The organism is Microbacterium sp. SS28 (genome assembly GCF_022761035.1).
In the GTDB taxonomy this organism is placed as follows: Bacteria; Actinomycetota; Actinomycetes; order Actinomycetales; family Microbacteriaceae; genus Microbacterium.
Window position 1 is genome coordinate 394,679 of record NZ_JAKWJP010000004.1, and the last position, 115,343, is coordinate 510,021.

The 115,343-nt window shown below is 70.8% G+C and carries 77 protein-coding genes and 3 tRNA genes (2 of these 80 running past the window's edge); 38 read left to right on the top strand and 42 right to left on the bottom strand.

Translation table 11 applies throughout. The annotated features are described in order from the left end of the window. Both MJ607_RS13470 and MJ607_RS13475 read right to left on the bottom strand, forming a co-directional pair. Positions 1-719 carry the 5' portion of a DUF998 domain-containing protein gene (locus MJ607_RS13470; protein ID WP_243076108.1) on the bottom strand. Its footprint begins 376 nt before the window's first position, so only the first 719 of its 1,095 coding nucleotides appear in the window; the start codon lies at positions 717-719; the stop codon falls past the left edge of the window. An 88-nt stretch (positions 720-807) separates the two neighbouring features. After that, positions 808-1,728 (bottom strand): aldose 1-epimerase family protein, encoded by a 921-nt coding sequence (locus tag MJ607_RS13475; protein WP_243076109.1) that lies wholly within the window; start codon positions 1,726-1,728, stop codon positions 808-810. A 279-nt stretch (positions 1,729-2,007) separates the two neighbouring features. Here MJ607_RS13475 and MJ607_RS13480 point away from each other — a divergent pair, with 279 nt between their 5' ends. After that, complete coding sequence (locus tag MJ607_RS13480) at positions 2,008-4,218, top strand: DEAD/DEAH box helicase (RefSeq protein WP_243076110.1); 2,211 nt, start codon at positions 2,008-2,010, stop codon at positions 4,216-4,218. Positions 4,219-4,357: 139 nt separating this feature from the next. Here MJ607_RS13480 and MJ607_RS13485 read toward each other — a convergent pair whose 3' ends face one another. Beyond that, entirely contained in the window at positions 4,358-5,629 is a 1,272-nt protein-coding gene (locus tag MJ607_RS13485; protein WP_243076111.1) for a glycosyltransferase, read from the bottom strand. A gap of 102 nt (positions 5,630-5,731) precedes the next feature. Further along, positions 5,732-7,843 carry an intein-containing Rv2578c family radical SAM protein gene (locus MJ607_RS13490; RefSeq protein ID WP_243076112.1) on the bottom strand — a complete coding sequence of 704 codons (2,112 nt, stop codon included), beginning with the start codon at positions 7,841-7,843 and terminating at the stop codon, positions 5,732-5,734. Positions 7,844-7,966: 123 nt separating this feature from the next. On the opposite strand from MJ607_RS13490, the gene MJ607_RS20230 reads away from it, so the two are divergent. The 3 genes from MJ607_RS20230 to MJ607_RS13505 all read left to right on the top strand — a co-directional run bounded on the left by MJ607_RS20230 (position 7,967) and on the right by MJ607_RS13505 (position 12,198). Beyond that, a complete protein-coding gene (locus tag MJ607_RS20230; protein WP_243076113.1) occupies positions 7,967-8,992 on the top strand; it encodes a M15 family metallopeptidase in 1,026 nt (341 codons plus the stop codon). A gap of 230 nt (positions 8,993-9,222) precedes the next feature. Beyond that, complete coding sequence (locus MJ607_RS13500) at positions 9,223-10,386, top strand: acyl-CoA dehydrogenase family protein (RefSeq protein WP_243076114.1); 1,164 nt, start codon at positions 9,223-9,225, stop codon at positions 10,384-10,386. A gap of 234 nt (positions 10,387-10,620) precedes the next feature. Continuing rightward, complete coding sequence (locus MJ607_RS13505; protein ID WP_243076115.1) at positions 10,621-12,198, top strand: M20/M25/M40 family metallo-hydrolase; 1,578 nt, start codon at positions 10,621-10,623, stop codon at positions 12,196-12,198. Between the two features lie 92 nt (positions 12,199-12,290). Here the strand turns inward: MJ607_RS13505 and MJ607_RS13510 are convergent, their stop codons facing one another. The 8 genes from MJ607_RS13510 to MJ607_RS13545 all read right to left on the bottom strand — a co-directional run bounded on the left by MJ607_RS13510 (position 12,291) and on the right by MJ607_RS13545 (position 20,196). Then, on the bottom strand, positions 12,291-13,526 hold the full coding sequence (locus tag MJ607_RS13510; protein WP_243076116.1) for an LCP family protein: 1,236 nt from the start codon (positions 13,524-13,526) through the stop codon (positions 12,291-12,293). Between the two features lie 169 nt (positions 13,527-13,695). Next, entirely contained in the window at positions 13,696-14,289 is a 594-nt protein-coding gene (locus MJ607_RS13515; RefSeq protein WP_243076117.1) for an ECF transporter S component, read from the bottom strand. After that, the gene (locus MJ607_RS13520; RefSeq protein ID WP_243076118.1) at positions 14,286-15,170 is read right to left on the bottom strand and encodes a siderophore-interacting protein; all 885 of its coding nucleotides are present in this window, start codon (positions 15,168-15,170) and stop codon (positions 14,286-14,288) included. Before MJ607_RS13520 ends, MJ607_RS13515 begins: the two co-directional genes overlap by 4 nt. A gap of 118 nt (positions 15,171-15,288) precedes the next feature. Next, on the bottom strand, positions 15,289-16,101 hold the full coding sequence (locus MJ607_RS13525; RefSeq protein ID WP_243076119.1) for an energy-coupling factor transporter transmembrane protein EcfT: 813 nt from the start codon (positions 16,099-16,101) through the stop codon (positions 15,289-15,291). 83 nt (positions 16,102-16,184) lie between these two features. Further along, a complete protein-coding gene (locus MJ607_RS13530) occupies positions 16,185-18,080 on the bottom strand; it encodes an ABC transporter ATP-binding protein (RefSeq protein ID WP_243076120.1) in 1,896 nt (631 codons plus the stop codon). Between the two features lie 73 nt (positions 18,081-18,153). After that, positions 18,154-18,705 carry an ECF transporter S component gene (locus MJ607_RS13535; RefSeq protein ID WP_243076121.1) on the bottom strand — a complete coding sequence of 184 codons (552 nt, stop codon included), beginning with the start codon at positions 18,703-18,705 and terminating at the stop codon, positions 18,154-18,156. Between the two features lie 146 nt (positions 18,706-18,851). Then, complete coding sequence (locus MJ607_RS13540) at positions 18,852-19,868, bottom strand: pirin family protein (protein ID WP_243076122.1); 1,017 nt, start codon at positions 19,866-19,868, stop codon at positions 18,852-18,854. A 10-nt stretch (positions 19,869-19,878) separates the two neighbouring features. Beyond that, positions 19,879-20,196 (bottom strand): GNAT family N-acetyltransferase, encoded by a 318-nt coding sequence (locus tag MJ607_RS13545; protein WP_243076123.1) that lies wholly within the window; start codon positions 20,194-20,196, stop codon positions 19,879-19,881. A gap of 173 nt (positions 20,197-20,369) precedes the next feature. Here MJ607_RS13545 and MJ607_RS13550 point away from each other — a divergent pair, with 173 nt between their 5' ends. The 6 genes from MJ607_RS13550 to MJ607_RS13575 all read left to right on the top strand — a co-directional run bounded on the left by MJ607_RS13550 (position 20,370) and on the right by MJ607_RS13575 (position 30,318). Then, entirely contained in the window at positions 20,370-21,320 is a 951-nt protein-coding gene (locus MJ607_RS13550) for an SGNH/GDSL hydrolase family protein (protein ID WP_243076124.1), read from the top strand. Positions 21,321-21,389: 69 nt separating this feature from the next. Then, positions 21,390-24,023 carry an RNA helicase gene (locus tag MJ607_RS13555; RefSeq protein WP_243076125.1) on the top strand — a complete coding sequence of 878 codons (2,634 nt, stop codon included), beginning with the start codon at positions 21,390-21,392 and terminating at the stop codon, positions 24,021-24,023. A 97-nt stretch (positions 24,024-24,120) separates the two neighbouring features. Further along, positions 24,121-26,088 carry a DNA helicase RecQ gene (recQ, locus tag MJ607_RS13560; protein WP_243076126.1) on the top strand — a complete coding sequence of 656 codons (1,968 nt, stop codon included), beginning with the start codon at positions 24,121-24,123 and terminating at the stop codon, positions 26,086-26,088. Between the two features lie 168 nt (positions 26,089-26,256). Next, positions 26,257-27,960 (top strand): formate--tetrahydrofolate ligase, encoded by a 1,704-nt coding sequence (locus tag MJ607_RS13565; RefSeq protein ID WP_308193838.1) that lies wholly within the window; start codon positions 26,257-26,259, stop codon positions 27,958-27,960. Between the two features lie 35 nt (positions 27,961-27,995). Then, complete coding sequence (locus tag MJ607_RS13570) at positions 27,996-28,478, top strand: glutathione peroxidase (protein ID WP_243076127.1); 483 nt, start codon at positions 27,996-27,998, stop codon at positions 28,476-28,478. A gap of 58 nt (positions 28,479-28,536) precedes the next feature. Next, positions 28,537-30,318, top strand: coding sequence for a glycoside hydrolase family 3 protein (locus tag MJ607_RS13575; protein WP_243076128.1), 1,782 nt, complete (start codon positions 28,537-28,539; stop codon positions 30,316-30,318). An 82-nt stretch (positions 30,319-30,400) separates the two neighbouring features. Here MJ607_RS13575 and MJ607_RS13580 read toward each other — a convergent pair whose 3' ends face one another. Then, positions 30,401-31,678, bottom strand: a complete 1,278-nt coding sequence (locus MJ607_RS13580) for a GNAT family N-acetyltransferase (protein WP_243076129.1) — start codon at positions 31,676-31,678, stop codon at positions 30,401-30,403. Between the two features lies 1 nt (position 31,679). Then, on the bottom strand, positions 31,680-32,174 hold the full coding sequence (locus MJ607_RS13585; RefSeq protein WP_243076130.1) for a GNAT family N-acetyltransferase: 495 nt from the start codon (positions 32,172-32,174) through the stop codon (positions 31,680-31,682). Between the two features lie 234 nt (positions 32,175-32,408). Here MJ607_RS13585 and MJ607_RS13590 point away from each other — a divergent pair, with 234 nt between their 5' ends. Together MJ607_RS13590 and MJ607_RS13595 are read left to right on the top strand one after the other, a co-directional pair. Next, a complete protein-coding gene (locus MJ607_RS13590; protein ID WP_243076131.1) occupies positions 32,409-34,511 on the top strand; it encodes an acyl-CoA dehydrogenase in 2,103 nt (700 codons plus the stop codon). An 86-nt stretch (positions 34,512-34,597) separates the two neighbouring features. Continuing rightward, entirely contained in the window at positions 34,598-35,170 is a 573-nt protein-coding gene (locus tag MJ607_RS13595; RefSeq protein ID WP_243076132.1) for a DNA-3-methyladenine glycosylase I, read from the top strand. A gap of 123 nt (positions 35,171-35,293) precedes the next feature. Here MJ607_RS13595 and MJ607_RS13600 read toward each other — a convergent pair whose 3' ends face one another. After that, the gene (locus tag MJ607_RS13600; protein WP_243076133.1) at positions 35,294-37,798 is read right to left on the bottom strand and encodes a glycoside hydrolase family 3 C-terminal domain-containing protein; all 2,505 of its coding nucleotides are present in this window, start codon (positions 37,796-37,798) and stop codon (positions 35,294-35,296) included. A gap of 33 nt (positions 37,799-37,831) precedes the next feature. After that, entirely contained in the window at positions 37,832-39,880 is a 2,049-nt protein-coding gene (locus MJ607_RS13605) for a beta-galactosidase (RefSeq protein ID WP_243076134.1), read from the bottom strand. Between the two features lie 65 nt (positions 39,881-39,945). Here MJ607_RS13605 and MJ607_RS13610 point away from each other — a divergent pair, with 65 nt between their 5' ends. From MJ607_RS13610 to MJ607_RS13620, 3 genes are read left to right on the top strand one after another with little or no spacing between them, the layout of a single operon-like run. Beyond that, positions 39,946-42,348 carry a glycoside hydrolase N-terminal domain-containing protein gene (locus tag MJ607_RS13610; RefSeq protein ID WP_243076135.1) on the top strand — a complete coding sequence of 801 codons (2,403 nt, stop codon included), beginning with the start codon at positions 39,946-39,948 and terminating at the stop codon, positions 42,346-42,348. Continuing rightward, the gene (locus MJ607_RS13615; protein WP_243076136.1) at positions 42,342-43,334 is read left to right on the top strand and encodes a LacI family DNA-binding transcriptional regulator; all 993 of its coding nucleotides are present in this window, start codon (positions 42,342-42,344) and stop codon (positions 43,332-43,334) included. Before MJ607_RS13610 ends, MJ607_RS13615 begins: the two co-directional genes overlap by 7 nt. 12 nt (positions 43,335-43,346) lie before the next feature. Continuing rightward, positions 43,347-43,955, top strand: a complete 609-nt coding sequence (locus MJ607_RS13620) for a YesL family protein (protein ID WP_243076137.1) — start codon at positions 43,347-43,349, stop codon at positions 43,953-43,955. 555 nt (positions 43,956-44,510) lie between these two features. On the opposite strand, the gene MJ607_RS13625 is transcribed toward MJ607_RS13620, so the two are convergent. Genes MJ607_RS13625 through MJ607_RS13635 form a run of 3 tightly spaced genes read right to left on the bottom strand, consistent with a single transcriptional unit; the run spans position 44,511 to position 48,276 of the window. Further along, positions 44,511-46,262 (bottom strand): ABC transporter substrate-binding protein, encoded by a 1,752-nt coding sequence (locus MJ607_RS13625; protein ID WP_243076138.1) that lies wholly within the window; start codon positions 46,260-46,262, stop codon positions 44,511-44,513. A 30-nt stretch (positions 46,263-46,292) separates the two neighbouring features. Further along, on the bottom strand, positions 46,293-47,261 hold the full coding sequence (locus MJ607_RS13630; RefSeq protein ID WP_243076139.1) for a carbohydrate ABC transporter permease: 969 nt from the start codon (positions 47,259-47,261) through the stop codon (positions 46,293-46,295). Positions 47,262-47,274: 13 nt separating this feature from the next. Continuing rightward, on the bottom strand, positions 47,275-48,276 hold the full coding sequence (locus MJ607_RS13635) for a sugar ABC transporter permease (protein WP_243076140.1): 1,002 nt from the start codon (positions 48,274-48,276) through the stop codon (positions 47,275-47,277). 403 nt (positions 48,277-48,679) lie between these two features. Here MJ607_RS13635 and MJ607_RS13640 point away from each other — a divergent pair, with 403 nt between their 5' ends. From MJ607_RS13640 to MJ607_RS13690, 11 genes are all read left to right on the top strand, one after another. Continuing rightward, entirely contained in the window at positions 48,680-49,408 is a 729-nt protein-coding gene (locus MJ607_RS13640) for a hypothetical protein (RefSeq protein WP_243076141.1), read from the top strand. Beyond that, positions 49,405-50,067 (top strand): class F sortase, encoded by a 663-nt coding sequence (locus MJ607_RS13645; protein ID WP_243076142.1) that lies wholly within the window; start codon positions 49,405-49,407, stop codon positions 50,065-50,067. Before MJ607_RS13640 ends, MJ607_RS13645 begins: the two co-directional genes overlap by 4 nt. Before the next feature lie 62 nt (positions 50,068-50,129). Then, entirely contained in the window at positions 50,130-52,493 is a 2,364-nt protein-coding gene (locus MJ607_RS13650; protein ID WP_243076143.1) for an excinuclease ABC subunit UvrA, read from the top strand. 152 nt (positions 52,494-52,645) lie between these two features. Further along, positions 52,646-58,690 carry an Ig-like domain-containing protein gene (locus MJ607_RS13655; RefSeq protein WP_243076144.1) on the top strand — a complete coding sequence of 2,015 codons (6,045 nt, stop codon included), beginning with the start codon at positions 52,646-52,648 and terminating at the stop codon, positions 58,688-58,690. A 46-nt stretch (positions 58,691-58,736) separates the two neighbouring features. Continuing rightward, entirely contained in the window at positions 58,737-59,708 is a 972-nt protein-coding gene (locus MJ607_RS13660; protein ID WP_243076145.1) for a MoxR family ATPase, read from the top strand. Further along, positions 59,708-60,946 carry a DUF58 domain-containing protein gene (locus MJ607_RS13665; protein ID WP_243076146.1) on the top strand — a complete coding sequence of 413 codons (1,239 nt, stop codon included), beginning with the start codon at positions 59,708-59,710 and terminating at the stop codon, positions 60,944-60,946. The genes MJ607_RS13660 and MJ607_RS13665 overlap by 1 nt, the downstream gene beginning before the upstream one ends. Beyond that, positions 60,943-63,276: a transglutaminase-like domain-containing protein gene (locus MJ607_RS13670; protein ID WP_243076147.1), complete on the top strand. Its 2,334-nt coding sequence runs from the start codon at positions 60,943-60,945 to the stop codon at positions 63,274-63,276. Before MJ607_RS13665 ends, MJ607_RS13670 begins: the two co-directional genes overlap by 4 nt. Beyond that, positions 63,273-64,562 carry an RDD family protein gene (locus MJ607_RS13675; RefSeq protein WP_243076148.1) on the top strand — a complete coding sequence of 430 codons (1,290 nt, stop codon included), beginning with the start codon at positions 63,273-63,275 and terminating at the stop codon, positions 64,560-64,562. Before MJ607_RS13670 ends, MJ607_RS13675 begins: the two co-directional genes overlap by 4 nt. Beyond that, positions 64,559-65,395: a PP2C family serine/threonine-protein phosphatase gene (locus MJ607_RS13680; protein WP_243076149.1), complete on the top strand. Its 837-nt coding sequence runs from the start codon at positions 64,559-64,561 to the stop codon at positions 65,393-65,395. The genes MJ607_RS13675 and MJ607_RS13680 overlap by 4 nt, the downstream gene beginning before the upstream one ends. Next, positions 65,392-66,684, top strand: a complete 1,293-nt coding sequence (locus MJ607_RS13685; protein ID WP_243076150.1) for an FHA domain-containing protein — start codon at positions 65,392-65,394, stop codon at positions 66,682-66,684. Before MJ607_RS13680 ends, MJ607_RS13685 begins: the two co-directional genes overlap by 4 nt. After that, complete coding sequence (locus MJ607_RS13690; protein ID WP_243076151.1) at positions 66,681-68,432, top strand: serine/threonine-protein kinase; 1,752 nt, start codon at positions 66,681-66,683, stop codon at positions 68,430-68,432. The genes MJ607_RS13685 and MJ607_RS13690 overlap by 4 nt, the downstream gene beginning before the upstream one ends. 201 nt (positions 68,433-68,633) lie before the next feature. Here the strand turns inward: MJ607_RS13690 and MJ607_RS13695 are convergent, their stop codons facing one another. The 3 genes from MJ607_RS13695 to MJ607_RS13705 form a co-directional block, all read right to left on the bottom strand. Then, the gene (locus MJ607_RS13695) at positions 68,634-69,098 is read right to left on the bottom strand and encodes a recombinase family protein (RefSeq protein ID WP_243076152.1); all 465 of its coding nucleotides are present in this window, start codon (positions 69,096-69,098) and stop codon (positions 68,634-68,636) included. Positions 69,099-69,403: 305 nt separating this feature from the next. Further along, positions 69,404-71,149, bottom strand: a complete 1,746-nt coding sequence (locus tag MJ607_RS13700; protein ID WP_243076153.1) for a sodium:proton antiporter — start codon at positions 71,147-71,149, stop codon at positions 69,404-69,406. 3 nt (positions 71,150-71,152) lie between these two features. Beyond that, positions 71,153-72,163: a malate dehydrogenase gene (locus MJ607_RS13705; RefSeq protein WP_243076154.1), complete on the bottom strand. Its 1,011-nt coding sequence runs from the start codon at positions 72,161-72,163 to the stop codon at positions 71,153-71,155. 80 nt (positions 72,164-72,243) lie between these two features. Between MJ607_RS13705 and MJ607_RS13710 the strand changes: the two genes are divergently transcribed. After that, the gene (locus MJ607_RS13710) at positions 72,244-73,116 is read left to right on the top strand and encodes a neutral zinc metallopeptidase (RefSeq protein ID WP_243076155.1); all 873 of its coding nucleotides are present in this window, start codon (positions 72,244-72,246) and stop codon (positions 73,114-73,116) included. Beyond that, on the top strand, positions 73,113-74,177 hold the full coding sequence (pip, locus tag MJ607_RS13715; RefSeq protein ID WP_243076156.1) for a prolyl aminopeptidase: 1,065 nt from the start codon (positions 73,113-73,115) through the stop codon (positions 74,175-74,177). The genes MJ607_RS13710 and pip overlap by 4 nt, the downstream gene beginning before the upstream one ends. Before the next feature lie 6 nt (positions 74,178-74,183). On the opposite strand, the gene MJ607_RS13720 is transcribed toward pip, so the two are convergent. The 6 genes from MJ607_RS13720 to MJ607_RS13745 all read right to left on the bottom strand — a co-directional run bounded on the left by MJ607_RS13720 (position 74,184) and on the right by MJ607_RS13745 (position 81,132). Next, positions 74,184-75,959 carry an aldehyde dehydrogenase family protein gene (locus MJ607_RS13720; RefSeq protein WP_243076157.1) on the bottom strand — a complete coding sequence of 592 codons (1,776 nt, stop codon included), beginning with the start codon at positions 75,957-75,959 and terminating at the stop codon, positions 74,184-74,186. An 85-nt stretch (positions 75,960-76,044) separates the two neighbouring features. Beyond that, entirely contained in the window at positions 76,045-77,445 is a 1,401-nt protein-coding gene (locus tag MJ607_RS13725) for an MFS transporter (protein WP_243076158.1), read from the bottom strand. A gap of 65 nt (positions 77,446-77,510) precedes the next feature. Further along, the gene (locus MJ607_RS13730) at positions 77,511-78,752 is read right to left on the bottom strand and encodes a kynureninase (protein WP_243076159.1); all 1,242 of its coding nucleotides are present in this window, start codon (positions 78,750-78,752) and stop codon (positions 77,511-77,513) included. Then, entirely contained in the window at positions 78,742-79,719 is a 978-nt protein-coding gene (locus MJ607_RS13735) for a hypothetical protein (protein WP_243076160.1), read from the bottom strand. The genes MJ607_RS13730 and MJ607_RS13735 overlap by 11 nt, the downstream gene beginning before the upstream one ends. Positions 79,720-79,828: 109 nt before the next feature. After that, a complete protein-coding gene (gene kynA / locus MJ607_RS13740; RefSeq protein WP_243076161.1) occupies positions 79,829-80,686 on the bottom strand; it encodes a tryptophan 2,3-dioxygenase in 858 nt (285 codons plus the stop codon). A gap of 185 nt (positions 80,687-80,871) precedes the next feature. Beyond that, positions 80,872-81,132: a glutaredoxin domain-containing protein gene (locus MJ607_RS13745; RefSeq protein ID WP_243076162.1), complete on the bottom strand. Its 261-nt coding sequence runs from the start codon at positions 81,130-81,132 to the stop codon at positions 80,872-80,874. Positions 81,133-81,284: 152 nt separating this feature from the next. Between MJ607_RS13745 and MJ607_RS13750 the strand changes: the two genes are divergently transcribed. Then, positions 81,285-82,427 (top strand): glycosyltransferase, encoded by a 1,143-nt coding sequence (locus tag MJ607_RS13750; RefSeq protein ID WP_243076163.1) that lies wholly within the window; start codon positions 81,285-81,287, stop codon positions 82,425-82,427. Between the two features lie 14 nt (positions 82,428-82,441). On the opposite strand, the gene MJ607_RS13755 is transcribed toward MJ607_RS13750, so the two are convergent. Beyond that, positions 82,442-82,915: an adenylyltransferase/cytidyltransferase family protein gene (locus MJ607_RS13755; RefSeq protein ID WP_243076164.1), complete on the bottom strand. Its 474-nt coding sequence runs from the start codon at positions 82,913-82,915 to the stop codon at positions 82,442-82,444. A 97-nt stretch (positions 82,916-83,012) separates the two neighbouring features. After that, entirely contained in the window at positions 83,013-86,165 is a 3,153-nt protein-coding gene (locus tag MJ607_RS13760; RefSeq protein ID WP_243076165.1) for a PKD domain-containing protein, read from the bottom strand. Between the two features lie 136 nt (positions 86,166-86,301). On the opposite strand from MJ607_RS13760, the gene MJ607_RS13765 reads away from it, so the two are divergent. The 7 genes from MJ607_RS13765 (at position 86,302) to MJ607_RS13795 (ending at position 99,048) form a co-directional block, all read left to right on the top strand. After that, complete coding sequence (locus tag MJ607_RS13765; protein ID WP_243076166.1) at positions 86,302-87,504, top strand: lipopolysaccharide biosynthesis protein; 1,203 nt, start codon at positions 86,302-86,304, stop codon at positions 87,502-87,504. A 64-nt stretch (positions 87,505-87,568) separates the two neighbouring features. Next, positions 87,569-89,086, top strand: a complete 1,518-nt coding sequence (locus MJ607_RS13770; protein WP_243076167.1) for a YveK family protein — start codon at positions 87,569-87,571, stop codon at positions 89,084-89,086. Further along, positions 89,073-90,347, top strand: coding sequence for an O-antigen ligase (locus tag MJ607_RS13775; protein WP_243076168.1), 1,275 nt, complete (start codon positions 89,073-89,075; stop codon positions 90,345-90,347). Before MJ607_RS13770 ends, MJ607_RS13775 begins: the two co-directional genes overlap by 14 nt. Before the next feature lie 52 nt (positions 90,348-90,399). Continuing rightward, complete coding sequence (locus tag MJ607_RS13780) at positions 90,400-91,050, top strand: hypothetical protein (RefSeq protein ID WP_243076169.1); 651 nt, start codon at positions 90,400-90,402, stop codon at positions 91,048-91,050. Positions 91,051-91,133: 83 nt separating this feature from the next. Next, complete coding sequence (locus MJ607_RS13785; protein ID WP_243076170.1) at positions 91,134-95,585, top strand: PKD domain-containing protein; 4,452 nt, start codon at positions 91,134-91,136, stop codon at positions 95,583-95,585. Positions 95,586-95,674: 89 nt separating this feature from the next. Then, positions 95,675-96,298, top strand: coding sequence for a CDP-alcohol phosphatidyltransferase family protein (locus MJ607_RS13790; RefSeq protein WP_243076171.1), 624 nt, complete (start codon positions 95,675-95,677; stop codon positions 96,296-96,298). A 254-nt stretch (positions 96,299-96,552) separates the two neighbouring features. After that, complete coding sequence (locus tag MJ607_RS13795) at positions 96,553-99,048, top strand: right-handed parallel beta-helix repeat-containing protein (protein WP_243076172.1); 2,496 nt, start codon at positions 96,553-96,555, stop codon at positions 99,046-99,048. Positions 99,049-99,177: 129 nt separating this feature from the next. On the opposite strand, the gene MJ607_RS13800 is transcribed toward MJ607_RS13795, so the two are convergent. From MJ607_RS13800 to MJ607_RS13840, 9 genes are all read right to left on the bottom strand, one after another. Then, a complete protein-coding gene (locus tag MJ607_RS13800; RefSeq protein WP_243076173.1) occupies positions 99,178-103,899 on the bottom strand; it encodes a PKD domain-containing protein in 4,722 nt (1,573 codons plus the stop codon). A gap of 55 nt (positions 103,900-103,954) precedes the next feature. After that, positions 103,955-104,647 carry a hypothetical protein gene (locus MJ607_RS13805; RefSeq protein WP_243076174.1) on the bottom strand — a complete coding sequence of 231 codons (693 nt, stop codon included), beginning with the start codon at positions 104,645-104,647 and terminating at the stop codon, positions 103,955-103,957. Beyond that, on the bottom strand, positions 104,620-105,837 hold the full coding sequence (locus tag MJ607_RS13810) for a glycosyltransferase (protein WP_243076175.1): 1,218 nt from the start codon (positions 105,835-105,837) through the stop codon (positions 104,620-104,622). Before MJ607_RS13810 ends, MJ607_RS13805 begins: the two co-directional genes overlap by 28 nt. 1 nt (position 105,838) lies before the next feature. After that, entirely contained in the window at positions 105,839-106,729 is an 891-nt protein-coding gene (locus MJ607_RS13815; protein WP_243076176.1) for a hypothetical protein, read from the bottom strand. A 2-nt stretch (positions 106,730-106,731) separates the two neighbouring features. Continuing rightward, positions 106,732-107,841 carry a Gfo/Idh/MocA family protein gene (locus MJ607_RS13820; RefSeq protein ID WP_243076177.1) on the bottom strand — a complete coding sequence of 370 codons (1,110 nt, stop codon included), beginning with the start codon at positions 107,839-107,841 and terminating at the stop codon, positions 106,732-106,734. Further along, positions 107,838-108,986, bottom strand: a complete 1,149-nt coding sequence (locus tag MJ607_RS20235; RefSeq protein ID WP_243076178.1) for a DUF1972 domain-containing protein — start codon at positions 108,984-108,986, stop codon at positions 107,838-107,840. The genes MJ607_RS13820 and MJ607_RS20235 overlap by 4 nt, the downstream gene beginning before the upstream one ends. Positions 108,987-109,192: 206 nt before the next feature. Continuing rightward, positions 109,193-110,548, bottom strand: coding sequence for a sugar transferase (locus MJ607_RS13830; protein WP_243076179.1), 1,356 nt, complete (start codon positions 110,546-110,548; stop codon positions 109,193-109,195). 545 nt (positions 110,549-111,093) lie between these two features. Then, positions 111,094-112,251, bottom strand: a complete 1,158-nt coding sequence (locus MJ607_RS13835; protein WP_243076180.1) for a polysaccharide deacetylase family protein — start codon at positions 112,249-112,251, stop codon at positions 111,094-111,096. 58 nt (positions 112,252-112,309) lie between these two features. Further along, positions 112,310-113,260 (bottom strand): SDR family oxidoreductase, encoded by a 951-nt coding sequence (locus MJ607_RS13840; RefSeq protein ID WP_243076181.1) that lies wholly within the window; start codon positions 113,258-113,260, stop codon positions 112,310-112,312. A gap of 115 nt (positions 113,261-113,375) precedes the next feature. On the opposite strand from MJ607_RS13840, the gene MJ607_RS13845 reads away from it, so the two are divergent. Next, the gene (locus MJ607_RS13845; protein ID WP_243076182.1) at positions 113,376-114,629 is read left to right on the top strand and encodes an FAD-dependent oxidoreductase; all 1,254 of its coding nucleotides are present in this window, start codon (positions 113,376-113,378) and stop codon (positions 114,627-114,629) included. Between the two features lie 85 nt (positions 114,630-114,714). Here MJ607_RS13845 and MJ607_RS13850 read toward each other — a convergent pair. From MJ607_RS13850 to MJ607_RS13860, 3 genes are all read right to left on the bottom strand, one after another. Continuing rightward, positions 114,715-114,787, bottom strand: a tRNA-Phe gene (locus tag MJ607_RS13850). A 68-nt stretch (positions 114,788-114,855) separates the two neighbouring features. After that, positions 114,856-114,929 (bottom strand) — tRNA-Asp (locus MJ607_RS13855). Positions 114,930-114,954: 25 nt separating this feature from the next. Further along, positions 114,955-115,030 (bottom strand) — tRNA-Glu (locus tag MJ607_RS13860). Between the two features lie 202 nt (positions 115,031-115,232). Here MJ607_RS13860 and MJ607_RS13865 point away from each other — a divergent pair. Continuing rightward, positions 115,233-115,343 carry the 5' portion of a peptidoglycan DD-metalloendopeptidase family protein gene (locus MJ607_RS13865; protein ID WP_374238056.1) on the top strand. It continues 1,284 nt past the right edge of the window, so the window shows 111 of its 1,395 coding nt (coding positions 1-111); its start codon is at positions 115,233-115,235; the stop codon falls past the right edge of the window.

The following is a 115,343-nucleotide window of genomic DNA, read 5'->3' on the forward strand; positions in this document are numbered from 1 at the left end:
CGGTCGACGAGCGCGTGCATGTCGTGCGCGACGTACACCGCGAACGTCGTCACGAGCAGACCGCCCGCGATGAGCGTGCCGTTGAAGACCCAGCTCGACACGGTGCCCTCGAACGAGCCGAGGTGGCTGAAGTGCAGCTGCCACCATGCCGGGTCGGGGGTCGTGACCATGGCGGTGAGCGCGCCGATGAGGATGAACGCCATGAGCAGCGACGACATGCGCTGCGTCGTCATGCGCGATGCCGAGAGGTAGGTGAAGTGCGCCGCGAGGCCGAGGTTGATCGCCATCAGGACGGCCGACCAGAACGCGTTCATCGTGAGCCCGATGAAGCCCTGCCCGAGGACGAAGTAGCCTGCGATCGTCGCGAGGATCGCGAGGCTCGCGTGCACGATGACGACCGAGATCGCGTTGACCGTGAACTTCCACGAGGCGAGCTCGAGGCGCCATTCCTGACCGGGGGAGTTGCGCGACCGCCAGTACCCGACGCTCGTCGACGCGATCGCCACGGCGCCGGCCGCGAGCGCCGAGATCTCGCCGAACGAGCCGGGGCCCGACAGTGGCAGGTCGGGGCGCACGAACGCGACGATCAGTCCCAGGATGGCGCCGAGGATGCCCGCCGTGCCGCCCGCACTCAGCCCCTCGTTGACGACGCGGAGGCTCGGCGCGCGGGTCGCGGGCGCCGGGTTCGTGACGGAGGCGGGGGCGGATGCATCGGGCATAGCGGAAGTGTAAGTCCGCCGCGGGGAGCCGGGCTCATCCAGGGCGGATGGTTGCCGAAGCGACATCCGCCGGCCGGGCGGGCGCCGTTCAGGCCAGACGGTAGGCGACGCCCCAGTGCAGCTCCCACGTCTCTCCGGGGGCGAGCCAGCGCAGTCCCTGACCCGAGTTGAGGGCATCGGCGGGCGACGTCATCGGCTCGATCGCGACGGCGACGTCCTGACCCGGATAGCGGTCGGTCGTGAAGATCTGCACGTACTCGAACCCCTCGCCCTGCCAGATCTCGAGCGTCCGGCCGTCAGGCGTCGCGAGTGTCGTGCGGATGCGCCCGTCCTCGTCGCGCACGAGCGAGCTGTACCCCGTGTCGAGGTCGACGTCGCCGATCCAGCGCCCTGCGCGGAGGTCGGTCGCGGCATCCACGGGCTCCTCGCCGACCGGGAGCTTGCGGTCGTCGAGGACGAACCGCGAGGCGCCGGAGGAGGTGAGCACGAGGTCTGCGGTCTCGACGTCGCCGATGCAGAAGTAAGGGTGTGCGCCGAGCGCGACGGGCGCCTCTTCCGGGCCGACGTTGGTGAGCGTGTGCGTGACCTCGAGGCCGAGCCCGGCGAGGGCGTAGGTGACGCTCGTCGCGAGATGGAACGGATACCCCGTCTGCGGGACGACGGGAGCCGAGAGCGTCACGGCCGCGGCATCCTGTGCCTGCGCCGTGTAGGAGGCGAACCGCAGCAGGCCGTGCGATGCGTTGCCCGTCGGACGGTCCGTCAGAGCGAGCTCGCGCGTCAGTCCGCGCTGCGTCCACCGTCCGTCGCGCACGCGTCCCGGCCACGGCACGAGGATCGCGCCCGACCCTGCCGGCGCTGCCGACTCGAGCGGATAGCGCGGCACCAGGTCGACTCCGTCCACGGCGAGCGCGCGCAGGGCCGCGCCGACCTGTGCGATCTCGGCCGTCACCCGCCCATCGGCCGAGCGGAGGACGAACTGAGCGCCGGTGGGCGGCTGGATGTCGGTCATCCCGCCATTCTGGCGCGGTCCGGGCTGGACAGGCACCTTCACAGGTGAGTCCGGTAGTGTGGGCCGGTCGGCTCTGAACACCGCGCTGTTTCCATCGCGCGGGTGGGTTTGTGAGTTCTGTGGGGCCGATGGTGGGAGCGAATCCGCTCCGACCACCATCACTGTGAATGGCCCCCGGCCGACAGAGTCCGGGTTACTCCACGCCGCTTGAGGCGGCCGCACTCGCGTGCGCGTCGAGGAGTGCTGTTCTCGTGCGAGAGAACCCAGAAGGACACCACCATGCCCAAGAACAAGAAACCCGCCGGCGGTCGACCCGCCAAGAACTTCGAGCCGCGCTACGGCGAGAAGACGAGCTACCAGGACCGCAAGCGTCGTCCGGATGCCGGTGCTTCCGCCCGCTCCGCCGACTCGCGCCCCGGCAGCAAGAGCCCCAGCCACCGCGGCTACCGCCCCGACGCCGCCGAGGCGCCGGGCAAGCGTCGCTGGACCGCGCAGGAGCGCGCGGGCCGCGACGAGGCACAGGGCATCCGCACTCACAACGGCGCTTCGCCCAAGGGCCACGGCGACCGCCCCCGCTACGGTCGCGACGACCGTCCCGCCCGCTCGTACGACGACCGTCCGGCTCGGTCGTACGACCGTCCGCGCGACGACCGCCAGCGCGGCGGCGACGACCGCCCGCGTCAGTACGACCGTCCCCGCACCGATGGCCGGCCCGCGTACAACGACCGCGTCGACCGCGACAACCGTCGCTCGTTCGGCGACGGTCGCCCGTCGTACCGCCAGGACGACCGTCCGCGCAACGACGACCGCCCGCCGCGTTCGAACGACGACCGTCCGGCTCGCTCGTACGACAGCCGCCCTCCGCGTGATGACCGCGCGCCCCGTTCGTACGGCGACCGCCCGGCCCGCTCGTACGACAATCGCCCGCCGCGCTCGAACGACGACCGTCCGGCTCGCTCGTACGACAGCCGTCCTCCCCGTGACGATCGCGCGCCCCGTTCGTACGACAATCGCCCGCCGCGCTCGAATGACGACCGTCCGGCTCGCTCGTACGACAGCCGTCCCCCGCGCGATGACCGCGCGCCCCGCTCGTACGACAGCCGTCCGCCCCGCGCGAACGACGACCGTCCGCGCCGCTCGTACGACGACCGTCCGGCTCGCTCGTACGACGACCGTCCCCGCCGCAACGACGGCGCCGGTCGCTCCGACTGGAACGCGAAGCCCGTCCGCGACAAGGCGCACGAGCAGCACGTCGACGTCGTCCACGAGCGCCTGCAGGCCGAGGCCATTCAGGCCGAGAACGTCGCCGGCACCGGCTTCGGCGATCTGGGCCTCGGCCAGAACATCGTCGCCGCGCTCGCCGAGCTCGGCGCGGCGAGCCCCTTCGCCATCCAGGCGGCGACGATCCCCTCGATCCTCGAGGGCAAGGACGTGCTCGCCCGTGGTCGCACCGGCTCCGGCAAGACGATCGCCTTCGGCGCACCGCTCGTCGAGAGCGTGCTTCAGTCGCAGGCCGGCAAGCGTCGCGAATTCGGCCGCAAGCCCAAGGCCCTGATCCTCGCCCCGACGCGCGAGCTCGCGCTGCAGATCGACCGGACGATCCAGCCGATCGCCCGCTCGGTGGGCCTGTTCACGACGCAGATCTACGGCGGCGTGCCCCAGGCTCGCCAGGTCGGCGCGCTCAAGAAGGGCGTCGACATCATCATCGGCACCCCGGGGCGCATCGAGGACCTCATCGAGCAGGGCAAGCTCGACCTCTCCGACGTGCGGATCGCCGTGCTCGACGAGGCCGACCACATGTGCGAGCTCGGCTTCTTCGAGCCCGTGCAGCGCATCCTGCGTCACACCGCCGACGGCTCGCAGAAGCTCCTCTTCTCGGCGACCCTCGACCGCGAGGTCGCGGGTCTCGTCGACGAGTTCCTCGTCGATCCCGCCGTCTACGAGGTCGCGGGTGAAGACCAGGACTCGGGCACGATCGACCACCGCGTGCTCGTCATCGACCACCGCGACAAGGCCGAGATCCTCGGTTCGCTCGTCGACCGCGAGGGCAAGACGCTCGTCTTCGCCCGCACCCGCGCCTACGCCGAGATGCTCGCCGAGCAGTTCGACGACGCAGGCATCAACGCGGTCGCGCTGCACGGCGACCTCAACCAGGCCAAGCGCACGCGCAACCTCGAGCGCCTGACGTCGGGTCGGGTCAACGTGCTCGTCGCGACGGATGTCGCGGCTCGCGGCATCCACGTCGACGACATCGATCTCGTGATCCAGGCCGACCCGCCGGACGAGTACAAGACGTACCTGCACCGTTCGGGCCGCACAGGCCGCGCGGGTCGCTCCGGCACCGTCGTGACGCTCATCACGCGCCAGCGCCGTCGCAAACTGACCGAGATGCTCGAGCGTGCCGAGATCGAGGCGCCGTTCGACGACGTCCGCCTCGGCGACGACCTCATCGAGGAGATCGCGGGCCGTCAAGTCGACCCCGTCGCCTGACCCGTCTCTTCCGACTCGGCCTCGAGCTGCCAGATCTTCTGGCGACTCGGGGCCGATTCGCCGTATCGGGGGGCACGTCGGCGGCGGTCGGCTCCTGTGACGGCCGGTTTCCGACGACGGATGCTGCGGGCCCGGGCCGTCAGCCGCGCGCGGCCAGCGCCTCGATGAGGTCGGCCGCGCGCTCGGGACCACCGAGAGAGCGGAGCTCTGCGCCGACGCGCTGCGCGGCATCCCGGAACGATGGATCGTCGCGGACGCGGTCGACCCCGGCCCGCACGTGAGCGGCAGTCGGCGTGCCGGTCTTGAGGTTGACCCCCGCACCGGCCCACGCGACGCGCGCGGCGATCTCGGGCTTGTCGAGGTCGCCGCCCGCGATGACGAGCGGGATGCCGTGGCCCAGCGCCGCGAGCGTCCCGCCCCAGCCGCCGTTCGTCACGACGGCATCGACGCGCGGCAGCAGCTCGGCGTACGGCAGGAAGCCGCCGACCCGCGCATTCGCGGGCACGGGGAACGGCAGGTCGTCGCGTCCGGGAACGCCCGTCGCGACGACGACGAGCACGTCGAGGCCGCCGAGCGCCTCGAGTGCGGGGCGGATGAGGTCGTCGGGGTCGATGTTCTGGGTCCCCTGCGTGACGTGCACGACGGACCGTCCGTCGAGATCGCCCCACCACGGCGGCAGCACGGCGGACGCGGGCGCCGGTGAGCGGAGCTCGCCGACGAACTCGAGCCACGCGGGGCGGTCGGTGCGTCCGTAGTCGAGCAGGGGTGAGCCGCTCGCGACGACGAGGTCGCGTGAGAAGACGAGCTTGTCCATCGTGAGCTTCGACGGCGGCAGCCCCGCGGCCGCGCGCGCCTGAGCGAGCGGCTCGCGCAGCGGCCGCGAGAACAGTGGCACGGCCGCTCGCAGCGCGGCATCCCGCGTCTTCGTGAACGGGTTGCGCCCCGGCGCGAGGCCCATGCCGCTCGGCGGGCCGTGCTTGCCCGGGATGTTGAGCGGCAGCACGGCGAGCGTGACCCACGGGAACGACAGCTTCTCGGCCGCCAGCACCCCGCCGATCGACACTTCGTCAGCCACCATGACGTCCCAGGGCTCGCGGTTCCACTCCGCCTCGAGGTCCGCGACCTGCGCGGGTGCGGTGCCGATGAACAGGTCGGCGACATTGATGAGCAGCTGGCGCAGGCCCTTCTCGCCGACGAGCCTGGGGAACGTCGGCGTGAGGTCGTTCTCGTCGAAGTCCGGTGCGGCCTGCCACGGCACGAAGACCGCCCCCGACGCCTCGACCCGATCGCGGAAGGCGGAGCCCGTGTAGAACCGCACGTCGTGACCGCGGGCGAGGAGCGCCCGCGCCACGGGGAGCGTCGGCGACAGGTGTCCCGTGAAGGGCATCGCCGTGAGGAGGAACCGCGCCATCGTCGCTCCTGTGGCCGGAACAGGTCTCAGGTCGAGGAAGCAGCAGGGCAGTCCGGCGCCGCGCCCATCGTAGCCAGGGGACGCGGGTGCCGACAGGGCAGGTCAGAAGAGCATCGCGGGCGCCGCCTGCCCCGCCGCGGCCCGGCCGCGCGACGTCGTGACGATCTGGCTGCGCGCCGCGAGGCCCGGGACGGCGCCGCGCGGCGGCGAGTCGTCCTCGGCCTGACCGCCGAGGCCGTGCACCCGCAGGAGGGGCCGCACGCGCTTTGCGAGCCACGTGCGGTATCCCTTCGGTGCGTACGACGAGACACCGGGATAGAGGCCCAGATACGACGACACGAGCTCGGGATGCTCCCGCCCGAGCCACTGCATGAACCACGGCTTCACGCCCGGTCTCAAGTGGAGCGCGCCGTAGACGACGCGGGCCGCGCCCGCCTCTCTGATGCGCCGCAGCGCATCATCGAGCGCCGCGATCGAATCGGTCAGGTGGGGGAGGATCGGCATGAGGAAGACCGTCACGCGGAATCCCGCCTCGGTCGCCGCCCGGACCGTCTCGAGCCGCGCGGCCGTCGACGGTGTGCCCGGCTCGACGAGCTTCTGGAGCGTGTCGTCGAAGACGGCGATCGACGTCGCGATCGTGACGGGGACGGATGCCGCTGCCTCCTGCAGCAGCGGAAGATCCCGCCGCAGCAGCGTGCCCTTCGTCAGGATCGAGAACGGCGTGCCCGAATCCGCGAGCGCCGACACGATGCCCGGCATGAGCCGGTAGCGCCCCTCGGCGCGCTGGTACGGGTCGGTGTTGGTGCCGAGCGCGACCGGCTCGCGCGTCCACGACCCGCGCGCGAGCTCTTTGCGGAGCACCTCGGCGACGTTGATCTTCACGACGATCTGCGAGTCGAAGTCATGCCCGGTGTCGAACTCGAGGTACTCGTGGGTGCCGCGGGCGAAGCAATTGTGGCTGATCACGCCGTTGGCGATGAAGTCGCCCGTGCCGGTCGTGATGTCGACCATGTCGCTCTCGACGCCGAGATCCTCGATCGACACGATGCGCAGATCGGCGACGGTCTTCACGGCCATTCCCTCGATTGCGAGCTTGCGAGTGATCGCCGGCTCGGTGATGCGGAAGAAGCGCTGACGCTCGGGGAGGCCGCCGGTCACGCGCACAGCGCGGACGCCGTTCGGGCGGGGAGGTTCGATGACGTACGGAAGGTCGTGGACCGTGAGGGCGTCGGCGATGAGCTGCAGCACCTCCGGATCCTTGTTGCTGATCCGAAGAATCCCGCGCGAGTGCGAGCCCTCCGCGTCGAAGACGCCCGCCAGGAAGCCCGCCTGCCACGTTCGGGTGCGCAGCGAGGGAACGCCGATGAGGCGTTCTATCGTCTCGACGTCTGTGCGGCGCGCCGAGTGGATCGCCGTCATCGCGCGCCGTGTGTCGGTGGCGGTCGTGAACGGGCGCGTGTGGGTGGCAACGCCCTCGTCGAGAAGCATTCGACGAGTGCGGTCGAGCGCTTCGGAGTCAGCCAGCGCGAGCCGGAAGCGGTGGAGCGTCCGGCTGCGAGCTCCGTCGTCGTAGGTACGGTGGAACAGCATCCCGTCGCCGCGGATCATCCCCGAGAGATATCCGCGGCGATACTCGCCGGAACCGCTGACACCGAGGGCTGGGCGTCCGCCGAGGCCGAAGCCCTGCAGTCGATTGCTCGTCGTGAGGAAAGGGCGCCGGCCGTCTCCGCTCATGGCCCCTGTGACGTGCTTCCACCCGCGATCGGTCAGGAAGCGATGGTCGCCGCTCGCCGTCAGCACGGTGCCATCGGCGAGCGTGATGCGGTGGGCTCGTTTGTGCGTGGTCCACTTCGCCAGCACTCGCGTGCGCACGTAGCGCCGATACTCGCCGACTGCTTCGGAGCCGATGATCTCCTGCCCGATAGCCAATCCGTCCATGCGTCGTTGGCGGCCGTCTGCGCAGAGCACGAGTGTCTCAGGAGCCATGCAGTAGACGCAGGCATGCGAACAGCCCCGATAGGGGTTCACCGTCCAGTCGAACGGCATCGCCGACGCACCGGGCACATGGTTGAGGGCGCTCTTCGCCATGACCTCGTGGAAGGTCACTCCCGAGAACTCGGGGGTCGTCACGGAGCGCACGAGGCCGTTCAGGTGCTCGAGACCGGGGAGGGCCGCGGCATCCGGCACACCGAGCTCTTGTCCCTGCCATCGCATAGCGTTCATTCGAACAGAAATACGAGCGTGAGTCAAGGAGTCTAGAACGCATGGACGATGAAATTCGAGTGAGAATCCGCGCCCGTTTCGCGAGAACAGGGCGCGGGGCGAGACAATGGCCGAGTGACGCCCCCCGCGACGCGCCGCGACGCCCGCGCGGACCACCTGCTCACGACGGCCTCCTCGCCCGTGCGCCATGCCCGCGCGCGCCGCGCGGCCCGCATCCGGTTCGCATTCGCGGGGATCGCGGCCGTCGCCCTGGGCGTCGGCGGAGCCGCGGCGATCACGGCGGCCGTCCTGGGTCCCGGGGTGTCCGCCTCGGCGGGGATGATCGCCGATGCGGCCCCGCGCACGACGCCCGTCCCGCTCCCGCAGGCTGTGACGGCGCTGCCCGTGCCGACGCTCGCGGCGGTGGCCGCGATCGTCGACGTCTGCGCGGACGCCGCGTTCGTCGCGGCGCTCGCAGCAGGAGACGATGCGGCCACGATCGCTGCGGCGGGCGGCGCCGAGTCGTTTCGGGCAGCTGTCGCGTCGGGGCAGGCCGCGTGCGTGTCGCTCGGCGACCCCGCGCGTGTGTGGGCGGTCGTCAACAAGACGCGACCCTTCGAGCCCGCGGACTACCGGCCGGCACAGCTCGGCGATCCCTCGGGCATGCGCGACATTTCGGGAGGCGCTCTGCGGACGGATGCCGCCGCCGCACTCGCGGAGATGGCTGAGGCTGCGGCATCCGCGGGTGCCGGCCAGATCGCGCTCGAAAGCGGGTTCCGCTCGTACGGTACGCAGCGCTCGACGTATCAGCGGCAGGTCTCGGCGCGAGGACGCGCCGAGGCGGATCTCGTCAGCGCGCGCCCCGGCTACAGCGAGCACCAGACGGGACTCGCCGCCGACGTGACGGCGTGCTCGCCCGGCTGCATCGACATGGGCGGATTCGGCGGAACGCCTCAGCAGGAGTGGGTCGCGGCGCACTCGTGGGAACACGGGTGGATCGTCCGCTACGTCGAGGGCAGGACCGACGTGACGGGCTACTCGCCCGAGCCGTGGCATCTGCGCTACATCGGCCGAGAGCTCGCCGCCGCATATCACGAGGGCGGGTGGGAGAGTCTCGAGGAGTTCTTCGGCCTGCCCGCCGCGCCCGCCTACGTCGGCTGACGCGCCGGACCGAAGGCCTCCCCGTGTCCGCTCCGGCCTCGGCGAGCGGCGAGTGGAGGCATCCCACAATCGCGGTACTGAGTACCACCCCACCTGACATGCGATGTCACATCGTCGCCCGCGGGCAGTCCGTCGTGTCATAGGATCGGCCTCGGCGATGCGGCCGCGGGAAGGCCCGATGACGGGCCCCGGCCCTCGCCCACGCACTGCGACGAAAGGGGCACGCTCTCATGGAGCGCGACATCTACGACGAGGATCACGAAGCTTTCCGCGACGTCGTCAAGGAGTACATCAAGCGGTACGTCACGAACGAGGCGATCGAGCGGTGGAACGCCGCCGGCGAGATCGACCGCGAGACGATGCTCGCGGCCGGCCAGTCCGGCATCATCGGCCTTTCGGTGCCCGAGGAGTTCGGCGGCGCCGGGATGCTGCAGGACTTCCGGTTCCGCGCGGTCGTCAACGAGGAGATCATCGGCGCGGGCGCAGGCTCGCTCGCCGGGGCGTTCGGCATCCAGGACGACCTCGCCGTCCCCTACCTCGTGCACATGGGCACGCAGGAGCAGAAGGAGAAGTGGCTGCCCGGCATGGCGACCGGCGAGATCATCGGCGCCCTCGCGATGACCGAGCCCGGCGCGGGTTCCGACCTGCGCGGCATCAAGACGACGGCGAAGAAGGTCGACGGCGGCTACCTCGTCAACGGCGCCAAGACGTTCATCTCGAGCGGCAAGACCGCCGACCTCATCGTCACGTTCGTCAAGACCGGCGAGGGCAACCGCCCCGACGCCTTCAGCCTGCTGCTCATCGAGAACGGCATGGAGGGCTTCGACCACGGCAAGAAGCTCCACAAGATGGGCTTCCACGGCCACGACACCGCCGAGCTCTCGTTCAGCGACGTCTTCGTGCCCGAGGAGAACCTCATCAGCGGCAAGGAGGGCATGGGCTTCGTGCAGCTCATGATGAACCTCCCCCTCGAGCGCCTCTCGATCGGCGTCGCGGGCGCCGCCGCCGCGCAGGCGGGCCTGGACTGGACGCTCGCCTACACGAAAGACCGCGAGGCCTTCGGCGAGAGGATCATCGACTTCCAGAACACGCGCTTCAAGCTCGCGGATGTCGCGACGACCGTCGACGCGCTCTGGGCGTACATCGACCGCGCGCTGCTGGCCTACAAGGACGGCAAGCTGTCGGCCGAGGAGGCCGCGAAGGTCAAGTTCTGGGCGACCGAGCGCGAGTGGGATGTGCTCGACGTGTGCGTGCAGCTGCACGGCGGATACGGCTACATCACGGAGTACCCGATCGCGCGCGCCTTCCTCGATGCCCGCGTGCACCGCATCTACGGTGGCACGAACGAGATCATGCGCGAGATCGTGGGGCGCCAGCTCGCCGGCAAGCGCTGACGCGCGCCGGATCAGCGTGGTTCTGGATGCCGCGGTCCTCCCTGGGGGTGAGGATCGCGGCATCCGTCTTTATCTGGGCAGCCCTTCCGCGACAAGGGGTGGCTTCCTTGGCGACGCGCGGATAACGTCGGGGGTGCTGGCCGAACCCCGTCAGCACTCATCGCACGTGTCGACGAAGACACGTGGTAGCGAAGGAGCTCTACGATGCATCTCCCTGCCCGACGTTCCCGAAGAATGATCGCCGTCACAGCGGCGACCGCGACGGCGCTCGCGCTCGTCGCGGTGCCCGCCGGCGCGGCGATGGCCGCCCCCGCGGCCAAGGCGTGCGACACACGCAACAACAACACGATCGCGAAGCTCACGGAATGCGTGACGGCGGCCGGAGTGAACGAGCACCTCGAAGCGCTCCAGGCGATCGCCGATGCCAACGGAGGCACCCGCGTCGCGGGCCTGTCCGGCTATGAGGCGAGCGTCGACTACGTCACGGGCGTCCTCGAGGCGGCCGGCTGGAACGTGACGATCGACGAGTTCCCGTTCACCTACGTCGGTCCCGCCGAGCTCGAGCAGACGGCGCCCGTCACGGCGGACTACGCGACCGGCGCGTTCACGGGCACCGGCTACGGCGAAGTCGTGGGCAACGTCATCCCCGTCGATCTGCAGCTGGCGACCCCCGCCGCGACGACCAGCGGCTGCGAGCCGGGCGACTTCGCGGGGCTGGACTTCTCCGGGGAGAACGACATCGCGCTCATCCAGCGCGGCTTCTGCAACTTCTCCTTCAAGGCACTGAACGCCGAAGCCGCCGGTGCTGAGGCCGTCGTCATTTTCAACCAGGGGACGCCCGATCGTCTCGACCTGATCGTCGGAACCCTGGGCGGGCCGAGTGTCGTCGACATCCCGGTCGTGGGCGGATCCTATGCGAACGGCGTCGCCCTCTCGCAGGCGGGTTCGACCGCACGCGTGTTCGTGCCGGCTCCCGAGCAGCGACCGCAGAAGAACGTGATCGCCGAGCTCCCGGGCCGCAACACCCAGAACGTCGTGATGGCCGGAGCGCACCTCGACTCGGTCGCGGCAGGACCCGGAATCAACGACAACGGCAGCGGCTCGGCCGCTCTGCTGGAGCTCGCGCAGAACCTTTCGAAGCTCAAGCCCGAGAACACCATCCGCCTCGCGTGGTGGGGCGCCGAGGAGGCGGGCCTGCTCGGCTCGGCCGCCTATGTCGACGAGCTGTCGCAGGCGGAGAAGGACCGCATCGCGCTGTACCTCAACTTCGACATGATCGCGTCCCCGAACTACGTCTTCATGATCTACGACAGCGACCAGTCGGGCTTCCCGGCTCCCGTCGCGATCCCGCCGGGATCGGTCGAGATCGAGGACCTGTTCGAGCGCTACTTCACGACGGCGGGGGTGCCCTATGACGACGCGCAGTTCACCGCGCGCAGCGACTACCAGGCCTTCGTCCTGGCGGGGATCGCCTCCGGCGGACTCTTCACCGGCGCGGAAGTGCCCAAGACCGCGGCGGAGGCCGCGATCTGGGGCGGCACGGCCGGCGAATGGCTCGATCACTGCTATCACCAGGCGTGCGACACGATCGACAACATCGACATGCACGCGCTGGATGTCAACTCCGACGCCATCGCCCTCGCCGTCCTCGCGTACTCCTATTCGACGGAGCTCGTGAACGGGGTCGTGGGCAAGTCGATCCCGGGCGGTCTCAACCTCGCCGAGCCCGCAGGCCCGGCGATTCCGGTCGCCGCGGCGGCGGGCGGTGGTGGCCTGAGCCACGACCACGACCACGCTCTGGCTGCGGACTGACGAACGACACAGGAAGGGCCCGTCGCTTCGGCGGCGGGCCCTTCCCCGTGCGGTCGCCGCGGTCGCGACGTCGGCCGCAGCGGCGGCATCCGTCAGCGGACGTTGCCTGCGCTGCAGGTCTCCTGCGCCGCCGTCGACCCCGTGATGCTCGAAGGCAGCTCGACGGCGTCGACGGGAACGTCGGTCGCGCCGGGTGTCGCACCCGGCGTGGGTTCGGTGGGCGGGGCGGTCGGCGTGACCTCGACGACGCCGCCGTTCGCTCCGACCCCGCCCGTCAGGACGAGAGGCCTGTTCGACGCGAGCGCGTCCCACAGCGCGGCGGCGGCGGTGGTGTCCGGGACGACGCGGTTCGGGTCTCCCGGCGCCGGCAGCGTCGGGTACTGGACGAAGACGATCTCATCGAACGGCACGTCCTTGACGGCGAGCGCGATCTGCACGACCGTGAACGGATTCGCGAGCGGCCGGGTCGGCGTCACGTTGTCCAGCGCGACGGAGGCGAGCTTGAAGAGGCGGGCGGGGTCCGAGAGCACCTCTTCGCTCACGAGCTTGCGCGCGAGCCTCGACATGTACTGCTGCTGGTTCGAGACGCGGCCGAGGTCGCTGCCGTCGCCGACGCCGTACCGCGTCCGCAGGAACTGCAGCGCCGTCACGCCCGAGATCGTGTGGGTGCCCGCCGGGAGGTCGAGTCCCGTGTTGCGATCCCGGATGCCGCGGGCGAGGCACACGTCGACGCCGCCGATCGCGTCGGTGATCTTGATGACCCCGCCGAACGTGACGACGGCGCCGAACGGGATGTTCTGGCCGCTGAGCGCCGAGACGGTGTTGACGACGCATCCGAGCCCGCCGTACTGATACGCCGTGTTGATCTGGTCGCTGCCGCCGCCGAAGGTGCTCCCGTCGGCGCGCGTGCAGGGCGGGAGCGTCACGATGAGATCGCGCGGGAACGAGACGACCGTCACGCGCCGCGGGTTCGATGAGATGTGCACGAGGAGGTTGACGTCGTTGAGGCGGCTTGTGCGGTCGGCGCCCGTGCAGCGTGCGCCGAACAGGTAGGCGAACTCCTTCTCGCACTCGTCGATACCCGTCACGAGCACGTTGACGCCGCCCTCGATCGCGCCGATGTCGGGTGGAACGGCGCCCTGCTCGGGGACGTCCACGATGACATCGGTGAAGCTCGACGTGAGGTCGTAGGTCGCGTACGCGGCGATGCTGCCGGCGCTCGCGATGACGACGGCGAGCGCGACGACGAGGATCTTGCCGAACTGCGCGGCAGGATGCGGGGAGCGCAGCCGCGCGTGCCGCGCAACGGTGCGTCGACGTCGTGCCATGCCGCCGTCCTGTTCGTTCAGGTTGCGGCGATTCTAACCATGGCGGACCGCGGGGACGCGGCATCCGTCCCCGAGCATGCACCCCCGACCAGCCGAACCACGGTTCCCGTCCAGCCGAACCGCGGTCCCCGAGCTTGCCGAAGGGTCGTATGCCGCCGCTTCGACGAGCTCAGCGACCGTCCTGCGTGGGCACCGTCCCGGCAGGGGCCGCGACGGCCTTCGGCCGGCGGCGCGCGAGGCGTGCGACTCCTGCGCGCTCGAGGCGATCGGCCACGAGGATGCCGAGAGCCGTTCCTGCGACGGCGCTCACGAGGACGAGCGCGAAGAACCCGATCTGCACCGCGAGCGTCATGGAGCCCAGGTCGAAGGAGGCCCACGCGAGGATCGGGTAGACCGCGCCGACGGCGAGAGCGCCCGCGTAGTGCTGCCACGTCTTCCAGAAGCGGTACGCGACGATGAGGAACGGCAGCTCGGCGAAGAACGCCCACCAGAGGTTGGTCGCGACGCTCGCGAAGCCGTAGCCCGAGAAGGGCACGATCACGAGGCCCGAGATGAGCCCGACGAGCAGGCCCGCGAGAGGGCGCTGCAGCAGGCGCAGCGCGACGACGGCGGGGAGCAGCCAGAGTCCCGCGATCGCGACCGAGAAGAACGGCAGCGCCGCGAACAGCGCCGTCGAGACCCAGTTCGCGGCGACGAGGAGCGCCCCGCCGGCGACGCCGATCGCGGCGCACGTCAGCAGGTACGCGGTCGTGACGCGGCTCATGCGGCGACCTCCGTCGACTGCTGCTGGGCCTTCGGAGTGGGCGACGCGGCGCCGACGCGCCAGTAGCCGCAGAAGCTCACCCGATCCTTGTCGGCGCCGCGGTCGTTCACGAGGTGGCGGCGCGCGCCCGTCGGCAGCGCCTGCTCGCCCACGATGTACGCGTGGAACGGCGCAGCGGGAAGCTCGGCATCCGAAAGAGCGGTCAGCGCCGCGAGCGCCGGTTCGCCGGCCTTCGCGTCGTGGTCGCGGACGATCCACCGCACGTCGATGCCCTCGGGGTGTGCGAAGGGCAGGGCGTCCTCCTCGCTCGGCACCTCGACGATCGCGATGCCGACGGCGTCCGCCGGAAGGCTCGCACAGATGCTCGCGACGGCCGGCAGCCCCGTCTCGTCGGCGACCAGCACGACGCGGTCGGTGCCGCGCTCGGGGTTGAAGGCGAGCCCCTCGTCGATCAGCACGACGCTCTCGCCCGGCGTCGCGGTTTCGGCCCAGCGTGATGCGGGGCCCGCTGTGCCGTCCGCGGCCGAGCCGTGCAGCACGAAGTCGACGTCGATCTCGGCGCCCTGCTCGCCCGTCGCGGGGCGGAACGCGCGTACGGAGTAGTTGCGCATGACGGGCCGCATGCCGTCCGGGATGCGCAGGTAGCGCAGGTAGCCGAAGATCTTGTGGGCCTTCGCGGGCAGGCGCTCCAGGCCTTCGTCGCCGCCGAGCGGCAGGAAGATCCGGAACCACTGGTCGAAGCCCATCGGCCGGAATCGCTCGATCTCGCCGCCGCCGAGCGTGATGCGCATCCAGTGCGCAGAGAGACGCTCGGTGCGCAGCACCTGCAGGTGGACGAGCTCCTGCGTCTGCGGCTTCACCAGTCGGCTGCTGAGAGACATGCGGGATCCTTTCGTACGAGCGCGACGCCGCGAGACTTCGCTCGTGTCCGTTCGCGACGGCGTTTCGATGACAGAGGTGACGTCTCGCGAGTCTGTCGTGCTGTCGCGCGAGAGGGCGTCACGCGAGACCCCACGGGAAGAAGAGCCAGAAGAGCAGAGTGGATGCCGCGAGGAACAGCACCGCGAAGACGGTGTCGCGCACGCGCCACGGCACGAGGTGCCGCTCGGTGCGATCGGGGTAGGCGCCGAAGGCGCGCGCGTCCATCGCGAGCGCGACGCGCTCGGCGTGCCGGATCGCACCCGCCAGGAGCGGCACGATGTACCCGCCCCAGCGCGCGATCGCGGCGAACGGCCCGCGCCCGCCATGGGTGCCGCGCACGCGGTGCGCCTGGCGGATGACCTCGAGCTCGTGCCCGAACCGCGGCACGAAGCGGAACGCCGCGAGCGCCGTGTATCCGATCCGGTACGGCACGCGCAGCTGCTGCACCATCGAGCGCGCAAGGTCGGGGCCCGTCGTGCTGAGACCCGAGATGAGCGACAGTGCCACGATCGCGGCGAGCCGCAGCGCCGTCGAGAACCCGATCTGCAGCATCCCGCCGTAGAGCGTCCACGACCCGATCTGCAGCACGACGACGCTCTGGTCGACGCGCGACGGGTCGGTCCACACCGAGAAGCCGACGCCGATCGCGGCGACCGCGACGGGCAGTGCGACGAAGAGCATGAGGGCGAGCCGCCGCGTGAAGCGCACGCCCACCAGCAGCACGGCGTACGCGAGGGCGACGAACGCGAGCGGGGTCGCGGCATCCCGGACGAAGACCAGCAGCACCATCGCGGGCGCCGGGCCCGCGAGCTTCGTGAGGGGATTGAGCCGGTACAGGAAGCGGACGGCGGACGCCGCCGGACCCTCGGCGTAGGGGTCGAGGGTCCCCACGCCTCCTCCAGGCGCCGCTGGCGCGGCCCCCGGAGCCTCTCGGCGCGTGGGCCCGTCCCCGCGCGACGTGCTCTCGAGCTGGGTCATGCCGCACCTGCCCCGGGAAGGTCCGCGAGCCGTGCGATGCGGGAGAGCTCGGGATGCCGCGTCAGCCCGTGCAGCGCGCGCCGCAGGGGCGGCAGCCGCAGGCCGGCGCGCTCGACGAGGTCGGCGTCGGCGAAGACGTCGGCCGTCGATCCCTGCGCGATGACGCGCCCCTCGGCGAGGACGACGGTGCGGTCGGCGTGCTCGGTCACGAGCTGCATGTCGTGGGTCACGACGAGGATCGTGGTGCCCTCGTCGTTGAGCTCGCGCAGCAGCCGGAGCAGCTCGTCGGCCCGGGCGCGATCCTGGCCGAACGTGGGCTCGTCGAGCGCGAGGACGGGCGCGCCCGCGACGAGGGCCGTGCCCACGGAGAGGCGGCGCTTCTGGCCGCCGGAGAGCAGGAAGGGGTGGGATGCGGCCTTGGACGAGAGGCCGAAGCGCTCGAGCACGTGCTCGGTGCGCTCGCGCACCTCGGCGTCGGGCAGGTGCCGCAGCCGCAGGCCGTGGGCGAGCTCGTCGTACACGGTGTGGGCGATGAACTGGTGCTCGGGGTTCTGGAAGACGAAGCCGATGCGCGACGACAGGGTGCGGGCGTCGGCGCGCCCGACGTCGAGACGGTGTCCTGAGCCCGTCGAAGGGTCGCCGAGGTGCACCGTCCCGCGCGGCGGGGTCACGACGCCTGCGATCGCCTGGATGAGGCTCGTCTTGCCCGCGCCGTTTGCTCCGACGATCGCGACGAACTCTCCTGCGTGGACGTCGAGGTCGATGTCGTGGAGAACGCGCGTGCGGCCGCGGTGGAGGGTGAGTCCGCGGACGGTGATCGCCGGGGTCGAGCCACTCACGGTCGACGAGCCCGCTGCGGTCCTCGAGCCACTCACGGTGCCCGAGCCGGGGGCGGTCGCCGAGCATGCCGAGGGGTTGTGGTGCGACGCTTCGGCAGGCTCCGCGACGGGGTGTGGCCCGGCGGCCGGCGTGGGGCCGGCGGCAGAGGGAGCCTCGACCGCCTCGAGGGCGTCGTGAAGCTCGGCGGGCGTGAGCGGCAGGGGGTCGAGCGCGTAGCCGGCCGCCCGGAGGCGCAGGGCCGCGAGGGTCGAGGTCGGCAGCCACACGCCGAGGTCGTGCAGCTCTTCCGCGCGGCGGCGCAGCACGTCCCCGGCCGGGCCGTCGGCGACGAGACGGCCGTCGTGGTCGAGCACGACGACCCGGTCGACGAACCCGACGGCGGCGTCGAGGTTGTGCTCGACGAGCACGATCGCCCGGTCGCCGGCGGCCACGAGGTCGGCGAGCGCGGCATAGACCTCGTCGATGCCGCGCGGGTCCAGGTTCGCGGTCGGCTCGTCCAGGACCAGCAGCGGCGAGCCCATCGCGAGCGCACAGGCGATCGCCAGGCGCTGGCGGCCGCCGCCGGACAGCCGGTCGGGGTTCTCGCGCCGCCGCTCCCACAGCCCGACGCGGCGCAGCGCCGTCTCGGCGCGCGCGAGCACGTCGTCGACCGGCATCCGGAGGTTCTCGGGACCGAAGGCGACCTCGTCGAGGACCGTGCCGGTGACGAGCTGGGCGTCGGGGTCCTGGAAGACCATCCCGACGCGCGTCGAAAGCGTCGCAACGGTCGCGGTGGACGTGTCGATGCCGTCGACGAGCACCGTGCCCTCGACGGTCGCGGGGACGGCGTGCGGGATGAGCCCGTTCAGCGCGAGCGCGAGCGTCGACTTGCCGGATCCGCTCGGACCGAGGATGAGCACGACCTCGCCCACGCGCACCTGGAAGGTCGCCGCGGCGGGGGTCGCGGCATCCGCGCCCTCATGCGTGATCGCGAGATCCCGCACCGCGAGGAGCGGGGGTGCTTCGGCCTCCGCGGAGAGCGCGGCAGAGGTGTCGCGTCGCGGAGCGGTCACGGTCATCCAAGCGGGGGAGGGCTACTGAGTCTCCCCTAACTTAGCCTGCCCTAACCTCCGGCGCGAAGCGGAATCAGCGCTGGGCGCCCCGCGCGACGCCCGCACGGCGCAGCGCCGCCCCGATGCCGAGGCCCGCCGCCGTCCATGCGACGGGTCCGAGGACCGCGACGGCGAGGTAGACGATCTGCGCCCACGGCGCGAGCGCCGACAGGTGAGCCGCGAAAGCCACGACGACCGCGACGAGCGCGCCGATGATGAGCGCCGAGATGAAGAAGCGCCAGGCCTGCCACACGCGGTAGCGAGTGAGCGCCGCGACGATCTCCTGGATGCCGCCGAAGAGGATGGCCGTGCCGATGAACCGGAACGCCCACTGCGGAGCCATCGCGCTCGCGACGAGAGCCGCCACGACGTGCGAGATGAGGGCGACCCACGGGCGTCGGATGAGCTCCTGCGCGATGATGCCCGGCAGGACGTGCGCGCCCAGGATGAAGCCGTACAGGATGGGCGCCGTCGCGAGGACGACGGGGGTCAGCCAGCCGGCGACGCCTCCCAGGACTCCTGTCGCCACGCCGATCGCGGCGCAGGTGAGCAGGACGCTCGTCGAGAGCCGGGTCGAGGAAGGCACCCGATCAGCGTAACCGCAGGCGTTATGGGTTTCTCATCTGAAGGCATTCCACCGGCCCGCGGACGCGCGCTAGGGTGAACGCGTTGCGCGCCAATGATGCCGCGCAACGTTTTATTTCCGGCGCTTCCCGAGAGCGACCGGATGCCTCAGACCCGGCGTCTGCGCTGCGTGAGCCGCACGGCGGGGAGTGGCGGCGCGGGAATCCGCACGTCGCCGTGCCCTTCCACGCGGCCGAACCGGTCGCTGCGGGCCTCCCACTCCTCGCGCGCTTCGACGATCTCTTCATGCGAGCGGCCGACGAAGTTCCACCACATCACGATGTCGTCCTCGAACGGCTCGCCGCCCAGCACGAAGAGCGTCGCACCGTCCGGCGCCGAGATCTCGATCGCCTCGCGATGGATGCCGAGGTACAGCAGATGGTGGCGGTCGAGGTCGACGGAGGACTCCGCCTCCGACGTCGCGGCATGCACGACGACCGTCCCCTCGACGCCGACGAGCGCATGCTCCCACGCGGGATCGAGCGGGAGCCGCACGCGCGAGCCCGCCGGAATGCGCAGCTCGGCGCCCACGATGGGCGTGTACGCGGTCGCGGGGGAGTCGACGCCCCCGAGGGAGCCGAGCACGACGACCGCCTCGCCGGGCTCGCCCGCCGCTTCGCCGGACCCGCCGGTCACGGCCGGCACGGCGAGCCGGGGCAGCGCCTCGTGCCGCTCGAACGCGGGTGCGCCGTGGCGCCGCGATTCGGGCAGCGCGACCCACAGCTGCAGCGCGTCGAGCGGCACGTCGCCCTCGCCGAGGGAGTACTCCGAGTGCGAGATGCCGGCCCCGCTCGTCATGAGATTGAGCGCCCCGCGCGACACGTCGACGTCGCTGCCGATCGAGTCGCGGTGACGCACATCGCCGACGAGAGGCCACGTGACAGTCTGCAGTCCGATGTGCGGATGCGGCTCGACGCGCATCGTCGTGACCTGCGGCCCGAAGCGGTCCAGGAAGCACCACGCTCCCACCATCGGGAGGTCGCGCTGCGGCAGCGTGCGGTGCACCTCCATCGCGCGGATGCCGCCGAGCGGCACTTCGCGCGACTCGAGCAGGAGCGCGCGAGGCCCGTCGCACGCCGTCGCCGCGGCGGGCTGCTCGGGCGCGTCCACGTCGAGTCGCGTCATCCGTCGATCCTCACTCCGGGTTGGCGTGCTCGGGCCACTCCACCGTGAGTCCGGGCACGTCGTTCCTGCGAAGATACGCCGTCACGACGGGGCAGTGGGGCACGACAGTCTCGCCGCGGGCCGCGACATCCGTCATCGCTTCCGCGACGAGAGTCTGTGCGAGTCCGCGCCCCCGGAACGCGGGGTCGATCTCGGTGTGCGGGAAGTTCAGCCGCCCCTGTTGATCGATGCGGAACATCGTGAAGCCCACGAGGAGCTCGCCGACGCGCAGCTCGTAGCGGTGGGTCGTGTCGTTGCGGGTCACCGTGGTGTGGTCGAGGTCGCTCACAGGGGTCCTTCCGTCCGTCACCTCACCGTAGGTCCGCGGCGGCCTGTCGCGCCACGCGACCCACTGTCGTTCGTGCGCCGACAGGTCTATCCTCGGCGCTATCTCGCGTGCTGGGGAGCCGCGGGGGTGCACTGGGGAGCGGGCCGTCGGCTCGCGCGATTCAAAGGGGAATCATGAAACGACGCATCATCGCCGCGCTCGCGGCACTGGGGCTTACGGCGACGATGGCGGTGGGGCTCGCACCGGCCGCTCAGGCGGCGGATCCCGTCGACTACGTGGCTCTGGGCGACTCGGTGGCCGGCGGAAACGGCCTGCTGCCGTACATCGCCGATGACGGCTGTCTCCAGTCCAAGAAGAAGTCGTACCCGATGCAGCTCGCCAAGAGCCTCGGGCTCTCGGCCGTCACGCGCGCGTGCTCGGGGGCGTCGACCCTCGCGGTCGGCACGGTCCAGCTGCCCGCAGCGGTGGCCTCGGGCGCGCTCGGGCCGGCGACAGAACTCGTGACCCTCACCGTGGGCGTCAACGACGTGCAGTGGGCGGGAGGCAGCTGGGGTTCGGCCGTCATCGCCTGCAGCAACGAGATCAACCCCATCGACTGCAGCACGGCGCTGTATCTCGCGCTGGGATCGCTGACGGCCCTGCCGGGACTGACGCCGCCCGCCGTCCCGCTGAATGACAGGATCACGATGCTGGTCGGCGCGATCCGGGCGGCCGCGCCGAATGCGGAGATCGTGGTGACGGGCTATCCGTTCTTCTTCGGGGACTTCACCGGGACGTGCGGGACGGGTCTGCTCGACCGGCCCGAGGCGGGGATCCGCACGCCGCTCACCTACAGCCCTGACGAGGCGCAGCAGGTCGACCAGGCCACCGGCGTCGCGAACGGCCTCATCGCGCAGGGAGTCCTCGCCTCGGGCGACCCGAAGGCGCTCTACGTCGACGTCAACGGCGCCGTGCCGGGCGTCGCGAGCTTCGACGGTCACGGCTTCTGCGACACGGGAGACGCCTGGATCAGCGGCCTTATGCCGTCCACGGCCAAGCCCGTCGATCGCGGATTCCACCCGAACGCCCCGGGTCAGGCGGCGTACGCGGCGATCATCGCGCAGGCGCTTGCGCTCGCGCCCTAGGCCGCGACCGCGGTTCTCTCGGGTCTGTCAGGGTCGGAGCCCGCACTCCGTCCCTGGCAGACTCGGGTCATGCCGCTCACACTGCTGGATGCCGTGCCCCGCGGTGCGGATGCGGATGCCGCCTATGCGGGCTTCGTCGACTGGGCCCTGGACCGCGGCCTCACGCTCTACCCCGCGCAGGACGAGGCCGTCATCGAGATCGTGTCGGGGGCGAACGTCATCCTCTCGACGCCGACCGGCACGGGCAAGTCGCTCGTCGCGGTCGCGGCACACGCCTTCGCGCTCGCCCACGGCGGACGCAGCTACTACACGGCGCCGATCAAGGCGCTCGTGAGCGAGAAGTTCTTCGCCCTCGTCGACATCTTCGGCGCCGAGAGCGTCGGCATGGTGACGGGCGACTCGTCGGTCAACCCGGACGCGCCGATCGTGTGCTGCACGGCCGAGATCCTCGCGAACCTCGCGCTGCGTCAGGGGCCGGACGCCGCGGTCGACCAGGTCGTGATGGACGAGTTCCACTACTACGGCGACCCCGACCGCGGCGGGGCCTGGCAGATCCCGCTCCTGCTCCTGCCGCGCGCGCAGTTCATCCTCATGTCGGCGACCCTCGGCGACGTCGCGACGATCGCCGAGGACCTCGAGCGACGCACGGGCCGTCCCGTCGCGCGCATCACAGGAGTCGAGCGGCCCGTGCCGCTCAACTTCTCGTACGCGCGGACACCCGTGCACGAGACGGTCGAAGAGCTGCTGCAGACGGGGCAGTCGCCCATCTACATCGTGCACTTCTCGCAGGCGGCCGCGATGGAGCGGGCGCAGGCGCTGTCGTCGATCAGGATCGTGAGCCGCGAGCAGCGCGACGAGATCGCCGAGGCGATCGGCGGCTTCCGGTTCACGACGGCGTTCGGCCGCACCCTCTCGCGGTACGTACGCGCGGGCATCGGCGTGCACCACGCGGGCATGCTGCCCCGCTACCGCCGGCTCGTCGAGACGCTCGCGCAGCGGGGGCTCCTCCGGGTCATCTGCGGCACCGACACGCTCGGAGTCGGCATCAACGTGCCGATCCGGACGGTGCTCGTGACGGCGCTGTCGAAATACGACGGACAGCGGATGCGGCAGCTCAGCGCGCGCGAGTTCCACCAGATCGCGGGGCGTGCGGGTCGGGCGGGGTTCGACACGCACGGGAACGTCGTGGTCATGGCGCCGGAGTGGGAGATCGAGAACTCCGTCGCGCTCGCGAAAGCCGGCGACGACCCCGCCAAGCGCCGCAAGATCGTGCGCAAGAAGGCGCCGACGGGCGTCGTCAACTGGGGCCTCGGCTCGTTCGAGCGTCTCGTGGAGGCCGAGCCCGAGCCGCTCGTGCCGCAGCTGCAGCTCACCGCCGCGATGCTCATCAACGTCATCGCGCGCGGCGGCGACGTGTTCGCGAACGTCCGCGCGCTCGTCCGCGACAACCACGAGCCCGCCGCCCGCCAGTTCGCGCTCGCGCGACGGGCGCTCGCGATCTTCCGCACGCTGCTCGCGGCGGACGTCGTGGAGGTGGATGCCGCGACCGGCGAGATCCGGCTCACGGTGGATCTGCAGCCGAACTTCGCGCTCAACCAGCCGCTGTCTCCGTTCGCGCTCGCCGCGATCGGCCTGCTCGACCCGGACGATTCCGCGGGCGCGGCATCCCGCCCGCCCTCTTCACCCGGACGATTGCACGATATTCGGACCGATGAGGCGGATCCATCCGAATTCGGTGCAATCGTCCGAATGGCGGGGGGTTCGGGGAGCGCAGTGAAAAGCGCCGGCACTGGCCACTACGCGCTCGATGTCGTGAGCGTCATCGAGGCGACGCTCGACGACCCGCGGCCCGTGCTTGCGCAGCAGCAGTTCAAGGCGCGCGGCGAGGCCGTCGCGGCCATGAAGCAGGAGGGCCTCGACTACGACCAGCGGATGGAGGCGCTCGAGGAGGTCACGCACCCCAAGCCTCTCGAAGAGCTGCTCGCGCAGTCGTACGAGGTGTTCGCGTCGAGCCAGCCGTGGATCCGCGACTTCGAGCTGTCGCCCAAGTCGGTCGTGCGCGACATGTTCGAACGCGCGCTGTCGTTCTCCGAGCTCATCTCGCTCTATCAGCTCGCCCGCAGCGAGGGACTCGTGCTGCGCTACCTGAGCGACGCCTACCGTGCGATCCGCCAGACCGTCCCGGTCGAGGCGCAGACCTCCGACCTGCTCGACCTCGTCGAGTGGCTCGGCGAGCTCGTGCGGCAGGTCGACTCGAGCCTCGTGGACGAGTGGGAGGCGCTGATCAATCCGGTCTCGGATCCCGAGGCTCCCGTCGTGCCGCCCGCCCCGCCGTCCGTCCTGACGAACCGGCGCGCGTTCCTCGTGCTCGTGCGCAACGAGCTGTTCCGCCGCGTCCAGTTCGCGGCGCTGCAGAAGGACGACGAGCTCGTCGCGCTGGACCCCGACGTCGACTGGCCCGCCGCGCTCGACGCCTACTTCGAGGACCACGACGTGCTCCTGACGGGAGGCCCGGCGCGGTCCCCGAGACTCGTGACGATCGATGAGACGGATGCCGCGGCATCCGGAATCTGGAAGCTCGAGCAGACGCTCGACGACCCCGCCGGCGACCACGACTGGCGCATCCGCGGCGAAGTCGACCTCGCGGCGTCGGAAGAGGCCGGAACCGCCGTCGTGCGGATCACGGAGGTCGTGCGGCTCTGACCCCGGCTGCTCGCCGGCGGCATGCGGCGGGAGTCGGGATGTCTCATCCGCTCCTCCCCAGGCGGGAGCGTCCGCCGCCGCGGCTACCCTGGGACGAGTGAGCATTCCGCAGGGCGACCCGTACGCCGACCTCGAATGGGCTGCGGACGACTTCGCCCCGCCGCCCGACGAGTTCGAGCCTCCGCCCGACTACGCGTGGGGTGCGCCGGGGCCCGTCGCACCTGCCGCGCTCGCGCCCCGCGCGCGTGACTTCACGGGCGTACCGGCGCGCGAGATCCTGCGCGAGGTGTTCGGCTACGACGACTTCCGCGGCGACCAGGCGGATGTCGTCGACCACGTCATCGGCGGCGGCGACGCCGTCGTGCTCATGCCGACGGGTGGCGGCAAGAGCATCACGTACCAGGTGCCGGCGCTCGCCCGACCGGGCACGGGACTTGTCGTGAGCCCCCTCATCGCGCTCATGCACGACCAGGTCGACGCCCTCGTCGCGAACGGCGTGCGGGCCGCGTACCTCAACTCGACGCAGGGTCCGGCCGAGCGGCAGACCGTCGAGCAGGCCTTCCTCGCGGGCGAGCTCGACCTGCTCTACGTCGCTCCCGAGCGGCTGTCGGCCGCCGCGACGACGTCGCTGCTGCAGCGCGGGCGGCTCAGCGTCATCGCGATCGACGAAGCCCACTGCGTCTCGCAGTGGGGCCACGACTTCCGCCCCGACTACCTCGCGCTCGGCGATCTCGCCGAGCGCTTCCCGGGCGTTCCGCGCATGGCGCTCACGGCGACCGCGACGCGCGAGACCCACCGCGAGCTCACGCAGCGGCTCGACCTGCCGACGGCGCGGCATTTCGTCGCGAGCTTCGACCGGCCCAACATCCAGTACCGCATCGAGGCCAAGAACGAGCCGCGCAAGCAGCTCGTCTCGTTCATCCGGTCGATCGACGCGGGCTCCGGCGCCGGAATCGTCTACGCCCTGAGCCGCAAGTCGGTGGAGCAGACTGCCGAGTACCTGCGCACGCAGGGCATCGACGCGCTGCCGTACCACGCGGGTCTCGATGCCTCCCTCCGCGCCGCGAACCAGTCGCGGTTCCTCCGCGACGACGGCGTCGTCATGGTCGCGACCATCGCGTTCGGCATGGGCATCGACAAGCCCGACGTCCGGTTCGTCGCCCACATCGACCTGCCGAAGTCCGTCGAGGGCTACTACCAGGAGACGGGTCGCGCGGGCCGCGACGGCGACCCCGCTGTCGCATGGATGGCGTATGGTCTCGGCGACGTCGTGCAGCAGCGCCGGCTCATCGATCAGAGTCCCGGCGACCGCGGCTTCAAGACGCGCCTCGGACAGCACCTCGACGCGATGCTCGCCCTGTGCGAGACGGTGGGATGCCGTCGGCAGAACCTGCTCGGATACTTCGGTCAGGACTCCACGCCGTGCGGCAACTGCGACACGTGCCTGCAGCCGCCCGAGACGTTCGACGGCACCGTCGCGGCTCAGAAGCTCATGTCGACGATCGTGCGCCTGCAGCGCGAGCGCAACCAGGCGTTCGGCGCAGGCCAGCTCATCGACATCCTGCGCGGCAACAAGACGGATCGCGTCACGCAGCAGCGCCACGACGAGCTCAAAACCTTCGGGATCGGGGCCGACCTCTCGGAGCAGGACTGGCGCGGCGTCGTGCGGCAGCTGCTCGCCACGAGCCTGCTCGTCGCGCGCGGCGAGTACGGCACGCTCGCGCTCGGCGACTCCGCGAGCGACGTCCTGCGCGGCGAGAGGCAGGTGCTGCTGCGCCGCGACGTGCTCGGACGCCGCGGGCCGACGTCGGTGCGCCGCACCACGGTGTCCGAGGCCGTCGACCCGGGGGATCGCGACCTCTTCGAGGCGCTGCGCACGTGGCGCGCCTCGGCCGCACGCGAGCAGGGTGTTCCCGCCTACGTCGTGTTCAACGATGCGACGCTCCGCGCGCTCGCGGCGTCCCGGCCGTCGTCGTCGGCAGACCTCGACGGCATCTCGGGCATCGGCGCGAAGAAGCGCGAGACCTACGGCGAGGCCGTGCTCGCGGTGATCGCCGCGGCGTAGCCCTCTTCGGGCGCCCCGCCCCGGGTCGCTGGGCCTGCCGAGGCGTCGCCGTCGCTCGGGCTCGACCCCTCGGCAGGCTCGGGGACCGTGGAGCCGGCGCGCGGACGGCGGGGTGGCCCGGGACCACGCTTTAGGCTGGCCCCGTCGACGGTGACGAGCGGAGGACCAGTGGGGCTCAGCAACATCGAGATCGCCCAGGGCGCGCAGATGCGGCCCATCGCGCAGATCGCGGACGGCCTCGGCATCCCCGAGGAGAGCCTCGAGCCGTACGGGCGCCACAAGGCGAAGGTCTCGCTCCGGTTCCTCGACTCGATCGCCGACCGCCCGACGGGCCGGCTCGTGCTCGTGACTGCCGTGTCGCCCACGCCGGCGGGCGAGGGCAAGACGACGACCACGGTGGGGCTCGGCGACGCGCTCACGCGGATCGGCGAGCGCGCCATGATCTGCCTCCGCGAGCCCGCCCTCGGACCGGTCTTCGGCATGAAGGGCGGCGCGGCCGGCGGCGGCTACGCCCAGGTCGTCCCGATGGAGGACATCAACCTGCACTTCACGGGCGACTTCTCGGCGATCGCCGTCGCGACGAACCTCCTCGCCTCGCTCATCGACAACCACATCCACCAGGGCAATGCACTCGGCATCGACCTCCGCCGCATCACGTGGCGCCGCGTGCTCGACGTCAACGACCGCGCGCTGCGCGACGTCGTCGTCGGGCTCGGCGGGCCGGGCAACGGGTATCCGCGCGAGTCGGGCTTCGACATCGTCGTGGCGAGCGAGGTCATGGCGATCTTCTGCCTCGCGACAGGGCTTGCCGACCTCAAGCAGCGCCTCGGCGACATCGTCATCGGGCACACGCGCGACCGGCAGCCCGTCTACGCGCGCGACCTCGAGGCGCACGGGGCGATGGCCGCGATCCTGCGTGATGCGCTCGCCCCGAATCTCGTGCAGACGCTCGAGCACACTCCCGCGTTCGTGCATGGCGGCCCGTTCGCGAACATCGCGCACGGCTGCAACTCGGCGATCGCGACGCAGTCCGCACTGCGCCTCGCCGACATCGTCGTGACCGAGGCCGGCTTCGGGGCCGACCTCGGCGCCGAGAAGTTCGTCGACATCCTGTGCCGCTCGACGGGGCTGCGCCCCTCGGCGGCCGTCATCGTCGCGACCGTCCGGGCCATGAAGTACCACGGCGGCGTCGAGGTCGCCGATCTGCCGACCGAGGACGTCGCGGCGCTCGAGCGCGGAACCGTCAACCTCGTGCGGCACCTCACCACGGTGCGCGACACGTGGGGGATCCCCGCCGTCGTCGCGATCAACCACCGTCAGGAGGACACGGATGCCGAGACGCAGGCCCTCGTCGCCGCCGTCGAGCGGGCCGGCGCGAGGGCCGTCGTCGCCCGCCACTTCGCGCAGGGTGGCGCCGGCGCCGAGGAGCTCGCCCGCGAGGTCGTGCGGCTGTGCGCCGAGCCCTCGGAGCACGCCGAGCCCGCTCAGCCACGGGGCGGACTGCACTTCACGTACCCGGATGACGCGACGCTCTGGGAGAAGATGCGCATGATCGCGACACGCGTATACGGGGCATCCGACATCACCGCGTCGACCGCCGTCCGTGCCCAGATCAGGCGACTCCAGGATGAGGGGTACGGACACTATCCCGTCTGCGTCGCCAAGACGCAGTACTCGTTCTCGACGGATCCGAAGCTGCGCGGGGCGCCGTCGGGGCACGTCGTCGACATCCGCGAGGTCCGGCTCGCAGCGGGTGCGCGCTTCGTCGTCATGGTCTGCGGCGACATCATGACGATGCCCGGTCTGCCCGCCGTCCCGGCCGCCAACACGATCGACGTCGACGACGACGGGCGGATCACCGGCCTGTTCTAGGAACACCGGACACCTATCTCCGGTTGAATCCCGGTATGACCCTCCAAGACATCCCGTTTCAGACGATGGACGGCGAGACGCAGACGCTCGCCGACTACGACGGCAAGCTGCTCATGATCGTCAACGTCGCGTCGCGGTGCGGCCTCGCGCCGCAGTACGAGACGCTCGAGCGTCTGCAGCGTGAGTACGGCGAGCGCGGCTTCCAGGTGCTCGGCTTTCCGAGCAATCAGTTCCTGCAGGAGCTCGGCAGCAACGACGCCATCAAGGAGTACTGCTCGATGACGTACGGCATCTCGTTCCCCGTGCTCGACCGCGTCCGGGTCAACGGCCGCAAGGAGCACCCGCTGTACACCGAGCTGAAGAAGGCTCCGGATGCCGCCGGCAAGGCCGGTCGCGTCACGTGGAACTTCGAGAAGTTCATGGTCACGCCCGACCGCGAAGTCCTGCGATTCCGCCCGCACACCGAGCCGGACGACCCCGCCGTGATCGCCGCCCTGGAGGTCAACCTCCCCGGCTGAGGCCCTCCTCGCACGCTCGCACTAGAAAACCTAGCGCTATTCGGTTTATGCTGACAGCATGAGCAACGACGCCGTGACCACCGCCGACCTCGACACGCGCTACCGCGACTCCTCGCTTCCCATCGACGAGCGCGTCGAGATCCTGCTGGCCCAGATGACCGTCGCCGAGAAGGCCGGGCTGTTCTTCCACACGATGATCGCGATGGGTGAGGGCGGCGAGCTGTCCGAGGGTGACCCCGTCTTCGGCATGGCCTCGAACGCCGAGTACGTCGTCGGGCGCTCGATGACGCACTTCAACCTGCTCGGCATCGCGCCGACGGCAGGCGACATCGCGCGCTGGCAGAACAAGCTCCAGGAGCTCGCGGCATCCACTCGTCTCGGCATCCCCGTGACGATCTCGACCGATCCCCGCCACGCGTTCAACGACAACCCCGGCGCGTCCTTCTTCGCGGGTCCCTTCTCGCAGTGGCCCGAGCCGCTCGGCCTCGCCGCGACGCACGATGCCGCACTCGTCGAGAATTTCGCCGACATCGCGCGCCGCGAGTACACGGCGGTCGGCATCCGCGTCGCACTGCACCCGCAGGTCGACCTCGCGACCGAGCCGCGGTGGGCGCGCCAGCTGCAGACCTTCGGCGAGGACGCCGACCTCGCGGGCGAGCTCGGCGCCGCATACGTGCGGGGGTTCCAGGGCGAGGCGTTCGGCGAGGGCTCGGTCTCGACCATGACGAAGCACTTCCCGGGCGGAGGTCCGCAGAAGGACGGCGAAGACCCGCACTTCGACTACGGCCGCGAGCAGGTCTACCCCGGGGGTCAGTTCGAGCTGCACCTCAAGCCCTTCGAGGCCGTGTTCGCCGCCGGCGGACGCCAGATCATGCCGTACTACGGCATGCCGATGGGCACCGAGTACGAAGAGGTCGGGTTCGGCTTCAACAAGTCGGTGCTCACGGGCCTGCTGCGGGAGCGATTCGGCTTCGACGGGATCGTGTGCACCGACTGGGGCCTCATCACCGACCAGCCGATCATGGGCCACGACTTCTCGGCCCGCGCGTGGGGGGTCGAGCACCTCACGCCCGCTGAGCGCATGATCAAGGTGCTCGACGCGGGCGCCGACCAGTTCGGCGGCGAGCACGACCCGAACCTGCTCATCGCGCTCATCGAGGACGACCAGGTCAGTGAAGAGCGAGTGGATGTCTCGGCACGCCGCCTGCTGCGCGAGAAGTTCCTGCTCGGCCTCTTCGAGAACCCGTACGTCGACGCCGAGGCGGCCGACGACATCGTCGGCTCGGCCGAGTTCCGCGCGGCCGGCGAGGCGGCGCAGCGCGCCTCGATCGCCGTGCTGACCAACCGCGACGCCCTCCTTCCGCTCGCCGGATCGCCGAAGCTCTACGTCGAAGGCATCGACGCCGAGACGGCCGGCCGTTACGGCGTCGTGGTCGAGACGCCGGAAGAGGCGGATGCCGCGATCCTGCGCCTGCACGCGCCGTTCGAGCAGCGCGACACGATGTTCGAGAACTTCTTCCACGCGGGATCGCTCGACTTCGGAGGCGAGACCATCGCGCACGTGCGGGAGGTCGCGTCGGACGTCCCCACGATCGTCGACGTGTTCCTGGACCGCCCCGCGATCCTCGGACCGATCGCCGAGGCCGCGCACGCCGTCGTCGCGAACTGGGGAGTGAACCCCGGTGCGCTCCTGGATGTGCTGACGGGCGCCGCACCGGCGACGGGCCGGCTGCCGTTCGACGTGCCCTCGTCGATGGCCGCGGTCGAGGCATCCCGCCCCGACGTGCCGTTCGACACGGCCGACCCGCTCTTCCGCTTCGGCCACGGCCTGACGCTCTGACTCACAGCGTTTCGTCTCGCTCGACGACCGGGGAGAGCGTGGCTCAGCGACCGGGAGGCGCGGCTCGGCGGCACAGAGCGGCTCAGTAGCCGGCGGCCCCGGCTGCCGGCGGGTAGGAACGCACCCACGCCACCCGGAAGCGGTGCGGCAGGGCCGCGGCATCCCGAGCCCCGTCCTCGGGCGGGAACTCGTACACGTCGAGCATGAGCTGCACGGGGTAGTCGATGCTCTGGGCGACGGTCTTGACCCAGCGCCCGTCGATGAAGAACCGCAGGCGCTCGGCCGTCCACTCGACGGCGTAGTCGTGGAAGGCCGTGAGGTCGCCCTCGACCCGCACCTTCTCGAAGTCCTCCCGTAGGCGGGGGTCGTTCTGCGGCTTGACCCCAACCCCGACCCATCCGCCGTCGTCGTCGAGCTCGGACCCGAAGATCTCGGCGATGCAGATCTCGCCGCAGTCCTCGGGACGCTCCTCGAAGCCGATCGGCCAGAGCGCGACCATGACGGACGGATGCCGCACCGCGGCCAGGCGCGCCTCGATGACCCCGCCGCGCACCAGCCAGCCGCGGAATTCGGGCTGCTCCTCGCGCACGACGAGCCCGGGGCGGAAGCGGTGCTGCCCGACTCCTGAGCCCGCAGGCCCCGAGTACTGGCCCGTCTGGACGTGCGAGACGCGCAGGTCGCCGTCGAGGTCGGGCGCCCACGGCGGCGTGTCGTCGTCGATCCGCAGCGCGAGTCCGTCCGGGTCGAGGTCGTATCGTGCGGCCGTGCGCTCACGGGAGGACCAGTGCGGCGTGTAGTGCCGCGACCAGCGCGAACCCTCGAGCGTCTCGAACCGCTCCTCGACATCGGGCGCGCGGCCCGCGAGGTCGAGGGGCGACATGTCGAGCTCCCAGACGTGGAAGGTCAGCTCGCCGCCGCGCCACGGCATCGTGCGCGTGGCGGTCAGGGCGAAGCCCGCGCGCCGGCACAGGGCGTTCGACCCGGGGTTCTCCACTCCGGGGTACGCCACCAGGAGGTCGCGCTCGCCGTCGGCGCGCACGTCGGTGATGAGCCGGCGCAGCGCCTCGCTCGCGACGCCCCGGCCCTGCCACGGCGGTTCGATCGCCCAGCCCGTCTCGTAGGCGGGTCGGCCGTCGTGCTCGACGCGCCACCACCCGATCGATCCCGCGGGAGCCCCGTCGACGTCGACGCGGAACATGTGCGCCTCGTCCGATTCGCCCAGTCGCAGGTAGCGCGCGTGCCGCTCGACGACCTTCTCGTGCGCCTCGGGGCCTCCGATGTGCCGCGTCATTTCGGCCGTGTTCGCCCGCTCCAGCACGGGAAGGTCATCGGTGCTCCAGCGGTGCAGTGTCACGCTCATGTCAGTCGATCATCCAGATGTCGACCTCGACGTCGCCGTCGTCGGACGGGAACACCCCGGTGCCGCGATGCGCGAACCCGACCCGCAGACAGAGGGCTCGGGATGCCGCGTTGCCGACCTGCCCGTATCCGACGACAGGCCGCGGATCGCTCTCGCGCGCGAGGGCGATGACGCGCCGCACCGCCTCCGTCGCGACGCCGCGCCCCTGCCACCCGGGCTCCACGGCGCAGCCGACCTCCCACACGGGCTCGCCCTCGTGCTGCTCGCTCCACCAGCCGGCGTACCCGGCCGGCTCGCCGTCGACCTCGACGCGGAACATCGCGCCCTCGCCCGTCTCGGCGAAGGCGACGTACTCCGCGTGCCGGGCGACGAGATCGTCGGGCGATTCGACGCCGCCGAGGTACTCGGTCATCGCGACCGAGTTCGCACGCTCGAGCACTGCGAAGTCGACGTCCGACCACGGCACGAGCGTCATCTGCAGGGCGGCACGACTCATCACGCCGCGAGTCTAGGCCGAGCCTCCGACCTCGCGGCGGGTCCCGATCCGGCGGACTCGACGCGACCGACGAAACCGTCGACCGAGGGCCTGGATGTCGGGACCGCACAACCGCGCTCACCCACGGCCGCCGCTCATTTTGTGAACAAGCGCTAACCGTGTTGGAGGGACGTTGTGGAAGTTCTACCGTGAAAAACGACTCCGTTCCCCCCTTCACCCGAGAGGTGATGTGCCATGGCCGACGCCGCCGTCCGTTCCAAGAAGCCCGCCACGAGCAAGCGCACGCCCGCCGGCGGAGCGCCCACCGCACCGCACACCGCGGCCGAGGCATCCGACCCCCGCATCGATCTCGATGCCGTCACGAACCTGCTCCTCGGAACCTGGGCCGACGCGCGCCGCGAAGCGCGCGAGATGCTCAAGGATCCCGCGTTCCACCGCGTCGACGACCTCGGCATGGACGAGCACCGCGAGCGTGTGCTGAGCCAGCTGCACCTGCTCGTCGAGAACGGCACGGTCCACCGGGCCTTCCCGAAGGAGTACGGCGGCGAGGACAACAACGGCGCGAACATCGCGGGCTTCGAGGAGCTCGTGACGGCCGATCCGAGCCTGCAGATCAAGTCGGGCGTGCAGTGGGGCCTGTTCGGGTCGGCCGTGCATCAGCTCGGCACGAAGGAGCACCACGACAAGTGGCTGCCCGGCATCATGAGCCTCGAGATCCCCGGCGCGTTCGCGATGACCGAGACGGGACACGGATCGGATGTCGCCTCCATCGGCACGACCGCGACCTACGACCCCGAGACCGAGGAGTTCGTCATCCACACGCCGTTCCGCGGCGCCTGGAAGGACTACCTCGGCAACGCGGCGCTGCACGGCATCGCGGCGACGGTCTTCGCGCAGCTCATCTCGAACGGCGTGAGCCACGGCGTGCACTGCTTCTACGTGCCGCTGCGTGACGAGGACGGCGCCTTCCTGCCGGGCATCGGCGGTGAGGACGACGGCCTCAAGGGCGGGCTCAACGGCATCGACAACGGCCGCCTGCACTTCGACCACGTCCGCATCCCGCGCACGAACCTGCTCAACAAGTACGGCGACGTCGCCCCCGACGGCACCTACACGAGCCACATCTCGAGCCCCGGCCGCCGCTTCTTCACGATGCTCGGAACCCTCGTCCAGGGGCGCGTCTCGCTCGACGGGGCAGCCGCCTGGGCGTCGGCCCTCGGCCTCTACATCGCGACGACCTACGCGAACCAGCGGCGCCAGTTCTCGTCGGGCACGGGAACCGACGAGGTCGTGCTGCTCGACTACGCCAAGCACCAGCGGCGCCTGCTGACGCGGCTTTCGACGACGTACGCGACGATCTTCGCGCACGACGAGTTCCTGAGGAAGTTCGACGGCGTCTTCAGCGGCAAGGCCGACAGCGACGCCGATCGCGAAGACCTCGAGACGCTGGCGGCGGCCCTCAAGCCGCTGTCGACGTGGCACGCGCTCGACACGCTGCAGGAGGCGCGCGAGGCGTGCGGCGGCTCCGGGTTCCTCGCCGAGAACCGCCTCGTGGGCCTGCGCGCCGACCTCGACGTCTACGTGACGTTCGAGGGTGACAACAACGTCCTGCTGCAGCTCGTCGGCAAGCGCCTCCTGGCCGATTACGCCAAGCAGTTCACGGGGAAGGATGCCGCGTCCCTCGCCCGCATCGCGCTGGGGCACACCGCCGGCAAGGTCTTCCACGGCGCCGGGCTGCGTCAGTTCGGCCAGACCGTGACAGACCGAGGATCGATCGCGCGCTCCGTCGAGCTCGGCCTGCGCGCCGACCAGCAGCACGAGCTGCTGTCGGGCCGCGTGCAGCAGATGGTCTCGGACATCGCGGGACGCCTGCGCCCCGCCGCGAAGCTCTCCAAGGCCGAAGCGGCCGCGCTCTTCAACGCCAACCAGTCCGAGCTCATCGAAGCGGCGCGGGCGCACGGCGAGCTGCTGCAGTGGGAGGCCTTCACGGATGCCGTCAACGCGGTGACGGACGAAGGCAGCCGACAGGTCCTGGGGTGGCTGCGCGACCTGTTCGGGCTGACCCTCATCGAGAAGCACCTCGCGTGGTACCTCATCAACGGCCGGCTCTCGACGCAGCGCGCGGCATCCGTCGCCCGCTACATCGACCGTCTGTGCGCACGCCTGCGTCCGCACGCGCAGGACCTCGTCGACGCGTTCGGCTTCGCGCCCGAGCACGTCCGCGCGCCCATCGCGTCGGGCGCCGAGCTCGCGCGGCAGAACGAGGCGGCTGCGCACTATGCGGCGCTCGCGGCATCCGGAACCGCTCCCGTCTCGGAGAAGAGCCTCAAGAAGTAGGGCGATTCGCACGAACCGGGTCCTCGTCCGCAGCGCCGAGGACCCGGTTCGAAACGCGAGTCGGTGACCCGCCATAGGCTGAGGCGATGAGTGTGCGCATCGGACCGGACGGGGTCGCGCGCTGCGCGTGGGTCGGCGACGACGACGAGTACCGGCGGTACCACGACGAGGAGTGGGGGATGCCGCTCCACGGCGATCGCGCGCTGTTCGAGAAGCTCAGCCTCGAGGGGTTCCAGGCGGGGCTGTCGTGGATCACGATCCTGCGCAAGCGCCCGCGCTTCCGCGAGGTGTTCGCGGGGTTCGAGCCGGAGGCCGTCGCGGCGTTCGAAGCGCCGGACATCGAGCGGCTCATGGGCGACGCCGGCATCATCCGCAACCGCGCCAAGATCGAGGCGACGATCTCGAACGCGCGGCTCGTCATGGGCCTCGACGAGGGCGAGCTCGACGCGCTCCTGTGGTCGTTCGCCCCGACGGAGCCGCGCGAGCGGCCGCAGGGGTTCGGCGACATCCCGGCGACGACTCCCGAGTCGGTCGCGGCGTCGAAGGCGCTCCGCAAGCGCGGCTTCCGCTTCGTCGGACCGACGACGATGTACGCCCTCATGCAGTCGGCGGGCATGGTCGACGACCACGTGGTCGGCTGCCACCGCGCGACGGACTGACCGCCCGACGTCGCCTCACCCCGTTTCGGGGGCGGACTTCGGGGTGGGGTGAGTTGGTGTCGGGTGGGTCGTGGCGATGCGGCGTCGCCTCACCCCGTCCGAGTCGGCCGAACTCCGAAGCCCCTACCCGCCGACCACCTCGAGCTCGGCGGAGACGGGGAGATCCCACGCGGACGGCCCGGCGGCGAGCGTGTACGTCCCGGGCTGCACGCGCAGCGCGCCGGCGTGCAGCCAGTCCTCCGGGGCGCCCGGCAGGCGGAGGGCGTCGTCCCACACCGCGAGGCGCGCGGGGGCGAACTCCAGCTCGACATCCCGCGCCTCGCCCGGAGCGAGCGTCACGCGACGGTAGGCGACGAGCACGCGACGGGGCGTCGCGATCGGCAGGCCGGCGGCGGGCACGGCGTAGAGCTGCACGAGCTCCTCCGCCGTCCGGTCTCCCGCATTGCGCACGCGCACGACGGCCTTCACGACGGACTCACCGGCGCGCGGTTCGAACCCGGGATGCCGGTGCGTCGGCGTACCCGCGGACGCGAGTGAATCGGCCGCGAGCGACTCGTACGCGACGCGCGAGTAGGTGAGCCCGTGGCCGAAGGCGAACGCCGGCGCCTCGGACTGGTGCCGGTAGGTCGCACCCTGACGCGCCGTGTCGTAGTCGAAGAGGTCGCCCGCCTGCTCGGGCGTCGCGGGCCAGCTCTGCGCGAGACGGCCGCGCGGCTCGCGGTCGCCCGACAGCACGTCGGCCAGGCCGTGCCCGAGCTCCTGTCCGCCGTGGCTCGACCACACGACGGTCGCGGCATCCACTCCATCCAGGATGTAGGGGTAGCTCGACACGATCGTGAGCACCGTCGCGGGGTTCGCCTCGTGCGCCGTGCGCCACAACTCTCCGAACGCGGCGGGAAGCCGCAGGTGCGGGCGGTCCTCGGTCTCGCGGCCCGCGAGGTGCGGGTCGTTTCCGACGGCCACGACGACGGCGTCGGCGCGCGCGGCGGCTTCGGCGATCGCGTGCCGGCCCGAGCGGACCGTCCGCACGTCGAACCGCTCCGCCGTCTCGAGGGTCACGGCGTCCGCCGCGAGCAGGCCCGAGTCGCGGAAGGCGTGCAGCCAGCGCCCCGACCCGAGGTGCAGCAGCGACCACGTGCCGTCGGCGTGCACGTGCCGGCGGAAGCTCTCCTGCACGACCCACTCGCCGACGCGCGTCGCGTCGGCGCGCATGGGCCAGTGGGCGCCCGTCAGGAGCAGTCCGCTCGCCTTCGAACGGAGGGTCAGGATGCCGTCGCCCCAGTCCGTGACGTCGAACCACGTGTCCTCGCCCGCGACCGGCGAGGCGGCCGAGACGACGGCGCCGGCCGCGTCGGAGGTGACGTAGCGTCCGTTCGAGCCGGCGCGAAGCGCGATCGTGTCGGCTCCCGTGACGGCCTCGACCGCGGCATCCGGATACCGCTCGGCCAGGCCCTGCGCGATCCCGACGGCGTACGGCGGGGTGCCCGCGTACCAGTCCGTGAGCACGCGATCGGCGAGCGGACCCACGACGGCGATGCGCGCAGGCGAAGCGAGCGGGAGCGCCGCGTCGTCGTTGCGCAGGACGACGACCGACGCCGCGACGCTCTCGCGGGCGAGGGCGCGGGAGGCGGGCGCGTCGATGTCGTCCGCCGTGATGCCGGCGTACGGGTCGGCGTCGCCGTCGAACTCGCCTGTGCGCAGACGCAGCTCGAGCAGCCGCGTCACGGCGCGGTCGATGTCGTCCGCCGTGAGCCGCCCGTCGGCGAGAGCTTCGCGCACGTAGCCGATCGTGGGCTCGGCGTTCGCGTCGTTGTCGGTGAACGAGTCCAGGCCCGAGGTGAGGAGTGCGACAGTCGCGCTCACGTGGTCGGGCTGCGTGCGCTGCGTCGTGACGAGGAAGGTCGGGGCGCCGGCATCCGACACGATCGCGAGCGAGCCGTCGGTCCACGACCGCGCCTCCGCGACGAGCTCGGGCTGCGTGTGCGCGGGAGCGCCGTTGACGCGGTTGTACGAGAGCATCATGCTGCCCGCCACTCCCGCCTCGATCGCACCGCGGAAGGCGGGCAGCTCCTCTTCGTGGAGCGTGCGCAGCGACAGCTCGGAGTCCGTCGTCGAGCGGTCCGTCTCGTTGCTGTAGCCGAGGAAGTGCTTGAGCGAAGGGACAGTCCGCCAGACGCGCTCATCGCGGCCGCGCAGACCCTGCGAGTAGGCCGTGCCGAAGTGCGCCGTGAGGTGCGGGTCTTCGGAGTAGCCCTCCTCGTTGCGGCCCCACGCGGGGTGGCGCAGCGTGTTGACGACGGGCGCCCACACGTTGAGGCTCACGAGCGGGTCGGCGGCGCGCTTGGCGCGCACCTCCGTCGCCGCGACCTCGCCGACCTTCTCGATGAGCTCGGCATCCCACGTCGCCGCGAGGCCCACGGCCTGCGGGAAGACCGTCGCGGTGCCGAGCCACGCGACGCCGTGCAGAGCTTCGCAGCCCGTGCGGAACTCCGCGATGCCGAGGCGCTCGATCGCGGGCGCGGCCTGGTGCAGCATCGCGATGCGCTCGTCGGGAGTCAGCTGGGCGAGCAGGTCGCGGGCGCGGTCGGCGAGCGGCTGATCGACCTGGCGGAACACGGGCGTCGACATCGACGGATCTCCTTCGGTGGGTGGAGCGGGGGATCAGGGGCGGTCCGTCAGGACGACGGCGTCGCCGGGGCCGATGGCAACGGCGTCTTCGAGCGGCGCGTCGGACAGGAGGTCGCGCCACCGTCCGGCTGCGGTGACGATGCGCTCGGTCGAGCCGTGGTTGAGGAGGAAGAGCGCGGCTCCGCGACGCACGGCCTCGACGTCGTCTGGCAGGTCGAGCACGACGCCCCGGACGTCGACGGCCTCGAGCGCGTCGCCCAGGACGGCGCCGAGGACGTCGTCCGAGACGATCGCGCCGAGGTACCACGCCGTGCCTTCCCCGGCGTGATGCCGCGTGACGGCGGGTGCGCCCGCGAGATGGCCTGCCGCGAAGCGCGCGAGCACGTCGGCACCCTCGGCGCGCAGGCGCTCGCCGAGGATCCCGGCGGTGGGGAGGCCTGCGGCCGCGGCCCGGCCGGTCGTCCACTCCGGCGCGATCTCCAGCGCGGTCGGGGCGTCCGGCAGCCCGACCCACTCCTCGCCACTCACTCCGAGCACGTCCCGCAGGAGCGCGGGGGAGCGCCCCGGCAGGATCGCGGCGTTCGCATCCGCGACGCCCGAGAACGGGCCGACGACCAGGCTCGCGCCCGCGCGCACTGCCGCGCTCAGCGAGGCAGCGGCATCCGGCTCCAGCACATAGCTGTGCGGCACGAGCACGACGCGGTAGGCCGACAGGTCGGCGCCCGGTCGCACGAGGTCGACCGCGACGCCGCGACGCCACAGCTCGCGGTGCCAGCGCTGCACCTGCGCGAGGGTCTCGAGGCGCTCTGTCGGGCGAGCAGGCTCTTCGCCGGCCCACCACGACGACCAGTCGAAGAGGACGGCGACGGATGCCTCGACCCGCCCGTCCGCGACATCCCGCAGTCGCCGCAGGTCGGCGCCGAGCGCCGTCACCGAGCGGAAGACGTCCGTGTCGGCGCCCGCGTGCGGGAGCATCGCGGAGTGGAAGCGCTCGGCCCCGCTGCGCGCCTGCCGCCACTGGAAGAAGCAGATCGCATCGGCGCCGCGCGCGACGGCCTGCAGCGAGTCGAGCCGAGTCTGCGCGGGCGACTTGGGCAGATTGTGCGGGCGCCATGACACAGAGCTGACGGCGTGCTCCATGAGCACCCACGGGCGCCCGCCGCCGAGCGAGCGCATGAGGTCGTGCACGAGCGCCGCGTCGGACGCGGCCGTGGGGGAGGAGTGGTCGATGTAGTGGTCGTTCGCGATGACGTCGACCTCGGGTGCCCAGGCCCAGTAGTCGGCGTGCACGAAGAACTCCATGAAGTTCGTCGTGATGGGCTGCGTCGCGCCGACGGCGCGGATCGCGTCGCGCTGCTCGCGATAGACCGCCAGCAGCTGGTCGGAGCTGTACCGCCGGAAGTCGAGCGACTGGGCGGGGTTCACGAGATACGGCATGCGCCGCGGCGGCAGCACCTCGTCGAAGGCGCGGTACCCCTGCGCCCACACGGTCGTGCCCCACGCGGCGTTGAGCGCCTCGATGGTGCCGTACTTGTCACGCAGCCACGAGCGGAACTCGCGCGCCGCCTCGTCGCCGAAGTCGAGCTGCCCGTACTCGTTGCCGACGTGCCACATCCGCACGGCAGGGTGATCGGCGTAGCGACGGGCGAGGTCGGTCGTGATGGCGAGGGCGTGCTCGCGGTAGACCCGCGACGCCGGCGTGAACTGATTGCGCGAGCCCGCGACGAGGCGCACGCCATCGCGGTCGACGGGCAGGGTCTCGGGATGCTGCACCCCGAGCCACGGCGGCGGCGAGGCCGTCGGCGACGCGAGGTCGACGGCGATCCCCCGCGCGTGCAGCAGGTCGAGCACCTCGTCGAGCCACGCGAAGTCGCGCTCGCCCGGAGACGGCTCGAGGCGCGACCAGCTGAACACGCCGATCGTGACGAGGTTGACGCCGGCCTGCACCATGAGGTCGGCATCCTCGAGCCAGACATCGCGCGGCCACTGCTCGGGGTTGTAGTCGCCGCCGAAGCAGATGCCGAGGTCGTCGACGAGCGCGCGGAAGCCCTCGGTGCGGGGGACATGCGGAACGGTTGTCATCGACTCTGTGACCTCTTCGCTACTTCTTCGAAGCGCTTCAACACGGAGACCATATACTACGGGTTGTGTCGAAGTCCACGCACAGTCGCGCGGCGCTCCATGAGCTGCGCTCCAGCCGTCCTGCCGCGCGCTGGTTAGACGCCTATCCCGTCGGCAACGGCCTTCGTGGCGCCATGTGCGCGGGGCTCGCGGGCGGTGACCGACTCTGGCTCAACGACATCACGGCGTGGTCGGGTGTCGCCGATTCCGACCCGTTGCCGGGCGTTGCGTCGCGCGGGCGCGAAGCGCTCGATGGCGTGCGCGCCGCGATCGCCGAGGGCGAGACGGATCCCGCAGAGTCCGCCCTGCAGCGCATGCAGGCCACGTGGGTGCAGGCGTATCTTCCGCTCGGCTGGATCGACCTCGAGGTGCTCACCGCCGACGGCACCGCCGTCGCGGCGGACACCGGCAGGCCGCACCGGCGCGTGCTCGACCTCGCGACGGCGACCGCGATCCACCAGTACGTCGTGTCGGGGGCCGTCGTGCGGCACCGCACGTGGGCCGACCTCGTGACGGGCGCGATCACGCACGAAGTGACCTCGGACGCTCCGCTCCGCCTCCGCGTGCAGGTCGGCGGCCTCCTGCGACCCCGCGGCGTCGCGCGCGCCGAAGCGGGCGCCCTCGTGACCGACTGGTGGCTGCCGATCGACGTCGCACCGGGGCACGAGGACCCGCCCGAACCCGTCCGCTACGACGAGCACGCCGGTCGCCATGGCGCGGTCGCCGTCCGGAGCGCGGCACCGTCGACGATCGAGGACGGCCGCCTCACGACGGCCCCCGCGACGGCGCACCTGCTCACGATCGCGACAGCGACGGCTCCCGCGATCCCCGGGATGCCCGGAGGCGTGGAGGCCGTCGCCGACGCGATCGCGCTGCTCGGCGGCATCCCGTCCACCGACGACTCCGGAGCGCTCGCCGAGCGTCTGCACGAGGCCCACTCGGCGGCGCACGGTGCGCTGTACGAGCGGAGCGCGCTCACGCTGCCCTCGCCCGACGACATCCTCGATCTCGACAGCGATGAGCGCGTGCACCGCGCGCAGGAGCGCGACGATGCAGGTCTCGCGGCCCTCGCGTACCACTACGGGCGCTACCTGCTGATCGCGTCGTCGCAGCCCGGCGGACTGCCCGTGACCCTCCAGGGCCTCTGGAACGCCGAGCTGCCGGGGCCGTGGTCGAGCGCGTACACGATCAACATCAACACGCAGATGGCCTACTGGCCCGCCGAGACGACGAACCTCGCGGAGTGCCACGAGCCGCTGCTCGCGTTCGTGCGGCGGCTCTCCGAGACGACCGGACCGGTCGTCGCGCGCGAGCTCTACGGCGCGGACGGCTGGGTCGCGCACCACAATTCGGATGCCTGGGCCTTTGCGGCGCCCGTCGGCGCCGGCCACGGCGACCCGTCGTGGGCGAACTGGCCGCTCGGCGGCGTCTGGCTCGCAATGCACCTGTGGGAGCACTACGCCTTCGGAGCCGACGAGGCCTACCTGCGCGACGAGGCCTGGCCCGTGCTCGAGTCCGCGGCCCGCTTCGCGCTGTCGTGGATCCAGGTCGACGGCCAGGTGGCGTCGACGTCCCCCGCGACGTCGCCCGAGAACCGCTGGCTCGACGACGAGGGCCGGCCGCACGCCATCGCGCCGACGACGGCGATGGATGTCGCACTCTTCCGCGGACTCGAGGCCGTCTGCCGTGCCGCGGCCGAGGTGCTCGGCATCCGTCCCGCCTGGCTCGCCGACCTCGCCGAAGCGACCGCCGCGCTGCCCGGCCCCGCCGTCGCGACCCGCGGCGACCTCGTCGAGTGGGACCGCGAGCGGCCCGAGGCCGAGCCCCTGCACCGGCACGTGTCACACCTCGTCGGACTGTTCCCGCTCGCGCAGATCACGCCGGAGGCGACCCCCGAGCTGGCCCGCGCGGCCGCTCGCTCGATCGAGCTGCGGGGGCCGGAGTCGTCGGGCTGGTCGCTCGCCTGGCGCGCGGCGCTGTGGGCGCGGCTCGGCGACGGCGAGCGCGTGCACGAGCAGCTCGCGCGCGCCCTGCGGCCCGCGGAGTCGGGGGCGGACGATGCCCACTACCGGGGCGGGCTGTACCCGAACCTCTTCGCTGCGCACCCGCCGTTCCAGATCGACGGCAACCTCGGCGTGAGCGCCGCGATCGCCGAAGCCCTCCTGCAGTCGCACGACGGAGGGCTGCGGCTGCTGCCCGCACTGCCTCCGCAGTGGCCCACCGGCGCGGTGCGAGGCCTTCGGGCACGGGACGGCGTCGTCGTGGACCTCGAGTGGCGCGCGGGACGGCTCGTGCGAGCCAGGCTCCGCGCGGGGACGCGTGCGGTGACAATGGACGTGTCCGACCCGAACGGACCTCTCGGCCGGCACGACCTCGTGCCAGGGGAAGCCGTGGAGATCGATGGAAGAGAGCAGGCAAGCTCATGGTGACGATCGCTGACGTCGCGCAGGCGGCGGGGGTATCGATCTCGACCGTGTCGTACGTCATGAGCGGCAAACGCTCGATCTCGCAGGAGACGCGCGATCGCGTCGAGCTCGCGATCACGAACCTCGGCTTCAGTCCGCACGCCGGCGCGCGGTCGCTCGCATCGCGGTCCACCAACGTGATCGGACTCCAGGCGCCCCTGCGCTCCGGGGTCGACGTGCACGTCATCATGCAGATCGTGACGGGCGTCGTGACGCAGGCGCGCAAGCGCGGCTACGACATCCTGCTCCTGACCGGAGACGACTCGAAGGCGCTCGAGCGGGCGGCGCGCGGGTCGATGGTCGACGCCCTGCTCGTCATGGATGTCGAGTCCGACGACCCGCGCATCGAGACGCTCGCCGAGCTGCGGCATCCGAGTGTCCTGATCGGGCTTCCTGCGGGCCGTCAGACCATCCCGTGCGTCGACTTCGACTTCGAGGCGGCGGGATGGCTCGCCGTCGACCGCCTCGTCGAGCTGGGCCATCGCCGGATCGCGCTCATCGGATCGCCGCGCGAGGTCATGAAGCGGCACACGTCGTACGCCGACCGGCTCGCGCGCGGCTTCCTCGCGGCGTGCGAGGCGAACGGCGTCGGCGGCAGCGTCCACGCGTGCCCGAGCAGCGCCAAGGCCGCAGAGACGGTCGACGGCGTCCTGGCCGACGATCCCACGATCACGGGCTTCCTCGTGCACAACGAAGGCGCCCTGCCGCATGTCGCGGCGCGGCTCATCGAGATCGGCCGCCACGGCGGCGACGAGCCGGCCATCCTGGCGCTGTGCCCCGAAGACGTCGCGCGCTCCGTGCCGGGACTCACCGACAGCATCGCGGTGCCCGCCGAGGCCATCGGCGCCGCCGCGACCGACATGATCTGCGAGCTGCTCGCGTCGGGCACACGCCCCGGCGTTCGGCTGCTTCCCCCCGCACTCGCGGGCGGAGTCCTCGCGACGACCTGAGACGGACCACCCATGCGCATCGATCCCGAGAGCCGCAGCCTCAACGGCCTGAGCACGTTCCTCGCGTTCGTCGCGCTCAACGTCGTCTACCTCGTGACGTGCCTGCCGATCGTGACGGTCGGCGCGGCGACGGCGTCGCTGTACGAGGTCATGATCCGGTTCTCGGACGAGGAGAGTGGCCGGCCGCTGCGCGACTACTTCCCGGCGTTCCGCGCGAACTTCGGCAGGGCGACGCTCGTCGCCCTGTGGCTGCTGCCGCCCATCGTGGTGCTCGCCTTCGCGGGAATCTTCTGGTGGTCGCACCCGAGCCCCGTCGCGGGCGCCGCGTCGATCGTGGCCTTCGCCGGGTCCGTCTATCTGCTCGCGGCGTTCCTGTACGGGATGGCGCAGGTCGCGTACTTCCGCAACACGATCCGACGGACTGTCCGCAACGCGCTGCTGCTGCCTGCGGCGGAGCCCGTGCGCACGATGGGCCTCGTCGCGATCCCCGTCGTGGCGGTGTGCCTTTCGGTCCTCTTCCCGCCGTTCGTCTTCCTGCTGCTCACGATCGGCTTCGCGATCGGCGCGTACGCGAGCGCCCTGCTCTTCCGCAGCGTCTTCGCTCGCCACCAGCCGGAGTGATCCGGGGCCGGGCGTCTCGGGGTCGCTGAGCCTGCCGAGCGTCTAGCCCGTGGCACGGCGCGACCCCTCCTCAAGCTCGGGACCGTGGGCGATCGCAGACGCGTGAGGTGCGGACGGGGTGAGGTGTTGCCGGGTCGTGGCGGGGGATGCGGCATCTGCTCACCCCACGTCGACGTGGCGAGGTGTGGCGGGGTGAGGTGCTGCCGGGTCGTGGCGGGGGATCCGGCATCTGCTCACCCCAGCTGGACGTGGCGAGGTGTGGCGGGGTGAGGTCGTGCCGGGTCGTGGCCCGGGATGCGGCATCCGCTCACCCCACCTCGACGTGGCGAGGTGTGGCGGGGTGAGGTCGTGCCGGGTCGTGGCGGGGGATGCGGCATCGGCTCACCCCAGCTGGACGTGGCGAGGTGTGTCGGGGTGAGGTCGTGCCGGGTCGCGATGGAGGAGGCGGCATCCGCTCACCCCATCGAGTGTCCGCAGATACGGTCGCCGCACGCACGCAGAAGGGGCCCGGGATGCCGCGGCATCCCGAGCCCCTCGTTCAGGCGTGTGCGGGGGTCAGCCTGCGAACGCCTCCGTCACTGCGACGCGGGCGTTGTTCTGCTCCTTCGCGTTGGCCATGTCGACGTCGAGCACCTGCTCGTAGCCGAGGCCGTTCGCCGTCTCGATGAGCTCCGCGAGCAGCGAGTCGAACTTCGCGTCGTTCTCGGCGAAGACGAGCTGCCACGAGTACTGCTTGATGATCTCCTTGACCTGGTTGCGGAGCGCCTCGATGTCGGACGCGTCCGCGGGGGCCGCGTAGCTCGCTCCGGGTGCCACGAGCACCTGGTCGTTGGCCTGCAGGTACTCCATCGTCGAGGTCGCATCGCCCATGTTCGCCGACCAGTCCTGCGTCAGCGGGTTCGAGATCGCGGCCTGGTAGGTCGGCCAGAACGTGTAGCTGTACGGGAATCCGGTCGCCGGGTCGTTGTCGATGGGGAGCACCGACGTCGTGTTGAGCGCCGAGACGCCGTCGGCGTACGAGCCGCCGCCCCACTCCTCGGGAACCGTGCCGCCGCCCTGGAGGAAGACCTCTGCGCCGAAGTCGGTGAGCTCGGGCTCGCCCGCGTCATTGACGTCCCAGGTCAGGCCCTGCGGGCCGGCCGAGCCGCCGGTCTGGGCGCTGTTCGCGTACGCGCCCTCGGGCGAGTAGAGCCAGTCGATGAACGCGGCGATGCGCTCAGGGTCCTCGGCCTTGGAGCCGATCGCGAAGACGGGCTTGCCGCCATACGCTTCGGCGCCGTAGGAGAAGATGTCCTGATCGGCGAGCGGCACCATCTCGAAGCCCTTGCCCGCGGCCATGTTGTCCTCGGTGTTGAAGGCCGACTGCCCGAGCCACGGCCACCAGGAGAAGAGCACCTGGCCGCTCTGGAACTTGGAGTAGAGGGTGTCGTAGTTCTGGGTCGTCGACTCGGGGTCGACCAGGCCGAGCTGGTTCGCCTCGTAGTACAGGCGCAGGTTGCGGACGTACTCGCCATCGGGGTCGAGGATGCTCTGGTAGTCCGAGCCGTCCGCCTTGGCCAGGACGAAGCCGAGCTCGTCGTAGCCGTAGAAGCAGGCGGGCTGCTTGGCCGTGACCATCATGTTGCCGTCCCAGTCCTTGAACAGCGAGAAGCCGTAGGTGGGCTGGCCGTTGTCGGCGGTCGGGTGCGCCGCCTGCATGTCTGCGAGGACGGGGAGCAGGCTCTCGAGCGTGTCGAGCTGCGGGTAGCCCAGCTCCTTGTAGTAGTCCCAGCGCACGAAGGGGCCGAACGTGGGGTTGAGGCCCTCCGACGGGGCGGTCGGCAGGAGCGAGGACACCGAAGTCGGGAACGCGTAGGTGCCGCCGGCATCCGCATTGAGGTTCTCGACAGCCGCGTCGAAGTTCGCGACGTTCTCCATGGCGGGGTAGTAGTTGGCGGCGTCCTGAACGAGGCCGCCCTCGATGAGGTCGTCGAGCTGCTGGCCCTTGTTGATGACGATGAGGTCGCCGAGTTCACCGGCTGCGACGCGGGTGTTGTAGAGGGTGTCGCCGCCGCCTGCGACGTTCGGGGCGATGATGTTCAGCTTCATGTTGAACTTGTCATCGACGAGCTTCGCGAACCACCCCTGCTGCATGCCCATGTAGTTGGCGAGGCTCGCGAACACGTCGACCGTGATCTCCTCGTCCCACGAGGCGGGGAACTCATCGATCGGCCCCGTCTGCTCACCTCCTCCCGCGGAGCAGGAGGTCAGTGTGCCGGCCGCGAGGATGCCGGCGAGCGCGAGGGCTGTCAGAGACTTCAGCTTCATTGCTTTTCCTTTCTTGATGGTGGGGCTGGTTCAGCCCTTGACGGCGCCGAGCATGATGCCCTTGACGAAGAAGCGCTGGAACAGGGGGTAGACGAACATGATGGGCAGCACGACCAGGACCGAAACGGTCATGCGTATGGATGTCGGAGTCTGTTCGGTCGCGAGGCCGGCGATCTGGCCCACATTGCCGCCGACGTTCTGCGCGGCTTGAGCGAGGCTGGATGCCTGGTTGATGAACATGTAGAGCAGGTACTGCAGCGTGTACAGGCTCTGGTCCGTGATGTAGATCAAGGTGTCCTGGAAGCTGTTCCACTGCGTGACGGCGCTGAAGATCGCGATCGTCGCGAGGATCGGCGTCATGTTCGGCAGATAGACGCGGAAGAAGATCTGCAGGATGTTGGCGCCGTCCATCTCGGCGGCTTCGTGCAGCTCCCGCGGCATGGATTCGACGTAGGTCTTCGCGAGGATGACGTTGAACGGCTGCACGACGAACGGGAGCACGTAGACCCAGAAGTTGTTGGTCAGTCCGAGGGTCTTCATGATGATGAAGATCGGGATGAGGCCCGCCGAGAAGTACATCGTGATGATCAGGAACCGGTACCAGAACTTGCGTCCCCACATGCGGGTCTGGGTGAACATGAACCCGAGGAACGCCGAGGCGAGCACGGTCAGGACGGTGCCGATGATCGTGCGGCCGAGGCTCACCGCAGCGGCCATCGGCAGCCCGGGCAGCTGGAAGACCTGCGCGTAGTTCGACAGATGGAACCCGGTGGGGAAGAGGCGCACGTCGCCCAGCGCCGAGACGTCGTTGGCGCTCACGGAGTTGATGATCAGGTAATAGAACGGGTACGCGCAGATCAGGGCGAACAGCAGGAACAGCGCGTAGTTGGCGATTCGGAACAGGATGTCGCCGACGTGCAGCCCGTGCCGAGGCGCTGCGGGCTGCGAGCCCGGTGCGGTCAGCGTGCGGGTCTCGGTGGTGGTCTGGGTCGTGGTCATGGCCGCATCCCCCTCAGACGATCGATTCGCCGCGGACGCGCTTGGAGATCGCGTTGACGGTCAGGAGCAGGGCTACCGAGATGAGGCTCTTGAGCATCCCGATCGCGGTGGCCATCGACAGGCTGTTGCCGGTCATGCCGATGTTGTAGACGTACAGGTCGAGCACCTGGATGTACTGCTTGTTGAACGCGTTCTGGAACACGTAGTACTGCTCCATCCCGTTGTTGAGGATGTTCGCGATCGACAGCAGCAGCAGCACGAGGTAGGTCGGCATCAGCTGAGGCAGGGTGATGTGCCGCATGAGCTGGAAGCGGTTCGCGCCGTCGATGCGCGCCGACTCGTACAGCGACTGGTCGATGCCGGCGATCGCGGCGAGGTAGATGATGGCGCCCCAGCCCAGGCCCTTCCAGACCGACCAGAGCGTCATCGTGAGCCACACGTTCTCGTCGGTGTCGAGGAACTTGAGCGGCGCGGTGATGAGCCCCGCGTCCATGAGCACGTCGTTCACGAGCCCCGACGAGGAGAACAGCGAGAACGCGATCACGTAGACCAGCACCCACGAGATGAAGTTGGGCAGCGCCGTCAGGGTCTGCACCGACGAGCGGAACCACGTCGACCGCACCTCGTTGAGGAAGATCGCGAAGAACAGCGGAAGCACCGAGGTCGCGATCCCGAGGAAGCTGATCGCGAGGGTGTTCACGAGCACCTGCCCGATCTGCGCCATCTGCGTCGGCGAGTTCACGAGCATCTGGAACCACTGGAGCCCGACGAACTCGCTGCCCTCGAGGCCCAGCGCCGGCTTGTAGTCGTACAGCGAGTAGATCCAGCCGTACAGCGGCAGGTACGAGAACAGGAAGCCGAGGATCAGGAAGGGCAGGATGCACAGGAAGAGACGGAACGACGTCCGGCTCCCCGCCGGCTTGAGCCGCGGCCCACGGCGCTTCTTCGAGTTCTGCTCGAGGTTGCGCATCGCCGCCTCTTGGTAGACGACCTGACCCTGAGCCTGCGTGGTCATCGGCTCGCCGTTCGTGCGAACGGGGCCGCTGCGGCTGCTGCCGGAGATGGCTGACGGCGGTCCATGTCACTCCCTCGTGCGTGGCGATTCGAGCGGCCGCAAGCGGGCGTCATCCCGAAGAATCATCGAAGCGCTTCGATTTCGAACCGCTTCGATAGGGATGCTAGGACCGGCTGAGGGGATCCGTCAAACCCCTCGATGTAACGGGGAGGTAACGATTGGGAGCGCTCTCGCGAGATCCGCGGGATCACGGGGCCGCGGAGCATAGAGGACGCGAGGGTTCTTTGGGAAGTCATGCGCCTGTAACAGAGGTGGCGCGTGCGCGATGCTAGTCTCCGGAACAGCGAGCTATACAGCTGACAGGCGGGGTTGCCATTCGGGACCGCCTGTGTCGTCTTCCCGAATGACCCTCGCCGAACATCCATTCTCAGGATTCATCGAGGGGGCACTCGTGAAGAACAACAATGTACGCACTGCGAGTCTGGGGGCGACTGCGGTCGTCGCGGGACTCATCGCCGTCTTCGGAGCTGCTGGGGCAGCCTCCGCAGCAGAGATCAGTGGCGAAGGCCATGTGACACTCGACTTCGCCAGCACGCCGGGCTCGGTCGAAGTGACGGTCTGGACCCACAACCTCTCCACCGTCGAGGCCTACGGCGCGGCCGTGATCCAGGATGTCGACGGGCAGCGTTACGCCCGCGGTCCCGAGCGCTACGCAGCCGGCCAGGAGAAGACGTTCGTCCGCACCCTCGCGGGTCGCACGTGCGCCGACCTCGGTCGGGGGGCCATCGCGTTCGCGTTCGGCTTCGGCGACCTGTCGACGCCGACGCCCGACTGGATCGGCGCGCCGCTGTCGTACCCCGACCCGCGCATCACCGTGATCGGCTGCGACTCGCCGCCCGTGGAGCCGAACCCGACCGGCGGGGAGCCGGTCGTCACGCCGGTCCCCGGCACGACGACGCCGACCGCGACCACTCCGACCGCGACGACCAACAAGCTGCCGGCAGCCAAGACCGACGGCGCCGACCTCGCGGCCGCTTCGCACACGACGCCCATCTTCGGGCTGCTGGTCACGCTGGGCGCTGTGCTCGCGGCATCCGCCGCGGCTGCCGGGGGAGCCCTCCGGCGCCGATGACCCGGTCCACGACGCGCAGCCGCGCGGCCCTCGCCGTCGCGGCCGCCGTCCTGTGCCTCGTCCTGCCGGGGTGTGCGACACCCCGGCAGGACGCAGCATCCGCTCCTTCGCCGACCGTCTCAGCGACGCCGTCCCCGACGGTGACGCCGTTCGAGACGCCGGCGACCGACGTGCCGCAGGACGTCCCGATGGCGGCGCCCACCCGGCTGGTGTTTCCGGCGGCGGGCATCGACGGGGCGGTCGAGGAGTACACCGAAGCGGATGCCGCGGCCGAGGGCGGCGTCAATCCCGCGTCCCTCGACACGATCTCCTGGTACTCGGGCGTGCCGAACCCCATGCCGGGGTCGGACGCGCTCAACACCGTCTACATCTTCGGCCACTCATGGGTCGAGCCCGCCGTCTTCAACGGCCTGAAAGGCGTCCAGCCGGGCGAGCGTGCGACGCTCACGACGGCCGAGGGCGACCTCGTCTATGAAGTGGACGAGGTCATCACGATGGCCAAGCCCGACTTCACGCAGGACCCGCGCGTCGTCGCCGTGGTGCCCGGTCGGCTCGCCCTCGTCACGTGCTTCCGCCCCGCGGGGTGGGACCGAGACGCACACGCGCCCGACAACACCGTCGTCTTCCTCCACCTCGTCGAGGCCCACGCGACCCGTTGAGGACGCCCCGCGTCCGCGGCGTGCGGCAGACTGACGTGCAGACCGTCGAGGAAGGCGCGCAAATGGCAGGGGATCAGGCCCGCGAGGGGCACATCGCGGATTCGCACGAGATGATCCGCGTCGTGGGGGCGCGTGAGAACAACCTCAAGGACGTCAGCCTCGACATCCCGAAGCGGCGGCTGACGGTCTTCACCGGCGTCAGCGGCTCGGGCAAGTCGTCGCTCGTGTTCGCGACGATCGCCAACGAGTCGCAGCGGCTCATCAACGAGACCTACCCGACGTTCGTGCAGCAGTTCATGGGGCAGCTGAACCGTCCCGAGGTCGACGCGCTCGAGAACGTGAGCCCCGCGATCATCGTGGACCAGGAGCGCATGGGCGCGAACGCACGCTCGACCGTCGGCACGGCGACCGACGCGCACGCGATGCTGCGGCTGCTCTTCAGCCGCATCGGCCAGCCGCACGTCGGCTCTCCGCAGGCCTTCTCGTTCAACATCCCCTCGGTCAAGGGCGCGGGCGCCGTGACGTTCGAGAAGGGCGGCAAGCAGGTCAAGGAGCGGCGCTCGTTCGAGATCACGGGCGGCATGTGCCCGCACTGCGAGGGTCTCGGCGAAGTGAGCGACGTCGACCTCGACGAGCTGTTCGACCGCGAGAAGTCGCTCGCGGAGGGCGCGCTCGCGATCCCCGGCTACAACGTCGACGGCTGGATGGTCCGGCAGTTCACCGAGTCGGGCTTCCTCGAGGCCGACAAGCCGATCAAGGACTACTCCGAGCAGGAACTCGCGGACTTCCTCTACAAGGAGCCCACGAAGGTCAAGATCCAGGGGATCAACATGACCTACGAGGGGCTCATCCCGAAGATCACGAAGAGCTTCCTGCAGAAGGACCGCGACTCGCTGCAGCCGCACGTGCGCACCTTCGTCGACCGCGCCGTCAAGTTCATGCCGTGCCCGGAATGCAACGGCACGCGCCTCAATGAGGGCGCGCGGTCGTCGAAGATCCGGGGGACGAGCATCGCGGATGCCGCCGCCATGCAGATCACCGACCTCGCGGCGTGGCTCGACACGGTCGACGACCCCGAAGTCGCCCCGCTCATGGTCGGGCTGCGTCAGACGATCGCGTCGTTCGTCGAGATCGGGCTCGGCTACCTCTCGCTCGACCGCGCCTCGGGGACTCTCTCGGGCGGCGAGGCTCAGCGCACGAAGATGATCCGGCACCTGGGATCCGCGCTCACCGACATCACCTACGTCTTCGACGAGCCGACCGCAGGGCTGCACCCGCACGACATCCAGCGCATGAACCGCCTGCTCGAGCAGCTGCGCGACAAGGGCAACACGGTGCTCGTCGTCGAGCACAAGCCCGAGGTCATCGAGATAGCCGACCACATCGTCGACCTGGGTCCTGGCGCGGGCCGCGCGGGCGGCGAGATCCAGTACGAGGGGGATGTCGCCGGCCTCCGCTCGTCCGCCACCATCACGGGCCGCCACCTCGACGACCGCGCGCGCCTCAAGCCCTCGACGCGCACCGCGAAGGGCGCGCTCGAGATCCGCGGCGCCACGCAGCACAACCTCGACCGCGTCGACGTCGACATCCCGCTCGGCATCCTGACTGTCGTGACGGGTGTCGCGGGCTCGGGCAAGTCGTCGCTCATCCACGGCAACGTGCCCTCGTTCGACGAGGTCGTCGTCGTCGACCAGTCGGCGATCAAGGGCAACCGTCGCAGCAGCCCCGCGACCTACACGGGCATCCTCGACACGATCCGAGCGGCCTTCGCGAAGGCGAACGGCGTCAAGCCCGCGCTGTTCAGCGCCAACTCCGAGGGCGCGTGCCCCGCGTGCCGGGGGCTCGGCGTCATCATCACGAACCTCGGCTTCACGCAGACCGTCGAGACGCTGTGCGAGCTGTGCGAGGGGTCGGGCTTCAGCGACGACGTCCTGGAGTACCTCCTCGACGGCAAGAACATCGCCGAGGTGCTCGCGATGTCGGCGGCCGAGGCATCCGTGTTCTTCACGAAGGGCCCCGCGCACACGACCCTCACCCGCATGATCGACGTCGGCCTCGGGTACATCACGCTCGGCCAGGCGCTCAATACGCTGTCGGGTGGCGAGCGACAGCGACTCAAGCTCGCGATCTCGATGGCCAAGAAGGGCGCGATCTACGTCCTCGACGAGCCGACGACGGGCCTGCACCTCGCCGACGTCGACAACATGCTCGGGATGCTGGACCGACTGGTCGACGCGGGCAACAGCGTCATCGTGATCGAGCACCACCAGGCCGTCATGGCGCACGCCGACTGGATCATCGACCTGGGGCCCGGCGCCGGACACGACGGCGGCAAGGTCGTCTTCGAGGGCACGCCCGCCGACCTCGTCGCGGGCGGCGAGACGCTGACCGCGCGCCACCTGCGCGAATACGTCGGCGCCGCCTGAAAGTGCCGCCCGCGGGCATTCCCCGTGTGGCGAAAAGTCCTGGCGCGGCGGGTTATCTTGGACTGTTCCGTTTCGAGGCGGCGCCCTGATTCGACCCCAGGGACCCGACGCCCCGCTCTCGACCTCACGTTCCGTGGAGAGGCCGTAAGCACATGAAGTCCTTCGCGTGGCTTCGCGCGCGTCCGCGCGCGCTCGCGTCCGGCGGGATCATCACGGCCGCCGCGCTCGCGATCACGACGATGGCGGTGCTCTACGAGGGCTTCCCGACGACCGAGGTCGACCTCAACGACGGCGGCGTCTGGGTCACGAAGCAGTCGAGCATGCTCGTGGGCCACTTCAACCACGAGTCGCGCGTCCTCGACGGGGGCCTCCGCACGACGAGCAACGACTACGACATCCTGCAGGCGGGCGAGACGGTGCTCGTCGCCGACGCCGTGGGCGGCACGCTGACCTCGGTCGACCCCGCGATGGTCGTCCTCACCGACAGCACGGAGATCCCGTCCGGAGCCGACATCGAGCTGGGCGGGCCCACCGTCGCGATCCTCGATCGCAAGGCCGGCGACCTGTGGGTCGTCCCCGCCGCCGCCATCGCATCGTTCCGCGTGCAGGGGACGGATCCCGTCGTGACCCTCGGTGAGGATGCCGACGTGACAGTCGGCCTCGACGGCACCGTCTATGCCGTCTCCGCCGAGAGCGGCGAGATCGTCACGATCCCCCTCGACGAGACGGGCGAGGTCGGCGAGCCGTCGCGGCGCACAGTCGCAGACAAGCTCGAGGCGCCGAGCATCACGGCGGTCGGGACTGTCGCCGTCGTCCTCGACACCGCGACCGAGACGCTCCACACCTCCACCGGCGAGTCGCTCGCCGCCCCGGACGGCGACACCGCCGTGCTGCAGCAGCCCTCCGCAGCCTCCGACGCCGTGACGCTCGCGACCGCCTCGTCGCTCGTGCACGTGCCGTTCGACGGCTCAGACCCGTCGGAGCTGAGCTCGGGCGCGCAGGGCACGCCCGCCGCTCCCGTGCACCTCAAGGGATGCTCGTACGCCGCGTGGTCGGGCTCCACGATGTTCGCGCGCGACTGCCTCGGCGAGGCGGACGACGTCACGGCCGCCGTCGACGGCGCGGATGCGGCATCCGTCCTCCGCTTTCGGGTGAACCGCGACGTCGTCGTGCTCAACGACATCGTCGGCGGCGCCGCGTGGATGGCGAGCGAGAGCATGCAGCGCGTCGACAACTGGAACGACGTGACGCCGCCCGAGGGCGACACGGAGGAGGACGAGCAGACCACGGAGGAGTCGGTCGAGACGACGCTCCCCGAGCGCACCGAGGAGAACACGGCCCCCATCGCGACCGACGACGAGTTCGGCGTGCGACCTGGCCGGACGACGGTCCTGCCCGTGCTCGACAACGACAGCGACGCGGACGGCGACGTCCTGGTCGCGGCGGTCGAGGGCAGCGGACCGGGGATCGGCGCGATCCTGCCCATCAACAACGGCGCGGCCCTGCAGATCGCGGTGCCCGAGGACGCCGACGGCTCCGACGCCTTCAGCTACCGCGTCGACGACGGCCGCGGCGGGACCGACACCGCGAACGTGCGGCTCGCGGTGCGCGGCTGGGACGTCAACGAAGGCCCGCGCCAGAAGCGCATCACGACGGTCACGATCGAGTCCGGGGGCACGGTCTCGTACAACGTGCTGCCCGACTGGGCCGATCCCGACGGCGATGACATCTTCCTGCAGGGCGTCGCCGCGGCGCCCGGCGACGAGGCCGACTTCACGTCGGACGGGCGCATCACGTATCGCGCGATCGCGGGCACGCAGGGCCGCAAGGACGTCGCGATCGTCGTCTCGGACGGCACGAAGATCACCGAGGGCATCGTGCGCTTCGACGTGCGCCCGGTCGGCTCGACCGTGCCCGTCACGAACGCCGACCACGTCGTCGTGCGGGCGGGCCAGACCGTGACGGTCGCACCGCTCTCGAACGACACGAGCTCGGGCCGCGAGCAGCTGCGCCTCACGCGCGTCGACGAGGTCGCGGGAGCCTCGATCGTGCCGGACTTCGCAGGCAAGACCTTCTCGTTCTCGTCGCCCACGCCGGGCGTCTACTACGTGCAGTACCTCGTCTCGGCGGGGGCCAACGCCGTGCCGGGGCTCGTGCGCGTCGACGTCATCGAGGATCCCGAGACGGATCTGCCGCCGATCGCGGTGCGGGATGTCGCGCTGCTGCCGAGCGGCGGCGAAGTGCTCGTCAACGTGCTCGTGAACGACACCGATCCCGCGGGCGGCATCCTCGTCGTGCAGTCCGTCTCGGTCGAGCCGAACTCGGGCATCGCCGTCGCGGTGCTGGGCCACGAGACGCTGCGGATCGCCGACCAGTCGGCGCTCGGCGCGCCCGTGCGGATCGCCTACCGCATCTCGAACGGCACGCAGACGGCCGACGGCGAGGTCGTCGTCATCCCCGTCCCCGCGCCCTCGCAGCTGCGCCCGCCCGTCGCGAACGACGACCAGGTCATCGTGCGCGCCGGCGACGTCGTGACCATCCCCGTGCTCGAGAACGACTACCACCCGACCGGCGACACGCTGCACGTCGCCCCCGACCTCGTTCCACCGCTCGTCGACCCGGCGGACGGTGAGCTCTTCGTCTCGCAGGACACCCTGCGCTTCAAGGCGGGCGACGAGCCGGGCACCGTGTACGCGACGTACGAGGCCGTCGACAGCACGGGCCAGAAGGACGCCGGCTACGTCACGATCCAGGTGCTGCCGGTCAATGCCGAGACCAACACGGCACCGCGCCCGCGCGACCTCACGGCCCGCGTCCTGAGCGGCTCGAAGGTGCGCATCGCCGTGCCGCTGGACGGCATCGACCCGGACGGCGACTCCGTGCAGCTCGTCGGCATCGCCTCGGCGGCGCAGAAGGGCCGCATCGTCGAGACGGGTGCGAACTTCCTCGTCTACGAGGCCTTCGGCGACGCGACGGGCGTCGACTCGTTCACGTACCGCGTGCGCGACCGGCTCGGCAAGGAGGCGACGGCGCCCGTCCGCGTCGGCATCGCGCCCGCCGAGGCCGTCAACCAGGCGCCGTACGCCGTCAAGGACTCCGTCATCATGCGGCCCGGGCGCTCGGTCGCGGTCCCCGTGCTGACGAACGACTCCGACCCCGACGGCGACCGGATCGGCCTCCTGAAGGACGGTCTCGTTCTTCCCGACGTCGAGGGTCTCGAAGCCGAGGTGCAGGGCGATCGCGTCATCGTCACCTCGCCCGACGAGCCCGTCGAGACGTCGCTGCAGTACACGATCCGCGATGCGCGCGGCGCGCAGGCGACGGCCGTCCTGCAGGTGACCGTCGCGAAGGACGTGCCGCTGCAGCGCCCCATCGCGCGCGACGACCGGCTGCGCCCCGAGGACGTCACCGACGACACCGTCGACATCGACGTGCTCGGCAACGACGAGGACCCCGACGGCACGACCGACGACCTCGACGTGACGGTGCGCGAGACGGGTGCACGCGTGCTCGCCGACGGCACGCTGCGCGTGACGCTCGGCGACACCGACCGCCTCCTCACCTACACGATCACCGACGCCGACGGGCTGTCGGCCTCCGCGTTCGTCTTCGTTCCGGCGCTCGGCTCGCTGCCGCCGACCCTCGCGACGAAGGGCATCGAGGTCGCGAGCGGCGAGACGATCGAGATCCCCCTCGCCGACCACGTGAAGACGGCGCCCGGCAAGTCCGTCGTCGTGACCGAGGCCGCCAAGGTCTCGGCGGTGCACTCGGACGGCTCCAGCCTCGTGAAGGACCAGTCGACGCTCGTCTACACGTCGGCGCAGCGCTACTTCGGCCAGGACGCCCTCACCTTCGAGGTCACCGACGGCACGGGCCCCGATGACCCCGAAGGCCACAAGGCGACGCTCACGATCCCCATCACGGTGCTGCCGCCCGAGAACCAGCCGCCGACCTTCGTGGACGGACGGATGGATGTCGCACCCGGCGAGACCGCCGTGACGCTCGACCTGCGCGGCCTGACGTCCGATCCCGATCCCGAGGACCTCGACGACATGCGCTACAGCCTCGTCGGCGGCGCGCCCGGCGGGTTCACGGCATCCGTCGATAGCGGCGTCCTGAGCGTCAGCACGAGCGCCGACACGCGCAAGGGCACGGCGATCAACCTGACGGTCGAGATCACCGACGGCACGACCGAGCCGATCCGCGGCAACGTCACGGTGCAGGTGACCGCCTCGACGCGGCCCTTGCCGACCGCCAACGACGACACCGTCCCCGAGGCGCACCAGGGCAAGACCGCGACGATCCCGGTGCTCGGCAACGACTTCAACCCCTTCCCCGACACTCCGCTCAAGGTCGTCGCGGTCGCCGTCGAGACGGGTGACGGAGCCGCTGAGATCGCGGGCGACCAGATCAAGGTCACGCCGAAGGACACCTTCTTCGGCACGATGGTCGTGCGCTATCGCGTGCAGGATGCCACGGCCGACGCCGACCGCGAGGTCGAGGGCCGCATCCGGCTGACGGTGCAGGGCCGCCCCGACGCGCCGGGCAAGCCCACCGTGTCGAGCGTCCAGGACCGCACCGTCGTGCTGTCGTGGAGCCCGCCGCCCAACAACGGCGCCGAGATCGAGTCGTACACCGTGACGTCCCTCGTGGGCGGCTACACGAAGGAGTGCGTCGCCACGACGTGCACGCTCGACGCGCTCACCAACAACGTCGAGTACAACTTCACCGTGACGGCGACGAACCGCGTCGGCTCCTCCGACGCCTCGGTGCCCTCGGAGCCGGCGCGCCCCGACGCGCGGCCCGACACCCCGAACCCGCCGACCCTGCAGTTCGGCGACCGCAGCCTGCAGGTCGCGTGGGAGACCCCGACGACGCCGGGCTCGCCGGTCGACTCGTTCACGCTCGAGATCTCACCCGCCCCGCCGTCGGGCGTCACGTCGAAGACCGGCGTGAAGGGCAACTCGCTCACGTGGGACGCGCTCGAGAACGGGGTCGCGTACCAGGTGCGCGTCCGCGCCCACAACCGCGCGCCCGACCCGTCGAGCTGGAGCGTCTACTCCGCGACGATGGTGCCCGCGGCGCCGCCCGCCGCGGCGGGCGCCCCGACCACGACGCGCCTGAGCCCCGTCGGCGCGCAGGCGCAGATGCAGGTCGCGTGGAACGCGCCCGCGAACAACGGCGACACGATCGACGGCTATCGACTCAACGTGCTGCAGGGGTCGAGCGTCGTGCGCACGATCCCGGTGCCTGCGGGCCAGACGTCGCAGGCTGTCGCGATCGACGCATCGACGACGGACTACACGTTCAGCGTCGCGGCGCACAACAAGGCAGGGTGGGGCTCCGACAGCGCGCCGTCCGCTCCGCGCCGCGCGTTCGTCGCTCCCGGTGCGCCGACGAACGTCGTCGCGACGACGCCGAAGAACGACAGCGCGATCGTCGTGAGCTACACCGCCGCCGCCGGCAACGGCGCGACGGCGTCTGAGCTGCGGTACGAGTACAACGTGGGCTCGGGCTGGCGCAGCGACTGGGACGGCAGCCGCATCACGGCGGGTATCTCGAACAACAACTCGTACACCGTGACCGTCCGCGCCTACACGTCGCTCGACGGCGTCCGCTACGACGGCGCCGCGTCGGCGGCCTCCGGCTCGGTCGCGCCCTACGGCCCGATCAACCAGCCCGGCGCCACCGCGAGGGCTTCGGGCACGACGATCGACTACACGTGGACCGCCCCGTCGAAGAACGGCCGCGACATCGTCAAGATGGAGGTCCAGTTCGACGGCGGCTCCTGGCAGGGCGTGGCACTGAACGGGTCGACCTCGGGCTCGTACGGCTACAGCCAGTCGCACACCATCACGGTGAGGGCGACGGATGCCGCGGGCCAGACCTCGACGAAGTCGGCGTCGGCGCGCACGGCCGATCCGCCGCCGCAGCTCGCCTGGACGTCGCAGGGGCCGAACTCCTTCAACTGCAGCCCCGACACGTGCTACTACCTGCGCCTCAACGTCTCGAACTTCCCGGCGGGCAACTACACGACGTACTGCCTCGAGAACGGGTCCCGGTTCACGAACGGCAAGACGTACTACATCCCCGCGAACGGCTCGGTCGACATGACCTGCTGGCACGGCGGGGCGAACCTGCAGCTCTCGATCGAGATCGCCGGCTGGGGCACGGCGCAGGCCACGACATGGCCGTAGCGCGGGCCGCGGCATCCCGAACCCATACCAATCAAGAGGAAATCGCATGAGCATGACCCCCGAACAGGCGGCCTGGTTCCAGGGCACCTTCACGCGCCTCGTCGACAACGTCGACCGCACGCTCATGGGCAAGCGGGACGTCGTGGGTCTCGTGCTCTCGGCGATGCTCGCCGAGGGGCACGTCCTCCTCGAGGACGCGCCGGGCACGGGCAAGACGAGCCTCGCGAAGGCGCTCGCGGCAACGGTGCAGGGCACGAGCAGCCGCATCCAGTTCACGCCCGACCTGCTGCCCTCCGACGTGACGGGCGTCACGATCTACGACCAGGCGGCACACCGGTTCGAGTTCCACCGGGGTCCCGTGTTCGCCTCGATCGTCCTGGCCGACGAGATCAACCGCGCGTCGCCCAAGACGCAGTCGGCGCTGCTCGAGGTCATGGAGGAGTCGCGCGTGACGGTCGACGGCGTGACGCACGAGGCGGGCCGCCCCTTCCTCGTCATCGCGACGCAGAACCCCATCGAGCAGGCGGGCACGTACAAGCTGCCCGAGGCGCAGCTGGACCGCTTCCTCGTGCGCACCTCGATCGGCTACCCCGAGCTCGACGTCGAGGAGCGCATCCTTGCGGGCGCCGCCGACCGCAACCCCTCGGCGCACCTGCCCGCGCTCATCACGACGAGCGCCGTCGCCGACATGGCCGACCTGGCAGCGACAGTCCACGTCGAGTCGGCGGTGCTGCGGTACACGGCAGAGCTCGCGAAAGCGACCCGCACGGATGCCGCGACCCGCCTGGGCGTGTCGGTGCGCGGCTCGCTCGCGATGATCCGCATCGCCAAGGTGCGCGCCGCGGGGGCGGGCCGCCACTACGTGACGCCCGACGACATCAAGACGCTCGCGGCCCCCGTATGGACGCACCGTCTCGTGCTCGACCCCGAGGCCGAGTTCGCCGGCACGACCGCGGACAACGTCATCGCGCGCGTCCTCGACGCCGTCGCCGCTCCGCAGGCGAGGTCCGCGGCCTGATGAGCTCCGAGACCCTCCGGCCCGCGATCGCGCAGGACGAGCGCCGTGACGGCGCCGCGTCCCGCGTGCTCGCTCGCGCGCGCGCCGTCGCCGGCGTCGTGCGCCCTGCGGCCTGGGTGGTCATCGGAACCGCTGTCGCGCTGTGGATCCTCGGCGCGCAGCTGGGCTGGTGGGAGCTCACGATCGCCGCCGTCGTCCTGGCGAGCGTCCTCGCGCTGTCGCTCCTGTTCCTCATCGGCCGCACGTCCTACGAGGTGACGCTCGACCTCGGGCGCACGCGCGTAGTCGTCGGCGAGCGCGCCGTCGGCGCCCTGACGCTCGCCAACTCGAGCCGTCGCGCGATCCTGCCGAGCCGTGTCGTCCTGCCGGTCGGTGCGGGCCGCGGCGTCTTCTCGGTGCGGCGGCTCGGCCCCGGCGACGAGGCGGAGGAGCTCTTCGCGATCCCGACGCAGCGCCGCGGGGTGCTCCCCGTCGGGCCCGTGAGCGTCGTCCGCGGTGATCCGCTCGGCCTCTTCGAGCGCGTGCACCGCCGCGACGAGCCCGTCGACCTCTACGTCCACCCCCGCACCATCGCGTTCGCGGGGCAGTCGCTCGGCTTCCTGCGCGACCTCGAGGGGCTTTCGACGACCGACCTCTCACCCGACGACGTCTCGTTCCACGCTCTCCGCGAGTACCAGCCGGGCGACGACCTGCGGCACGTGCACTGGAAGTCGACGGCCCGTACGGGCACCGTCATGGTGCGCCAGTACGAGGAGACGCGCCGTTCGCACTTCGTCATCGGCCTGACCACCGATGCCCGCGAGTATCGCGACCAGGACGAGTTCGAGCTCGCCGTCTCGGTCGCGGGCTCGGTGGGACTGCGCGCGCTGCGCGACTCCCAGCGCGTCGAGGTGCGCGTGCAGCGCGGCGAGCTGCCGGCGCGAACGGGGAAGCAGTTCCTCGACTCGCTCGCGGCGCTCGATCAGTCGGCGCCGAAGCACGGGGGGCTCGCGGGCCTGACGGGCGCCGTCGCGGCGTCGCTCCCGCTCGCGAGCGTCGTCGTACTCGTGTGCGGCAGCCGGCTCGACGCCGTCGGCCTGCGCGAGGCGTGTGCGCGCCTGCCCTTCGGCGCGCGGTCGCTCGTGATCGTGGCGGAATCCGGCGCGACGCCGTCGCTGCGACGCATCGGCGACGCCGACGTCGTGACGCTCGGCACGCTCGACCAGCTCCCGAACGCGCTGCGGAAGGTGCTGGCATGACCCCGACGAGCCTTCCGGCCCGCCGCTGGATCCTCGACCTCGCGGCATCCGCACTCCTGCTCGCCGTCCCGATCGCGGGCTTCTGGACCACCTTCGCGGGGCCCGACCACCTCGTCGCCGCGGGCGGCGCCGCCGTCGTGGGCCTCGGCATCGCGGCGCTCGGCGCCCGGCTGCGCTGGGGCGTCCTGGTCCTCGGGCTCACGACGGTCGCGGCCTACTTCCTGCTCGGGGGAGCCCTCGCCCTCCCGGCGACGACGGCGTTCCGCGTCATCCCGACGATCGAGACCATCGTGCAGCTCGCGGTGGGCTCGATCACATCGTGGAAGCAGCTCCTGACGACGGCCGCGCCGGTCGCGGCATCCGACGGTCATCTCGTCGTGCCGTTCCTGCTGACCCTCGTCGCCGCCGTCGTGACGGGCAGCCTCGCGCTGCGCGCACGGCCCCTGTGGGCACTCGTCGCGGCAGGGGTCTTCCTCGTCCTCGAGATCGCGCTCGGCACGTCGCAGCCGATCGTCCCCGTCGCGCAGGGCATCGTCTTCGCGCTCGTCGCCGTCGTGTGGGTGTCGATCCGCCAGGCCTGGCAGCCGCAGCCGGCCGTCGTGTCGCTCGGCGAGGACGCGGCTCCGACACAGGGCCGCGCCGTGCGGCGCATCGTCGCGGGCGGCGCCGTCGTCGCCGTCGCGGCGAGTGCCGGCATCGCCTTCGGGGTCGTCGCGGCCCCGGCGGGGCCGCGGTACGTCCTGCGCGACGTCGTGATCCCGCCGTTCGACATCCGCGAGTACCCGAGCCCCCTGCAGGGCTTCCGCGCCTACGTGCGCGACGACGCCGACGAGTCGCTGTTCCGCGTCTCAGGCCTGCCCGACGGCGCACGCGTCCGCCTCGCGACGATGGACGCCTACAGCGGCATGGTCTACAACGTCTCGGACGAGGGTCCCGGGTCGTCGAGCGCCTTCACCCCCGTGCGCGGCAACATGTCCGAGGGCGCCGAGGGCACGCCCGTCACGCTGCAAGTCGAGATCGACGCCTTCAGCGGGGTCTGGATGCCGGATGCCGGCGCCGTCGTGAGCGTCGTGTTCGACGGCGACCGCGCCGACGAGCTGCGCCGCTCGGCCCACTACAACGAGGCGACCGACACGGGCGTCGTGACGGCCCGCCTCGCGAAGGGCGACGCGTACACGCTCGAGACCGTCATCCCGTCGGAGCACAGCGACGAGAGCCTCGCCTCGGCCGCGTTCGCGCCCGTGCAGATGCCCGATCAGGACGGCGTTCCTCAGGAGTTCGGCGACATCGCAGCGAAGGCCGTCGCGGATGCGCAGACGCCCATCGACCAGGTGCGCGCGCTGCAGTCGCTGCTCGCCGAGGACGGCTTCTTCAGCCACGGGCTCGAGGGTGAGGTGCTCTCCCGCGCGGGCCACGGCGCCGAGCGCATCTCGACGCTGCTCGGGGCCGACCAGATGGTCGGCGACGACGAGCAGTACGCCACGGCGATGGCGCTGCTCGCGGGCCAGGTCGGCATCCCGGCGCGCGTCGTCATGGGCTTCCACCCCGATGAGGATGCGCCGAGCGAGGGCGTGTTCACGGCGACGGGCGACAACCTGCACGCGTGGGTCGAGGTCGCGTTCGAAGGCGCCGGATGGGTGCCGTTCGACCCCACGCCCCCCGAGGATCAGGTGCCGACCGACCAGGCGCCCAAGCCCCGCGTCGACCCCAAGCCGCAGGTGCTGCAGCCGCCGCCCCCCGAGCAGGAGCCCGTCGACCTGCCCCCGACCGTGCCCGACGACCGCGAGTCCGAGGACGAAGAGGCGGCCGACTCGGGCCTGCTCTGGACGATCCTCGCGCTCAGCGCCGGGGGCCTCGGCCTGCTCGCGCTGCTCGCGGCGCCCTTCATCGTGATCGGCGTGCTCAAGGCCTCGCGCCGTCGCCGTCGGCGCCACGCCGAGCGCGGCGCCGACCGCATCAGCGGCGGCTGGGACGAGCTCGTCGACCGCGCCGTCGACCACGGCGCGCCCGTGCGGCCCGGGGCGACGCGGCTCGAGGACGCCGACGTCGTCGGCACGGCCTTCGCCGAGCCGCGCATCGCGACGCTCGCGCTGCGCGCCGATGCCGAGGTCTTCGGCCCCGCCGAGCCCACGCCCGGCGACATCGAGGAGTTCTGGCGCCAGGTCGACGAGCTCGTCGGCGGCATGGGTGCGAAGCGGTCGCTCTGGCAGCGGCTGCGCGCACGCCTCTCGCTGCGGGCGCTCCTCGCGCCGACGCGCTTCGCACTGCCCCCACGACGGCGGGCCGCCGGCGATGACGCCGCGGCCGACGAGAACCCGGAGAAGACATGACCGCGTCCCCCCTCGCGCCCACGACCCCCGCGGAGATCGGCCGGCGCGTCTTCGCGTATCTCGTCGACGGTGCGATCGCGGGGGTGCTCGTCTCGATCGCGACAGTCATCACAGCGCTCGCGACGGTCCGGTCCGCGACGACCGCCGACACGCTTCTCGCGCAGCTCGCGGTCGTCTACGGCGTGGCCCTCGTCGTGTCGCTCGCGTGGGGCGTCGTCTACACGCTCATGCAGGGCGGTCGCGGCTCGATCGGCCAGCGGATCCTCGGTATCCGCCTCGCCGATGCCGCCTCGGGAGCTTCCATCGGCTTCGGCCGCGCGCTGGTCCGCAACCTCGTGTGGATCGTCTCGCTCTGGATCGTGATCGGCTACTTCACCCCGCTGCTCGACTCGTCGGGGCGCCGGCAGGGCTGGCACGACAAGGCGGCGCGCGCCGTCGTCGTGTCGACGAAGGCGACGGATGCCGCGTCCTTCGCGGAGCCCGCCGCCGCAGCGGGCGTCGCCGCCTCGCCTGCGCCGGTCGCCGCGGCCCCGACGATTCCCGCGCCGCCGAGCGCGCCCGTGCCCGTCATCCCCGCACCGCCGGCATCGTTCATCGCACCGTCCACCTCGTACGCGAGCGCGCCGGCCGCGCGGCCTGTGCTCCCGGCAGGGCCCGTCGGGTCGGGCGATGCGCTCATCTCGGTCGTCCCGGGAGTCACGCCTGTTCTCCCGAGCCCCGTCCCGAGTGCTCCCGCGCCCGTGACGCCGACGGTGTACGCGCCCCCGGTCGAGGTGGCGCCTGTGGTCGCCCCGGTGGTCCCGACCGCCGCCGAGCCTGCCCCGCCGGCACCGGCACCGGCGCCGGCACCGGTGCTCGCGGTCGCCCCGCCGATCGCACCGGCTCCCGCCGGCGCGGCCGCGGCATCCGTCCCTTCGTCGCCCGACGACATCGACGCGACCCGCGCCGCGGCGCCCCGCGCACGCGCCGTCGCGGCGCTCACGTGGGACGACGGCACGCGCACGGCCGTCTACGGCCGCACGCTCTTCGGACGCAACCCCGCCGCCGAATCCGGCGCGACCGTCGTCGCGGTGCGCGACGAGACGCTGTCGCTCTCGAAGACCCACTTCGAGATCGGCGGCGACGCGGAGGGCGCCTGGATCACCGACCGCCACTCGACGAACGGCACAGTCCTCGTGCGCGATGGCCGGCGCGAGGACGTCGAACCCGGCGTGCAGGTGCCTCTGCGCGCGGGCGACCGCCTCGAGTTCGGCGATCGCAGCGTGCGTGTGGGAGACGGCTCGTGACAGCGGCATCCGCTCTCATCTCGGTCGTCTGCGGCGCCGCGACCGACCAGGGACTGCGCCGGCGGATCAACGAGGACGCATACCTCGCGGACTCTCCCGTCTTCCTCGTGGCCGACGGCATGGGCGGGCACCACGCGGGCGAGGTCGCGAGCGCGGCCGTCGTCGAGGAGTTCGCCGCCCTCGCCGGCAGGCCGAGCCTGTCGATCGCGGATGTCGGCGAGACCCTGGACCGCGCCCGTCGGCGCGTCGAAGAACTCCCGCCCGGAGCGGGCGCGGGTGCCGGGACGACGCTCTCGGGCGTCGTCATCGCCGACGTCGACGGGGAGGGGTACTGGCTCGCCGTCAACCTCGGCGACTCGCGCACCTACCTGCTGTCGGACGGCGAGCTCGAGCAGGTGAGCGTCGACCACTCGGTCGTGCAGGAGCTCATCGACAGCGGCGAGCTCGACGAGCAGTCCGCGTCGTCCGATTCGCGCCGCAACATCATCACGCGCGCGATCGGCGGCGGCAGCGACGGCGAGCCCGACTTCTGGCTCATTCCCGCGGGCGCGGGCGACCGCGTGCTCGTGTGCTCCGACGGGCTCTCCGGCGAGCTGACGCGCGAGCGCATCGCCGAAGTGCTGCGCACCGAGCCGCACCCGCAGTCCGCCGCGACGCGACTCGTGCGCGAGGCCGTCGAAGCCGGCGGACGCGACAACGTCACGGCGCTCGTCGTCGACGCGACGGCCGTCGTCACGCGCGGCGGCGACCGCGCGCACGAGACTGTGCCGACGATCGTCTACGACCTCGACGAGGACACCCGGCCGCGTGCCACGGCAGGAGCCGCATCATGAGCATCGTGCAGTACTCGCGCGGCGACCGCGCCGTCGTCGCGACGGACCGCGGGATCGTCGTGCTCGCGAGCGCGGTGCCCGACGACCTTCCGCTGCGCGTCTGGGACGCGCTCTCGGCGGGGCAGGGGCTGCCCGGCATCGTCGGCGCGCTCACGGCGCACGGCGCCTCGCTCGCCGACCTGCCCGCCTTCGCCGCGATCCTGCGCGAGCACGACGCGGTGCGCCTCGCCGTTCGCGGCGACCTCGCCGTCACGATCGAGACCCCGTCAGGCCCCGAGGTCGTCTCGGGAGCGGGTGTCACGACGTGGTCCGAGCGCGTCTTCCGTGAGGCCCGAACGGTCAGCCTCGGCGATGGCCGCGACGCGGCGCGCTTCCCGCTGCAGCACGGTGTCGTGTTCGTGTCGGCGCTGTCGGTCGTGTGGGATCGGGCAGAGGGGACGGATGCCGCTCCCGCGCCCGTCGCGGCGCGCGAGGCGCCGGCATCCGTCGTCGAGGTCTCGCCGGTCGCCGCGCCGATTCCGGCGATCGACGTGCCCGCGTTCGAGCCGGTGGACGTGCCTGCCGACGTTCCCGCATTCACCCCGATCGACGTGCCCGCGTTCGACCCAGTCGACGTCCCTGCCGACGTGCCCGCGTTCGACCCGGTCGACGTGCCTGCGTTCACGCCGGTCGAGGTTCCTGCGCTCTTCGAGCCCTCTCCCGTCTCGCCGCCTCCCGCGGATGCCCCGCTGGTCGGAGACGGCGAGAGCGTCGACGAGCAGCTGTGGGCCCAGACCGTCGTGCGCCCCTTCCAGACGGGCGCGCCGAGCGAGCAGACGCTCGACGACGCCCCCGAGGACGCCCCGGGCGATCATGACGGCGCCACGATCTCGGTCGCTCAGCTCCGCGCCCTGCGCGAAGGGCGTGACGAATCGGCTCCCGCCCCCCTCGCCCCGCCTCGCCCGCGCGCGCCCGGCCGCATCCGCCTCTCGACGGGCCAGGTCGTCGTGCTCGACCGCACCGTCGTCGTGGGCCGCCGCCCCCGGTCGACTCGCGTGACCGGCACCGATCTGCCGCATCTCGTCGCCGTCGACAGCCCCCAGCAGGACATCTCGCGCAGCCACCTCGAGCTGCGCGTCGAGGGCGACAGCATCGTCGCGACCGACCTCGACACGACCAACGGCACGACGCTCGTCCGCATGGGCGCAGACCCCGTGCGCCTGCATCCGGGCGAGTCGACGGTCGTCGTCCCGGGTGACATGCTCGACCTCGGCGACGGCATCACGATCGACATCGAGGGTGCCGGGTGAGCACGAAGCGCGCACCCGCGGCACCTCCCGTCATCCCGGGGTTCACGTACGTCGACATCCTGGGATCGGGCGGCTTCGCCGACGTCTTCCTCTACGAGCAGCAGCTCCCGCTGCGCCGCGTCGCCGTCAAGGTGCTGCTGACCGACCGCATCTCGGCGGGCTCCGTCTCGGAGTTCACAGCCGAGGCCAACGTCATGGCGATGCTCTCGACGCATCCCGCGATCGTCACGATCTACCAGGCGGGCGTCGCAGGCGACGGACGCCCGTACCTCGTGATCGAGTACTGCCCCAAGCCGAACCTTCAGGTGCGGTATCGGCGCGAGCCGTTCTCGGTCGCCGAGGCGCTGCGCGTCGGCGTGCAGGTCGCCTCCGCGGTCGAGACGGCGCACCGCGCGGGGGTTCTCCACCGCGACATCAAGCCTGCGAACATCCTCGTGACGGACTACAACCGTCCCGCCCTGACCGACTTCGGCATCGCCTCGACGACGGCGGCCGCCGAGGAATCGGCAGGGCTGTCGATCCCGTGGTCGCCGCCGGAGTCCTTCGCCGACGTGCCGCAGTCCGACGCGCGCTCCGACGTGTACGCCCTCGCCGCGACCGTCTACACGCTGCTCGCGGGACGCTCGCCGTTCGAGCTGCCGGGCCAGCGCAACTCGGGCGCTGACCTCATCGAGCGGATCGAGCGCTCTCCGCTCCCCGCCCTCGGTCGGCCCGACGTGCCGGCCTCGCTCCAGCGGACGCTCGACCGCGCCATGGCCAAGGCGCCGGCGGACCGCTACGACAGCGCGCTCGCCTTCGCCCGTGCGCTGCAGACGGTGCAGATCGAGCTGTCTCACTCCGTGACGCCGATCGACATCCTCGACGACGCGCTTCCCGACGAGATCGTCGAGGACGACGACGAGGGTCTCACCCGCGTGCGAGGGGTCGTGAGCATCAGCCCCGAGACCTCGCCCGCCGCGGGCCTCACGCGGCCGTTCACGACGACTCCGGCCACGACGGCGCCGTGGGATGCCTCGGCCGCGACGACGGCGCCGGATGCATCGCCGGCCGCGCCTCCGCCGGTATCCCCGGCCGTCGCCGAGACCGTGCAGCGGGACGCGCTCGCCGAGACGCTCATGCGCGCGCCGGCACCCGCCGCGCCGAGGCCGCCCGCCGCGCCGGGGCCGACCGCCGCGGCACCTGCAGCCGCGCCCGTGGCCCCCACCGCGCCGGCAACGCCGGTTGCGCCCGCCATCCCCGCCGCCTCGGCGGTGCCGCCCTCGCCGGACCTGTTCGCGCCTGCATCGCCCGCGTCTGTCGAAGGAGCGCTCGACGAGGCGCCGCCCGCGCGCCGTCCACGGCGTGCGCTGTGGTGGTCGCTCGCGGGCGCGGCCGTGATCATCACAGCGGTCGTCGTCGGCGTCTCGCTTCCGTCGCTCCTCGGAGATGCGCCCGCGCCGTCGCCGACCGTCGAGGAGGAGGCGGAGCCTCAAGATCCGACGGACCTCGTCGTGGCATCCCCCGAAGGAATCGCGGGTGTCCCGGGCGACGGGACTGTCGCGTTCACATGGACGAACCCCAACCCACAGGAGGGTGACGAGTACCTCTGGGCCGTCGTGCAGCGCGCCGACGTCGAGCCCGAGTACGACCGCACCGCCGAGGCGACCGTGACGGTGCCCGCCGATCCGTCCGGTACGACGTGCATCGAGGTGATGGTCGTCCGCATCGACGGCCAGGCCTCCGACCCCTCCCGCGCCTGCGTCCCCTGAGCCCGCTCCTCACCCGGTCGCTTCGCCTGCCTAGCGTCGTGCTCAGGCCTGGCTTCGACTCCTCGGCGAGCTCGGAGACCGCGGTGAATGCCCGGCGGCTCCCACCCGGTCGCTGAGCCTGCCGAAGCGTCGTTCCCGAGCCCCGCCATCGCCGCCTCGGCGGCCTCGAGACGGAGGCGTCGACCCGGCCCCCGGCGCAGGTCAGCCGACGGCGCCGGAGAGGTGCCGGGCGCCGTGGCGCAGCACCTTGACGACGATCCCGCGGCGTCCGAGCTCGGCGAGCGTGCGCGTCTCTTCGTCGGTGTTGCGGCCGAGGGCGTGCACGTTCGTCACGACGAGGACGTCGCCGCGCACGAGATGGCCGAAGAGACGGACGAGCCGGGCCTCCCACGACTCGAGCGTCTCGGGAGCGGGATGCCGGAACCCTTCGATCGGCACGCCGAACCGCGTCAGCTCGTCCCGCTGCTCGACGACCGACGGCATGTCGTCGCGCGAGATCACGAGCCCGACCAGCCGCGCACCCGCAGGCCGGGCGAGCCACCAGTCGCGGTCGCGCTGCAGCTCGGTGAAGCACTTCGGGCACTCCGTCACGGCGTGCTCCGCCGTCAGTGGGGCCGTCTCAGCGCTCGGCTCCGAAGCATCGTGAGCGTGCGTCGTCTCGGACATGTCCCACCTCCGCCTCTATTGTGCACCGCAGGGCGGACACGCTCGTCCGCTCTGTGTACACAACGGCGGGATTCCTGCCGATACGCCCGCACGGCGGCCCTGGATCCGGGGATTCAGACCCCTGACTCCGCGCCCATGTCCCACTTGAGCCGGACTCGGCGCTCGCTCATCCGGCCCAAGTGGGACACGGCAGACAGCGCGACACGGCAGGCGCGCGACACGGGAGGAAGCGCGACACAGGAGGCGCGCGACGCGGCAGGCGCGCGACGATGTCCGCCCGCCCGCCGACGCGTCGAGAACCCGGCTCAGTCCCCGTCGTCGAGGCGCAGCTCGAGGCTCAGCTGGTCGGCGTCGAGCTCGGCGAGCGCGTGCTGCAGGACCGCCGTCGAATACGTGCCTCCCGAGGACAGCTCCGTGAGCCGTCGCCGCATCGCGTCGATGAGTGCGAGCCGCAGCTCGAGCACGCCGTGCATCGCCTGCGTCGCCTCTTCGTCGGGCGGCTCGATGAGGCGCGCGCCGACGATCTGCACGAGCTGCGCAGGGAACGCCGACCCGTCGCGCCGCGCGAGGGAAGGATTGTCGAGAGCGGATGCCGCGGCCGTCCGCAGCTCGTCGTCGAGGCGCAGCTGCTCGGCGCGGCTCACGACGTCGGCCGCGGAGTCGTCGATGCGCAGCATCCGGACGACCCACGGAAGCGTGAGTCCCTGGAACATGAGACTTCCGACGGCGACGAGGAACGCGACGAAGACGAGCAGGGGGCGCTCGGCGGTGTCGTGCGGCAGGGTCTGCGCGGCCGCGAGCGTCACGACGCCGCGCATGCCCGCCCACACGATGATCGTGCCGTGCTTCCAGCCGAGCGGGGACCCCTGGTAGTAGTCGAGGTCCGCGATCATGCGCGCGACCCGCCCGCGCATCACCGCGAGCCGTCGCTCTTGACGCGCGGGATCCGTTTCGGGGCGCCGGCGGCCGCGGCGCGATGCGGTATCCGGATCCGCCTCGATCGCGTCGAGCCGGTCATTGAAGGCTTCGACCTGAGACCTGCGCTGGAGCTTTCGGCGGGCCCGGCGGCTCTGCAGCCAGACGAGCAGCGAGACGTAGGCCGCACGCACGAGCATGATGAGCCCGAACGCGCCGATCGCGAGCCAGGCCGCGTGGCCGAGGCCCTGGTCGTCGGCGAGGTTCTGCTCGAGCAGCTCCTTGAGCTCGAGGCCCATGATGAGGAAGACGCCGCCCTCGAGCACGAGTTCGACGGTGCGCCAGTTGAGCTCGTCCGACATCCGCTGCTCGGGCGTGAACCAGCGCGCCGCGCCCTGTCCCGTGACGATGCCCGCGACGACGGCCGCGACGAGGCCCGACCCGCCGAGCTCTTCCGTCGGCAGGTAGGCCACGAACGGCACGACGAAGCCGATCGCGGTGTTGGCCGCGGAGTTTCGGATGAGCGCGCGCAGCCGCAGGTTGAGCCAGCCGATGATCGCACCGACCACGACGGCGACGAGGACGCCCCAGAGGAACACGCCCACGATGCCGCCTTCGGGCACGCTGCCCGTGACGGCGATCGCGACCGCGACGCGCAGGAGGACGAGAGAGGTCGCATCGTTGAGCAGGCTCTCGCCCTCGAGCAGCGTCACGACGCGACGCGAGATGCCGAGCTTCTTGACGATCGCGGTGGCGACGGCATCCGTCGGGCTCAGAATCGCGCCGAGCGCGAGGGCGAGGTAGATGCCGAGGCCGGGAACGAGCGCGTTGAAGAAGAATCCGAGCACGACAGTGCTGACGATCACGAGCAGCACCGAAAGCCCCGCGATCGGGCCGAAGTCGCGACGGAATTCGATCGCGGGAAGGCGCACTGCGGCGGAGTACAGAAGGGGCGGAAGGATGCCGACGAGGATGATGTCGGGTTCGACCTCGACGGCCGGGACGAAGGGCAGCAGGCTCACGCCGATGCCGATCGCGACGAGCAGCAGCGGCCCGGCGATCCGAACGCGCGGTGCGACCGCGGTCGTCACGGCGATCACGAGGATCCCGACGATCGCGATGACGAGCGCCTCCATGGATTACAGGACGCCCAGGTCGCGCACGGCGGTGCGCTCGGCCTCGAGCTCGGCGACCGAGGCATCGAACCGCGCGCGGGCGCGGTCGTCGAGGCGGAGTCCCTCGACGACCCGGTAGCCCGATCCATCCGACCGCACGGGGAACGAGCAGACGAGCCCCTCGGGGACGCCGTACTCGCCGCGCGAGACGACCGCGGCCGAGGTCCACGCCTCGCCCGTTCCGCCCTGATCGTCGCGGACGTGCTCGATCGCGGCGTTCGCGGCCGACGCGACCGACGACGACCCGCGCACCTCGATGATCTCCGCGCCGCGCTTCGCGACGCGGGGGATGAACTCGTCGTCGAGCCACGTCGTCGCCTGCTCGGGGCCGCCGAGGCGCTCCGCGAGCGCGTCGACGACGGGCACCCCGTGCACCGTCGCGTGCGAGACATCCGGGAACTGCGACGCCGAGTGGTTGCCCCAGATCGCAACGCCCTCGACCTCGTCGGCACGCACTCCGAGCTCCGCGGCGAGCTGGCCGACGGCGCGATTGTGGTCGAGTCGCGTGAGCGCAGTGAAGCGGTCGGACGGGATGTCTGGGGCGGATGCCGCGGCGATGAGCGCGTTCGTATTGGCGGGGTTGCCCACGACGACGATGCGAACGTCGTCGTCCGCGCCGGCGTTGAGCGCGGCCCCCTGCGGCCCGAAGATGCCCGCGTTCGCCGCGAGCAGGTCGGCGCGCTCCATGCCGGGCCCGCGCGGCCGTGCACCCACGAGCAGGGCGATCTGACAGCCGTCGAACGCCGTCGCAGGGCTGTCGGTGACCTCGACGCTCTCGAGCAGTGAGAAGGCGCAGTCCTGCAACTCGAGGGCCGCACCCTCGGCCGCCCGGACGCCCTGCGGGATCTCCAGGAGCTTCAGTCGGATGCGCCGGTCGGGCCCCAGCATGTCACCCGCCGCGATCCGGAACAGCAGGGCATAGCCGATCTGCCCGCCCGCGCCGGTGATCGTGACGGTCGTGGTGGTGGTCGCCATGCCCAGAGCCTATTCCCGCGCGGAAATCAAGGGGGACCAGATATCCGGGCGCAGATGTGCCCTGCAGGGTACCGTGAAGCATGACGTTCAACGAGAACGCCAACGTCGGGGGGAACACGGCGAGGCGTCGTGGCGCAGGCATCGCGGTGGCCGGAGGTGGCATCACGGGTCTCGGAGCCCTCGCCGTCCTGCTGCTCGGACTCTTCACGGGAGGCGACTTCTCCGGCATCCTCGGGCCGCTCGCGGGTGGCGGCGGAGGCGGCGAGGAGTCCGAAGTCGCGAACTGCCAGACGGGGGCCGACGCGAACCGCGACGACGCCTGCCGGCTGGCCGCGGCATCCCTCAATCTCGATCAATACTGGGCACGCACCCTCGAGGGGTACCGGCAGCCGCAGCTCATCATCGTCGACGGGTCCACCGATACGGCGTGCGGGACGGCCTCGAACCAGACGGGCCCCTTCTACTGCCCGCCCGAAGAGACCGTCTACGTCGACCCGACCTTCTTCGCGCTGCTGCGGGAGCAGTTCGACGCGACGGCGGGTCCGCTCGCGCAGCTGTACGTGCTCGCGCACGAGTACGGGCATCACGTGCAGCAGATCAGCGGCATCATGGACGCCTACCCGAACAACGGATCAGGCCCCGACAGCAACGGCGTGCGCACCGAGCTGCAGGCCGACTGCCTCGCCGGCGCGTGGGTCGCCGACGCGGGGGAGCAGACCGACGAGGCGGGCGTGCCGTTCCTGCAGGCGCCCACACAGGCGCAGGTGCGCGATGCGCTGAACGCCGCTGCGAGCGTCGGAGACGACCACATCCAGCGGGAGTCCGGAGCTCCCGTCAACCCCGAGGCGTGGACGCACGGCTCGAGCGAGCAGCGCCAGCGCTGGTTCCAGATCGGGTACGAAGGCGGCTATCAGGCCTGCGACACGTTCGGCGTCTCCGGGGGAGAGCTGTGAGCGCGCCGCCGCATCTCGACGACATCCTGTATCCCGCCATCGAGCCGTACGAGACGGGGGAGCTGCTCGTCGGCGACGGCAACCGCGTGTACTGGGAGCAGAGCGGCAACCCCGAGGGCAAGCCCGTCGTGTTCCTTCACGGAGGACCGGGCGCCGGCACCTCGGACTGGCATCGGCGCTTCTTCGACCCCGCCCGCTACCGGATCATCCTGCTCGACCAGCGCGGCTGCGGCCGTTCGACGCCGCACGCGAGCAGCCCCGACGCCGACCTGCGCCACAACACGACGTGGCACCTCGTCGCCGACATCGAGCTGCTGCGGCGCAACCTCGCGATCGAGAAGTGGCAGGTCTTCGGCGGATCGTGGGGCAGCGCTCTGGCCCTCGCGTACGCGCAGGCGCACCCTGGGGCGGTGTCCGAGATCGTGCTGCGGGGCATCTTCACGCTGCGCCGCCACGAGCTCGAGTGGTTCTACGAGGGGGGTGCGTCGGCGATCTTCCCCGACCTGTGGGAGGACTTCATCGCGCCGATCCCCGTCCTCGAGCGCTCGCGGCTCATGGAGGCGTACGCGCGGCGGCTCGCCGATCCCGACCCCGCCGTGCACGAGCAGGCGGGCATCGCCTGGACGCGGTGGGAGGCCTCGACCCTTACGCTCCTGCCCGATCCCGACCTCGTCGCCACGATGACCGACACGGCCGCGGCCGTCGCGTTCGCGCGCATCGAGAACCACTACTTCCTGCACGGCGGGTTCTTCGACGAGGGGCAGCTCATCGCCGGCGTCGACGTGATTCGAGACATCCCGGCTGTCATCGTGCAGGGGCGCTACGACGTGTGCACGCCCGCGATGACGGCGTGGGACCTGCACCGGGCGTGGCCCGAGGCCGAGTTCCACATGATTCCGGATGCTTCGCACTCGGCGACCGAGCCGGGCATCGCGCGTGCGCTCCGCGCTGCGACGGATCGCTTCGCGGAGAGTGTCGCGCCGCGCGACGAGCACCCCGGCATCGCGGACGACGCCCCCGACTCGGACGGCGGCGACTACGCGGAGATCTACGGCGGCTGACCTGCCTCAGGCCCGGAAGGCCTGCAGCAGGGTCCTGCCGAGCCCGACCCAGTCGTGCGTCATCTGGAAGCGCGTGAAGCCCTCGCTCACCGCGGCTCCCGTGCGCGACGTGACGAACCACGGCGGCTTGGGCAGCACCGAGAAGACGCCGGGACGGCCGATCGCGCCCGCCGAGCGGGGGAACGGGCGGAAGGGCCCGCGCACGACGGACCGTTCGACGCGCGCGAGAAGCAGCGCGTTGTGGACGACGCCGAGCCCGCTGCCGACCTCCTCGAGGGTCGCGCCGGGGAATCCGCCCCACGTGAGGTTGGGCTGGAGGTAGCCGAAGGCCGTCCACGCGTTGACCGCGACGGTGCCGTAGTGGAGGTCGGCGATCGACTGCTCGAAGTCGGCGCCGAGCGCATCCTGTGTCGCGGGGTCGACGAGGATGTTGGCGCCGAGGGTGCCGACGAGACGCTCGTTCGCATGCGCGATCGCCGCGTCGAGGAAGGCCTGGCCCTGACCCGCGAGCGTCACGACGCCCAGCACGGGCGCGAAGTACTCGGTCTGCTCGATCGTGCGCGCCTCTTCGACGGTGTCGAGCTCGACGATCGCGCGCGTGCCGTCCGCGAACCACACGGCGGACGGGTAATCGGATGCCGCGCCCTCGAGCTTCTCGCTGCTGCGCGGGTACCAGACGGACCGCTGCGGTGCGGCGGCGTAGGCCTTCTCGAGCGCCGCGAGAAACGCGTCGCGCTGCGCCCAGTCGGCGCTCACGATGAGGACCTGGCCCGCGATGCAGTTGTGCCCGCTGTTCTGCAGTCGCATCGTCGCGACGTGCTCGGCGTGGAAGCGCAGGTCGGCCTCGGTCCACTCGCCGGGCACGATGATGATCGGCGAGACGCCGCCCAGCTCGGCCGTGATCGGCTTGTCGAGCCGCGGTTTGCCCTCAGCGCGCCGGCGCTTGGTCTGCGTCGAACCGGCACCGGACGCCGGACCCCACACGATCGTGTCGAACGTCGCGGCGGCGCCCGTGATGTGGACGTGGGCGATGTCGGGATGCTGCGTCAGGTACGCGCCGACCTCGCCGCCGCCCGTGACGATGCGGAGGAATCCCGGCTCGATGAGCGGCGCGAGGGCGCGCTCGAAGATCGGGACGAGCGCATCCTGCGTCGGATTGACCTTGAGGATCGCGACGCGGTTGTTCGCGATCAGCTCGTAGATCACGTCGAGCACGGGGATCGAGGTCACGTTGCCCGCGCCGAGCACGAGGCCGATGCCGCCGGAGTGCGAGGGGGCGAGCTGAGCGAGTCCCGCGGTGCGCGACGCCTCGGCGGCCGTCACGCCGGGCTCGAGCCAGACCTCGCCCGTGAAGCCCGACAGCAGGAGCGAGTCGACGGGGCTCAGGGGGAACGCCTGGACGCGGATGCGGCCGCCGGGAGCGGCATCCGTCTTGATGCCGTCGAGTGGACTCGCGCCGTTGGCGAGCTTCGTGAGCGTGCGGTGATACGCGTCGAGCGCGATGATCGTCGCGTACGGGCCCCCGAGCCACTCCTCACCACGGAGCGGGTGCCCGGGCGGGAGGCCCTTCGACGTGGCCGCGACATCGGCCCATTCGGGTGCTGCCGCGACGACGGTCGCGCGGAGACGCTCGAGCAGGCGGGCGCGCTGCCCGATCGTGAGGTGCGACCAGGTCGCGGCGCCCGTCTTGAGGGCGTCGATCGCCGTCTCGATGCCGGCGGCGAACGCAGGGGCGGCGGCGGTCGCGGCAGGCGCGGGCGAGGTCTTCGCGGTGGGCGGCACGGACGCTCTCCTTCGGGCGGGGGGTGTTCTCAGATCCTACGACGCGGGGCTGGGCGAACGGTGGGACGCAGTCCCGCGCCGCGCGCTACGCCGTTTCGATGTCGGCGCGGCGCAGGCGGTAGCGCGCGAGGGTCAGCAGGCTCAGCACGATGAGCGCCGCGGGGGCGACGCTGAAGCTCACGACGATGCCCGCGATCGCCGCCTCCGGCTGCTCGACGGCCTGGCCCGCCGTCGACGAGACGTAGCCCGTCACCGCGAGGATGAGCGCGAGCGCCGTCGCGCCGAGCGCGAAGCCGACAGTCTCGCCCGCCGTCCACACGCCGCTGAACGAGCCCGCCTGGCCCGGTCCGCTCGTGCGCTCGTCGTGCGAGATGACGTCGGGCAGCATCGCCATCGGCAGCGACTGCATGCCTGCGTACGCGATACCCGCGAGCCCCACGGGCACGTAGATCCAGTCGCCGGGCGCCCACAGCACGCCGACGATCGTGAGTGCCGCGACGGCGAACACGACGCTCGCGATCGCGAAGGCGCGCTCCTTGCCGATGCGGCGCGCGAGCACGCCCCACGCCGGCGCGGCGAACAGTGCGGGCGCGATGAGGGCGACGAACAGGAACGTGACGGCGTCCTCGGAGTGCAGCACCCATGTCGCGATGTACTGCGCGCCGGCGAGCATGAGCCCCGTCGCGAGAGCCTGCAGGACGAACGTCGACAGCAGGGCGCGGAACGGCGCGCTGCGCCGGAGTGCCCGAATGCCGGCGGCGAAGTGCTCGCGGATGCCGGGATTCGGCGCCGACTCTGCCGGGGCATCGGTCGGGATCGCGACAGCGCGCATCGCGACGGTCGTCGCGATGAGCATGCCGAGCGCGATGACGACGCCCGCGACGATGCCCATCAGGAGGTAGCCCGTGACGGGGTCGCCCGTGAGGCTGCGGAGGGCGGGCCCGCCCGCGCCGAAGAGCAGGATCGCGAGCGTCAGCACGACGACGCGCCACGTGAGCAGGCGGGTGCGCTCGTCGTAGCGGGGGGTCAGCTCGGCGGGCAGCGCGATGTACGGCACCTGGAAGAGGCTGAACGCCGTCGCCGTGAGCGTGAACGCGAGGAAGACCCAGATCGCGCCGACCACGGGACCGAGCGAGGGAGGCGCGGCGAACGTGAGCGCGAACAGCACGGGCAGGCTCAGCGCTCCGATGAGCATGAGCCGTCGGCGCGTGCCGTGGCGCGCGAGATCGCGGTCGGTGAGCGCCCCGATCACGGGGTCGATCACGACGTCCCACACCTTGGCGAGCGTGATGACGACGCCGGCGGCGAGCGCCGCGACTCCGAGCGAGTCGGTCAGGTAGTACGTCAGGACGAGGCCCGGCAGGGTCGCGAAGCCGCCCGTGCCGAGCGAGCCGATGGCGTAGCGGCCGATCGTGCCTGCGGGAAGACGGGTGGGCGAGGGGGAGGATGCCGGCGCCGCTGCAGCGCCGGGAGCGTCGATGCTCATCGGGTCAGTGTAAGCGAGTGGATGCTGCGCCCCCGGCCTCTCCACAGCCGCCGGCGGGGCGCGGGTCAGCTCGCGAGGCCGGCCACGACGGCCTCGACGGCGCGGAGGCCCGCGAGCACCTCGGCGAAGCTCGTCGAGAGGGGCGAGACCCCTATGCGCAGGCCCTCGGGGTCGCGATAGTCGGGGATGACGTCCTGTTCCCACAGGCGGGCCGTCGCTTCGCGCATCGCGGGATGCGACAGCGTCACGTGCCCGCCGCGCAGCGCGGCATCGCGCGGAGAGGCGACCTCGACGCCGAGCGGCGCGAGCAGCTCGTCCGCGCAGCGCAGCGCGAAGTCCGTCAGCGCGACCGACTTCTCGCGGATCGCCTGGATGCCGGCATCCTCGATCATCGCCAGCGTGTCCTGCATCGCGAGCATCCCGAGCACGGGCGGTGTGCCCGACAGGAACCGCCGCATGCCCGCGGCCGGCCGGTACTCGGGGCCCATCGCGAACACGTCGGCGGCGCCCATCCACCCCTGGACGGGCTGCGCGAGCGTCGCGTGATGGTGCTCCGCGACGTAGGCGAACGCGGGCGACCCGGGTCCGCCGTTGAGGTACTTGTACGTGCATCCGACGGCGATGTCGAACTCCCACGCATCAGCCTCGACCGGCACCGAGCCCGCCGAGTGGCAGAGATCCCACACGATGAGCGCGCCGGCGTCGTGGGCGATGCGGGTGAGGGATGCGGCATCCGTCAGATAACCCGACCGGTACGCGACGTGGCTCAGCAGCACGACGGCGGTCTCGGGCCCGACGGCTGCCGCGAGGGCCGGCGCATCGACGCCGGCGCGCAGGTCGACGTCGATCCAGCGCACGCGCCCCCCGCGCTCGGCGGCGATGCCCTCGACGAGGTAGCGGTCGGTCGGGAAGTTGTCGCGGTCCACGACGATCTCGACGCGCGCCGGGTCGGCGGCCCGCTGCGCGTCGAACGCCGCCCGCAGCAGCTTGTAGAGCAGCACCGTCGTCGAGTCGCCGACGATCGTCTGTCCCGGCGCCGCGCCGATCGCTGCCCGGCCGATCGTGTCGCCGATCGCGAACGGCAGGTCCATCCAGGCTTCGTCCCAGCCGCGGATGAGCCGGCCGCCCCATTCGTCGCGCACGAACGAGGCGAGACGCTCGGCCGTCGCACGCGGCGGCCGCCCGAGCGAGTTGCCGTCGAAGTAGACGAGCGGGCCCTCCGCGCCGACGAACAGGTCGCGGCGGTCGCGCAGGGGATCGGCGGCGTCGAGTCGCGAGGCCTCGTCGTCGAGGGCCTCAGTGCTCATCGCGCACGACCTCCTCGTCGGGCACGACGGTCGCGGCGCCGAGCCACGCGGGGATCTCGTCGAGCGTCGTCGGAGCCGTGCCGGGCACGAAGGTCGCGACGGCGTGTGTCTGCTCGACCACGGGCCAGGGGTCGGTGAGGGTCGCGATGAGCGCCGCGCCGCGGATCCCGGCGGCATCGAGCGCCGCGAGCTCGGCGACCTGGATGCCCACAGGCCGCTCGCCGTTGCCGAGATCCGTGCCGTAGAGCACGCGTCCGCCCGCCTGCGCGAAGGTCGCGAGGTTGATCGCGGCGCGCTCGCGGTCGACACCGTCGTGGATCGCGAGGGTCGAGATCCAGTGCTGCCGCAGCGCGACGGCCCGCGCGATCGATGCGCCGTCGAGCCATTCGCTGAACGGCGTGTGGGCGAAGGCGTCGACGCCGGCGTCGAGCGCGAGCCGCGTCATCCCGTCGCCCTCGACGTGCGCGACGACCGGCAGTGAGCGCTCGCGTGCGCACGAGACGACGGCGCGGAGCGTCGCGAGGTCGAGCACGGGGCCCGCCGCGGAGTTGAGGACGACTTTGATGACGGATGCTCCGCACGAGGCCTGCTCGTCGACGACCGTCGCGACGCCCCCCGGCACGCCGGGGTGCGTCGAGGGGTCGGAGATCTCGCGGGTGATGCCGTCGGGGGCCCACGAGCGGTCCACGGGGTAGCCGCCCGGCGCCGTGAGGAACGCACCGGCGTACGAGACGCGCGGGAAGCCCTCGCGCGGCCGCCGGGCCAGGGCGACGGGGTCCCCGCCGAGGTCGAGGGCCGCGGCGACCCCGTGCGCAGCGAGTCCCTGCTCCTCGATGAGGTGCAGGTGCACGTGGTGATCCGTGAAGGCGGGCAGCACGATGCCGTGCTCGCCGGTCAGCGCCCGGCGACCCGGGGCGGCGTGCGGCCCGAGCAGCTCGCGGATCGCGAAGGGGTCTGCGTGCGTCATCCGATCTCAGTCCTCACTGCGCATTTCGATACGCGCCTGGCGGCGCTACTCGATGACCGGAAGCAGCGCGTGGCGGCGCCTGCCTTGTATGGGACTTCGACTGTGTTCGTCACCCGATCTCCGTCCGCACGGCGAAGAGCTCGGGGAAGAAGGTGAGCTCGAGGGCGCGCTGCAGGAACGGCACGCCGCTCGAGCCGCCCGTGCCGGTCTTGAAGCCGATGATGCGCTCGACCGTCTTGAGGTGCCGGAACCGCCACAGCTGGAAGTTGTCCTCGAGGTCGACGAGCTCTTCGCACGTCTCGTAGGCCGACCAGTGGGCGCTCGGGTCCGCGTAGATCCCGGCGAAGATCGGCACGAGCTCGGGGACGAAGGTCCACGCCTTCGTGACATCGCGCTCGAGGACGGTCGCGGGGATCGGATACCCCGATCGCGCGAGCAGCCGCAGGAACTCGTCGTAGAGGCTCGGCGCTTCGAGAGCCGCCCGCACGAGCGCGTGCGCGGAGGGGTCGGATTCGAAGACGCGCAGCATGCCGGCGTGCTTGTTGCCGAGTGTGAACTCGACGGCGCGGTACTGCGCGGACTGGAAGCCGCTCGCCTGGCCCAGCACCCCGCGGAACTGCGCGTACTCGGCGGGCGTCAGCGTCGCGAGCACCGACCACTGCTCGGTCAGAGTGCGCTGGATGTTCTTGACGCGCGCGATGCACTTGAGCGCCGGCGCCAGCTCGTCGTCGCGCAGATGGTCACGCGCGGCCGACAGTTCGTGCAGCACGAGCTTGAGCCAGAGCTCCGTCGTCTGGTGCTGGATGATGAACAGCAGCTCATCGTGGTGCTCGGGATCGCTCAGCGGCTTCTGCGCCGACAAGAGAGTCGAGAGGTCGAGGTAGCCGCCGTACGTCATGCGATCGGCGAAGTCTGTGACGACCGATCCCTCGATGGCCCGGGTATTGCCTTGAACGCCGTCGCTCACGGCACCAGCCTAATGAGCACGCCGCTTCGTCGCCGCCTCGCGGGCCCCGGGTGAGTCGGCGCCGCGTCGCGCGGGCGGAGGCGGCGCCGGGTCACCCCTTCGAGGCGGCTCGCCCGCGAGGGGGGTGAGCCGCGGTCGCCCGCGGCGAGGGGAGGCGGCGCCGGGTCACCCGTTCAGCCGCGGCCTCAGATGATCGCGAGCTCGCGGAGCTTCGACTCGACGTCGGCGTTCGAGGGCTCGACGTGGTGCGTCGCGTCCGGGTAGACGACGACGGGGATGTTCATGCGGCCCGAGATCTCGCGCGCGACGTCGGCGGCGTTCGGGTCGAGGAGCAGATCGACGTACTGGTATGCAACGCCGAGCTCGTCGAGCTGCTTCTTCGTGCGACGGCAGTCGCCGCACCAGTCGGCGCCGAACATCGTGATGGTCGAAGAGGGGGAGGTCATCCTTCCATCCTGACGCATGCCGGCTGGGCGATCGCCGGATGCCGCATCCTGCATCGCCGTCGTCGTCAGGGTGTGGGGGGAAAGGTGTGTGATCACCCTGCATTTCACGTCACGCTTCGCGCGTTCCCGACCTCATGCGACGATGGTTCGCGGTGCAACTCTCGATCATCGTCCCGACGTACAACGAGGCTCCCAACGTGGGGGAGCTCGTGCGTCGCGTCGCGGCCGCGACCGAGGGCATCGACGCCGAGATCGTCTTCGTCGACGACAGCTCGGATGCGACTCCCGACGAGGTCGTGCGGGTCGCGGCATCCGCTCCCCTCCCTGTCCGGCTGATCCATCGCGCGCGTCGCCGCGGGGGTCTGGGCGGCGCCGTCCTGGAAGGCCTCGAGGCCGCCGAGGCCGACGCGTGCCTCGTGATGGACGGCGATCTGCAGCATCCGCCCGAGGAGATCCCCGCGCTGTGGCAGAGATTCCGCCGCGGGGATGTCGATGTCGTCGTGGCATCGAGATATGTCGGAGGCGGCACGTCGGGCGGCCTCGCCGACCGCACGCGCGTCCTCGTGTCGAAGGCCTCGACAGGGCTCACGCGGGCCATGTTCCCGATCCGCCTCAAGGACGTCTCGGACCCCATGACGGGGTTCTTCCTCATCGATCGCCGCACGGTCGACACCGAGACCCTCACTCCGCGCGGCTTCAAGATCCTGCTCGAGATCCTCGCGCGCCGGAGTCTGCGGGTCGCCGAGGTGCCGTTCGACTTCGCGACGCGGCACGCGGGCGAGTCCAAGGCGTCCGTGCGCCAGGGCGTCCACTTCCTCACGCAGCTCACGGCGCTGCGCTTCGGCAAGATGTCGCTCTTCGCCGTGATCGGCGGCCTCGGAGCTCTCGTGAACCTCGCGATCATGTGGGGGCTCACGCACGCGGGCGTCGACTATCTCGTTGCGGCGATCATCGCGGCCGAGACGACCATCATCGGCAACTTCCTGCTGCAGGAGCGCTTCGTCTTCCAAGACATGACGGGGGCGGCATCCGGTGTGTGGTCGCGGTTCGCGAAGTCGTTCGCGTTCAACAACGCCGAAGCGCTCATCCGCATCCCGATCATCGCGCTCATGGTCGAGACGTGGCATTTCTCCGCCGTCGTCGCCGCCGCGATCACCCTCGTCTTCGCCTTCGTGCTGCGATTCGTCTTCCACTCGCTCGTCGTCTACGCGCCGCAGCGCGTCGGCGAGGTCAGCCCGGCGCGCCACTTCCTCGACGAGCTCGACGCGCAGGCGATGTCGCCCGGCGAGCTCTGACCGCCCGGGCGACCTCAGCCGCGGGTGACGGCGAAGCCGTCGGCCGACGAGTCCTCGCGCGGATGCGCCGTGCTCATGATCTCGAGCGCATGCCGCAGCGCCGTGCTCGAGGTGTGCACCGTGTACGGGAAGTAGACGACCTCGACGCCGACGGCGGCGAACTCCCGCTCGAGCCGCTCCCCCTTCTCGGTGCCGCGCCAGTCGTCGCCCTTGAAGAAGTGCGTGAAGTGGAGCGCGTTCCACGTCTCGAGCTTGTCGGGCACCGTCTCGACGTGGACATGGTCGACGTACGTGATGCTCCGCACGATCTCGACGCGCTCGAGCACCGGGATGATCGGATCGACGCCCTTCACCTGCCGGAGCATCTCGTCGCTGACGACCCCCGCGATGAGGAAGTCGCAGTGCTCCTTGGCGTGTCGAAGGATGTTGAGGTGCCCGACGTGGAACAGGTCGAAGGCACCCGCGGCATAGCCGATGCGTACGGTCATGATTCTCCCAAGTGAATCCCGAGGCGCCCCAGCACCCCGTCTGACGGTCAGATTTGTCTCCACCTCCGGCATCGGCGCACGGGATTCGGGTCCGTGCTCACGGTGTAACCGAGGTGAAGCGGATGTCGTCGAACGACGTGGTCACGGGCGCGGTGGCGCTGCCCGACATGTATGCCCACAGCAGCATGGAGCCCGGCGATTGCAGCGCCGCGGTGCTGTCGGTCGCGGTCGCCTGCCACGTGACGGGCTCGGGTGTGTCCTTCGGCCAGAGCTTCGCCGACAGCGTCGTCACGCCGCCAGCGGTCGTGGCGCGCACCGCGACGCTGTACCAGGAGCCCGGCGTCGTGAACCGGAGGCTGAGGGGCGTTCGGCTGATGAGCGTCTCGACACCGCCGGTCCGGCGGATGAGATCGAGGTACGGCACGGTGCCGCTGACGTAGATCTTGAGGCGGTAGTCCGCCGTCGAACTGATGACGCGCGGCGCGATGACGGTGTACTGCGCGCCGGCCGCAGACGTGCGATCCCACGAGACGTTGAGCCGGATGTCGGAGGACAGGTTGCGCGTCGCGGCAGCCTCCACCTGGGCCGACGTGCCCGCCGCCGTGAGGCGCAACTCGCCGACTCCGCCCGCGACGGCGAAGCGCGACGCCGTCCCGGTCGCCGTCCAGGCGCCGCCGACATCGGCCGTGCCCCAGCCGTTCGCGACCGTGCGACCGAAGTCGTCTGCCACGAGAGCGGTGGGCGGCGGAGTGGCTGCGACGGTGACGCTGCGGGTGGTGGTGCCGGTCGCGCCTTTGTCGTCGGTGACGGTGAGGGTGATCGTGTAGGTGCCGTCGGCGGTGTAGGTGCGGGTCGCGGTGGAGCCGGTGCCGGTGGTGCCGTCGCCGAAGTTCCAGGCCCAGCCGGTGACGGTGCCGTCGGGGTCGGTGGATCCGGCGCCGCTGACCGTGACGGTGCGCGCGCTGATCGTGGGCGTGCCGATCGCGGCGGTCGGGGGCTGGTTGACGGGTGCTGCGACGGTGACGCTGCGGGTGGTGGTGCCGGTCGCGCCTTTGTCGTCGGTGACGGTGAGGGTGATCGTGTAGGTGCCGTCGGCGGTGTAGGTGCGGGTCGCGGTGGAGCCGGTGCCGGTGGTGCCGTCGCCGAAGTTCCAGGCCCAGCCGGTGACGGTGCCGTCGGGGTCGGTGGATCCGGCGCCGCTGACCGTGACGGTGCGCGCGCTGATCGTGGGCGTGCCGATCGCGGCGGTCGGGGGCTGGTTGACGGGAGGCGGGGGAGTGCCGATTCCGCCGACCGCGAGGTAGGAGGGGAAGCTCGCCGTGACGTTCGCACCCGCGCTGCCCGACAGGTAGACGTAGGCTCCGACGCCGCCGGACGCCTGGAGCGCCGCCGTGCTGTCGGTCGAGGTGAGCGACCAGGCCGACGGCTCGGTGGCCCCCGTCCAGACCTTCGTCCGCAGCGTCGTCGGCGCCGTCCCGCTCAGCTCGAACCGCACTTTGATCGGCGCGCCGGCGACGACGCCGTTGCCGATCCGCTGCGTGCCCAGGATCGTCTCGGCGCCGTTCAGCACGCGCCGCAGAGTCACCACCGTGGCCGTCGAGGTGAGCTGGAGCGTCGCGCGGTAGTCGCTCGCGCCGAGGTCTCGGCCGACGAGCGACACGTAGAGGCCGGATCCGCCGGGCACGACCGAAGGTGACACCTCCGTCGTCACGGCCAGATCGGTCGACCGGAACACCGTCGCATCCACCGTGCGTCCCTGGCCCGGCGTCGTCGTGACGCGCGCATTCGCGCCGTCGACGGTGAACGACGAGGCGTTGGTGCTCGGCACCCAGGCCTGCCCCGTGTCGGCCGTGCCCCATCCCGAAGCGGTCGTCCGGGTGAAGGTGTCGGACAGTCGCGGAACGGCCGCCGCCGTCCGCAGGGTGTAGGTGGGTGACGTGACGGTGTCGGGGCCGGCCTGCACGACGGCGCGCCATTCGTAGGTCGTGTCGGCCGCGAGGCTCGCCCACCGCGCGGTCGCGGTCCCGCCCGTCGCGGGCACTGTCGCGATGGTCTGGAAGGGCGCCGGCTCGCGCGGGGTCAGCTCGAACGGCAGCGTGAACGAGGAGTTCGCATCAGTCTCGTACCGGTCGAGCTTGGGCGAGTAGGTGGTCGCGGTCATCGTGTTCGCGACCGGATCGAACGTGTAGTACCGCAGCCATCCGTCGCCGCCGTTGGCCCGATCCTGGTAGTCGGTCATGAGCTGATGCACGGGCTCGCCGCACGTGTTCGGGTCGGTGCGGGCGGCTTCGCCCTCGTCGCCGTTGTGCTCGTGGCCCGCAATCACGATCCGGATCTGGCAGTGCGTCGAGACGAAGTCGTTCCACAGCGACGCTTGCGACGTGCCGCCCGGGCGCTGGGTGCCCGTCCAGCGGCTGCCCGAGACGGTCAGGAAGCTGTGCGTGACCATGATGACCGTGCGATCCGGATACGCGTCGAGCACGCGATCCGCCCAGTCGAGGGCGTAGCCGGGGGCCTCCCACTCGAGGTTGAGCACGAGGAAGTCCGTGCCGCCTGCCGTGAAGAACGAGTAGCTGTCGAAGTTCTTGCGGTCGATCGGGTCGGGTCCGAACTGGCTCTGGCCGAGGTACCCGCCGTACCGCGTCGTGGCGGTGTTCCATCCCGCCTGGGCGTAGCGCGACACCGGGAAGTACGTGTCGTACGGACCGACGGCGCCCGTCGCGTTGTCGAAGTCGTGATTGCCCGCCACGACCGAGTTCGGCTCGTTGGCGGCATCCAGGATTCCGAGTGCCGCGGACGTGAGCCCCCACTGTGCGGGGTTCGTGTACTCGCTCACGAGGTCGCCGACGTGCATCGTGAACGCGACGCCGAGGCGGTCGCTGTTGTCGACGATCCACTGCGCCTGCTGGTTCATCGTCGCCTGGCGGTTGTTGTACGTGTAGTTCTGCGTATCGGGGAGCACGACGAGCGTGAACGGGTCCTCGTCGGTCTGTCCGGGGACCGTGAGCCCCTGCGGGCGGCCCTCGAACGACACCGTCGCGGCATCGCCGTCGGCGTCCGACACCGCGACAGACAGATCGACGGGGTCGGCGACCGTGGCCCCGTTCTGGGGCGCGACGAGCGAGACCACGGGCTGCGCGGCGATCGCCGGGCCTGGCAACGCGAACGAGAGACATCCGACGACGATTCCCCAAGTGATGACGATCGCCAGATCTCTTCCGCGCTGGGTTTTTCGGGTAGGTGTGCGCATGGCAACTCCCCAGTCGCAAGATGCGGGCGATTATCGCACCTTCGGAGGTGAGCGACAAGGAGCCCGGCGGAACACCGCCCCTCGAGACCGGTCCGCTGGCAGGATGGCCCCGGGATGCCGCGGGAGAGGCGGGACGATGAGAAGCAACGCCGTCGGCGCGATCGCGGCGCAGTCGGTGCAGGCACTGATCAGCCTCGTGCTGCAGATCATGGTGTCGCGGATCCTCGGGATCGACGACTTCGGCCAGTTCGCGATCCTCTACGGCGTCATCGTGCTCGCGACCGCCGTCGTCACGGGGCTCGTCGGTGACACCCTCATCGTCTTGGACCGGTCGCAGCGCGGCATCCGTGCGGGACTCGAAGGCACGCTCGCGGTCGTCACGCTCACGGCCGCGGTCGTGGCGGGAGCGATCGCGGGCGGCACGGGATTCCTCTCGATGGCCGAGGCCGTGCTGTTCGGCGCGGCGCTCGCGGCATTCGCCGTGGAGGAGATCGTGCGGCGCCTGCTCATGGCAGGCATGTCGTTCTTCCGGGTCGTCGCAACCGATCTCGCGGGGTTCGTCGTCGCGCTGCTTGTGCTCGGCGCCGTGTGGCTGACTCAGCCGCTGACGCTCGGCGCCTTCCTCGGCGCGATCGCGGCGGGGCAGGTCGTGGCGGCGATCGTGGGGTGGCTCCTCGTGACGCCGGGCGATCGCTTCCTCGTCGGGCTCCGCGGCGCCGACTACGCCGCCGTCTGGAAGTACGGCTCGTGGCGCGGCCTGCAGCAGACCCTCCGGCCCGCGATGTTCACGGCGACCCGCCTGCTCGTCCTCTCGTTCGCGGGCCTGACCGCCGTCGGCGAGCTCGAAGCGGCGCGTACGTACACGTCGCCGCTCATCCTCGTCGTGGGCGGCTTCTCGTCGTACCTCTTCGTGCGGTTCGCCGCCAAGCACCGCGAGGGAGCGAGGGGCTCGCTGCGCGAGGCAGACCTCGTCGTCCTGGTGCTGCTGGGTCTGACGCTCGTGATGGGCGCGGTTGCGGTGCTGCTCGCGCCGTGGCTCGGTCCGATCCTGTTCGGCGTCCAGCTCGACACGCTCGCCGTCGTCGCGTGGATCGTGTACGGCGCATCGGTCGCGATGGTCACTCCTTACGGCGCGCTGAGCGCCGTGTCGGGCAGGCAGACTGCCGTGTTCCTCGTCCGGCTGGGCGACACCGTCCTCGGACTCACCGCGGCGACGCTCCTGCTCGCGGGGGGCTGGTCGCCGTCGTCCGTCCCCTTTGCGCTGGCCGTCGCGTCGGTTATGGGCGGGATCGGCCTGCGCTGGATCGCGAGCGCGTCGAAGGATCCGTCAGCGCCTTGACGGAATTCTGTTCGGCGGGTGATAACATTCGTCCCTCGTCCGACTGTCAAGTAAGGGGTAGACGGTGGAGGACGTTCCATATGGGCGCATTCTTCGCGAGGGCTGGCTGATCATGGTGATCGCCGCCCTCATCGGCGGCGCGGCCGCGTACGGCATCGCGAAACTGCTGCCCGAGACCTGGACCGCGACATCCACTCTGCTGCTGCAGGTGGAGTCGAAAGAGGCGTCGCTGTTCGAGCGCAATCAGTTCAGCCTCGCGCGCATCAAGACCTACCCGGGGCTCGTCGACAGCCCCGACGTCGTCGACGGCGTGCGCGCGGATCTCGACCTCAGCGTGGAGGCGTACAGCGACCGCGAGATCCGCCGGATGCTCTCTGCCGAGAACACGACGGACACCGTCCTGCTGACCGTGCGCGCCGACGCGCCGACCGCGCTGCTCGCGGCGGGCATGGCGAACTCTGCGGCGCGCAACCTCTCGGAGCTCATCGAGGACACCGAGAACGCGGGGAACGACGACCGCTACGACGTGACCCTCGACCAGGTCATCCCGGCCGTCGAGCCGGCTTCGCCCTCCGCTCCGCAGGTCCTCGCGATCACGGGGCTCGGGCTCATCGCGGGCTTCGCGCTCGGGGCCATCATCGCGGTGTACCGGACGACGACGAACCGCCGCCTGCGGACCATCTCGGACGTGCGCCGGGCCGCGGGACTGCCCGTCGTCGGCCGGATCCCGCGTCGAGCGCGCATCGCGCAGGGCGGCACCCACCACGTCGACATCGTGCAGGAGGCGGCCTACGAGGACGCCGTCGACAGCCTCTTCGCCCTCGGCGGCACCGAGGTCACGCGGTTCGTCCTGATCCCGGTGACACCCTCGAGCGTCGACGATGCCGTGCTGCACGGCTTCCTGACCGCGTTCGGGGCGGCGGGCCGACGCGCGTGCATCCTCGACCTGCGCCCGGATGCGAAGCCAGGCGGCGACATCCGCTCCCTGTCCGAGGTGCTCGGGCATCTGCCGTCCGAGCAACGCGTTCCCTCTCGCCGCTCGCCGGCCGTCTCGACGGTGTACGCGATGGCGGAGCGCATCCCGATGTCGACACTCGAGAGCGAGATCCCGGCCGCCGTCATCCGGCTCGGACTCGACTTCGACATCGTGATGGTCGTCACGCCCCCGACCGCCTCGGCGCTCATCGAGGCCACGGAGCAGACGGGCGCGGGGGTCGTCCTCGCCGTCCGTCACAACGGGACCTCGGCGACCGATCTCGTCGCGATCGCGACGCGGCTGCGGGTCATGGAGGTGCAGCCGCTCGGCGTGCTCATGACGCACGCCGGCCCGCGGGAGGTCGGCACGGCCGCCGAGAGCTGGCGCGAATCCGACCGTCACGCGATCGTGCCGGTCGAGGCATCCGGCGCTCGCGCGGATGTGCTCGCGCCCGCCGAGGCGGCTCTCGACGCCGGGGACGTCGCGCTCGCCGCGCCGGCTGTCGACGACGTTCGGGATGCCGCGCCCGCCGCCGCCGAGACGGCACCCGTCGCCACGGCCGACGTGCCCGATCGCGGGGGTCGCGAAGGCCGTGACACGAACTGAACGCCCGGCCGCCGATCACGGTGACGCCCGCCACCCCACCCGGCACCGCCTGGTCATCGTCGGGGTGCTGTTCGTCCTGGTCATCCTGAGCGTCATCCCCTGGCGGAGTGACACGATCTACCAGGGCGGCGTCGACGCCGTCGTGATCGGCAAAGCCGTCATCGCGCTCATCACGCTCGCGGGAGCCGTGACGCTGTCGGTCCACACGAAGGTGCGGATCCCGATCGGGCTGGGTCCCGCCGGGGTCCTCTGCGGTGTGGCGGTCATCGCGCTGCTGGGTGCCGTGGTCGCGGGCAACGGTCTGGCCACCCTGGTCCTGGTCGTGCGGATCATGATCGCGATGACGACGGTGCTGCTGCTGCTGTCGTCGGTGCGGTGGGAGTTCGCGCTGGGCGGGCTCATGGGCGCGATGGCGCTGTGGGCGGTCGTCGCCGCCGCGACCGGCGTCGCTTCGTTCCCCGAGAAGGGCCGTCTCGGCGGCAACATCCCCGAGATCCACCCCAACGAGGTCGCGGGCCTCGCGGGGGCGCCCCTCGTCGCGCTCGTCGTGTGGATCCTGCGCACGCGCACGCGACCGTGGCGCGTCGCGCTTGCGATCCTGCTGTTCACGATCGTCGTCGCGAGCGGCTCGCGGACGGCGCTGCTCGGCGTCATCATCGCGATCGTCGTCGCCTTCATCGTGAACGGCGTCCACGATCGGGCGGTCGTCTACCTGATGCTCCTCACGCTCCCGGTCGCCTACGCGATCGCCTTCTTCACGGGCGTCATCGAGGGCCTCGTGACCCGCAGCGGGTCGACGGATGCGACATCCGCCCTCGACGCACGGTTCGACGCGTGGCGCGTCGTGCTCGCGTGGGACTGGCAGTCGTGGCAGAAGTGGATCGGTCTCGGCCTGTCCGTCAAGAAGATCCAGGTCGACATCCGGTGGCGCGACGAGCAGGTGCTCGACAGCAGCTGGGCGTCCCTCCTCGCCCAGGCGGGACTCATCGGGACGATCCTGGTGGCGGGTCTGCTTGTCTGGTGCCTCATCAGCGCGCTCGCGTCGTCATCGCGCCGCGGCGCCCTGCTTCCGCTGCTCGTCCTTCTCGTGCTGCGCTCGACGACCGAGAGCGGGCTCGTCGACAGCGCGGTGCCGTTCATCCTGCTTCTCGTGATCGCGACCCTGCTGTCGCACCGCTCGCGACATCGGGAGGAGTTCTCGCGCCCCGGGCACGAGTACGAGGACTCCCGTCGACGGCCCGTCGAGCGTGTCTTAGGATGACCGTGATCGCGCCGCTTGGGGAGGCGCGCAATCAGTGCGGGGGGATGCACTCATGGCTGATTCAGGGGACTCAGGCGTCGGACGTCGTGGCTGGCTGGGCTGGCTGGGGCTCGGACTCGCGGCGGCGCTCGCGATCGCGATCGTCGTCTGGGGGGTGACGAACTTCCGCCCCGCGGCCGAATCGGCGGCGACGCCGGCCGCCTCGTGGAGCCCCGAGACCCGCGAGGTCGAGACTCCCACGCCGCAGCCCACGGAGTTCACGGCGCCCGAGCCGGGAGCGACCGAGGCGGTCACCAAACCCGACACTCCCGTCGAGGTCGCGCTCGACGAGCCGGCGACCGCTGCGGACGACATCGTGGTGGAGGTGACCTCGGTCGCGGCCGTGACCGCCGGCCGCGAGGTGCCGGGCGAGCGGAGCGGTCCTGCGATCGCGGTCTCGGTCCGAATCACGAACAACGGGGGGCAGCCCGTCGACACCTCGGGCTCCAATGTGAACCTCACCTACGGCGGGGACACGCGCATTCCTGCCGCCGCGGTCACCGGCGATGAGACCACCGCATGGCCCGCATCCGTCCCGCCCGGGGAGAGCGCAACGGCGATTTTCGTCTTTTCGGTCCCTCAGGTATCATCCGGCGACATCCGTGTTATCGTCGACCTGCTGGCCACCGAGCCAGACGTCGTTTTCACAGGGCCCGAACCCTGAGAACCCGACGCACACTTGGGGAAGTAGTCGCGGGGCTACGCTGACGTAGCTCATTGCGACGCGACATCTTGGGGAGATGGATCGTGGGCGCATTGACCACGACGGGCTTCGGCCGTACCCGCGCGGTGATCACCGCCGCTGCGACGACCCTGGCAGTCATCATCGGATCGTTCGTCACGCTCGCACCGGCTCGCGCCGATGTGAGCCCGCCGGACGGGGTGCCACCCACCGTGACAGCGGATGCGCTGCCCACGGTGCAGATCAACGGCATCGTGTGGGATCAGGCGATCGTGGGCAACACGGTCTACGCCGCCGGCTCGTTCTCGAGCGCGAGGCCCGCCGGCGCCGCCGCCGGGACGAGCGAGACGCCGAGATCGAACCTGCTCGCGTACAACCTCACGACGGGCGTGCTCGTCGCCGGGTTCGCGCCCACCCTCAACGGCCAGGTGCGCCAGGTCGAGGCATCCCCGGACGGATCACGGCTCTACATCGTCGGCGACTTCACACTCGTCAACAACGCCACGCGCAACCGCGTCGCGGCGTTCGACTTGACCAACAACGGCGCCAATGCGGCGCTCGCGGCCTTCAACCCCAACTCCAACGGCGCGACGCTCGGCATCGACGCCACGGACAGCACCGTGTACATCACGGGCACGTTCGGCCGGATGGGCAACCAGGACCGCTTCGGCGCCGCCGCCGTCACCCGTGACGGTGCGCTCCTGCCCTGGGCCCCCGTGCTCGAGGGTCGGCAGGGTCGCGTCGTCGTGGTCTCGCCCGACGGCACGAAGGTCGTCCTGGGCGGCAACTTCACGACGCTCAACACCAGCAGCAACCCCGGCTACGGACTCGCGATGGTCGATGCGACGAACGGCACGCTGCTGCCGTTCGCCACGAACAACGTGATCCGCAACGCCGGCAACGACGCCGCCATCCTGTCGCTCAAGTCTGACGGCGACGACATCTACGGCACGGGCTACGTCTTCGGCAACGGCGGCAATCTCGAGGGCAGCTTCCGGGCATCCTGGACCACCGGCGACCTCACGTGGGTCAACGACTGCCACGGCGACCTGTACGACGTGCAGCCGTTCGGCGACGCCGTCTATCAGGCCGGTCACCCGCATTACTGCGGCAGCCTCGTCGACGGATACCCGCAGAGCGACCCGTGGACCTTCTACCGCGGCACCGCCGTCTCGAAGGCCGTCGAGCGGATCACGCCCTTCGGGCTGAACCTCGGCTACTACGACTTCGGCGGCAACCCCGCTCCGAGGCTCCTGCACTGGCAGCCGACATTCAACGCCGCCAACGTGAGCGGCGCGTCGCAGGGGCCGTGGACCGTCACGGCGAGCGGCGACTACGTCGTCTACGGCGGCGAGTTCACGCGGGTCAACAACACGGGCCAGCAGGGCCTCGTGCGCTTCGCCGTCCCGGCGAAGGCCACCAACCTGCAGGGGCCGATCCTCTGGAACACGGCGTGGCCCGCGACGGCGCTTTCGCTGGGCGGATCCATCCGCGTCAGCTGGCCACTCAACTACGACCGCGACAGCGAGTTCCTCAAGTACGAGGTGCTGCGCAACAACGTCGTCGTCAAGACGTTCGACAACGTGCGGTCGAAGTCGGCCGACTGGGGCCTCCCGCCGATGGCGTGGGTCGACACCAACGTGACCAACGGCACGTCGTACACCTACCGTGTGCGCGCAAAGGACGCGCAGAACCACGAGATCCTGGGTGGAACCGCGACGGTCACCGCCTCGGGCACGACGATCCCGAGCGCGTACCGTGACGCCGTGCTCGGCGATACGCCCCTGAACTACTGGCCGCTCGACGATTCGTCGCAGACGCTCTCGTACGACTGGGCGGGCGCTTCTGATCTGACGGTCAACGCGGGTGTGGCGCGCGGCACGAGCGGTGCGATGCTCAACGACTCGCGACCCGCCTCGGGCTTCAACGGCAACGGGGACGGCTTCGCCTCGACGACCAACGCGATCGCAGGACCGAACACCTTCGGCCTCGAGGCGTGGTTCAAGACGACCACGAGCTCCGGCGGAAAGATCCTCGGCTTCGGCAACAGCTCGACCGGGACGTCGAGCAACTACGACCGCCACATCTACATGGAGCCGGACGGGCGTCTCACCTTCGGCGTCTGGATCGGATCGACCGCGACCGTCACTTCGCCGAGCGCCTACAACGACGGTCAGTGGCACCACGTCACGGCGGGCGAGAGCGCGAGCGGCCTGATCCTGTACGTCGACGGCCTCCGCGTCGGTCAGCGCACCGACGTCACGACCGCGCAGCCCTACAACGGGTACTGGCGCGTCGGCGGCGACAGCCCGTGGTCGGGCAACGCCTTCTTCAACGGCGACATCGACGACGTCGCGATCTACGCGGCTCCGCTGACGAAGCAGCAGACCCAGGCGCACTACACGGCGTCCGGGCGCACGATCGCAGGGTCGACGCCTCCCGCCGACGCCTACGGTCAAGCCGTCTACGCCCTCGAGCCGGCGCTGTACTGGCGCCTGAACGAGTCGACGGGGACGACCGCTGCGGATGCCTCCGGCTCCAACCAGAAGGGCACGTACTTCGGTGCCGTGAACCAGGGCGCGAACGGCGCACTGGCCGGTGTCACCGACAAGGCGGCGACCTTCAACGGCGGCCAGGTGATCAGTCAGGGCTCGTTCACCAACCCGCGCTCGTACTCGCTCGAGGCGTGGTTCAAGACGAACACGACGACCGGCGGCAAGATCATCGGCTTCGGCAACAGTCCGGACGGCAATTCGTCCGGCTACGACAGGCATATCTATATGACGCCTGATGGCCAGCTGATCTACGGCGTGTGGGTCGGATTCACCGACACGCTGCAGACGCCGGGCTCGTACAACGACGGTCAGTGGCACCACGTGGTCGCGACGCAGGGAGCGCAGGGCATGCGGCTCTACGTCGACGGCGTCCTCCGTGGATCGAACGACCACACGGATGCGCAGGACTACACGGGCTACTGGCACGTGGGCGGCGACGTCACATGGGGCCCGGGCGACTGGGAGTTCGACGGAACCATCGACGAGGTCGCGGTGTACATGAACCCGATGTCGGCGACGGATGTCTCGTCGCACTACACCCTCGGGTCCAACGCCCCGCCGGCGAACGCGCCTCCGACGGCGAACTTCGTCCCCACGACGGCGAAGCTCCTGGTGAGCGTGGACGGCTCGACCTCGAGCGACACCGACGGGACGATCGCGAGCTACAGCTGGAACTGGGGTGACGGCACGCCCGCAGGCAGCGGGGTGACGGCGAGCCACACGTACGCGGCCGGCAGCTACACCGTCGTCCTGACGGTCACCGACGACAAGGGGGCGACGGCGACGAAGAGCATCGCGGTCAACCCGGTCGCCAACCAGGCTCCGGTCGCGTCGTTCACGGCGCCCGTCACTGGCCGGACGGTCAACGTGAACGCCTCCGCCTCGGCCGACCCTGACGGCACGATCACCGCCTACAGCTGGAACTGGGGCGACGCCACGCCGGCAGGCAGCGGCGTGACGGCGAGCCACACGTACGCGGCAGCGGGCGACTACACCGTCATCCTCACGGTCACCGACAATGACGGAACGACCGCGACGAAGAACGCGGTCGTCACGGCGGCCCCGAACCAGTCCCCGACCCCGGTGTTCACCGCGACGCCGACGAACCTCACGGTCGCCCTCAACGCCGGTGGGTCCAGTGACCCGGACGGCACGATCGCAGCCTACGCGTGGAAGTACGGCGACGGCGGAACGGGCACGGGCGTGACATCGTCCCGCACATATGCCGTCGCAGGCACGTACATCGTGGAGTTGACGGTGACCGACAACGAGGGCGCGACGAACGTCACGCAGCAGTCGGTGACCGTGACGGCCCCGCCGGCCGGAACCCCGTTCGCGCTCGACGATTTCGGGCGTCCGAACGGAGTGCTCGGCACAGCGGCGACGGGCGGGGCCTGGACCCAGACAGCGGGTGCAGCCAACGTCGGCATCGAGAACGGCGCCGCGCGGTTCACGACGCAGACGGCCGGTCAGACGCGCAGTGCGACGCTCAACGGCGCCACCGCGACGAGCACCGACCTGACGTTCTCGTTCACCGTGCCGGCGCTGCCCGCCGGGACGGGGGCGCGGATGTACGTGTCGGCACTCGGTCGTGTCGTCGGTGCCAACGACTACCGGGCTCGATGGATCATCGGGACCAACGGAGCCGTGCAGGCGCAGCTCTCGCGGGGTGGGACCGTGATGGTGTGGCAGGATCTCCCGGCCGCGAACAACATCACACCGGGCACGAAGTACAACGTCCGCCTGCAGGTGTCCGGCACGGGCACCACGACGCTGCGCAGCAAGATCTGGGCGCAGGGGACCGCTGAGCCGACGATATGGCAGCTCAACACGACGGACACGACGGCTGCTCTGCAGGTCGCCGGCTACACCGGGGTCACGACGTACGCCGGGAGCGGGTTCACCAACCTTCCCTACAGCGTCTTCGTCGACGACTTCCGCGCGGCAGGAGTGACGCCCTGACTTTCACCGACTCCTACCAGCGCCTCGCCGCGGCCCAGAAGGGCCGCGCGCGAGGCGCTCCGGCCTACTCCGTCTACGTCAACCGGCCAGTGGGCCGCATCCTCGCGGCCGCTTCGCACTCCGTCGGCCTGACACCCAACCAGGTCTCGCTCATCAGCGCCGGGTTCACCTTCACCGGCATCGCGCTGCTCGCCCTCGTGCCGGCATCCCTCGTGCTCGGCGTCGTCGTGTGGCTGCTGCTCGCCCTCGGCTATGCATGGGACAGCGCGGACGGCCAGGTCGCGAGGCTGCGCGGCGGTGGTTCTCTCGCGGGCGAATGGCTCGACCACATCTTCGACTCCGCGAAGCTCGTCTCGCTGCACGTCGCCGTCGCGATCGGCGCCTACCGGTTCTTCGACCTGCCCGACGCGCTCTGGCTCCTCGTTCCGCTCGGGTTCGCGATCGTCTCGACCGTGACGTTCTTCGGCATGATCCTCAACGATCTGCTGCGCGGGAAGCGCGGAGTCGCGCAGGCGGCGGAGAGCGGCGGCTCGTCTCCGCTCCGGTCGCTGCTGGGGCTGCCGATGGACTACGGCGTGTGGTGCCTCGCGTTCGTGCTGTGGGGCGCCACGCCGTGGTTCATGCTCGTCTACTCGCTCCTCGCGCTCGCCGCGGCGGCGCATCTGTGCATCGCTCTGGCGGTGTGGTTCGGCAAGATGAAGGCACTCGGATAGCACGGGTTCCGCGTGCATCCCTTAGCAGGCATTGAGCGTCGGCCGTGAGAATCGTCTCATTCTCACAGGGTTATGGCACGCCGCCTGTTATCGTTTTGCAACATTACTTCCCGAGCATGCCTCGTCTCTGGCGCGTCTCGCCGATTCCGCATGTGGGATACCCGATCCCGATCCCGGAGCTTCTCCTTTTGCGTTTAACCCTGCCTGCCCTTGCCACTGCCCTCACAATCGCCCTCGCACTACCCACCGCCGCTGTGCTGAACTCGGAGCCCGCCTCCGCTGTCGCCAGCTCGGCGTTCACCTCGACGGAGGTCTTCGCCGATGAGATGAGCCGAACCGTCTCGGTCGGCCTCGGCACCTCGACGAGCGGCGGGTCCTACACCCTGTCGGATCCGTCCGCCTTCTCGGTCGCGGACGGCGCAGCGCGCGCCACCGTCCGCACCCCCGGCACCTCCGCCTCGGCCGTCCTCGCGGGCGTCTCGCTCACCGACGCCGCGACCTCTGCCGAGTTCACGCTCGATCAGCTCCCCAAGTCGGGCGGAGGCATCTACCTCAGCCTGCAGTCGCGCCAGACGAGCGCCGGCTACTACCACGTGCAGGCCCGCGTCGACCCGCAGGGTCGCGTACTCCTCGAGGCCCTGCGCGTCGTCGGATCGCAGCAGCAGTCGCTCGGACGCATCTTCATCCCGAACTTCACCGCCGCAGCCGGGGTCCCCTTCCGTCTCGACACGCAGATCTCGGGCACCTCCCCCGTCTCGATCGACGCACGCGTCTCGCCCGTGGGCACCGTGCGCTCCGACTGGAACCTCTCGGTGCAGGACAGCGGCGCGGCCCGTCTCGTCGCGGCCGGATCACTCGGCATGCGCGCGTACGTCTCGTCGAGCACGGCCGCGCAGGCCGCCAAGATCGACGATCTGACGGTCGCGTCGCTCGCGCCGGCCGGGTCGAAGCCCGCGCCGACCCCGACGCCGACCCCCACCCCGACGCCGACTCCGACGAACCCCACGGTTCCCGTGCCGCCGCAGCCCGACCCCTCGACGGGCATCGGTGCCGCACCGGTGTGGAGCGAGGCGGGCGCCCGCGGCGCATCCGGCTCCGCGCCGATCGGAACGACGAACTATGCGGTGCCGGCAGGCGCGGTGTACGTCGACGCCAAGGCGGCCGCCGGAGGAACCGGCAGCGCGACGTCGCCGTACAACCTCATCCAGACGGCGATCGACCGGTCCGCGAGCGGAGCCGTCCTCGTGCTCCGCGGCGGCACGTACCACCAGACCGCCACGGTGCCCGCGGGCAAGGCCGTGACGATCCAGTCCTACCCGGGCGAGGCAGTCTGGCTGGACGGCTCGGAGAAGATCGGCGGCTGGACGGCATCCGGAACCTCGTTCTACAGCGCCGGCTGGACCTATGACTTCGACTCGACCCCGTCGTTCACGAAGGGCGAGGCCGACGGCACCGCACCCGGCTGGCAGTGGCTGAACGCCGCCCACCCCATGGCCGCTCACCCCGAGCAGGTCTGGATCGACGGCGTCCCGCAGCGCGAGGTCTCCTCGGCCGCGCAGCTGACCGCCGGCACGTTCTTCACCGACACTGCGAACGACCGCCTCTACCTCGGCACCAACCCGCAGGGCAAGGAAGTCCGGGCCAGCACGCTGACCAAGGCGCTGTCGCTCCGCGGTGAGGGCACGGTCGTCCGCGGCATCGGAGTCCGCGGCTACGCGACGTCGGTCTGGATGATGGGCACCATCACGGCGGAGGCGCCGAAGATCCGGCTCGAGAACGTCGAGGTCTACGACAGCGCGAGCACGGGCCTGTTCGTGGGCGCCGCGGACGCGGTCGTCAAGAACGTCACGCTCGCCCGCAACGGTCTCATGGGCCTCGGCGCGAACTACGCCGATCGCCTGAACGTCGACGGACTGCTCGCGGTCGAGAACAACAGCGAGCACTTCAACCAGGCTCCCGTCTCGGGCGGCCTGAAGATCGCGAAGTCGCGCGGCTTCATCGTGAAGTCGTCCGCGTTCCTGCGCAACGACGGCCCCGGTCTGTGGACCGACCAGTCGGTGTACGACATGGACATCTCGGGCAGCGACTTCGTCGAGAACCTGGGAACGGGTGTCTTCCTCGAGATCTCGCACAAGGTCGACTTCGTCGACAACCTCGTGCTCCGCAACGTCGGCAACGCGATCAAGATCAACAACACGGGTGACGTGAACATCTGGAACAACACGATCGTGGGCGGCAACCGCGTGCTCAACATCGTCCAGGACGAGCGCAGCGCCAACGACCCGTCGGTGCCGGGCCACGACCCGCGGTTCCCCTCGCCGGACCCGACCATGCCGTGGATCATCCGCAACATCTCGATCGGCAACAACGTCATCGCGCAGAGCTCCGGCAACTGCACGATCTGCGTCGAGGACTACTCGCACAAGTACGCCGCGAGCGACCTCAACATCACGTCGAACGGCAACATCGTCCAGCGGGATGCCGCGAACAAGCCCTCCTGGTTCGTGGTCTGGTCGCGGGGCGCGGCGAACGTGAACCCGTACGTGTTCTCGACGCTCGCGGACTACCGCTTCACGACCGGCCAGGACGCGCGTTCCCTCGGGATCGAGGGACGCGCCGTGACCGACGCGAGCGGCAAGATCCTTCCGGATGTCGCATCGCAGGCGACGAACGTGGCGCTCACGCCGCCGTCGGGTCTCGTGGGCCTCATCGGCAGCAGCACCCCGCGGATCGGCGTGCGCTTCCCTTGATCCGCATCCGATAGCGGACCTCGACCGGTCCCGCGGACGGGCTGATTCTTCAGCTCCTTCCGCGGGACCGATCCTCGTTCGGATGAGCTCCCTCCCAAGCGAGATCCCAGCCGAACCCTTGTCACCCGGTCATTGCGCCGGGCCGGCGAAGAAGCCGTCGTAGCTGTACACGACGGGAACCGTGGTCGCACTGGACGACAGGTAGCTGTTGACCCCGACGTAGCCGGGAGCCTGCAGCACCGCGGTGCTGTCGGTCGCCGTCAGCGCCCAGGCTGCGGGCTCGGCCGTGCCGGTGCGCCAGATCTTGGCCCTGAGCGTCGTTGCGTTTACGCCCGTGACCTGCAGCCGCACGTTGAGCGAGTCGGGTGTCGTGACGGACAGCCCAGGGATCGTGATGCTCGTGAGCACCGTCTCGGCGCCGCCCACCGTCCGCGTCAGCCAGAGTGCGACGGCCCCGGTCGATGCCACGCGGAACTTCGCGCGGTAGTCATTGAGGTTGTCGATCTGCCGGCCGATCCCCGAGAAGTAGTACCCGCCGCCGGTCGACGGCTGGTTGATCGCGATCGTGAACCGCTCCTCCGTGCTCGTCGACGGCGTCGCGCCGGGCAGCGAAGCCGTGTAGCTGTTGCCCGCCGACAGCGTCACCTTGCCGACGCCGCCCGCGACGGAGAACTTGCTCAGGGCCGTCGCGGTGCCGGGGTTCATCGTCCAGGCCCCGCCGACCTCGGAGGTGCCCCACCCGTTCGTCGCCGTCCGCTCGAACGAGTCCTTCGCCCACACGAGAGGCGCCGTCGCCGTGACCGACTGACTCGTGACGCCCGTGGCGCCTCGGTTGTCGGTCACGGTGAGGGTCACCGTGTAGGCGCCCGGACCGGCGTACGGGTGCGACGTCGTGGCGCCGGCTCCGGTGGTTCCGTCACCGAAGTCCCAGGCATACGAGGTCACCGTTCCGTCCACGTCCGCCGATCCGGACCCGTCGAGCGCCGCGGTGAGGTCGGTCACCGTGGACGTGAACGATGCCGTCGGAGCCTGGTTGGCCACCGCCGTCGCATCGTGCGTCACGGTCGCCGTCGCGCCGCGGTTGTCGGTCACGGTGAGGGTCACCGTGTATGTGCCGGCGGTCGCGTACGAGTGCTGGGCGGTGCTGCCCGTCCCCGTCGCTCCGTCGCCGAACTGCCATGCGTAGCTCGCGATCGTCCCGTCCGTGTCGCTCGACCCCGAGCCGTCGACCGAGACGGTGAGCAGGTCGCTGCTGACCGTGAACGCGGCGACCGGCGGCACGTTGGGAGCCTCCGAGACGGTCACGCTCTTGGACAGCGTGCCCACGGCGCCGTCGTCGTCGGTGACGCTCAGCGCCACGGTGTAGGTGCCGGCCGCGGCATAGACGTGCGTCGCCGTCGCCCCGGTCGCCGTCTGCCCGTCCCCGAAGTCCCACGCATAGCCGGCGATGGTCCCGTCGGAATCCGACGAGGTCGCGGCGTCGAACGCCACCGAGAGGTGCGTCGGCGTCGCGGTGAACGCGGCGGTCGGCGCTTGGTTGGGCGCGACCGACACCGTCCTTGTCGTCGTGCTGCTGAGCGCCGTGGCGTCCGTGACCTTCAGGGTGATCGTGTAGGTGCCGGCCAGCGTGTACACGTGCGAGGCCGTGACCCCGGTCGCCGTCGCGCCGTCGCCGAACGTCCACTCGTAGGTCGCGAGGTTGCCGTCGGCGTCCGTAGATGCCGTGGCATCGACATCCGCCGTCAGCTCGTTCTTCGTGACGGTGAACGACGCCACGGGCGCGCGCTCACCGGGAGTCCGGCCGCTCGCCGCGTAGTGCGCCCGCATGCGGTCCTCACTGAGCACCGAGGCGTAGACCGCAGCCTCGTCGAGCGTGCCGTTGATGTAGTTGCTCGATGTGCTGCCGAAGGTGCGGTCGCCGCCCACGCGCCAGTACCCGCGGTAGTTCTGCGAGCCCGTGACGGTGTTGCTGCCGACGAGCTTCGTGTCGACCCACAGCCTCATGCCGTCCGGTCCCTGCGACGCGACGGCGTAGTGCCACTGCCCGTCGTTGTAGGCCGTCGGGCTCACGAGGCTCACCTGACCGCCGCTGTTGACGCCGAAGCTGAGCCTGCCGTTGCTCTGCATCACGATGTGCCGGTCGTACGACGTGCTCAGCGAGCTCGTCGCATTGCCGAACCCGATGAGCTTGCCGCCGCTCGTGCTCGTCGTCTTGAACCACACCTCCGCCGTGTACGCCTTCGGCGCGTTCCACGCCTCCTGTGCCACGACGAGCCCCGACGAGCCGTTGAAGCCCGTCGCGGTGTCGCCCGTGATCGCACCCGCGGCGCCACGGGTGACGGTCCCGGTCTGGTTGCCCGTCGTGCCGCCGGCCGCGAAGTCGCGGACCGTGCCCGACGCCGTCTCGTCGAGACGCCAGTAGAGGTCGGGCTGATCGGCCGAGACGGCGGTGCCGTAGGCGTCCACGGGTGCCGCGCTCCACGCCGCGCCGCGGCCGCTCGCGAGGTAGTGACCCTGGATGTCGGTCTTGGTGAGTGCCTTCGCGTAGACCGCGACGTCGTCGATCGTGCCGGAGAGGCCCGCGTCGCTGGGCCGGTTGGTGAAGCTGCCGGTCTGGTCGGCGCCGATGCGCCAGTAGCCGTCGTAGGCCTTGGGCGTCGTGTAGTTCTGGTCGCGATTCACGCGGATGCCGTCGACGTACAGTTCCATGCCTCCGCTTCCGACCGTCCCGACGAGGTGGTGCCACTGCCCGTCGTTGACGCTCGACCGGCTGTAGACCGTGCGGTACGAGCCGTCGTTGATCGCGAAGTTCACGTGCCCGGTCGCGTCGAGATAGAGGACGCGGTCGGTCATGCCCGAGGTCGAGGTCCCGGTCGCCGAGTTGCCGTAGCCGACGATCCGACCGCCGCGCGTGCTCGTCGTCTTGATCCAGGCTTCGACGGATGCCGCGACCCCGGCGGGAGCGATGTCGGTCGTCGTCATCCGGGGGTTGCTGCCGCCCGCCGAGGTCACACCGGCATCGGAATCGTTCAGCAGCGCGCCGCCCGCTCCGAGGGTCAGGCTGAGGAGCGTCCCGGGCGCATCGCCGACGTCGTCGAAGAGCTTCGTGCCGGTCGTCTCGTCGAGGCGCCAGTAGTGCGTCGGACCGCTCGCGCGGACGGCGCTGCGGTAGACGGATGGCGCAGCCGCGGACACCGTGACGTAGGGCGACCACGCGCTCCACTGGATGTTTCCGTCGGCGTCCTTCGCGCGCACCTGGTAGCGCACCTGCGTTCCGGGGGTCTGGCCCGTGTCGGTGATGCTGAGGCTCGGGAGGCGCCAGAACTCGCTGTCGGTGCGGGTGAAGGTCGCGATCTTCGTCGCGGGGCTGCGGAACACGTCGTAGGTGATCGCGGTGTTGTCGCGGTCCCATACGCTTCCGAAGGGCACCCGCACGAGACCGGCCTCGTTCGAGTAGGGCGCGGGCGTGAACGCGGTGTTGTTGAGCGGCGCCACGGCGTGCGGCGCGGTCGCGCGCTTCGCGAAGCGCACGAGACCCTGCTGGGCCGTCGTGTTGACCTTCGGGAACTCACCGCCGAGGACGATGTAGGTGTCGTTGCCCGTCACCGACCATGCCGCCTGGCGCGCTGACGTGTAGGTGCCGAACTCGAGGTCGGGGTACCAGTGCAGCAGTCCTGCGAACGGGATTCCGGTGTAATCCCAGCCGTAGGCGTCCTTCCTGGTGGTGATGCCGACGGGGAAGGTGGGCTCGGCGGTCGCCTTCTGCCAGCGGGAGCGCGGGCTCGTGTCGGGGAAGCCGTCCACGACCGTGCAGTCGTGCCGGTGGCCTACCGAGTACAGCACCTGCCCCTGCGGGAAGCTCGAATAGGTGTCGCCGAGGCAGTCGTTGATCCAATTGATGCTGCCCGTGTACGGATCGGCGGCGAAGGTGCCCTCGAACGACGCGCCCGCGCCGAAGGCGTAGCCCGTGCCGAAGACCTGCGCGCCGTCGGTGCTGAGGCTAGAGATGGCGCCGTTCAGGCCGGCCGTCTTGATCCTGTCGACCGCGGCCCAGGGCATCGTGTTGCCGGTCACGGCATCGAGCGACCCCATGCCGTAGGCGGTCGCACCGTTCAGCTGCGTGAACGAGCCCGCGATGATGACGCGCGAGCGGTCGGGACTCGTGACCATGTCCCACACGAAGCCGTCGCCGGCGGCCACCGGCGCCCAGGTCGTGATCGTCTCGGTCTTGGAGTTCCACGCGGCGAGCTCCGTGCGCGGCTGGCCGCCGCTCGAGCGGAAGTTGCCGCCGACGTAGACGGTGTCGCCCGCGAACGCGAAGCCGCGGACCTGGCCGTCGGTGCGCGGCGCCCAGGAGAGCAGCGCGCCCGTCGCGACGTCGAACGCCGCGACGTGCGACCGTGCCTGGCCATCGGCAGACGTGAAGTCGCCGCCGAAGTAGACGGTCTTGCCGTCCGGCGCGGCGCGCACGATGAGGCCTTGCGCGTCGAGCGAGTGCGCGAAGTTCGGGATCGGACTTCCGGTCGTGATGTCGAACGCGAAGATGTTCAGGGCGTCGATCTCGCCGGCGCCACCGGCAGCCACCCCGGGGGGACGGGCTTTGGTGAAGCTGCCGGTGACGTAGACGTTGTTGCCCACGACGGTCTGGCTCCACACGACGCCGTTGATCTGCCACGTGGGCAGCACATCGACGGTGACCGTGTCGGGCAGCACCGGAGGGTCGGCGGCCGCCGCAGGGGACGAAGGCACCACCACGAGGGCGAGGGCGGCGATGGTCATCGCCGCGGCTGTGAGCGATGCGACGGTGCGGCGGGCTGCAGTGCCCAGCCGGTCGCGGTGGGTGCCTTGCATGACAGTTCCTCTGATCGGTGCGCTGTGCGGGTGACGGGCGGCTGCGGAAGGCATGTCAGTCGAGCCCTCCGCGGAAGACGGCGGATGTGTGTCCTGCGTCGAAGTCGACGACGAGCGTGATCTGCGACATGGATTCCTCGGGGATCGCGAACGCGTAGACGGCGGTCGCGGTCGCGCCGGAGGCGAGGGTTCCCGCGAAGTCCTGCACGTCCGCCTCGTCGGCGTAGACGGGCTGCACCCGTCCGCCGTCCTTGTCGAGGACTGTGAGGACCGAGGTTCCGAGATCGATGCGGTCGGCGGAGCCGTTGGACAGCTCGAGCGTGAGCCGCGAGTAGCCCCGGCCCGGGAAGCTGCCGGGGCCCTTGGCGGTCTCCTCGCCGAACGACACGTCGGTGATCCGGACGCTCACGCCGTCGGGGTAGGTCACGGGGTCGGCGGTCGTCGCAGGATCGGCCTCCTGCGTCGGCGCAGCCGGGTCGCCCGGTCGCCCGACCTTCTCGACGGGCTGGTCGGAATCGACGTCGGGAGCGGCATCCGTCCCCGTCCCCGGGTCGACGCCCGAGGCGGACGCCGATGCCGACGGGGCCGGAGCGGGCGCTGTGCGCGAGGAGTCGGGCGTCGACTCGCGGGTCGGGCCCGCGCCCGCGGGCCCGGGCGCCGCGGAGCACGCCGCGAGGACGATGCACAGCACCGTCGCGGCCGCCGCGGCCCACAGCCGGGTCAGTCGAGGACTTCGCGGGGCGCCCATTGCGCCTCCTTGGTCGGGGCGCTCGCGGCAGGCCGTGCCTGCACGTCGAGCGCGCGGGAGAGACGCGAGTGGAACCTCTCGGGGCTGTATCGGAGCTGGGCCCGCACGGCATCCCGCCGCGCGGCGAGCCGGTACTCGGCCCACCGGTCGTGAACGCGCCGCAGTCCGAGCGCGAGCGACTCGGCGTCGTCGGGCGCCACGAGCACCGCCGCGTCGAACCCCGTGGCCGCCTCGGCGAGCCCCGAGTGATCCGCGACGACGACGGGGCGCTCGCTGAGGAGCGCCTCGATCACGACGTTCCCGAACGACTCGTCAAGACGGGACGGGACGACCGCGACATCCGCCGCCGCGAAGTCGTCCCACACGACCTCGTGGAATCCCGAGAAGCGCACGTGCGCCGCGAGGTCGAGCTCGTCGACGAGCGTGCGCAGCTGCGCCTCGTACCACTCGTATCCGGGGAAGACCGCGCCGACGAGCTCGACCTGCGGCTGGATGCCCGCGTCGCGCAGAAGCGCGGCGGCGCGGACGACGAGGTCGACGCCTTTGCGCGGCGAGAGCCGGCCGACGTAGACGATGCGGAACGCGCCCTCGAGCTCCTCGCGCGCGGCGCGCGGCTGCCGCGGGCCGCCGACGCCGTTCGGCACGACGTGGGCACGACCGAGCTTCTCGAGTCCGGGTGAGCCCGACACGCGCCTGCTCGTCTCGGAGTTGAAGACCACCGCGTTCGCGAGTCGCAGCGGAGCTGTGAGCAGTGCGCGCGCGGGCGCCGAGAGCCCCGCTTCCGCCTCGTGCACGTAGACGACGATCGTCCGGCGCGACAGGCGGGCGGCCAGCGTCCAGAACGGCAGCGTCACGGTGTTGGCCAGCACGACGTCGGGCTGGAGCTCGCCCAGAAGCCGCCGCATGCGAGGCAGCTGCACGAGCACCTCACCCACGAGCGACAGCATCCCGCGGACGCTGAGCATGCTCTTGCGCACGACGGGGACCGGGAGGATCTCGACCTCGGCGCCGGCGGCGCGCAGCTGCGGCACGAGCGGTCCGTCGGTCGAGCACGTGACGACGGTGCGCCAGCCGAGCGCGACGAGTCCCCGCGCGGCCTCGAGCGCCATCCGGTCCGAGCCGTAGAGGTCGGCGGAGGGATTGGCGATGAGGACGGTTCCGTAGGAAGACCGCTCGGCGGGCGCGACCATGTCAGGCCCCCCGCCAGTACTCGTCGACGAGGCCGACGGTCGAGGAGATGTTGGCGCGGCTGGATGCGCCGAACACGATCGACTCGAGGTTGGGCAGGGCGCACGCCCACTCGAGCGCCTCGCGCGCAGGGAGCGCGCCGCTCGCCATGACCGACATCGCGACAGCGCGGAACGGCCGCTTCTCCATCGCGTCGAGGTACGCCTCGACGCCTCCCGACATCCGGAATCCCAGCTTGTTGATGTTGGAGCACACGATCGGGTTCTGCACGCCGACGCGGTCCAGGTCGTCGAGCAGCCGGGGCAGGTTCATCGTGATGAAGCCCGGCTGCGCGTTGTAGCGCCGGCTCACGTGGTCGGCGAAGATGCGCAGCGCGTCCGTGAACCCGAGCCCCGAGAGCAGGTCGACGACGACGTTCTGCATCCAGATCACGGGCGTGTCGAGTCCCGCGAACATCTTGAGCTCGGCGTCGACGAGCAGGGTCGACACGCCTTCTATGTCCTTGCGGGCGAGCGACGTGGCGCCGCGTGCGATGCTGTCGAGCAGTCCCTCATCTGGCAGGAACTTGCGGATGGCGCCGAGGAAGCCGTCCTCGGTGACGGCGTTCGCGTACTTGTGCGCGTAAGGCATGCACGGGAAGAGCTTGAGGCCCGCATACCTCGCTGGATCGGCCCGGACGGCGTCGCAGACCTCCGCGATGCGGTCGTGCGTCGTGCACATGAAGGTCCTGATGCCCTCGTCGTACGCGGCGTCGATGACGTGCATGATCGCGGCGGTGTCCTGGAAGCGCATCTGCTGCGCGCGGGCCTTCTCCTCGGACATGTGGTTGACGCCGAAGAACTGGTTGTCGCCGAAGAGGAGGCGGTCCATCGTCCGGGTCGCGGTGACGGTCATCGTCAGGACCCCACTCTCAGGCTGCGGAAAGCGGCGCCGATGCCCCGCTTGACCGGCCGCTGGGTGCGGATCGAGCCGGTCCGCGTGAGGCGGGAGCCGTCGCGCGTCGCATCCTCGCCGATCATCGAGATGACGCGGTCGGTGACCGCCGCCGACGCGAAGTCGTTCTCGCCTTCGACCGCTTCGTCGACGATGCGCCGCACGAACGCGTCGAGCTGCGCACTGTACTCCTCCCCTCGGAGGTAGAACCAGGGCGCTTCGCTGAGCTCGGTGGTGTACCGGACGTTCCATCCGACGCCGTAGCCATCGGGGATCGGCGCGGTGTCGCGCAGATACACCTGGATCTCCTGGCGATCCGCGTAGATGCGGCCGTGCGTCCCCCACAGCGTGACCTTCGTCGTCATCTTGCGCTGTGACTCGTCCGACCAGTTGGCCACGATCTGCGCGGTGCCGCCCGGATAGTGCAGCGTGCTCGCGACGGCGTCATCGATCTGCGTCGAGAAGATGCTCGTCAGCTGGCTGCCGCTGACCGCCTCGGGCGTGCCGAGGTACCACGTGAGCAGATTGAGGGGGTGCGCCGCGTAGTCGTAGAGGCATCCGCCGCCGGTCGCGCGCTGGCTGCGCCACGTGTGACCCGACGGCTTGAGCACGACCGGCCCGTACGCCTCGGCGAGGGCCGTGTTGACGGAGCCGATCGCTCCGAGCCCGACGAGCCGGTGCACTTCTCGGAAGGCTCCGACGAACCGGTTGTGGTACCCGACCTGGGTCACGAGCCCGCGGGCGGCCGCGGCATCCGTGAGCACGGCGCTCTCGGCCGGATCGATCACGAGGGGCTTCTCGCAGAAGATGTGGATGCCCCGCTCGATCGCGGCTCGGATCATGCCGGCGTGCAGATGCGTCGGGGTCGCGACGATGAGCGCCTGGGGCCTGGCTTCGTCGAGCATGCGGTCGAGGTCCTTGAACGTGCGCACGCCCGTGTACTTCGAGAGCACGTCGAGCAGGTAGCCCGTCGCATCGCACACCCCGACGACGTTCACCTCCGGGTGCGCGGTGATCATCGACAGGTGCGACAGCCCCATCTTCCCCAGACCCACGACCCCGACATCGATCATGCGATGGCTCCCGTCTTCTCCTGCACTTGCCCTCGTCGCCCGAGCGCGTCGCGCAGGGCCTGCTCGTACTGGGCGCCGATCCGGGCCCACGTGAACTCGTCGCGGAACCGGGCGCGGCTCGCCATTCCCATGCGGCGGCGGTGGTCCTCGTCGGGCAGCAGCGACCGCAGGATGCGGACGAGGCTGCGCACATCGGAGAAGTACGCGTTCAACGGCCCCGCAACCCACGTGTTGTACGGGTTGCGGTGCGCGATTATCGCGTTTCCGGCCGCCATGGCCTCCACGAGCGAGGGGTTCGTCCCGCCGACCGTGTGGCCGTGCAGGTACACGGCGCTGTGGAAGCGCAGCGACCGCAGGCGTTCGGCGTCGAAGATGGCGCCGGGGAAGATGACTTCGTCGGATGCCGCAGCCAGGACGCGCGCCTGGTACGGGTCGTCGATCCCGTACGGGCCGACGACGACGAGCGGCCGGCCTCGCTCCTCGGCCGACCACGCGGTCACGATCTCGAGCACCGAGTTCTCGGGGATGGGCCGGCAGACGACCATCCCGTAGTCGCCCGGCGTGAGGCCGAGCTCCTTCGCGGGCCCCGTGGGCGCGTTCACGACCTCGTGCGCGCCGTACGTGATCGTCTGCACGCGCCGCTCTCCGAAGTGGCGCCGGAGGTAGGTCGCGATGACGGGATGATCGGCGATCAGCACGTCGCCCGACCAGCCCGCGAGCCGTTCGTTGGCGAGCAGGATGCCCTGCTTCGCGAGCCCCCACCGCCGGCGGGTCCACTCCATCCCGTCCATGTTGATGACGTTCGGGATGCCGCGCAGCCGCGGGACCACGTCGTAGACGCCCGTGTTGTAGCCGAAGGTCAGCCACACGTCGCCCGGCTCGTGGATCGCCATCGCGTGCCGGATGGACGTCAGATCGAAGGCGGAGGTGCCGCGCCACCCCTCTCGGGGCTCGTGGATCATCGTGCGCACGACCCCGTGCCACTCATCGGTCTCGATCGGGCCCGCGCCGTCCAGCTGGCAGTAGACCTCGACGGTCCAGCCGTGGTCTCGCAGATGGAAGGCGATGTTCTCGGCGGCCGTCTCGAAGCCGCCGTAGTTCGCGGGCACCCCGTGGGTGCCGAGGATGCGGACTGTCGGGTTCACGATGTCGCCACACCTTTCAGATCCGGGCCGTCAGCCTGCGGGGCGAGCGCATCAGGTGTCGGTGGAGCTGCGCCGCCCGTCCGCGGAGGCGGGGACCAGACCCGCACGGTCGCGGTGAACTGGGCGTGGGGCTGCTACCCAGGCGCGTTCCGCGCAGGGGCGGACGGGCGACGCAGGTGTGTGGGGAATCAAGGATTCTGTCCATCTCAATAGGCGCCTTTCGCGGCGACCATGACCTTGGCGGTGCGCCACATGATCATGAGGTCGGTCGTGAGCGACCAGTTCTCGACGTAGCGGAGGTCGAGGCGCACGCTGTCCTCCCACGACAGGTCGCTGCGACCGCTCACCTGCCAGAGGCCAGTGATACCGGGCTTGATGTAGAGCCGCCGCGAGACCGTGCCGTCGTACTCGGTGACCTCGCTAGGCAGTGGGGGACGGGGGCCGACGATGCTCATGTCGCCCAGCAGCACGTTGGCGAACTGCGGCAGCTCGTCGAGCGAGAACTTGCGCAGCACCGCGCCGACGCGCGTGATGCGCGGGTCGTGGCGCAGCTTGAAGAGAGGACCGGAGCCTTCGTTCTGCGCGCGCAGCGCCTCGAGCCGCGCTTCGGCGTCGACGGTCATCGTCCGGAACTTGAGCATCCCGAACTGCCGCCCGTCGCGGCCCACGCGGGTCTGCCGGAAGAGCACGGGCCCGGGGGAGTCCATCTTGATAGCCATCGCGATGAAGGGCGTCAGGAGCAGGATCGGGATGAGGGCGAGTGTCGCGAAGGCGATGTCGAACGCCCGCTTGAGAGCGTGGATGCCGCCCTCGAACTCGGGGATCTTCACCTGGATGAGCGGAAGCCCGTCGAGCTGGCGCAGCGAGATGCGGGGGCCGGCGACATCCGTGAGCCGGCTGCACAGGACGAGCTCGGCGGCCGTGCCCTCGAGCTCCCAGCTCAGGCGCCGGATGAAGTCGCGATCGTGCGAGGGCAGGCTCGCGACGATGATGGTGTCCGCCCCCGACACCCGCGCGCAGGCGGAAGTGGAGGCGATCGACCCGACCACGGGGTACGAGCGGTCTTCGACCTCGATCGGGCCGCCGCCGGAATCGGTCGTCGCGCCGATCACGACATAGCAGTGGTGCGGGTCGCGGACGAGGTTGCCGATGACGTACTCGACGTCCTCGCGCGTGCCGGCGACGAGGGCCCGCGAGACGCAGTCGCCGTGCTCGCGCTCGTGGATGAGCGACTTGCGCCAGAGCCAGCGGCTCACGAGGAGCGCGAGGAGCCCCGCCGGCAGCGCCGTCACGAGCTGCAGCCGCAGCCCCGGGAGCTGAAGGACGAGGAAGAGGATCGACAGGATGCCGAAGGCGAGCCCCGTCGCATGTGCGACCCGCGCGTACTCCGTCGACCCCGAACCGAGCACGGCGGTCTCCCGCGTATGACCGACCCACAGCAGCGCGAGCCATGCGCCCGCCACGAGGGCCGCGACGCGCGAGGCGCTCGTGAGACCGCTCGTCTCGGGCGAGACCGCGAACTCGATGCTCGCCGCCGCCACTGCGACGCCGATGACGCACACGGCGTCAGTCAGCGCGAGGCGCCGCCGGTACCGGCGCTCCCAAAGATGCCTTCGCTCCAGCGAAGGCTGTACACGCGGCGCGATCGCCACGGGCATCGGCTCCGACCGCAGACGGATCGCCGCCGGACGCCGGAGGAGATTTCGGGTCTCTCCTCCGGCGCCCGCAGTCGGCGGCGCGCCCCCTACGGTCAGTTTCAGTCCGCGGTCCACGGCGCGCACGACAGTGCGTCCCCAGTAGACATACCTTCCCCACAAAAAGACACGCTCGAACAGCGGCATTGCCGCTCGAACCATCCCCTTACTTCACGCAGACTCGATCGGGTGTACCGAGTCGGTTAGAGCTCCCAAGCCCCTCGCGCGATCACACTGTACGTCCGGCCGGAGCGGAAGACAAGACCTTTCCTGCCTCTCGATTTGACGTCGGGATCGACAAACCGCTAACGTCCGCTCTGTGAGTGGCGGAGAGCGCTATCCTCCGGATCGCGCACTGACTGTCCGAATGGCGCGCAGAAGCGCGTTCGAGCACTCCGGGAGCAGCCGGGCGTCTAGCCGATGAGCCTCACGAGGGCGTCGAGGCCCATTCCGTAGTTGATGCGCACGGTCGGCATCGCGAGCTTGTCGGTCCCGATCGTGATGTACCCGGGCTCGATCGTCCGCGCCATCTCGAAGCCTGCGAGTCGCAGGCCCTCCTTTGAGGTCTCGTTGTGATGCCCGAACGGGTAGGCCATGACCTCTTTCACACCGAGCACCTGCGCCGAGGTCTCCATGTCGGCGGCGATCTCGGCGGCGCTGAGGTTGACCATCTGGCCCTCGCCGTTCGCTCCCGCCTTGTGCATGTCGTGGGTGTGCGAGCGCCGCAGGACGTAGAGGTTCGGCGGCGGGTCCTGCCGGTACGCCGTGATCATGAACGACGTCGCGAGCACCTTGTACTTGTCCACGACGGGCGCCGCGAGGTCGAACCAGGACTGATCGGCATCGTCGTCGGTGACGATGACGGAGTGGTTCGGCAGCCACAGCCGCCCGTCGATGAAGGCGCTGAGCTCGTCCCACGTCGGCAGGTAGAACCCGCCCGTCGCGATGTGGTTCATGTGCGCGTCGAAGTCGCCGATGTACGCGTAGTTGCCGCGCAGCCAGCCGCTCTCGCCCTCGGGGTTCGCCGTGAACTGGTGGTACATGAGGATCGGGATCCGCGCGTTCTCGGCGACGTTCTCGTCCGGCGTCTTCCAGGCGCCGTAGAGCATCGCCTCCTGCTCCGTGCAGACGACCGGCTCGGATCCGTTGACACGGGCCGGGATGCTGAAGGATGCCGCATCCGCCGGCGTCGCGTACCACCCCGCGAACACGAGCCCTTCACGTGCGGGGACGGGGAGCGCCGTGTACAGCGTGCCCTGTGTCTGCAGCATGGGGGCCTCGGCGATGCCGTCGCCCTGGAAGCTCACGGCGCACGCGGCGGGATCGGCCGTCGTCGCGAGCAGCGCCTCGGACGGCGTCAGCGGAGTCGGGGTCGGCGTCGGCGTGGGAGATGGGGTCTGCGACGCCGACGGTGCGGCCGCGGCATCCGGAGTCCCGTTCAGCGCGATCGCCGCGTAGGCGACCCCCGCGCCCGCGAGGAGCGCGAAGACGGCGATGACCGCGACGATGACGCGGCGGCGCCGCACGCGCGCTGATGAGCGCCGCGGACGCAGCGCATTGCTCGAAGACATGGCGGCCCTTCACCTGTCACCCCATGGTCGCTCCCCAGCGACCCGTTCACGCGCAATGCTATCCGCGAACCGCGAAACGCACGCCCGCGAGCTCCTGCGAGAGGGCCCACATCCGCGCGGCGGCGGCGCGGTCGACGAGCCGGCGGTACATCCGCTGACGCCGCGGCGGTCCCTGCAGATGCATCAGCCCGCCTGGCCCGTAGAGGGCTCCGTCGGCGGCATCGGGGCGCGCGGCGGCGAAGAGCGCGGGGAGGGATGCCTCGGCCGGCGTGCCGCCGACGCCGGCGTCCATGATCCTGCGCGACAGGCGCGCCCCGACGCGGCGGCTCTCGAGCAGCTCGGCGGGCGCGATGTTGGTGATCGCGATGCCGGGGTGCGACAGGTTCGTCGTGATGCCCCAGCCTTCCGCGGCACTCCGTCGCCCGAGCTCGAGGCCGAAGAGGCTCACTGCGGCCTTCGACGAGCCGTAGGCCGCGAAGGCCGAGTACCCGCGTTCGAGCTGGAGATCGTCCCAGCGGACGGAGGAGAACCGCGCCGCGAGGCTCGACTGCACCGTGACGCGGGCTCGGCCCGCCTGCAGGAGGGGCAGGATCCCCGCGACGAGCGCGACGTGGCCGAGGTGGTTGGTCGCGAAGTGCAGCTCGAACCCGTCGGGGCTCGTGTGCCGCGCGGGATCGCCGAGCGCGATCATCCCGGCGTTGAGGACGAGGATGTCGATCGGGCGCCCGTCGGCGCGCAGGGCGTCGGCGCACGCGGCGACCGAGGCGAGCTGTGCCAGATCGAGGTCGACGAGGCTCAGCGCGGCATCCGGAGCGCTCTCCCTGATCTTCGCAACGGCCCGCTCGCCCTTGTCGCGGTTGCGGACGGGCAGCACGACCTCGGCGCCCGCGACGGCGAGGCCTCGGGCGATCTCGACGCCGACGCCGTCGCTCGCCCCCGTCACGACGGCGCGCGCACGGGACAGATCGGGGAGCGGAAGGGTCCAGCGCGGGGCCCGTGTCGTCGCCATGGACGGGATCCTCTCGGCAGGGGTAAGGAGGATCGGGTGAGCGCTGGTGCTCGCAGATTAGCGCGGCGCGCCGCGACGGGAAAGACTGGTGACCGTCGTGCGACAGGAGGCCGCTGTGAGGATCGCGATCGTCGGGTCCGGGGGAGCGGGGCTCACCGCGGCGTGGCTGCTCGAACAGGAGCACGACGTCACGCTCTACGAGGCGGACGACCGGCTCGGCGGCCACGCCCACACGATCGACGTCGAGGCGCGCGGCCAGAGATTCGGCGTCGACGCGGGGTTCCAGTTCTTCGGACCGGGGCGCACGTACGCGACCTTCACCCGCCTCCTCGAGGCCCTGCACGTTCCCGTGCGCTCCTACCGCGCGACGATCTCGCTCACCCGCACGCGCGAGCGCACGCAGGTCGCGCTGCCGCCGTTCCGCGCGGGCCGCCCCGTGTGGCCGTCGCTCAGGCCCTCGGCGGTGTGCGACCTCATCCGCTTCCAGAAGTTCCTGCGCGGCATCCCGCCGTTCCTCGCGCAGCACGACACGACCGTCACGATCGAGCAGTACATCGAGCGCGCGGGCGTCTCGCGGTCGTTCGCGGACCGCTTCCTGTATCCGCTGCTGCTCGCGTTCTGGTGCGTCGAGCCCGCGCAGTTCCGGCGGTTCGCGGCGTACAACGCGCTCTTCTATCTGGGCGAGGCGCTCACCGACGGGCTTCGCCCGCCGCTGCAGCTCGAGATCGAAGGCGGCATGCGGACGTACGTCGACGCCCTCGCCGCCGATCTCGCAAGCGCCGACGTGCGCGTGGGCGCGGGGGTGCAGAGCATCGCGCGCGAAGGCGACGAGTTCCTCGTGCGGGATGCCGCGGGCGGGCGCCGGGCGTTCGACCAGGTCGTCCTCGCGACGGGTGCGCGGCAGGCGCTCGCCCTCGTCGAGCCGCTCCCCGGCATGGAGCCCGTCGCGCGGCAGCTGCGACGCTTCGAGTACTTCGACACGAGGATCGCGATCCACGGCGATCGCTCACTCATGCCGCCCAGCGAATCGGTGTGGTCGATCGTCAACGCGCGCTGGGACGGCACGCACAGCCACCTGTCGATCTGGAACCCCGAGCGCGGACTGCCCGTCTTCCGCAGCTGGGTGACTTTCGACGAGCGGATGCCGCAGCCCCTCTACGCCACGGCGACGTATGAGCACCTCGCGCCGACCGTCGAGCACTTCGACGCGCAGCGCGAGCTGAAGCAGCTCCGCGGCCACGGCGACGTGTGGCTCGCGGGTCTCTACACCGACGACGCCGACTCGCACGAGAGCGCGGTGCGCTCGGCCGTCACGATCGCCCAGCGCCTGGCGCCGGATTCGCCGCGGCTGCGGAAGCTCATGGGCTGAGAGCGGCCGGGGGCCCGGCGGCGCCCGAGATAAGGGCCCGGAAATGAAGAAACCCCCGTGAGTAGAAGCCTCACGAGGGTCTCAGTGGCTCCGACGGGCGTCGATCCCGTGACCTCACGATTTTCAGTCGTGCGCTCTACCAACTGAGCTACAGAGCCGCACGGCATCCGAAGTTGCCGCGTCTAAGAGAAAGGCCCTCTGGAACCAGAGGGCCCGTCGCTTTGAGCGACCCTGACGGGACTTGAACCCGCGACCTCCGCCGTGACAGGGCGGCACGCTAACCAACTGCGCTACAGGGCCATGCTTATTCAATTATGGTGTCGGGTGGTGACCCCAACGGGATTCGAACCCGTGCTACCGCCGTGAAAGGGCGGCGTCCTAGGCCACTAAACGATGGGGCCGGATGAGTTCCTGGCTCAAGGCCCGGCGCTCACGCTTACCGACGCTCAAGCATAAGAGATCTACGACGAAACCGCCAATCGAGGGCGCGTCCCCTGGAAAAACAGGCCGAGACGGCGCACGATAGGTCGTGAGCGCCGCCCGCCGAAGGGTGGCGCTGCGATACGGCAACCCTTGCACCTGTGACTCACGTTGCTAGTGTGAATGGAGTTGTCCCGATCTGGGGAGGTTCGCGTGGAGCCGGATCACGCCCTCGAAGAGTGCGGCTGCGCGCCCACTCCCCGAGAGCGGCGTGCGCTCTGGCCCGCCGTCAGC

Coding starts and splice junctions, on each gene's coding strand:
- MJ607_RS13475 (WP_243076109.1), bottom strand. CDS start 1,728: ATGACCGACATCCAGCCGCCCACCGGCGCTCAGTTCGTCCTCCGCTCG.
- MJ607_RS13480 (WP_243076110.1), top strand. CDS start 2,008: ATGCCCAAGAACAAGAAACCCGCCGGCGGTCGACCCGCCAAGAACTTC.
- MJ607_RS13485 (WP_243076111.1), bottom strand. CDS start 5,629: ATGGCGCGGTTCCTCCTCACGGCGATGCCCTTCACGGGACACCTGTCG.
- MJ607_RS13490 (WP_243076112.1), bottom strand. CDS start 7,843: ATGCGATGGCAGGGACAAGAGCTCGGTGTGCCGGATGCCGCGGCCCTC.
- MJ607_RS13500 (WP_243076114.1), top strand. CDS start 9,223: ATGGAGCGCGACATCTACGACGAGGATCACGAAGCTTTCCGCGACGTC.
- MJ607_RS13505 (WP_243076115.1), top strand. CDS start 10,621: ATGATCGCCGTCACAGCGGCGACCGCGACGGCGCTCGCGCTCGTCGCG.
- MJ607_RS13510 (WP_243076116.1), bottom strand. CDS start 13,526: ATGGCACGACGTCGACGCACCGTTGCGCGGCACGCGCGGCTGCGCTCC.
- MJ607_RS13515 (WP_243076117.1), bottom strand. CDS start 14,289: ATGAGCCGCGTCACGACCGCGTACCTGCTGACGTGCGCCGCGATCGGC.
- MJ607_RS13520 (WP_243076118.1), bottom strand. CDS start 15,170: ATGTCTCTCAGCAGCCGACTGGTGAAGCCGCAGACGCAGGAGCTCGTC.
- MJ607_RS13540 (WP_243076122.1), bottom strand. CDS start 19,868: ATGACGCGACTCGACGTGGACGCGCCCGAGCAGCCCGCCGCGGCGACG.
- MJ607_RS13550 (WP_243076124.1), top strand. CDS start 20,370: ATGAAACGACGCATCATCGCCGCGCTCGCGGCACTGGGGCTTACGGCG.
- MJ607_RS13555 (WP_243076125.1), top strand. CDS start 21,390: ATGCCGCTCACACTGCTGGATGCCGTGCCCCGCGGTGCGGATGCGGAT.
- MJ607_RS13570 (WP_243076127.1), top strand. CDS start 27,996: ATGACCCTCCAAGACATCCCGTTTCAGACGATGGACGGCGAGACGCAG.
- MJ607_RS13575 (WP_243076128.1), top strand. CDS start 28,537: ATGAGCAACGACGCCGTGACCACCGCCGACCTCGACACGCGCTACCGC.
- MJ607_RS13580 (WP_243076129.1), bottom strand. CDS start 31,678: ATGAGCGTGACACTGCACCGCTGGAGCACCGATGACCTTCCCGTGCTG.
- MJ607_RS13585 (WP_243076130.1), bottom strand. CDS start 32,174: ATGAGTCGTGCCGCCCTGCAGATGACGCTCGTGCCGTGGTCGGACGTC.
- MJ607_RS13590 (WP_243076131.1), top strand. CDS start 32,409: ATGGCCGACGCCGCCGTCCGTTCCAAGAAGCCCGCCACGAGCAAGCGC.
- MJ607_RS13595 (WP_243076132.1), top strand. CDS start 34,598: ATGAGTGTGCGCATCGGACCGGACGGGGTCGCGCGCTGCGCGTGGGTC.
- MJ607_RS13600 (WP_243076133.1), bottom strand. CDS start 37,798: ATGTCGACGCCCGTGTTCCGCCAGGTCGATCAGCCGCTCGCCGACCGC.
- MJ607_RS13605 (WP_243076134.1), bottom strand. CDS start 39,880: ATGACAACCGTTCCGCATGTCCCCCGCACCGAGGGCTTCCGCGCGCTC.
- MJ607_RS13615 (WP_243076136.1), top strand. CDS start 42,342: ATGGTGACGATCGCTGACGTCGCGCAGGCGGCGGGGGTATCGATCTCG.
- MJ607_RS13620 (WP_243076137.1), top strand. CDS start 43,347: ATGCGCATCGATCCCGAGAGCCGCAGCCTCAACGGCCTGAGCACGTTC.
- MJ607_RS13625 (WP_243076138.1), bottom strand. CDS start 46,262: ATGAAGCTGAAGTCTCTGACAGCCCTCGCGCTCGCCGGCATCCTCGCG.
- MJ607_RS13630 (WP_243076139.1), bottom strand. CDS start 47,261: ATGACCACGACCCAGACCACCACCGAGACCCGCACGCTGACCGCACCG.
- MJ607_RS13635 (WP_243076140.1), bottom strand. CDS start 48,276: ATGACCACGCAGGCTCAGGGTCAGGTCGTCTACCAAGAGGCGGCGATG.
- MJ607_RS13640 (WP_243076141.1), top strand. CDS start 48,680: ATGACCCTCGCCGAACATCCATTCTCAGGATTCATCGAGGGGGCACTC.
- MJ607_RS13645 (WP_243076142.1), top strand. CDS start 49,405: ATGACCCGGTCCACGACGCGCAGCCGCGCGGCCCTCGCCGTCGCGGCC.
- MJ607_RS13650 (WP_243076143.1), top strand. CDS start 50,130: ATGGCAGGGGATCAGGCCCGCGAGGGGCACATCGCGGATTCGCACGAG.
- MJ607_RS13655 (WP_243076144.1), top strand. CDS start 52,646: ATGAAGTCCTTCGCGTGGCTTCGCGCGCGTCCGCGCGCGCTCGCGTCC.
- MJ607_RS13660 (WP_243076145.1), top strand. CDS start 58,737: ATGAGCATGACCCCCGAACAGGCGGCCTGGTTCCAGGGCACCTTCACG.
- MJ607_RS13665 (WP_243076146.1), top strand. CDS start 59,708: ATGAGCTCCGAGACCCTCCGGCCCGCGATCGCGCAGGACGAGCGCCGT.
- MJ607_RS13670 (WP_243076147.1), top strand. CDS start 60,943: ATGACCCCGACGAGCCTTCCGGCCCGCCGCTGGATCCTCGACCTCGCG.
- MJ607_RS13675 (WP_243076148.1), top strand. CDS start 63,273: ATGACCGCGTCCCCCCTCGCGCCCACGACCCCCGCGGAGATCGGCCGG.
- MJ607_RS13685 (WP_243076150.1), top strand. CDS start 65,392: ATGAGCATCGTGCAGTACTCGCGCGGCGACCGCGCCGTCGTCGCGACG.
- MJ607_RS13695 (WP_243076152.1), bottom strand. CDS start 69,098: ATGTCCGAGACGACGCACGCTCACGATGCTTCGGAGCCGAGCGCTGAG.
- MJ607_RS13700 (WP_243076153.1), bottom strand. CDS start 71,149: ATGGAGGCGCTCGTCATCGCGATCGTCGGGATCCTCGTGATCGCCGTG.
- MJ607_RS13705 (WP_243076154.1), bottom strand. CDS start 72,163: ATGGCGACCACCACCACGACCGTCACGATCACCGGCGCGGGCGGGCAG.
- MJ607_RS13710 (WP_243076155.1), top strand. CDS start 72,244: ATGACGTTCAACGAGAACGCCAACGTCGGGGGGAACACGGCGAGGCGT.
- MJ607_RS13725 (WP_243076158.1), bottom strand. CDS start 77,445: ATGAGCATCGACGCTCCCGGCGCTGCAGCGGCGCCGGCATCCTCCCCC.
- MJ607_RS13730 (WP_243076159.1), bottom strand. CDS start 78,752: ATGAGCACTGAGGCCCTCGACGACGAGGCCTCGCGACTCGACGCCGCC.
- MJ607_RS13735 (WP_243076160.1), bottom strand. CDS start 79,719: ATGACGCACGCAGACCCCTTCGCGATCCGCGAGCTGCTCGGGCCGCAC.
- MJ607_RS13745 (WP_243076162.1), bottom strand. CDS start 81,132: ATGACCTCCCCCTCTTCGACCATCACGATGTTCGGCGCCGACTGGTGC.
- MJ607_RS13755 (WP_243076164.1), bottom strand. CDS start 82,915: ATGACCGTACGCATCGGCTATGCCGCGGGTGCCTTCGACCTGTTCCAC.
- MJ607_RS13760 (WP_243076165.1), bottom strand. CDS start 86,165: ATGCGCACACCTACCCGAAAAACCCAGCGCGGAAGAGATCTGGCGATC.
- MJ607_RS13765 (WP_243076166.1), top strand. CDS start 86,302: ATGAGAAGCAACGCCGTCGGCGCGATCGCGGCGCAGTCGGTGCAGGCA.
- MJ607_RS13780 (WP_243076169.1), top strand. CDS start 90,400: ATGGCTGATTCAGGGGACTCAGGCGTCGGACGTCGTGGCTGGCTGGGC.
- MJ607_RS13800 (WP_243076173.1), bottom strand. CDS start 103,899: ATGCAAGGCACCCACCGCGACCGGCTGGGCACTGCAGCCCGCCGCACC.
- MJ607_RS13805 (WP_243076174.1), bottom strand. CDS start 104,647: ATGGGCGCCCCGCGAAGTCCTCGACTGACCCGGCTGTGGGCCGCGGCG.
- MJ607_RS13810 (WP_243076175.1), bottom strand. CDS start 105,837: ATGGTCGCGCCCGCCGAGCGGTCTTCCTACGGAACCGTCCTCATCGCC.
- MJ607_RS13815 (WP_243076176.1), bottom strand. CDS start 106,729: ATGACCGTCACCGCGACCCGGACGATGGACCGCCTCCTCTTCGGCGAC.
- MJ607_RS13820 (WP_243076177.1), bottom strand. CDS start 107,841: ATGATCGATGTCGGGGTCGTGGGTCTGGGGAAGATGGGGCTGTCGCAC.
- MJ607_RS13835 (WP_243076180.1), bottom strand. CDS start 112,251: ATGTCTTCGAGCAATGCGCTGCGTCCGCGGCGCTCATCAGCGCGCGTG.
- MJ607_RS13840 (WP_243076181.1), bottom strand. CDS start 113,260: ATGGCGACGACACGGGCCCCGCGCTGGACCCTTCCGCTCCCCGATCTG.